The sequence below is a fragment of the Bradyrhizobium ganzhouense genome (assembly GCF_049949285.1).
Taxonomy (GTDB): Bacteria; Pseudomonadota; Alphaproteobacteria; order Rhizobiales; family Xanthobacteraceae; genus Bradyrhizobium; species Bradyrhizobium ganzhouense.
On the sequence record NZ_CP181318.1, the window covers coordinates 2,197,586 to 2,310,165 of the forward strand.

Below are 112,580 nucleotides of genomic sequence, written 5' to 3' on the forward strand. Positions count from 1 at the left end.
GGCCTTGTAGTCGTCTTCCTTGTAATGGCCGTAGCGGATCACTTCGACCGATCGGCCGCTCGCTTCGAGATGCCGGCGGATCGGTTCGATCAGCTCGCTCGCGTAGCGCTCGTGCTCCCAACGCACCTTGTCATAGAGCAGCACATCGACGCTCTTCTGCGCAGCTGTGGTCTCAGTCCACAAATCGGTTTCGATGCCGACCGGCCAGACCTCGACATGCGGCCAGTACGGCCGGCACATCTGCGCATACCAGCTGCAGGGCACCAAAATCGTCTTCTTGTACAGGTCTTTCAGATGCTCCGGTGCATCCACGGGATGGTTGTACATGGCGACCCCGAGCAAAAGCGGGTTTGGCCAGGCGAACCAGTCGAGCACGAAGGGACGCCCGATGATGCAGGCAAGCTCGTCGGGGTGCTTGCGGATGTAGCCGTAATCGTTGACGCGATAGCGGATACCGACCCTGTCGAGCCCGGCACAGAGATTGAGGAACACGCGCCGCTGGCCGCTGATCCAGGATTTTCCGAGCAGCATCCGCCGCAGCAGCGGCCGGACGTGGCGGTCGCCGGGAAACCAGCGGTCGTCCCGCTCCTCGAAGAACAGGTTCAGCGTCATCCGCTCGTCCCCGCCGGCGGGGGCGGCCGGGACCAGGGACGCATCCGTCCCGTCATGGGGCAGGGAGGCAGGGTTAGCCTGTATTCGCTCGGCAACGTCCATGTCAGTCACGTCCACGCATTAAGAGAAAGCCGGGCGACGTCTTGAAATCATGGTTTCTTTTCGGTGATTGCGTTGGTCCGTTCAAGGACAGGGCAAATTTAACGCTAACGCGCGAAACCGGTGGGCCCGCCCCATTCGCGGGCCCATTTGCAGACTTATGTGACATTCTTGGGAGATGCTGCGGCGCAGTCCGATCGCCAAGCCTCTAGATCGTCAAGCCTTTAGATCGTCAAGCCAAGGTCCAACTGATTAACGGCCACTCGATTTCAAGGCCGCCGGTCCCGTGCACGCATGCTGAATCGCCATTTCTCGATCTACCTGGTCGCCTACATCCTGCCTGCGGCGGTGGGCTTCTTCGCGGTCACCGCCTACACGCGGCTGCTGACGCCGGCGGAGTATGGCGTCTATGTCGTCGGCATCAGCGTTGCCGGAATTCTGGGGGCGATCTTCTTCGCCTGGATCAAGCTGTCGGTGTCACGCTACCAGGCGATGTCGTCGGAGGTCGATTTTCGCGGCACGGCGATGGTCGCCTTCGCGCTGACGGTCGTCGCCATGTGCGCCGCGACCCCGCTGGTGTTCCTGTTCCGCAGCGATGTCAGTGTCGAGCTCGTGCTGGCCAGCATGTTCGTCGCGATCATGTCGAATGCGGTCGATGTCGGCCAGGAGTTCGAGCGCGCCAAGCTGCGCCCCTATCGCTTCGCGGCGATCTCGATCGTGCGCAGCGTGTCGAGCGTTGGCTTCGGCCTGCTCGGGATCTGGCTCGGCTGGGGCGGCATGGGCCTGCTCGCGGCGTTCGGCCTGGGCTCGCTGACCGGCATCATTCTCAATCTCGTCGGCGATCGCACCAAGATCGCGCACTTTTCACGCAGCCAGTTCACGCAGCTGGCGCGCTACGGCCTGCCGCTGACCCTGGCCGGACTTTCGGTCGCGGTCTACTCGGCCAGCGATCGGCTCATCGTCGCCTGGCTGCTCGGCAAGGATGCCGCCGGCATTTTCGGCGTCGCCGCCGACTTGCCGCGCCAGTTCATGGTCATGATCGCCTCCAGCGTCGCCGCGGCCACCGTGCCGCTGGTGTTCCGCTCGCTGTCGGAGAAGAACAACGAGACGACGCAGGAGCGGCTGACCGAGAGCCTCGAATTGCTGCTTGTCGTCGTCGCGCCCGTCGCCATCTGGCTGGCACTCGCGGCGGACCAGGTCGCCGGTACGCTCGTTGGTGTCGATTTCCGCGCCGGCGTGTCGGCACTGCTGCCGACGTTGGTGCTAGCCCGCTTCTTTGGCATCGCCAATCAGTTCTACGTGCAGATCAGCTTCCAGCTCGCCGAGCGGCCGTTCATGCTGGCGGCGCAGTCGTTCCTCACGCTGGTCGTGAGCGTGGCGCTGATGTTCGCGCTGGTCGCAGGTTACGGCATCTACGGCGCAGCACTGGCGACGCTCGCGACCGAGGCGATCGGCTTCGTCGTCGCGGTCGCGCTGATGCATCGCGCCCATCCGGTGCCGTTCGACGTCAACCGGCTCGCCGGCGTCGCCGCGTCGGCCGCGGCGATGGCGGGCGCGATCCTCGTTGCGCGGTCGCAACTCAACGGCACCGGTATTGTGGCGCTGATCATCGTGAGCGTTGCAGGCGGCCTCGCCTATGTCGCCGCCGCGTGGCTGCTGAACGTCGCGAATGTGCGGACGCTGTCGCTGCGCTTCCTGCGGACGTTGAACCGCAAAGCGCTGGGCGTGTAACCGCCCCAAGTTCCCCCTTGCGTTCTATTCCTTGTCGCGGAATGCTGCGGCCTGGCTGGGCAGCTGCGCATCACATTTCATAGCGGCGGCCCGAGCCATGTCCTGTTGCGCTTGAAAAGCAAAGTTCGTTCTGCTCATAAGAGGGCTGAAATTGCGCTGCAACATGCGCAAAAGAGCCCATCGACTAAAGTCGATAGCCAGCGAGGAAACCAATAATGCGCAAGCTCACTTTGGCCATTGCCTTGATCGCCCCGATGCTCGGTCATGCAGCGTCGGCCGAGGACACTCTCAAGATCGGCTACATCGATCCGCTCTCCGGCGGTGGCGCCAGCGTCGGCGAGGGTGGTTTGAAGACATTCCAGTATCTGGCCGACGAGCTTAACGCCAAGGGCGGCATCCTCGGCCACAAGATCGAGATCGTCCCGCTCGACAACAAGACCAATCCGCAAGAGAGCCTGGTGCAGGCCCAGAAGGCGATCGACGCCGGGGTTCACTACATCACCCAGGGCAACGGCTCGTCGGTCGGCGCGGCGCTGTCGGACTTCGTCACCAAGAACAACTCGCGCAATCCCGGCAAGGAAGTCCTGTACTTCAACTACGCCGCGGTCGATCCGAGCCTGACCAACGAGAAGTGCAGCTATTGGCATTTCCGCTGGGATGCGAGCTCCGACATCAAGATGGAAGCGCTCACCAACTATATGAAAGACCTGCCCTCGGTCAAAAAGGTCTACCTGATCAACCAGGACTATTCGTTCGGCCAATCGGTGCGCACGGATGCGCGGAAGATGCTTGCTGCAAAGCGGCCTGACGTGCAGATCGTAGGCGACGAGCTGCACCCGCTGCTCAAGATCACCGATTTCTCGCCCTACATCGCCAAGATCAAGGCATCCGGTGCCGACAGCGTCGTCACCGGCAATTGGGGCCAGGACATCGCGCTGCTGCTGAAGGCCGCGGCCGACGCTGGCCTGAAGGTCAACTGGTACACTTATTATGCCGGCGGCGCCGGTGGCCCGACCGCGATCAAACAGACCGGTCTCGACCATCAGGTCTTCCAGATCACCGAAGGCTTTGCCAACTCCGGCAATAGGGCTGCGATGGACTACGAGAAGGCGTTCCGCGCCAAGGTGAACCTGTCGCTGTGGTATCCGCGCGCGGTCAACGAGATGCGGATGTTCAAGGCTGCAGCCGAGAAGGCCAATTCGATCGACCCCGTGAAGGTCGCGGCGGCGCTCGAGGACCTCAAGTTCGAGGTTCTCGACGGCGGCGAGGGTATCATGCGCAAGGACGACCATCAGTTCTTCCAGCCGATCTACATCTCCTCCTTCGGCAAGCTGACCGAGAGCGAGCCGTTCGACGAGGAGAGCACCGGTTGGGGCTGGCATCTGGTCTCCAAAATCGACACGCCGAAGGCCATGGTCTCCACGACCTGCAAGATGGCGCGGCCGTAATCACGAAGCCTGTCGTTGTTCCTCGGCCATCATGGGCTGCGGGGTGACGGTAGGCGGACGATTTTTGATTGGACGATGTTCACCGGGGCCATCAGGCCCCGGATATTCATGAGTGCGCCGTGCTTGAACTCATTGTCATTTCGACCCTGAACGGTGTGCTCTTCGGCATGCTGCTCTTCCTGCTGTCGAGCGGGCTGACCGTCATCTTCAGCATGATGGGCGTGCTCAACTTCGCCCATGCCAGCTTCTACATGCTCGGCGCCTTCTTCGGCTTCCAGCTCACCAAATGGATCGGCTTCTGGCCGGCGCTGGTGCTGGCGCCGCTTCTGGTCGGCGCCATCGGCATGGCGGTGGAGCGCTACGGCTTGCGCAACACCCACAAGCACGGCCATGTTGCCGAGTTGTTGCTGACGTTTGGTCTCGCTTTCGCGATCGAAGAGATCGTCTCGATGATCTGGGGCAAGAGCCCGCTCGACTACCGCGTGCCGGCGCTGCTCGACTTCCCAGCCTTCACGATCTTCTCGACCAACTATCCCGCCTACAAGATCTTCATGCTGGCCGTGTCGGTCGTCATTTTCGTGGCGCTGCTGATCGTGCTGAAGCGCACCCGGGTCGGCCTCATCGTGCAGGCGGCGCTGACGCATCCGCACATGGTCGGGCATCTCGGCCACAATGTCGGGCGCGTCTTCATGGCGGTGTTCGGGGTCGGCAGTGCGCTCGCCGCTCTTGCCGGCGTCATTGCGGGGCCCGCCCTGGTAACCCAGTCCGACATGGCCGCCTCGCTCGGACCCATCCTGTTCGTGGTCATCGTGTTTGGCGGTCTGGGCTCCTTGCCCGGCGCCTTCATCGCCTCGCTCGTGATCGGACTGGTGCAGACCTTCGCGGTGGCGCTCGATGGCTCGCTGGCGAGCGCCTTCGGGCCGCTCGACCCGTCGGCGGGACCGTCCGTCCTCACCGACATCTGGAACGTCACGATCGCCCAGGTCGCGCCGATTGTTCCCTATATGCTGCTGGTGCTCATTCTGATCGTTCGCCCCATGGGCCTGATGGGGACGCGCGAATCATGACCACGGCTACGACTTCGACATCGAAGGTTACGACCAAGCCTGTCGGCGGAAGCCTGCGCTTCTACGGTGTCTGGCTGATCGGGATCATCGCGCTGATCGTCCTGCCGATGATCTTCTCGTCGGGCGGCTCGCTGACATCCTTCAGCCTGATCGGCATCGCGATCGTGTTCGCGCTGTCCTACAACATCCTGCTCGGTCAGACCGGCCTGCTGTCGTTCGGTCACGCCGTGCATTACGGCCTCGGTGGCTTCGCGGCCTGCCATATGATGAATGCGGTGGTGTCGCATGGCTGGCCAATCCCGCTGCCGTTCATTCCGCTGTTCGGCGGGCTAGGCGGCCTCGTGTTTGCGATCATCATCGGCTGGGTCATGACCAAGCGCGCCGGCACGGTGTTTGCGATGATCTCGCTCGGCATCGGTGAGCTGGTGGCATCCTCCTCGCTGATCCTGCGCTCGGTGTTCGGCGGCGAGTCCGGCATCACCACGGACCGCACCGCGCTGCCGAAAATGCTCGGCTGGTCGTTCGGGCCGCAGCTTCAGGTCTATTATCTCATCGCCTTCTGGCTGGTGCTGTCGGCGATCGCGATGTACGCGCTGACCCGGACGCCGCTGGGACGGATCAGCAATGCCGTCCGCGACAATCCCGAGCGTGTCCAGTTCATCGGCTACGATCCGCACGTCGTCCGCTACATCGCCTATTGCTTTGCCGGGTTTTTCGCCGGCGTCGCCGGCGGCCTGACTGCGATCAATTTTGAGATCGCGAACTCTGCGCTCCTCGGTGCGATCCAATCCGGTCTGGTGCTGTTCTCCACCTTTATCGGCGGTACCGCGTTTTTCTTCGGCCCGATCTTAGGTGCGATTCTCGTCACCTATCTCCAGCTCGGGCTGACCAACCTCACCACGGCCTGGCAGCTCTATTTCGGCATCATCTTCATCGGCATCGTGATGTATGCGCCGGGCGGCATCGCCGGCCTGTTGATGATGCATCGTCCTCTGATCCGCGCCGGGACGCTGTGGACGGTGATCCCGTCCTATCTCGTTGCCATCGTGCCGACGGTCGCACTGGCCTGCGGCGTGATCCTGACCATCGAGACCGTTGCACGTTTCTCCGGCGGCGACGCGATCAATTTGTTCGGTATTGCCTTCAATCCGACATCGCCGGCGACATGGATCGCGGCTGCGGTTCTTGTTGTCGGCGGCGCGTTCGTCGCGCGGTTGACCTGGCTACGGATCGCGGAGGCATGGGACCGGGCTACCACGGTCGCACGTGACCGGGGGTATCTGGCATGAGCGGAGCGGTATCTGAAAAGAGCGCAGCCATCGAAGTCCGCGCCGTCGAAAAGCGTTTTGGCAATGTCGGTATCATCCGCGACCTCAATCTCAGCGTCGCCAAGGGTGAGCGTCACGCCATCATCGGCCCGAACGGCGCCGGGAAATCCACGACGTTCAACCTGATCAGCGGCCACATCGCGCCCACCTCGGGCGAGGTGAAGCTGAACGGCGATCTGATCTCCGGCTTGCGGCCGTTCGAGATCAACCGCCGCGGCCTGTCGCGCTCGTTCCAGGTCACTAATGTGTTCGCGCGCATGACGGTCTGGGAGAACGTGCGCTGCGCCGTGCTGTGGGCGACGGGACATCGCTACGCGTTCTGGAAGAACGTCGACAGTCTGCCCGAGGTGCGCGAGCGCACGGCGCAAATCCTCGATGACATTCATCTGACGCACCGGCGCGACGTGCCGGCCGGGCTTCTGACCTATGCCGAGCAGCGCGAGCTCGAGATCGGCATCACCATCGCGAGCGGCGCGACCGTCGTCATGCTGGACGAGCCGACTGCGGGCATGAGCCACGCCGAAACCGATCGCGCCGTGTCACTGATCCGGCGACTGACCGAAGGCAAGACGCTCGTGATCGTCGAGCACGACATGAGCGTTGTGTTCGGCCTCGCAGACCGCATCTCGGTCTTGGTTTACGGCCACATCATCGCCTCGGGCACGCCGGAGGAGATCCGGCGCGACCCGAAGGTCAAGGAAGCCTATCTCGGCGAGGAAGCGCACTGATGCTCGAGGTCAGGGATCTCCACGCCTATTACGGCAAGAGCCACATTCTCCAGGGCGTCGATCTCGACGTCGGCGCCGGTGAGGTCGTGAGCCTGCTCGGGCGTAACGGCGTCGGCCGCTCCACCACGGTCAAGGCGATCATGGGCGAGGTCGCGCCGCAAGGCACGATCCGTTTCAAGGGCAAGGACATCGCCGGCCTGCCCAGCTACAAGATCGCCCACCTCGGCCTCGGCTATGTGCCGGAACATCGCGACATCTTCCCGAGCCTGACGGTTCGGCAGAACCTGCTGCTCGGCATCAAGGACACGCGCCGTCCCGGTAAATGGCGGCTGCAGGACATGCTCGACATGTTCCCCAATCTCGCCGCACGCGCCGATACGGCCGCGGGCGTGCTGTCCGGCGGCGAGAAGCAGATGCTGACGACATGCCGGACGCTGATGGGCGATCCCGACCTGATCATGATCGACGAGCCCACCGAAGGCCTCGCGCCGCTGATTGTGCAGCAGGTCGGCGATCTCATCGCGCGGATCGCGCAAGCCGGCGTTGCCATCCTCCTCGTCGAGCAAAAACTGTCGATCGCGATGCGCATCTCCAAGCGTGTCTACATCATGGGCCACGGCCGCGTGGTGTTCGAAGGCACGCCGGACGAGCTCAAGGCCAATGCCGCCGTACGGCAGGAATGGCTCGAAGTCTGACGGCTGCGGCCTGCGCATACGCATCTGTATTCTGCGCTACATCTCACGCCCGATAATCAAGGTATCGTCGCCCGCGCCGACATCGCAAGCGATGCGGCGGATGATAACCAAGAACAGAAGTGGAGGACGTTGACCGCGGCCTTGTGAGCCCGCGCGTCGATGCACCCGCCAGGGAAGGAGATGCCGCGCATGCCCGGCCACACATTCAAGTTCATCGGCGGAGCCGTCGCTCTGCTTGCCGTCCTGGGCGCTGCCTCGACCGCGACAGCCGGAAATTACGATACCGGCGCGACCGACACGGGCATCAAGCTTGGCCAGACCATGCCCTATTCGGGACCGGCCTCGGCCTATTCCGCGATCGGCCGTGCCGAGATCGCCTATTTCAAGATGCTCAACGAGAAGGGCGGCATCAACGGCCGCAAGGTCGATCTCCTCAGCATGGACGACGCCTACTCGCCGGCGAAGACGGTCGAGCAGACGCGTCGTCTCGTCGAGAGCGATGAGGTCCTCGCGATGTTCTCGATGCTCGGCACCGGCCCGAACATCGCCGCGCAAAAATATCTCAACGTCAAGAAGGTCCCGCAGCTGTTCCCGTCGAGCGGCGCCAGCCGCTGGAACGATCCGCAGCACTTCCCCTGGACCACCGGTTCGCAGCCGACTTACAGGACTGAAGGGCGGATCTACGCCAAGTGGATTCTGGCGAACAAGCCTGACGCCAAGATTGCCGTCATCACGCCGAACGAGGATCCCGGACGCGACTATCTCGCCGGCTTCAAGGAGGGGCTCGGCGAGCACGTCAACCAGATCGTGTCGGAAGCCGTGTACGAAACGACGGACGCGACCGTCGACTCCCAGATCGTGAAGTTCAAGGCCGCCGGCGCCGACGTTCTCTTCAACGAGTGCACGCCGAAATTTGCGGCGCAGGCGATCAAGAAGGTCGCCGAACTCGGCTGGAAGCCGCAGATCATCGTTCCGGCCGTCTCCAATTCCGTCGGCTCCGTGTTGGCGCCGGCCGGGCTCGAGAATTCCGTCGGCATCGTCACCGGCGCCTTCCTGAAGGATCCCGGCGATCCGCGCTGGGAGAATGATTCCGGCATGAAAGCCTGGCGCGAATGGATGAAGATCTACAATTCCGGCGCCGATCCCGCCGACATCTTCAACGTCACCGGCTACACCATGGCGCAGATGATGGAGATGGTGCTGCAGCGCGCCGGCAATGATCTCACGCGCGCCAATTTGATGAAGCAGGCGCAATCGTTCAAGGACGTCGAGCTGCCGATGCTGCTGCCCGGCATCAGGCTCAACACCTCGGCCGAGCAGGTCACGCCGATCCGCCAGTTGCAGATGGCGCGCTTCAACGGAAAATCCTGGGAGCTGTTCGGCGACGTTCTCGGCGAGTAGTCTCGATGCATCGTGACAGACGGGCAGGGCGCTGGCCTTGCCCGCCTGCCCGTGAATGCTTCCTCCAACCACAGCGAAGAGACGATGGCACCAACCGGCCCCCTCAGCGGCATCCGCGTTCTCGATCTGACGAGCGTGCTGTTCGGACCCTATGCCGCGCAGATGCTCGGTGACTGGGGCGCCGACGTCATCAAGATCGAGCCGCCATCGGGCGATACATGGCGCTACACCGGCGTGTTCCGGAACCGCGGCATGAGCGGCCAGTTCATGGCGGTCAACCGCAACAAGCGCAGCCTCGCGCTCGATCTGAAGCATCCGGACGGCAAGGCGGCGCTCGCTAAACTGATCCCGACGGTCGACGCGCTCGTCACCAACGTGCGCCCCGCGGCGATGGCGCGGCTCGGCTTCGGCTACGACGACTGCGCAAAACTCAATCCGCGGCTGATCTATGCTGCCGCGACCGGTTTTGGCCAGGACGGCCCGTGGGCGGCGCGGCCCGCCTTTGACGAGATCATCCAGGCGGCGTCGGGCCTGGCATCATCGATCGGATCTGACGAGGAGCCGGAGTTCGTTCCGAGCCTGATCGGCGACAAGATCTGCGCCATGGCGATGGTCGGTGCGGTGTCCGCCGCGCTGTTCCGGCGCGAGCGTACTGGCCAGGGTCAGATGGTCGAGGTGCCGATGCTGGAGACGATCGCGGGCTTCAACAGCATCGAGATGCTGGGCGGACACGCCTTCGATCCGCCGATCGGTCCGACCGGCTACAAGCGCATGAAGAACCGGCGTCCGGTCAAGACCAAGGACGGTTGGCTGACGATGCTGCCTTATTCGGGCGACAATTGGTGCGCCTTCTTCGAGGCCGTCGGCCGCCCCGAATTGAGTGACGAGCTCGGCGTGCGCGATCCCGTGCTGCGCTCGCACAACATCGACAAGATCTACGATCGCATGAGCGAGATCGGACCGACCCGCACCACGGCGGAGTGGGAGGAACTTTTGCTGCGGCTTGACGTGCCGCACACCGCCTTCGCTCGTCTCACCGAGATCGGCGACCAGCCGCATCTCGCCGCGGTCGGACTGTTTGCGGAGATTGATCATCCAACCGAGGGACGGATTCGCCAGGCGCGCCCCGCGACAAGGTTCTCCGAAAGCCCGGCCGGCATCCATCGCATGGCGCCGCGCCTTGGCGAGCACTCGCGCGAGGTGTTGCACGAAGCAGGTCTGAGCGACGCCGAGATCGAAGCGCTGGTTGCGAACAGGGCAGTTGGCGCACCGTAGAGCGGGCGCACCATTCTGACGTATCGCTTGCCGCCAGCCCGGCCACGGTTGCGCCAATCCGCGAGAGGCTTGAGTACACCTGTTCATCCTCCGATGCGCTGTTTGGCGAGGTTATCGCCAATGGTGCGGCCTGGCGCAATTCTCTGTGATTCCAGTCACATCCCGTCCCGCCGCCTCCGAAGGCTGACATTCTGTCGCAGCGCGCCGGCCAGCTCCAGGCCGGCCCCGGCCGCGGACCGCCCTTCCGCCCGCACGGACCGTCGTATATGAGAGCTTCGTCGCCGGAACGGACCGAATATCGCCGGAAACGGAACGGATGGTGGCTGCGATTTCTTAATCCAAAGATCGCAATCTGATCGATGACCGAGGCAAGTGCGGACACCGCAACCGGGGAATGGCATGAAAGACCTGATGACGACGGCGCAATCCAAGAGGGCGATGCGGCGTTGGGGGCCTCCCGGAATTGTGATGTTCGCGGCGGCGGTCGCGCTGGCCGCGCCGAGCGTAGCCCTTGCCGCCAAGCAGCCGCGCCAGACCGCCGAGGCGGTGGCGCAGCGCGAGGCCGGCGAGCCGATCATGGCGATCGTGTCGATCAAGAGCCAGCAGGTCACGTTCTACGATTCCGACGGCTGGATCCTGCGCGCGCCGGTCTCGACCGGCACCACCGGGCGCGAGACGCCCGCCGGCGTCTTCGCCGTCGTCGAAAAGGACAAGGACCACCATTCGACCATGTATGACGATGCCTGGATGCCGAACATGCAGCGCATCACCTGGAACGGCATCGCGCTGCATGGTGGACCGCTGCCTGGCTACGCCGCTTCGCACGGCTGCGTGCGCATGCCCTTCAACTTCGCCGAGGGCCTGTTCGACAAGACCAATATCGGCATGCGGGTGATCATCTCGCCGAACGACGCCGCTCCGGTGGATTTCTCGCATCCCTCGCTGTTCGTGCCGAGCAAGGAGGCCATTGCGGCGGCGCCTGCGCGTGCCGACAAGCTGTCCGCCCAGGCCGAGGAAGTCGCGAGTGTGGCTGATGATGCCAAGAAGGCCGCGACGGCAGCCGCGAAGGATGCGCAATCGCTTCCGGCGTCGCTGCGCAAGCTCGAGCAGCAGAAGGCCCGCGCCGACGCCGAGAACGCCTATGCCGACAAGTTGGTGGCGAACGCGAAGACCGACCAGGCCAAGGCAAAGGCCGACGAGCTGAAGCAGAAGGCCGCCACCAAGGCCGCGGATGCGGCGACTCAGCTCGACGCCGCCAAGGTCGCCGCGCAGCCGAAGCGCGACGCTGTCGCCGCGACAAAGGACGCCGCCAAGGCGGCTGCGGCCAAGAAGGCCGAAGCCGTGAAGGCCGCGACCGACGCCAAGCTCGCGATGGAACCGGTCTCGGTTTACATCAGCCGCTCGACACAGAAGCTCTATGTCCGGCGCAACACCCACAAGCCGGCGCCCGATGGCGGCGGTGAGGTGTTCGACACCAGCATCGAGGTTCCGGTCACCATCCGCAATCCCGACCAGCCGCTCGGCACGCACATCTTCACGGCGATGGCGAAGAACGACACCGGCTTGCGCTGGAGCGTGGTCACGATCGACGAGGGCGATAGCGCCAAGGACGCGCTCGACCGCGTCACCATCCCGCAGGAGGTGTGGGATCGCATCGGGCCGACGGCATTGCCGCGCTCGTCGATCATCATTTCGGACGAGCCGCTGAGCGCCGAGACCAACTACCGCACCGAGTTCGTCGCGGTCCTGAGCAACCATCCGCAGGGCGGCTTCATCACCCGCAAGCCGACCGCGCCGCCGGTGGAAATGGCCAGCGACGATGGCTGGGGCAATGGCGGCGGTTTTGGCGGCAATGGCTTCTTCTTCTTCGGGCAGCGCGATCCCGCCCCGCAGCCGGTCAATCCGCGTCGCCGCGCCGGCCAGTACCAGTACTATCAACCGGCGCAACCGATGCAGCGGAGCTTCTGGTAGGGCGTGATCCGGGGGCCGAGGCCCCCCGACCTAAGGTCGCGCCATGATCACCAGGGCCTGAATTTTCGCTTCGACTGGTCCGGATCCATGACGCTTCCGGATCGCTTCGGCAACGGCGTCGGTCGCGGCCTGAAGCTTGCTCGCATCCCTGGCCTCGATCTCGCCGCGCAGCGGTGTGCCCTGGCAGTAGGCGGTCGCGACATATTCCGCTGTCGGCGCGCGGCTTAGCGCTGTCAGCGTTTCGATCGATATGTCCTTGAAGCCCGCGCGTTCGAGATCGGCCTTGATGACGGCCTTGTCGTGATAGCCGTGCGGCGTCCGCGCCATGAACAGCGGCGGATCGTCCGGAAACATCTTGCCGAGTGCGACGGTTGCGTCGTCCGCGAACAAATTGTCCTCGATCCGGTCCCAGACACTGAACAGGTAGGTGCCATCAGGCTTCAACACCCGCTTCGTTTCCGCATAGCCCTGGCTGCGATCCGGAAAGAACATGGCGCCGAACTGGCAGCAGACGACGTCGAACGTGGAATCGTCGAAAGGCAAAGCCAACGCATCCGCCTGACGCCAGGTCATGCGCGGGTCATCGCCGTGACGCTGCTTCGCCACAGCGAGCATCGGCTCGTTGAGGTCGGTCGCGACATAGCGGACACCGGCAGGCAGCAGCGCCGCCACGGCCCGCGTGACGGCGCCGGTGCCGGCAGCGATCTCGAGCAGGTCCGAGGGCGATAGCGCAGCGATGCGTCTGGCAAGGTCGTCGGCATAGATCGAGAAGATCAGCGGGACCAGATATTCGTCGTAGAGCTTCGGGACTGAGCCGGCGAAAACCTTGTCAGTGCTGGACATGCACGCCTCGCTGAAGGTTTGCTATCACGGCCACGTTAGCACGGTCTGATATCTCGCCGCAAAAACGCGATCTCATCCTGAGGGCCCGCCGAAAGCGGGCGTCTCGAGGGATGGGCCGCGGGTGAGTTTGCGAGACGAAAAAGGTCTACGATTTCGCGCTACCGACCTCGCGGATCGGCCGCGTGCCGTCCCAGTTTAAAGCTGCCTGCCTGACCTTCTCGAAGAACGGCCCCTTGGTGCCGCTGATGTCGGAGATTTCGATAATCGTGCCCGGATGGGCCTGCGTGTCGAAATAGGCAAAGCGTCCCTTGTCGCCGCCGATCTGGCCCTCATGGCCGATCCTGTAGCCGAGCCCGAGGGCTTTATCGTAGAGCGACTGGTAGTCGTGGCTCCAGTAGGACATGTGTTGCAGGCCTTCGTGGCCGGCGTCCAGAAACTCCTTGTACAGCGAGGGCGCGTCGTTGCGCTGCTGGATCAGCTCGATCTGGAGATCGCCGGAGTTCGCCAGCGCAATGCTCATCTCGACGGAAGAGTTTTGGCCGCGATGGCGGAACCAGTCGGTCTTGACGCGGTCCATGTAGTACCAGGGACCCACGCCCATCACCTCGATCCAGTGCTTCATCGCGGCCTGGATGTCCCGCACCACATATCCGTTCTGGCGCACTGCGCCGAAGATGCGGCTCATGCCCGCGCTCCCTTAGTCCGCTTGCTCACCTGACCTCGATCCCGGCGTCCTTGGCAACCTGCTTCCAGGCCGCGATGTCGCGGGCGTTGATGTCGCGCTGCTCGTCGCCCGGGACAAATTGAGGCGTGATACCGAGCCCCAACAGCTTCTCCTTCACCTCGGCATCGCCGAGCGCGTCCCTCAGCGCCGCGGACAGCTTTTGTGCGATCGGCGGCGCGAGGCCCGCCGGCGCATACATCGCCCAGGACAGGCTGCGGTCGAATGGCACGCCCTGCTCCTTATAGGTCGCAACATCAGGCAGGCTCGGCGAGCGCTCGCCGCAGGCGGCCAGCGCCTTGATCGAGCCGTCCTTCACCAGCGGCGTTGCGGTCGCCATGTCGAGCGTCGCCAGCGAGATGTGGCCGCCGAGCAGATCGCCGGCAAGCTTTGCGATGCCGTTGAACGGCACGTGCTCCATCTTGATCCCGGTCTGCTGCATCAGGATTTCGGCGCAGAATTGCCCGGTCGAGCCGATGCCCCAGCTGCCGTACTGAATTGGCTCGCCCTTCTTGGAAAGCGCGATCAGCTCCTTGATGTCATTGGCGGCAAAATCCTTCGTCGCCACCAGCATGATCGAGGACGTCCCGATCCGGCCGATCGTCGTAAAATCCTTGATCGAATCATAGGGCAGCTTCGGATAGATCGCCGGCGCCAGCACATGCGTGGTCATGCCGCCGACGGTGATGGTGTAGCCGTCATTGGGCGAGGTCGCGACCATCTGCGTGCCGAGCGTGCCGGCCGCACCGGTGTGGTTCTCGATATAGATGCTCTGCCCGAGCGTCTTGCCCATCCTGTCGGCGAGCAGCCGGCCGATCACGTCGCCACCGCCGCCGGCCGCGTAAGGCAGCAGCATGCGGATCTTGTGCGTCGGATAGGCGGCGGGATCTTCTGCGCGCGCCGGCAGCGCCGCGGCCAGCAATGCGAGAAACGAAAGCGTGACGGTGCGCAGCATCATGATGGCATTCCCCTAGTCCCAAAAACGAAATCTGTAGGCATCGCCGTGCCGGATCACGTGACCCGCGGTCGGCGCCGGAAAATGGCCGGTGAGCAGATAGCTCGGCGTATCCGCGAGCTCTTCCAGCAGCGCCATCCGCGTCGCGACCGCGGCGGCCGGATCGACATCGGCGGCATTCGACAGCCACGGTGCCGCGCACTGGATCGGATGATGGATCACGTCGCCGGACATGACCGCGTGATCGTGGCCGCCGTTGAGATGGATCTGCATGTTGCCGGCAGTGTGACCCGGCGCCGGCGCAAAGCGCAGGGCGGCATCGCGATCGCTGAACAGGCGATGGTCGGTCTCGACGAACTCGGCGAGCCCAGCCGCGACCACCGGCAGCACGGAATCCTCGAACGAGCCGTGGTTCACCGGGCTCTTCGGCGCGGCATTGTGCGCGGCCTCGAAGTGGCGGTACTCCTCGCGACCCATCAGATAGCGCGCGTTGGGGAAGGTCGGCACCCAGCGGCCGTCGAGGAGGCGCGTGTTCCAGCCGACGTGATCGACATGCAGATGCGTGCACATCACGAAGTCGACCTGTTCGGGGGCGACGCCCAGCGCCTGCATATTCTGCAGATAAGGCTGGTTGAGATTATTCCAGGCCGGCACGCGCGGTCGCGGTTTGTGGTTGCCGCAACAGGTATCGACGATCGCGGTCCAGCGCGGCGTCCGGACGAGATAGGAGTGGTGGCTGAGGATGAACCGGCCGGTCTCAGGCTCGATATAGCGCTGATCGAGCCAGCTGCGGTTCGCAGCGATCACCTCGTCGGTGACGTTGGCGAACAGCCAGGTCTTGTCGAACGCAAGCGAAGGGATCTCGCTGACGAGATCCACCCGCATGCTGCCGATCTTCACCTGCCGCATTGGCTCAGTTCTTCAGGAGGTCGCCAAACGGCACCCAGCGCGTGCCGTCAAAGCGGATCAACTGCAAGCTCGTCATCGGCGTGTAACGCTCGGGCGAGTTGTTCACCGCGGTGCCATTGATCAGCATCGGCAGATGCACGTCCTTCAGCGTCGTCGCCTGCTTCATGACATTGGCGCGGGTGAGGTCGTTGCCGGCGGCCTTCAGCACCGTCACCAGCGTCTGTGCGATAGTGTAGCCATAGACATTGAGCCAGTCGTTCTTGTTGGCGTCAGGCAGGTACTTGTCCATGAAGGCGACCCATTCCTTGGTGCCGGCGTCATCCTTGTTTGCCGGATCGGTCGCGTCCTTCAGATACTGGCTGGAGATAACGCCGGTGGAATTGTCCTTGCCGGCCGGCTGCAGCACGCCGCTGATCGAGGCCGAGACGTTGGAGATGATGGTCGTAGGCTTCCAGCCGATCTCGCCGATCTTGCGGATCGCTTGCGCGGCGAACTTCGGCGTCGCCGCGACCAGCACCACGTCTGAGCCCGCGGTCTTCAGTTGCAGGATCTGCGTATCGACAGTCGGCGCCGAGGTCTCGTAGGCCGCGCGCGCTACGATGGCTTCGCCGCCGCCGAGCCCTTCCTCCAGCGCCTTGAGATAGTCCTTGCCGAGGTCGTCGTTCTGGTAGAGCACACCGATCTTCGCATTGGCGTGGCTCGCCCTAATGTATTTGGCGTAGGCGATCGCCTCGTCGCGATAAGTCGGCTGCCAGCCGACGGTCCACGGAAAATTCTTTGGATCGTCCCACTTCGCCGCGCCGGAGCCGAGGAAAAGCTGCGGCACCTTGCGGTCGTTGAGATATTTGTGCACGGCGCTGTTGGTCGGCGTGCCGACGCCGCCGAAGATCAGCAGCACTTCGTCGCTCTCGACCAGCTTGCGCGTCTGCTCCACCGTCTTTGGCGGGCTGTAGGCATCGTCCGCGATGATCATCTGGATGCGCCGTCCGTTGACGCCGCCGTCGTCGTTCACCTTGCGGAAATAGGCTTCCGCGGATTTGGCGATCTGCGCGAAGGCCGAGACCGGGCCGCTCAGCGGCGCGGTGGTGCCGATCTTGATGGTCTTGTCGTCGGCGCCGGGATCGTACTTTGCGGTTTGGGCAGAGGCGGTGCTGATTGCGAGCAGCGGCAGCAGAACGCAAGCCGCGGCAAAGCGAAGGCGGGCAAAGCGCGCCATGACGTTATCTCCCCAGGATTGCTCTCCGCTTCTCAAAGGAGCGGAGTTGAAACGCGAGAACAGCGCCGGCAAGCGGACTTGTGGGCCGCGACCGTTGCCGCCAGAGTGCAAACGAACGATCGTTCGTACGGTTGACTAGCGAACGATCGTTCGTTAGTCAAGCCACATGGCTGTCCACACCTCCAGCGCGGCCGAAGCGGCTGCGCCTTCGACCCGCGAGCGCATTCTCACCGAGGCGCTCAATCTGTTCGCGCAGAGCGGTTATGGCGGCGCCTCGATGCGCGAGCTCGCGCGCCGCGTCGGTATCCGCGAGAGCAGCCTCTACAACCATTTCTCCGGCAAGGCCGCGATCCTTGAAGCGATCGTCAGCGAGCACGGCCCGGCGAGTTCTGCGAGCCGGCTGGAAGAGCCGCGCTACAAGCAGCTTGCGCGCCAGCCCGCTGCGTTCTGCCGGCAGTTTGCATTGGACCTCGTCGAGCAATGGTCCGATCCGCGCGAGCACCAGTTCCAGAAGGTGATCACCGCCGAGCGTAACCGCGTGCCCGGCATCCGCGCCAAATTCGCCGATCATTTTTATGCGCGCGAGCAGAGCATGATGACGGACTATTTTCGCGGCTTTGCGCTCGCGGGACTCGTCTCGACGCCGGATCCGCGCGAGACCGCGCGGCTGTTCGCCGCCGGCCTCATCTACATCCGCCTCGAGCATTACGTGATGGGCGCGGCGCCCTCGCCGCGGCCGAAGGTGATCGAGGCGATCGACCGCTATCTCGCCTTCTTCCTGTCGCTGATTGCTGCAGGCACTGACGACAACAAGAAGAGAAAAACCAAGGGAGAAACGCGTGGCAAGGCTGCCCCTGATTGATCCGGAAACGACGAGCGGCGACATCCGCGCCTCGTTCGACCGCATGCCGGTCAAGCTCAACATCTTTCGCATGATGGCCCATGCCGAGGCCAACATGATCCCGGCGATGCGGCTCGGCAATTCGATCCTGCATAAGCAGAAGCTCTCGGCCGTCAACCGCGAGCTGCTGATCCTCCAGGCCGCCCAGCTCGAAGGCGGCGCCTATGAATGGCGCCAGCACGTGCCGATCGCGCTTGGCGTCGGCTGTACGCAAGGCCAGATCGATGCGGTGGAACGTGGCAACTACGATGCAGCGGCGCTGAACGAGGCGGAGCGCGCGCTGCTGAACTTCGGCCGCGAGGTGGTTCAGAATGTTCGCGTTCCCGAGCAGACCTTCGCTGCTGCGCGAAAGCACTTCAGCGACCAGGAGATCGTGGAGTCCATCGTCGCGCTCGGCTTCTACATGATGATGGCGCGTCTCACCGAGGCGACCGAAACCGATCTCGATCCCGCGGCCGGCATGAAGGTCTATGACGGCGGCAAGAGATAGGCGGCAGGGATGACGGACACTGAGACCAAACCGGAGCGCTACGTCCGCCCACCGAGCGCGGAATCCCTGGGCGAAGCGCCGGGAAGGGGACGCCTCAAGGGTCGTCGTATCCTGATCGTCGGTGGCGGCCAGCGCGTGTTCGATGCCGCCACCGACCCGATCGGCAACGGCCGCGCGATGAGCATCTTGTGCGCGCGCGAAGGTGCGAAGGTTGCGGTGGCCGACCTCAACCGCACCTCCGCGCAGCAAACAGTCAAGCGCATCACCGATGAAGGCGGCGAGGCCTTTGCCATCGCTGCTGACGTCACGTCGGAAGCTGAGGTCCAGCGCATGATCGAGGAGGCGCATCGCGCCATGGGCGGGCTCGACGGCATGGTGCTGAACATCGGCACCTTCGGCAAGGTCGGGCTCGATGCGGTCAGCCCCGAGGAGTGGAACAAAATCTACGACGTCAATGTCCGCGGTCCGATGCTGTGCTGCCGCGCCGCGATGCCGAGATTCGACAATGGCGGCGCCATCGTCTTCATCTCCTCCATCGCGGCGCTGAAGGCCGGCTCGCAGATGGCGGTGTATGATTCCTCCAAAGCCGCGCTCGGCGGACTGATGCGCAACATCGCCCATTTCGGATCGCGCCGCGGCATCCGCGCCAATTTGGTCTATCCCGGCTTGGTCGACACCCCGAACGGCCGCGACGCCGGCGCCGGCCGTCCCTCGCGCGGCAAGGGCCACGTTCCCTTCGGTCGCCAGGCGACCGCCTGGGAGATCGCCTATGCCGTGCTGTTCTTCCTCTCGGACGAAAGCGTCTACGTCACCGCGCAGACGCTCGCGGTGGATAGCGGCTTGAGCGGGATGTGAGCGACGTCGTCGTCTAACCACACCCACTGACGTCATCCTGAGGCGCTCACCTTGCGATGCGGACGCATCGCAAGGTGAGCCTTGAAGGATGGGCCCCGAGCGCCCGTGGCCCATCCTTCGAGGCGCGCAAGGGCGCGTACCTCAGGATGACGTCGGTGGGTGGGGGTACACGGCAGCCCCCAGATTCACATTGCACGGGCTAGCCATTCCCTCTAATTGTCTTGGACAAATGACCAAATAACATGGTCGAACGCCGAAGGGGCGGGTCGAAGACGGGAAGCGCGGCATGTCGCAGGATGGCTTTGGGCTGGCGGGAGTCATCGGCATGCCGGTCGCGCATTCGCGCTCGCCGGTCATTCACAATTACTGGCTGAAGGCGCACGGCATCCGCGGCTCCTACGTCCCGCTCGCGGTGAAGCCCGAGCGGCTCAAGGATGCGCTGGGCGGGCTGATCGCGCTTGGGTTCCGCGGCTGCAACGTCACCATGCCGCACAAGCAGACCGCGATGGCGATGCTCGACCGCGTCAACGAGACCGCAAAACGCATCGGCGCCGTCAACACCATCGTGGTCGAGGCGGATGGCACGCTGTCCGGCTTCAACAATGACGGCAACGGCTTTGTGCAGAGCCTGCGCGATGCCAAAGCCGACTGGCGCGGCGATACCGGGCCGATCCTGCTGCTGGGCGCGGGCGGCGCCTCGCGCGCGGTCGTCGTGGCGCTGCTCGAGAACGGTGCGCGCGAGATCCGCATCGCCAACCGCACGGCGGAGAAAGCGCAGGCCATCGCGACCGAATTCGGCTCCGCCGTCAGCACCGTTCCGTGGGACGATCGCGCCGCGGCGCTTGGCGATGTCGCGCTGCTCGTCAACTGCACCGATCGCGGTATGGTCGGCAAAAGCGCGCTGGAGATCGACCTGTCTCGCCTCAGGCCGGCCACACTCACCGCAGATCTCATCTACACGCCGCTGGAGACGCCGTTCCTGGCTGACGCCCGCGCGCGCGGCTGCGTCACCGTGAATGGGCTCGGCCTGCTGCTCAACCAGGCGCGGCTTGCCTTCAAGGCCTGGTTCGGCGTGATGCCCGATGTGACGCCCGAGCTGATCAAGGCCATCGAAGCCACGTTCTGAACCGCGCGGGGAGCTTTGCGCCATGACCTTGCCGGCGGGCCCCAAGATCGACTGCCACATCCACGCCGTCGATCCCGCTCGTTTTCCCTACGGCGCCGACACGCCCTACTGGCCGAGCGGGCAGGAAATCGCGCCGGCCGCGCAGCTGATCCGCGTGTTCGACGTCTTTGACGTCCGCCATGCGCTCGTGGTTGCCACCAACACCGGCTATGGCAGCGACAGCCGCATCCTGCTCGACACGCTGAGGCAGGGCAGCGGCCGCTTCAAGGGCGTCGCCGTGGTCGAGAACGACGTCGACATCAAGGAGCTCGAACGATTGAAGGCGGCCGGCGTGATCGGCGTTGCTTTCAACGTGCCGTTCCACGGCGCCGACTATTATCGCAACACTGCGCCGCTGCTGGAGAAGCTGACGAGCCTCGGCCTATTCCTCCAGATTCAGGTCGAGGACGATCAGCTGCTCGACTTGTTGCCGCTGATCGATAAATCGAGCGTCAAGCTGGTGTTCGACCATTGCGGCCGGCCCTCGGTCGCGCAAGGCGTGAGCGGCAAGGCCTTCCAGGCGCTGCTCGCGATCGGCCGCGAACGCGATGTGCACGTCAAACTCTCCGGCTGGTACAAGTTCTCCGAGCTGCCGCATCCCTATGAGGACACCTGGCCGTTCATCGCCGCGCTGGTCGACGCCTTCACGCTCGACCGCTGCGTTTGGGGCTCGGACTACCCGTTCCTGCGCGCCGCAGAACGGCTCGACTACGGTCCGCTGCTGGCCGTGCTGACACAACTGTTTCCGGATCCGGGCGACCGGCATCGCCTGCTGTGGCGGACGCCGGCGAAACTGCTCGGCTTCGACGGATCATAAAAAGAAGGCAAAAGGGGAGGACATCATGAGGCATCTTGCAGGAACGCTCGCCGTCACGTTGGTGGCATCGCTCACAATGGGCGCGGTCCGCGCGCAGAGCACCGTCTACATCCCCGATGTCATCGAGCTCTCCGGCCCCGGCGCCGTCTCTGGCACCAACTGGCGCGACGGCGTCGCGCTCGCGGTCGATGAGATCAATGCCGCCGGCGGCATTCTGGGCCGCAAAATCCAGACCGAGCATCTGGACACCCAGAGCAACCCTGGCATCTCGCGCGCGCAGGTGCAGAAGGTTTTGGACAAGGATCCCTATGTCGTGCTCGGGCCGATCTATTCCGGCTCGGTCAAGGTCAACATGGCGCTGACCCAACAAGCCGAGATCCCGCAGATCGTCGGCGCCGAGGCTGCCGACATCACGACGCAGGGCAATCCCTGGGTGTTCCGCACCGCCTTCGGCCAGCAATTCTCGATGCCGAAGATCGCCAACTATTTGCACGACAAGCTCAAGGTAAAGAGCGTCGCGGTGGTCTGGGTCAACAATGATTTCGGCAAGGGCGGCCACGACAATTTCGTGAAGGAGATGAAAACGCGCAACATCGAGATCGCGGCCGATATCTCGACCGAGCAAGGCCAGGTCGATTTCGGCTCCGACGTCATCAAGCTCAAGAGCGCCAAGGCCGACGCCGTCTTCGTCTACACCAACGAGGAGGAGAGCGCGCGCTTCCTGATCGAGGCCAAGCGGCAGGGCCTGTCGACGCCGCTGTTCGGCGAGACCACGCTGCTCAGCCAGAAGGTGGTCGAGCTCGCCGGCCCCGCCGCCAACGGCGTGCGCGGCCATGTCGGCTTGAGTGCGGACGCGCCGGTGCCGGCGATCGAGGAGTTCGCGAAGAAGTTTTCCGCACGCTTCAAATATCTGCCCGATCACAACGGCATCAAGGGCTACACCGCGGTCTATCTCGTCAAATACGTGACCGAGAAAATCGGCAAGTTCGACAGCAAGGCCTTTGGCGCAACGATGAAGGGTCTGACCCTCACGCCCGACAAGGCCCCGGGCATGCTGATGGAAGCAAGCTGGGACCAGAACGGCGACATCGACCGCGCCAGCTTCCTCGCCGAGATCATCGACGGCAAGCAGAAGATCGTCGAGACCTTGCCGAAGCTGAAGGGCGGGAAGGGGGAGTGAGGGATGCTATGGCTGGCGGCTTGTCTCCGCCAGCCCCAGCGCCCGGCCCATCAGATGGTCGAGCGAGATGCGCCCAGGTCCGTAGGCCATGATTCCCAGCGCCATCGCCGCCCAGGTGATGTGCACGGGCCAGCCGTCGGGCACCGTCAGCTCGACGATCGCGGTCATGAACAGCAGTCCAAGCCCGGCAAAGCGTGTGCCAAGGCCGAGGATCAGCAGGATCGGAAACATGATCTCCGCCGAGCCCGACAGGAAGGCCATCACGGCGGGGGCGGGATAGTGATAGGGGCCGCCCGGCAGATGCAGCATGAACTCGTCGGAGAACAGCGTCACCGCGGTGTCGTTGAGCTTGAAGAAGCCGTCCCATTTGAGAATGCCGGAGCGCCAGAACGGCACCGCCAGTGCCACGCGCAGCACGAGCTGAACCAGCGACGGCGCGGCGATCGCCTGTACCAGGCGACTGGCCTTGTCTACGAGCAGCGCAGGGGACCGCAGGTTGCTGCCTGGCGACAGGCGTTGGTCCGCGATCATCGCGCGTCTCCGTAAGCGATTGAGGTGAATGCGCCGGCCTCGATCAGGCCCGCGATGTTCGAAGCGAGATCGAAGTCGGCGGATGCGTCCAGCGCAATCCCTGCGGCCTCGCCCAGTGGCCGGCCCGACATCAGGCTGGTCGCGAAGACCGCGCCGCCAGGCGGAAGGTGCCGGACCACAACGTCGAATTCAGCCCGCGTTATCAGCGCATCCTCCGGTGTCTCGGCGTCGATGCACGCAACCGGCGCGCTGTCGCGGTTGGCAGCGAATATCGTCACCGCCGCGAATTGCGACCGCACGACTTGTGCCGCCGGATGCGGCATGAATACGAGATCTCCAAGCCGATCCGGCGCGACTGCGGATAGCTGCGCCGGCGCCAGCGGTGCCGCGTCGGCGGCGTGATAGGCATCGAGCCAGGCCCGCTCGATGCGGGCGACGTCAGCAAGCCAGGGCAGCGGCCGCGCATGCTCGTAAGTTTCGATGAACGCGGGGAAGTCGCGGCCATAGTCGAACAGCAGCGGCGAGGTCGGTGGTGTGCTGCGAACATGGAAGCGCGCCATGGCGCGGAAGAAATCGGCGCCGGTGATCCGTTGCACCGCCGGATAGATCGCCGCCAGCGCCTCGATCAGGCTCACCGTGACGTTGTTGCGATAGACGTCGTAGCGGCGCCCCGCAGGTCTGCCGTTCCGACCTGTCACGGCTGACGGCACGTCGCGCGCGGGATCGAGCAGCGGCGGCGCGAAGGCCGCGGCAAAGCCAAAATCTGCTTCAGGCTGCACGGCGATCCTCCGTTGTGCAGCGGTCGAGGATGGCCTGGGCGGCCGCGGCTTCGGCTTGCAGGACCGGCCAATCCGGAATCTTGCTGTCCCACTCGATCAGCGTCGGCACGGCGCCGCGGCGCGCCGCGACGATCTCGAACAGTTTCCACACCGCATCCGCGACCGGACCGTCATGGCTGTCGATCAGCAGGCAGTTTCCGTCATCGTCGGCCTGCTCGGCATGTCCGGCGAGATGGATCTCGCCGACGGCGGCCAGCGGAAAATCGGCGAGATAGTCGAGCGCCGCAAATCCGTGATTGGTCGCTGACACGAACACGTTGTTGATGTCGAGCAACAGGCCGCAGCCGGTGCGCTCCGCGATGGCGCGGATGAAATCGGTCTCGCTCATCGAGGATTCGCGGAAGGCAACGTAAGTCGATGGATTCTCAAGCAGCAGCGGACGGCGGATCGCTTCCTGCACCTCGTCGATATGATCGCAGACAGAGCGCAGCGTCGCCTCGGTGTAAGGCAGCGGCAACAGGTCGTTGAAGAAGCTGGTCTCATGCGTCGACCAGGCAAGATGCTCGGAGACCAGTGCCGGCTGGTAGCGTGCGACGAGGGCGCGGAAGCGCGCCAGATGCGCCTTGTCGAGCGGCTGGGGCCCGCCGATCGACATACAGACGCCGTGCAGCGACAGCGGATGGTCGCGGCGGATCGCCTCGAGCGCGCGATGCGGCGGGCCGCCCGCACCCATATAGTTCTCCGCGTGGACCTCGAAGAAGCCGGCTTGCGGGCCGGCTTCCAGAATCGCGGGCAAGTGCTCGGGCTTGAAGCTCGTCCCGGCCACACCGCCGATGGGCAGCGAAAAGCGGAGTGGCACGGCCGGCACGGCGGCTGGCTTGATTACCGTGGTCATGGTGCTTCTCCGCTTCCTTGCTGTTGGAGGGATGTGTCGGGCTGGCCGCGTTAGACCGGCTTCAGCGAACCCTTCTTGCCGCCCGGCAGGTCGATGCTGGTGCAGGTGCCGCCCTGCACGAATTTCCAGGCATTGCCCTGGAAGTCGGTGGTCGAAGTTCCCTGGCAGGTGGTGCCCGGTCCAGCGGCGCAATCGTTCTGGCCCTTCAGCGCGACGCCGAAGCACTTTTCCTTCTTGGCGGCGATGGCGGCGTCGGCCTCGGCCTTGGTCAGGGGGGCGGCGGCGGCGAGCGTCGCGAGTGCGGTCGAGAGGGCGCCGGCGAGGGCGAGCGACGTAACAACATGTTTGGCAGACATCGAGTTCTCCTTTTCAAGATTGCATCGCTTGGCGAAGCGAAGGCGCATGATCCTGTTCGCCTCGTTCACGGGCCGCGTTACCAATCGGTAGGCTCACGAGTTCGTGAGGCGGTTGAATAGGGCTCGCACGCGGGCGGTAACGAAAGCGCTCGCGCGCCGTAGGGCTATCAGGCGACCAGTCACCTAAGGCGGAACCACCATGAAGGTCTTTCCCGGGCAGCAGCTTCAGGCGATCGCCAGATTGACGGTCAGCATTCGCATGGCGATTTCGGCGCTGGTGCTCACCGCGATCCTGCTCACGGCAGCCTTTTCCAGTCTGCTGTGGTGGCGCACGGCGGAAGCGACCAGCCGGCAGCTGGCCTCCACCATCAACGAGCAGATCGTGGCCGCGGTCCGCAAGGAAGTCGCGGCCATCGTCGACGAAGCCCGCGCCGCCCACACCGCCATTCGGACCCTGTTCCTCCAGAACGTGCTCGACACCCGCGAGGCCGACAAGCGTGAGTTCGTGTTCCTGTCGCAACTGCAATCGCAGGCGACGATTTCCTGGGCCGCCTTCGGCTGGCCCGACGGTTCCTTCTTCGCCGCACACAAGCTCGGAGACCGCCGCCTGGAGATGATGGAGATTTCGCTGACCGATCATGCCGGCCAGCGTCGCGTCGACGAGTATGACGTGGTGCCCGGCGACATCGAATTCGCCAATCGTCGTTTCGAGCCGACGGGATTCCATGTCGCCGACCAGGCCTGGTTCAAGACCGGGCTTACTGCGGACGATCCGCAATGGTTCCGCGTCACGGAGCATCCGACTGGTGGGCGCCCGTCGATTGCCTTTGCAGGGCCAATCGATGTCTACCAGGAGCGCCAGGGGGTGCTGGCCGTCATCATCGAATACACCAGGCTCGCGCGCTTTCTCTCGCAGCTCGAGGTCGGACGCACGGGAACGGCCTTCATCCTCGACCGCAATGGCGATCTCGTCGCAGCACCCGATCAGGACGCCGACGAGCTACACGTTGCGCGTGGTGACAGAAAGCTGCTGCCGCTGGCGCAGACGGCGCTCGCACAGGCGGGTGGTGATGACCGTCCTGAATCCTGGCGTAGCCGGTTGGTGTCCGGCGGTGCCGCCTACGAGGTCGCGATCGCGCCGCTGCCATTTCCCGGCTGGCGGCTGGCGACGGTCATCCCGGAAGCGGAGTTTCTGGGTCCCGTCGAGACGACGCTACGGCGTCTGATTATCGGTCTTGCCGTCGGCGCGGTGCTTGCTGCGTTGGCGTCGGCGATGCTGGCGCGCTCGGTGATCGCCGCGCCGCTCTCCCGTGTCGTCGGCGAGATCCGCCATGTCGAGAACTTTGCCCTGGAGCAGGTACGGCGTCACCCGTCGCGTCTCCGCGAGATCGCGAGCCTCTCCGGTGCGATCGCCGAAATGGCAGCGGGTCTCTCGGCTTTCCGCAAATTCATCCCGGCCGATCTCGTCCGCTCGCTGCTGCGTCGGGGGGTCGACGCAAAGCCGGGCGGCACGATCCAGGAACTGAGCGTGATGTTCATCGACATTGCGGGTTTCACCGGCCTGTCCGAGCGCCTGGGCGATCGCGTGGTGCCGCTGCTGTCCCGCTATCTGGACGTCGCCTCGGAGGAGATCGTCGCCAATGGCGGGACCATCGACAAGTTCATTGGCGATGCCGTGATGGCATTCTGGGGCGCGCCCCAGCCGCAGACGGACCACGCCCTGCGATGCTGCCGTGCGGCGCTCGCCTGCCGCCGCGCGATCGAACAATCCGGGCTGGCCGATGATCTCGGCCAGCCGCTCCGGATCCGGATCGGCATCAATTCCGGTCGCATGCTGGTCGGCAATATCGGCTCGGAGCTGCGCCTCAACTACACCGTGATCGGTGACGCCGTGAACGTCGCGAGCCGGCTCGAGGGCGCCAACAAGTCCTACGGCACCCACATCCTGATCGGCCAGGCGACCGAACGCCTGGCCCGCGGCGCCATCGTCTCGCGAGAGATCGACAGCATCGCGGTCTATGGACGGGAGGAAGGGTTTTCCGTCTACGAGCTGATCGGGCTTGCTGGCGAGGGCGGCGTTGACGGCGACGCGATCGGCTGGATCGCGCGCTATGAGAAGGGGCTTGCCAATTATCGCGCCCGACAATTTGCCGCGGCACAGGTAGACTTCGACGCCGTGCTCGCAGAGCGCGGCCATGACCGTCCGGCCGAGTTGATGCGCGACCGCTGCCGGCAATTCGCGGAGGCAGCACCTGACGCGGCATGGCAGCCGGTTGCGGCACTCACATCGAAATAGCGGATCAATTTGCCGGGCAGGGTAGGAGCGTTCGACCCGCGCAGCCGCTCCATCAAACCGATTGGCAAAGTGGACCCATCGTGCGCATGATCCGGTGAGCGATATCGATCCACATGCGCGTTCGGACGGTCTCTGGGACATGAAAACCACACTGCTGAAATCCGAAGACTACGCCCGCTCGCCCTGGAAGAACGGCGGCGGCATCTTTACCGATATCGCGGATGCACATCGGCCGGTCGCGGCGGTGAAAGACTGGGACAGCCTGCTGTGGCGCTTCGCCGCCACGCCGATCGTGGCGCCCGGGCCGTTCTCCCACATGCCCGGCATCGACCGCTTGCAGATGGTGGTCGGAGGGCGCGGGCTGGTGCTGAAAGCGCCGGGGCAGGAGTTCGACGAGCGCGAGCCGTTCACGACCGTGCGTTTCACCGGCGAGATGGCGATCGTCACCGAGCTCGAGGCCGGTCCGGTCGAGGTCGTCAATCTGATGGCGCGGCGCGGTGCGGCGGAGATCGAGCTCGGGGCGCTCAAGGCGCCCGGCGAGCGGCCATTGCCCCCGGGAACGCATCTGCTCTACGCGGCGCGCGGCGACTGCCGCGTCCGTCTCGACGGCCAGGATTTTGCGATTTCGCGCGAAAACACGTTGAAGGCCGAACTGACCGCGGCCTCGACACTCACGCTCGTTTCGGGGCTGGCCGTGCTGGGGTCGATCAAAATCGTCGCCTGAACGGCGATCCTGCCCACCAGGGCGATGGGCACAATCCGTGCAACTGGCTAGGTTGACGCGGCCGCGCCGGAACACGATATGTCCGGGACGAAAGACCGCCGTCCAGGGGCAGATGATGAGCGCGCCGCGAAACGATGAATTGATCCATTCCGGCAGCGATGCCGTCGTCGACTGGCTGACCAACGGCACGCGCGGCGAGCGCTTCATCGACAACATTTTTGCCGAGATGTGCATCCGCCTCCAGCAGGCCGGCATTCCGCTCAAGCGGGCAACGCTTCATGTCCTGATCCAGCACCCGCAATGGCTGGGCGCCCGTTTCATGTGGTCCGACGGCATGCGCGATGCCGAAATATCGCGGGTCGATTTCGATGTCAGGGAGCGCTCCGAATATATCGGCAGTCCCGCCAACGAGTTGCAGGACGGCGCCACTGAAGTCCGCGAGAATCTGGAGCAGGATCCCGCGCTCGGCCGCAAGCACGCGCTCTATGACGAGATGCGGGCCAAGGGCCTGACCGACTATGTGGCCTGGCCGCTCTATCATACGCTTGGCAAGCGGCATCTCGTCACCTTCTCGACCGACCGTCGCGGTGGCTTCGACGATGCCCATATCGCCGCGCTGAAGAAGGTGTTGCCGGTGCTGGCGCTGGTCAGCGAGATCCGCATCAAGAACCGCCTGGCGCGCACGCTGCTGGAGACCTATGTGGGCTCGCATGCCGGCGAGCTGATCCTCGCGGGCGCCACGCGACGCGGCACCGGCACGACGGTGCGCGCCGCGATCATGATCTGCGACCTGCGCGATTTTACGAAAATCTCCGATAACTGGCCGCGCGACGACGTCATCGATCTTCTCAACGATTATTTCGACGCGATGTCCGAGCCGATCGCGCGACATGGCGGCGAGATCCTGAAATTCATCGGCGACGGCCTGCTCGCGATCTTCCCGCTGAGTCAGCCCAACGCCTGCGCCAATCTCTTGCGCGCGGTGACCGAGGCCCGTCAGGCCATGGCCGCACTGAACGAGCGCAACAAGGGCACAGGCCGCGCGCCGTTGAACTACGGCATCGGCGTCCATGTCGGCGACGTCATGTACGGCAATATCGGATCGACCAGCCGGCTCGACTTCACCGTGATCGGTCCCGCCGTCAACATGGCCTCGCGCCTCGAGGCGCTCACCAAGCAGGTCGGCAAGCCGGTGCTGCTGTCGCACGATTTTGCCGAGCTGGTGACGCCGGAGTTCGAGCTTGAACGGGTCGGCCAGCACGCTGTGCGTGGCTTCAGCGAGCCGATCGAGCTGTTTGCGTTTCACGGATGAGGCGGATGGAGGCCTGGCCCGCGACTCGCAGGCGCTTCTTTTTGCTTCGCGCCTCCGCCGGCTCCGTCAATACATAAAATCCAAGCGATCTGGTTATGTGGACTTTAAGTCCGTCCCAACGTGACTGGGGAGGTTTACCGCGCGTTGAGGACTGAGGTGATGTCATGCGCCATTACCTCGAAATCCCATTTCTGTCGTTTGATCGTTTTCAGGCCGCGAGCGCATCAATGGCTGTCACTGCATCCTTCCTGGTCGAGTTGGACGAAGCGGTTGCGAGAGGAAATCCCGAGAGCTGTCTGCGGGCGCTTTGGCATGCGGCAGACATTCTGATCGCCGGCACCTATTCCGAGGAGCAGATCTGGACTTTTGGCGAGATCATCGGTCGTCTCGCGCAGGAGATCGAGACGAGCGCGCGCGCGAAGCTTGCCGGCAAGCTCGCCTGCAGCCCGAACGCGCCCATTGCGCTAACCCGGCAGATGGCCAGCGATGATTGCATCGACGTCGCATGGCCTGTCCTCAGTCAGTCGCAGCGCCTTGACACCGAGACATTGATCGCCTGCGCCAAGAGCAAGAGCCAGCAACATTTGCTTGCCATCTCCAAACGGCAGGCGGTCCCGGAAGCGGTTACCGACGTGCTGGTGGTGCGCGGATCGCCCGAGGTCGTCACCTCGGTCGCATCGAACACCGGCGCGAACTTTTCAAGATCCGGGTTTCTCCATCTGGTGCGGCGGTCGGAAGGTGATTCGATCCTTGCGGAGTCGGTGGGACTTCGAAAGGACATTCCGCGGCACCTCTTCCAGCAGCTGATCGCCAAAGCTTCCGAAGAGGTGCGGCAGAAGCTCCAGAAGGAACGCCCCGATATTGAAACACAGATCCATAACGTCGTCGTCGACATCACCGGGGCTATTCACGCCCGGTTTGGCCCGACATCGAAGGACTATTTTACGGCGAAACGTACGGTGGCGAAGCTGCACGAGAGAGGCGAGCTGACGGAAGACAAGGTCTTCGAACTTGCTCATTCTCTCAAGTTCAACGAGACGACTGTCGCGCTGTCGTTGCTCTGCGGATTGCCGACCGATGTCGCGGAACGGGCATTGATCGAGAAGGATCGCGAGCCGGTCTTGATTCTGGCCAAATCCCTCGATTTCTCGTGGCCGACCACGATGGCGCTACTTTTCCTGGGAGCGGCCAACTTCCGGATCACAGCGGGCGAACTGGAGCGGTTGAAGCTCGATTTCCACCGGTTGAACGTCAAGGCGTGCCAAGAGGTCCTCGTCATCTATCGAACGCGAAAGGAAGAGGCTTTTGGCGGCTCAATTCAAAAGTCGCAGCGCTTGATCTAGGATCGGCTTGATAGCCTTTCGTCCGAAGGCGCACTCCTCTGTGGCAAGCTTTCGCTTCAGCACGCCCTGGATTCGGAGTCCTGTTGCCAACGCGGGAACGTCCAATTACGCTCCATCTCAGGTCCGCCCAGATGGTCCATCGATTGGCCGCTCGTTCATGCCCAAATTCCTTCGCATCGGCCTGCATCAGTCGAACGTGTCCGGATACACCTCAAAAGCGTGGTGCGTGCGGCGCGTCGGCTCGGCGGTGTTCCTGAAATGGGGCGCCGTGGAGGTGCAGGGCGCCGGCAAGGGACGCAAGGTTTACTGGACACGTCTGCCGCAGGAAAAAACGATCCGATGCGGCACGGCGCAGCGCGCGCAGGATTACACCAAATCCGCGATCGCGCGGCGGCGCAGCCATGATTATGAGCCTTTGACAGGCGTTATTGCGACCCGGCGCAAATCCGCCGACACCAGTGCCGATCTCAAGCAGGCGCTCGCCACGATCCTGATCGTCGACATCGTCGGCTCCACGGCAAAAGCCGCAAAGCTCGGCGATGCGCGATGGACCAAGGTAATGGGTCTCTATTACGCGGCGGTCCGCAAAGAGCTGAAATCGTCGCGCGGCAAGGAGGTCGTGACGACCGGCGACGGCGTGCTCGCCACCTTCAAGGCGCCGGCCGCCGGCATCAATTGCGCGACCGCGATCCGGGAGGCCGTGCGCACGCTCGGGCTCGATATCAGGGTTGGCCTGCACGCGGGCGAATACACGATCAGCGGCGGCGAGATGGTCGGTCTCGCTTTCCACATCTGCACCCGTGTCGCCGCCAAGGCCCGCGCCGGCGAAGTGCTGGTCTCGCGTGCGGTGAAGGATCTGCTCGCGGCGCAATCCCAGATCCGCCTCAAGGACCACGGCAGCCACCAGCTCAAGGGCGTGCCGGCGCGGTGGCGGCTGTATCGGGTGGAGAGTTAAAGCGTGAGCGCGGGTACCGCTTCGTCGTTCGCTTCGTTGCGGCTGCGTGATGCGGAAGCCAAGGCCTCCAGTTCACGCCGGACGTTCTCCACGACACTGGCCCAGTCGCCTCGCTTCGGCTGCCTGAACAGCCGCATCGACTGATACCACGGGCTGTCGTCGCGATTGAGCAGCCAGCGCCAGTCCGGATTGAACGGCAGCATCGTCCAGACCGGTGCGCCGAGTCCGCCTGCGAGATGAACCACGCTGGTATCGACCAAGATGACCAGATCGAGACAGGAGACCAGCGCCGCAGTGTCGCTGAAATCCGTCAGCTGCTCCGTCAGGTCGATGATGTCCTTGCGCTCGTCGAGGAAAGCCCGGTCCTGAGCCCGGACACCCTTTTGCAAGGAGACGAACTGGACGTCGCAATCCAGCAGCGGCGCAAGCGTGCGCAGGCCGATCGACCGGTTGTGGTCGTTCTTGTGACCCGGATCCCCCGACCAGACCAGGCCGACGCGGAAGCGCGTGCGGGGGCCAAGCCGGTTCTCCAACGCCGTCACGCGCGCCGCCGGCGGCGCGGGTAGGTAGCCTTGCGCGAACGGGATCGTGTCGAGCCGCGTCCTGAACGCCAGCGGCAGGCTGCCAAGAGGGCAATGCAGGTCGAACGCCAGCGACGCCGCAGCTTCCCGGCTGATACATTCTGCGACCCCGGCGATCCCAGCCAACAGCTGCTGGATCGGCGGCCGCACCCCAAGGATGATGCGGGCTCCGAGCGCGGCCACCATCGGCACAAAACGTGCAAACTGAATGGAGTCGCCCAATCCCTCGTCGCAATAAAGCAAGATGGTCTTGCCTTCGATCGACTGCTCGCCGCGCCAAAGCGGTTGGGCAAAGCCGAGATCGGCGAGGCCGAGAGGCGACGCCTTCCAGCGGGCTTCGCGTCCCGCCCAGCCGCGCTCGAAATCTCCGGTCAGCAGTTGAAGCAGCGCGAAACTGAAAATCGTCGATGCACGATTCGGGTCGATCGCCAGCGATTTGCGAAACGCCGCGGAGGCCTGATCCAGCAATTGCAGATCCAGCAACATCCATGCCTTGTTGGCAAAAGCTGCGGCAAAATGCGGACGAAGTGCGACCGCGCGATCGATGCACGCAAAGGCCTGATCGGTCCGGCCAAGCTTCCAATGCAGCAGGCCGAGATTGTTGTGCGTCTCCGCCACGCACGCGTCCAGCGCAATGGATCTCTCGAAGTCGGCCTCCGCGTCCGCGAGCCGGTTCGCCTCCTGGAGGCAAATGCCGCGTGTCCGATACAGGCTCGCGGAACTTGGATTCAGCGTCTCGGCTGCGTTCAAATAGTCCAGGGCTTCCGCTGGCCTGCCGAGATCGAGCAACAGCCTGCCGCAATTCTCCGCGGCCTCGAAATATTGCGGATTGAGGTGCAGTGCCTGTTGGAATTGCAGCAGAGCCTCGTCCGTGCGCTTGAGTTGCCAGAGCTGATGGCCGAGGTAGTTTGAGACGAGCGCATCCTCTCGCCCGAAGGACAAGGCATCGCTTCGGTGCGGCCGTGCGTCCGGCCGCCACGCGGACACCAGCGCCTCCAGCTCGTGCCGAACGTTGTCCACGACGCTGACCCAGTCGTCTCGCGTCGTTTGCCTGAACAGCCGCATGGACGAATACCACGGGCTGTCGCCGCGATTGAGCAGCCAGCGCCAATCCGGGTTGAACGGCAGCATGGTCCAGACAGGCGTGCCAAGCGCACCTGAGAGGTGCACGACGCTGGTATCGACCGAGATCACCAGATCGAGACAGGCGACCAGCGCCGCCGTCTCGCTGAAATCGTTGAGCTGCTCCGTTGGGTCGATGATGTCCTCGCGTTCGCGGAGGAAGCCCCGATCCTCATCCCTGATGCCTTTTTGCAAGGAGATGAACTGGACATCGCAATCCAGCAGCGGCGCAAGCGTACGCAGGGCCATCGACCGGTTGTGATCGTTCTTGTGACCCGGATCCCCCGACCAGACCAGGCCGACGCGGAGGCGGGTGCGGGGACCAAGCCGGTTCTCCCAAGCTGTCACGCGCTCCGCCGGGGGCGCGGGAAGAAAACCTTGCGCGAACGGGATCGTGTCGAGCCGCGTCCCGAACGCCAGCGGCAGGCTTCCAAGCGGACAATGCAGGTCGAACGCCAGCGACGGCGTCGACGATCGGTCGACACAATGTGCGACGCCCGGCACGCCGGCCAGAAGCCGCTGGACCGCAGGCTTGACCTCCAGGATGACTTGGGCGCCGAGCGCGGCCACGAAGGGCACATAGCGCGCAAACTGAATCGAGTCGCCCAGGGCCTCGTCGGCATGAAGCAAAATGGTCTTGCCTTCGAGCGGCTGGTCGCGCAGCCAGAGGGCTTGCGAAAACCCGCGATCGGGCAGGCCGAGGGAGGACGCCTTCCAGCGCGCCTCGCGTCCCGGCAAGCCCCGCTCGAAATCCCCGGTCAGCATTTGCAGCAGCGCGAGATTCCAGATCGTGTCCGCATTGCCGGGCTCGAGGGCCTGCGATTGGTGAAAGGCCGCGAAAGCCTCGTCGAGCAATTGCAGGCTCCACAGCGCCCGCGCCTTCTCGTTGAGCGCCGCGGAAAAATTCGGACGAAGCGCGAGCGCGCGATCGAAGCTCGCGAAAGCCTGCTCCATCCGGCCAAATCGCGCATGAAGGGTGCCAAGGTTCTTGTGCGTCTCGGCCTCAGCGGGGTTCAGCGCAATCGACCTCTCGAAGTCGGCCTGCGCCTCCTCAAGCCGGCCCAGCCGCTGCAGGCAAAGCCCGCGCGTCTGATACAGCGGCGCGACATTCGGATTGAGCCTGGCGAAGATGTTGAAGCAGTCCAGGGCTTCCGCATACCGCCCGAGATTGAACAGCGCCTGGCCCTGTTTCGCCGCCTCCAGGCTCTTGGCCACCGCCATATTTTGCGGCGCGACCTTCTGCGATTGCTTGGCCGCGGCCCGGCGTTCTTGGCGGTTCATGAGGTGACCAGAAAAGCTGTGCTTGAGGGAGCTACCGAGCGCGATCGGAGGGTCCCGTTGAGACAGTTTCTGGTGCGAGGCTGGTGCGAAGCTGGCGCGGTCCGAACGTTCCACGCTTCAAGCCGGAGCCCGCGAGCTCGCGTTTGACAAAGCCAACAATGCGCCGCTACCTTCGGTCGCTTGCAAAAAAGAAGCACGTTACGCAACTCGTGCATTGGCAAGCGGTTAACTGGTGTCATCGGCCGGTCACACGCGCCTTGATCGACACGAGGTCAGGGAGGACAAGTCATGAGCGGCTTTGCGTTGTCGCGTCGTTCATTGATCGGAGCCGGTATCGGCGGTGCAGCACTGGCTGGTCTCGGCGACTTGCCCGCTGCGGCGCGGGAGTTGCGGCTGCGCATGTTCTGGTGGGGCGCCAAGGAACGGGCGGAACGCACCGACAAGGTCAATCAGCTCTATTTGAGCAGCCATCCGGAAATGACGATCGCCGGCGAGTCGCTGGGCTGGACCGACTATTGGGCGCGGCTTGCGACGCAAACCGCCGGCCGCAATGCACCCGACGTGCTGCAGATGGATTATCGCTACATCTTCGAATACGCCCGCCGGGGTGCCCTGCTGCCGCTCGACAGCTATGTGCCGAAAGCCCTCAATTTGACGGATTTCAGCCCGGCCGCGGTCGACAGCGGCAAGGTCGACGGCAAGATCTACGGCGTCAGCCTCGGCCTCAACTCGACGGCGATGGTCTACGACAAGGGGCTGATCCAGAGTCTGGGCCTGAAAGAGCCGGTCTGGAAGATGACGTGGAGCGAGATCGGCGATCTCGCTGCCGAGATCACCAAGGCCGCCAAGCGCGACGGCTTTACCGGCATGGAGGACGGCGGTGGAAACGAGCCGCTCCTCGAGGTCTGGCTCGCCCAGCGCGGCAAGTCGCTCTACACGGGGGAAGGCAAGGTCGGCTACGACGACAAGGACATGACCGAGTGGCTCGCGTTCTGGAGTGACATGCGTAAACGCGGCGCCAGCGCCGCGCCGGATATTCAGGCGCTCGATCGCGGCGAGATCGACGCGAACCTGTTGTCGCTCGGCAAGGCCGCCATGACGTTTGCCCACTCCAACCAGCTGGTCGGATTCCAGGCCATCAACAAGAGCAAGCTCGGCCTTTCCACCTTTCCCGACGGAGGACAAGGCGCCAAACCCGGCCAGTATCTGAAGCCGGCCATGATGTGGAGCGTCTCGGCGCAGTCGAAACAGGCCGAGGCGGCGGTTCAGCTGGTCAGTTACTTCGTCGCCGACACCGAAGCCGGCAAGCTGCTCGGTGTCGAGCGCGGCGTGCCGCCGTCGTCCGCGGTGCGCAACGTCGTGACGCCGACGCTCGACGACCTCGGCCGCGCCATGGCCGACTACATCAGCCTGATCAGCGACAAGGTTGGGCCGTTGCCGCCTCCGCCACCGCGGGGCGCCGGCGAGATCCAGGCCGTGCTGCGGCGTGTCAATGAGCAGGTCGGTTTCGGCCGTCTGACCCCCGCCGACGGCGCCAAGCAGTTCGTTGCCGAGGCGTCCTCCGTGCTGGCCCGCGGATAGCAGCGGTGGCGGATACGCTGATCGACGCTGCGACCTCGAGGCCGGCCCTGCCAGCCGCACGAGCGCCTGAATCGTCCTGGCGCGAGAATGCGACGGGCTATCTGTTCGTTGCGCCCTGGCTCATCGGGTTTTTCGGGCTCACGCTGGGGCCGGCGCTGGTCTCACTGTATCTGTCGTTCACGGATTACGACCTGCTCAGCAACCCGCGCTGGGTCGGCGCCGCCAACTATGTGCGCATCGCGACCAGCGATCCCAAGTTCAGCGCGGCGATGCACGTCACCTTCCTCTATGTCGCACTGGCCGTGCCGCTCAAGCTCGCCTTCGCGCTGCTGGTGGCCGTGATGCTGAACCGCGGCTTGCGCGGCCTGCCGCTGTACCGGGCGATCTTCTATTTGCCGTCGCTGATCGGCGCCAGCGTTGCCGTCGCGGTGCTGTGGCGCCAGTTGTTCGCCGGCGACGGCCTGCTCAACCAGGCGCTGAAGCTGGTCGGCATTCATGGACCAAGCTGGATCTCCAATCCCGACACCGCGCTCTATACCCTGGTGGCGCTGAGCGTGTGGCAGTTCGGCTCGCCGATGATCATCTTTCTCGCCGGCCTGCGCCAGATTCCGAAGGACGTCTATGAGGCTGCCGAGATCGATGGCGCCAGCCGCAACCAGCAATTCTGGCGGATCACGCTGCCGCTGCTGACGCCGGTGCTGTTCTTCAACGTCGTGGTGCAGACCATCGACGCCTTCAAAGCATTTACGCCGGCCTTCATCATCAGCGGGGGCACCGGCGGCCCGATCGACGCGACGCTGTTCTATACGCTCTATCTTTACCAGGAGGCCTTTGCCTATTTCCGCATGGGCTATGCCTCCGCGCTGGCGTGGGTGCTGGTGGTGATCATCGCGGCCTTCACCGCATTGTCCTTCCTGTCGTCGCGCTATTGGGTGCACTACGATGGTTGATCTCGCAACATCGGATGACGCTCCGCACCCTCGCAATGGGCGCCGCCGCGCGCTGATCTATCATGTCGTGCTGTGCCTCGCCTCGATCGCCATGCTGTATCCGCTGCTCTGGATGCTGGCGAGCTCGTTCAAGCCGGACAGCGACATCTTCGGCGATGCATCGCTATGGCCGCGCCACTTCAGCCTCGCTGCCTACTGGCGCGGCTGGTCCGGGCTGCAGGTGAGTTTCGGAAAGTTCTTCCTGAACTCGCTATTGGTTTCGCTGTGCAGCGTGGTCGGCAACGTGATGTCGTGCTCGCTCGCGGCCTATGCGTTCGCCCGGCTGAAATTCCGCGGCCAGAAATTCTGGTTCGCGCTGATGCTCGGCACCTTGATGCTGCCGTATCACGTGACGTTGATCCCGCAATACATCCTGTTCCTCAATCTCGACTGGGTCGACACCTTCCTGCCGCTGATTGTGCCGAAATTCCTGGCGGTGGACGCCTTCTTCATCTTCCTGCTGGTGCAGTTCTTCCGCTCGATCCCGCGCGAACTCGATGAGGCCGCGATGATCGACGGCTGCGGTCCCTGGCGCATCTACTGGATCGTGATCCTGCCGCTGTCGGTACCGGCGCTTGCCACGGCCGCGGTCTTCACCTTCATCTGGACCTGGGACGATTTCTTCGGGCCGCTGATCTATCTCAACGACATGAATTCCTACACCGTGCAGCTCGGATTGCGCAGCTTCGTCGATTCCACCGGCAAATCCGACTGGAGCGCCCTGTTCGCCATGTCGACACTGACGCTGCTGCCGCTGTTCGCCCTCTTCCTGTTCTTCCAGCGTCTGCTGATCGACGGCATCGCCACCACCGGGTTGAAGGGCTGACGGCGTCGGACGCATCCCTGCACGAACCGCCAACTAGGGAAGAAAAGTCATGAGCAAACTTCGTTTCGCCGCGATCGGCATCAATCACGCCCACATCTATGGCCAGGTCGATTGCCTGCTGAACGCCGGCGCCGAGCTGGTCGGCTTTCACGCCGTCGAGGACGATCTGGCCCAGGCATTCGCGGCGAAATATCCGCTAGTCCCGCGCGTGGCCGAGCGGGCGAGATTGCTCGAGGATACGTCCATCGCATTGATCCTCTCGTCCGGCATCCCCGCCGACCGCGCGCCGCTCGGCATCGAGGTGATGCGCCACGGCAAGGACTATATGAGCGACAAGCCGGGCATGACCTCGCTGGAGCAATTGGCCGAGGTCCGCCGGGTCCAGGCCGAGACCAAGCGGATCTATTCGGTCTGCTACTCCGAGCATTTTGAGACCCGCTCCACCGTGAAAGCCGGCGAGCTGATCGCGGCCGGCGCCATCGGCAAGGTCATCAACACCGTCGGGCTCGGCCCGCACAAATTGAAAAATCTGCCGCGGCCCGATTGGTTTTATTCGCGCGAGCGCACCGGCGGCGTCTTGACCGACATCGCCTCGCATCAATGCGAGCAGTTCCTGTTTTTCGCCGACGCGCTCGATGCCAAGGTCGTCAGCGCGACCGTCGCCAACCGCGCCAATCCTGATAGGCCGGAATTGCAGGATTTCGGCGAAATGTTGCTGCGGACCGGTGATGTCACCGGCTACGTCCGCGTCGACTGGTTCACCCCGGACGGTCTGCCCAATTGGGGTGACGGCCGGATCACCATTCTGGGCACCGAGGGCTACATGGAGCTGCGCAAATATATCGACGTCGCCGGGCAGCCCGGCATCGACCATCTCATCATGGTCGATCGCAAGGGTGTCCACCGGATCGACTGTTCCAATGTCGAATTGCCCTACGGCCGCCAGCTCATCGCCGACGTGCTCGATCGCACCGAGACCGCTATCCCGCAGGCGCGCTGCTTCAAGGCCATGGAGCTGGCGCTCACCGCGCAGGCGATGGCCGAAGGAAGGGCATAAGGCATGTCGAAGCGCAGAACAGTCGCCGTTGTCGGCCTTGGCATCGGCCGCAACCATATCACCGAGGGCTATGCGCGCTTGCCCGATCAGTTCGATCTGCAGGTGATCTGCGACCTCAGCGAGGCACGTCTTGCCGCCGTCGGCGATGAGTTCGACGTCGCCCGCCGCACCACCTCGTTCGACGAGGTGCTGGCGATGGGCGATATCGACATCGTCGATATCTGCACGCCGCCAACGCTGCACTTTCCGCAGATCATGGCGGCGCTCGCCGCCGGCAAGCAGGTGATCTGCGAAAAGCCGCTTGTCGGCTCGCTGCACGAGATCGACCAGCTCACTGCCGCCGAGGCCGCGGCGCGCGGGCGCATCATGCCGGTGTTCCAGTATCGTTTCGGCAACGGCCTGCAGAAGGCGCGGCGCATCATCGAACTCGGCCTCGCCGGCAAGCCGTATCTCGCGACCGTCGAGACCGCCTGGCTGCGCGGCGCCAAATATTATTCGGTGCCGTGGCGCGGCCGCTTCGAGACCGAATTGGGCGGGGCGCTGCTCACCCACGCCATCCACGCCCACGACATCCTGACATGGCTGATGGGCGAGGTCGCTGAGGTGTTTGCGCGCACCGCAACGCGCGTCAACGACATCGAGGTCGAGGACTGCGCGGTGGCGAGCCTCGTGATGGAGAGCGGCGCGCTGGCCTCGCTCGCGGCGACGCTGGGTTCGGCCCAGGAGATCAGCCGCCTGCGGCTGTGCTTCGAGCACGTCACCTTCGAGAGCTCGCTTTCGCCTTATGCCCCCGGCGACGATCCCTGGCAGATCATCGCGACCTCGCCGGAAGCCGAGGCGCGTATCGCCAAGGCGCTCGAAGGGTTCACGTTCGTGCCATCGCGGTTCGAAGGCTTGATGGCCGCCTATCATCAGGCGCTGGAAACCAATGGGCCGTTTCCGGTGACGCTTAAGGACGCGCGGCGTTCGCTGGAGCTGATCACGGCACTCTATCACGCCGCGGAGACCGGCACGGCGGTGGCGCTGCCGATCGGCAAGGAGCATCCGAAATACCGCGGCTGGCGCCCGGCAGCGGCGTCCGCGCCGCGGCGATGAGGCGAAAGAAGATTCGCTATTTGCAGGGTCGGTCACAGCTGTCCGTCGTCGCCTCCGCTACGCTCCAGCTATGCCGGGCGCGCTTCGCCCTTTGGACTCCAGCATGGCTGCGCTACGCGTAGCCCGAAGGGGCGAAGCGTGGTGGGTCCGGCAGGCAGTTCGCTAAGGGTCTTGCGGCCGATGCGGATCGTCTTCGGGCAGGATCGAGCGAATATAGTCTCTGGTCTTCCACTCGGGCGCCGGTGGAATGGGCTCACCGCTCCGCGGGACGTGCGGCGACGGCTTGGAACGCATCAGATCCGGAATGTAGCGTGGGCAATTGGGATAGATCTCGCACTCGATCCGTACCACGAGCTTGGCACCAAAGTGCCGATCCAAAGTTGCTCCGTCAGTCAATGCTGCCGCCTTGCCGTTGATCCTGATCCGACGGCTCTTGCCATCAAAGACCACAAAGAGCAGGCCGACATTGGGGTTCTTTGTGATGTTCCCAGCCGTCCGGTACATGGAATTGCCGTCATACTCGGGATACTCGACTATGTTCGGTCCGACGACATGCACGAAGCCCGGGTCGCCCGACTTGATGTTGCAGTCGACGTAGTCGCCAAACGTCGAGGCTATAAAGAAGAACCTTGCACTTCTGATGATTTCGATCTCGTCGTCCCAGAAGGCATAGTGCTTCCGGTGCTTCTCGATGGCTTCCGCGGTGCGACGGCCATCAAAGCGGTCTTGCCACTCTCTCATGCCCTCATGGAAGAAGGGCCTGTCTTTGAAAGCAGTCATGTGCACACTCGCTCCACCGGCTGCTGCGGACGTTCGTCGACGCTAAGCTTGAAGATGTCAGGGCGTGCGTAATGCCCGACCGCGTCGAAGTCGAATTTGCCCCGGGATACGTCATCCGTGTCGAGCTCGGCGAACAGGATTGCTTCCTTCTCGAAGACAGGCCCGGCGAGGATATTTCCCAGCGGGTTTATGATCACGCTGCCGCCGCGCATGAGCACATGGTCCGCGGTTGCGGCGATCCTGTTTTTCATGGTGCTGGGAAAATCCCTATTGGTCAGATACTGGCACGCCGACAGGACAAAGCACCGGCCTTCGAGCGCAATGTGCTGCATGGTCGATCCCCAACTGTCCCGATCGTCGGCTGTCGGGGCGCAGTAGATGGAGATTCCCTTGCCATACATGCTCATCCTCAGAAGAGGCATGTAGTTCTCCCAGCAGATGACGGCGCCCATCTTGCCCCAGGGTGTGTGGACGGTCGTGAGCGTGGAGCCATCGCCAAAGCCCCAGCACAGCCGCTCGGCTGCGGTCGGCATGGTCTTGCGATGCTTGCCCAGTAACTCGCCGTTGGGGTGGAAGAACAGGGCTGTGCAGTAGAGTGTACCTCCATCACGCTCTATGACGCCTATGGTCAGGAAGAGCTGGGCTGCCTTCACCGCCTTCCCGATGGCGCGCGTTTCCGGTCCCGGAACGTCGATGGCCTGCTTGTAGTAGGCGTTGAATTCATCGCGGCCTTCTGGGGTGCGGGCGCCGATGAAGATGTTGAAGCTGGCGCCCTTCGGATAGCCCCCGAGATAGGCTTCTGGAAAGACCGCGATGTTCGCGCCTTGCTTGCCGCATTCCTCTATCAGCCGGACGGCCTTCTCGACCGTTGCCGCCGTGCCATCACCGACCGAGCAAGCCTGGACGACCGCTGCGTTGAACTTGGTCATGCCTTGAGAAGTCTCCTTATATTCATTATATTGAATTATATTCTACTATTAGAATGTCAGACGGGAGCGTTTGTCAAGTCGAGAGACCACTGCGCGCCAAGCACGGGGGCCGAAGGTTGTTGACGGGCTGCGCTGCTGTAGGCATGGACAATTCCAGATGTCGAAATCACGGTTGCTGACCCGAGATCGCCTTGCGCAACATTGAAGCAGAGACAAAGACGAGCGCGCCCGCGCTGTCGCGCGGCCTCCGGATCCTGGAGCTCATCGCAAGCGCGGCACAGCCTCCAAACCTGACCATGATCGCAGCCAAACTCGGCGTTGCGATGAGTTCGGCCCATTCGCTGTGCACGACGCTGATTCGGGAAGGCTATGTCGAGAAGGCCAGCGATGGCACGTTCGGCCTCACCCTGCGGGTGCTCGATCTCGCTAGTTCAAAGATAAACAAGTACGAAATCGTCGAGCATTTTTATGCTGCCTGCGACGAGATCCAGTTGATCCGCGAAAACGGCGCGACGATGTCCGTCCTTGACGGGCCTGACGTGCTATTTATCGCGGCGCGCAACAGCCCTCAGCCTCTCGGCGTCACCTTCAAGCCGGGGACGCGCATGCCCGCTTGTTGTATGGCGAGCGGCCGCGCTTTGCTTGCCAGCTTGTCAAACGAGGAGGTGTGCAGGCTCTACCCGGGCGAGGAGCTGCCGCAGCTGACCAAGGATCATCCGAAACATCGCTCCGAGCTGCTCAAGATTCTCAAGGAGGCTCGCCGCGACGGCTATTCAAAGGAGATCAAAGGCACCAGGCCTCACATGTGCTCTTACGGCTCCTTGGTCGCGACACCATCGGGCAGGGCGATCGCCGGCGTTGCCATCACCATGTACGAAGGCGACCTCACGCCTGCGGTTGAAAAAGCGGCCATTGCGGCAATCAAGGAACTTGCCGCGAACCTTTCGCAGTTCGGCGATCTCCTGAGCTGACCGCGCGACCTGGCCGGCCTTTCAAGCCGGCTCAAATCCCCAACACATGACCACCGACTTTGAGCGGCGTCCCTGGCCAGCAATGGGCTCGGCGCGTTTTGTCGACGTCTCGCTTGACATCCGTTGAGCGCCGTTCCTATTATTCAAATACAAGAATTGAATTCAATAGAATGAATTATGGGATTGGAAATGATCACACGCCCGAGTTTGGATTCGTTGCGTGAGGTCGCGCGAAGTCTCTCGTTTTCCATGTCGGACGCAGATTTGGCGTTCTTCCTCCAGGGTATGCAGGGCCAGCTCGAGAGTTACGAGGTTGTCGCGCGCCTTCCCGATTTTCTGCCCGACGTGAAATACCCGCGGAGGGCCGGATATCGCCCGTCGGCGGCGGCTAACCCGCTGAACGCCTGGTACGTCAGGACCGAGATCAAGGGGGCGGACCACGGGAAGCTGGTTGGTCGCACCGTAGCCATCAAGGACAACGTAGCGGTGGCCGGCGTGCCGATGATGAACGGCTCGTCCATCCTGGAAGGCTATGTGCCGGACGTCGATGCGACTGTCGTCACGCGCTTGCTTGATGCGGGAGCGACGATCATCGGCAAATCTCAGTGCGAGTATTATTGCCTTTCGGGCGGTTCGCATACCGGAGCGCAAGGCCCGGTACACAATCCTCACAAGCACGGCTATTCGGCCGCCGGCTCTTCGTCGGGAAGTGCAGCGCTTGTCGCCAGCGGCGACGTCGATTTGGCGATCGGCGGAGATCAAGGCGGATCAATCCGAACTCCATCGTCCTATTGCGGCATCGTCGGCATGAAGCCGACATGGGGCCTGGTCCCATACACCGGGGCGATGCCAATCGAACTCACTCTCGATCACCTCGGCCCGATGACGCGCTCTGTTGCGGACAACGCGCTCATGCTGGAGGTCATTGCGGGGGCGGACGGCTTGGACCCGCGCCAGAACGCGCAGGCCAAGGCCAGGGGATACACCGAAGCACTGGATCAGGGCTGCAAGGGCCTTCGCGTCGGAATTCTCAAGGAGGGTTTTGGTCACGCCAACTCGGAGACAGACGTCGATGAGAGCGTCAGAATTGCTGCGGACCAGTTCAGGAAACTTGGAGCCGATGTTTGCGATCTATCGGTGCCGATGCATCTGCTCGGTCCGAACATCTGGCTCGTCATCGCTTATGAGGGCGCGACCCAGCAGCTGATGAAGGGCAATGGTCACGGGTTCAATTGGAAGGGGCTCTATGTGACCAGCATGGTGCAAGCGCATGCCGCCTGGCGGCTTCGCGCAGACGAACTGTCCGATCCCGTCAAGGCAACCGTGCTGCTCGGCGAGTACATGATTCAGGCCGGTGGTGGACGTTACTACGCCAAGGCGCAGAACCTCGCCCGTCAACTACGAGCCGAATACGACAAGGCGCTCGAGACGGTCGATCTCCTCCTTATGCCGACCACTCCCCTGAAGGCGCCGCCCCTGCCGTCGAAGGACGCTCCGCGCGAACTCAGCATGCAGCGCGCAACAGAGAATATGGCGAACACATTTCCATTCGACGTGACGGGCCATCCGGCACTGCAGCTCCCCTGCGGCATGAGCGACGGCCTGCCCGTCGGGATGATGCTGGTCGGCCGGCAGTTCGAGGAAACGACGCTCTACCGTGCCGCGCACGCTTTCGAGAGGTCGACCGATTGGCGAACGCGTTCCGTTCGCTGACGGCGCACAAACCTTTTAACTTTTACAACGGAGGGAGAACCAAGTGAGCATGCAGAGAAGAGATTTCCTGAAGGCGGCAGCAGCCTCATCGGCTGCGATCGCGCTATCGCCGGGCCTGATCAGCAACGCGCAGGCGGCTACCGATATCCTCGTCGGGAGCATCCATGATCTTTCCGGAGGCCTCGATGCGTACGGCAAGCCAATGCAGGATGCGATGATTTTTGCCGCCGAGGAAATCAATGCAGCAGGTGGCCTGCTCGGACGGCCCATCAAGATCGTTACGAAAGATCCGCAATCCTCGATGCAGCAATACGCCCAGCTCGCGCAGGAGCTTGCCCTGCGCGACAAGGTCGCCGTGCTGCATGGCGGCATCACGTCCGCATCGCGGGAGGTCATTCGTCCGATCATGCGCAAGACGAACACCCTCTACTTCTACAACACGCAGTACGAAGGTGGGGTTTGCGATCGCAACACGTTCTGCACTGGACAGACGCCCGCCCAGAACCTTGCCACAGCGGTTCCGGACATCATGGGCCGCTGGGGCAAGAAGATTTACATCGTCGCTGCCGATTACAACTATGGCCAGATCGTCTCGCAGTGGGTGAAGAAATACGCGCTCGAGAACGGCGGGAGCGTCCTTTCGATCGACTATTTCCCTCTCGATGTCACCGAGTTCGGCACGACCGTCCAGAAGATACAGGCGGCCAATCCCGACTTCGTCTTTTCGGCGCTGGTCGGCGGGGCGCATGTCTCCTTCTATCGGCAGTGGGCAGCCGCCGGCATGAAGGGCAAGATCCCGATGGCGTCGAGCACCTTCAGTCACGGCCAGGAGCATATCGTCCTGAACGCGCCGGAATCGGATGGCATCCTCGTTTCCGGAAATTACTTTCCGTCGATCGACAATCCCGCCAACAAGACATTCACGGGCGCATGGGCGAAGCGCTTCGGCGAAGGTTATCCCTATATCACCGAGCTGGCCGTCGCGACCTATCAGGGCATGCACCTGTGGGCCAAGGGCGTCGCCAAGGCCGGGACCCTCGACCGGGCAAAAGTGCTTGAGGCGCTGGAGGGCGGCATTTCGCTCGACGGACCAACCGGCCGGATCTCGATCGATCCCGCAACCCACCACTGCACCATGGATATCCGTCTCGGCGAAGTAAAAGACAAGAAGTGGTCGATTCGCGAGACCTGGCCTCAGAGGGCGCCGCTCGACACATCTTCCGTCTGCGACCTGATCAAGAGCCCCAACGAAAACCAGCAGTTCGTCATCAAGATCTAAGCGAGCGAGTTTCATGGACTACCTCATTGCAGTAGGCCTTGAGGTCGTGAGCGGAATCGCCAGCCTGGTGCTTATTTCCATCGGGCTGGCGGTCGTTTTCGGCATGATGAAGGTCATCAATCTCGCTCACGGCGAGTTCTTGATGATGGGCGGATATGCCACGATCACGGCCACCAAAAGCGGCATCAACATCTGGGTTTCGATCCTTGTGATCGCACCTTTGGTCGTCGGCGTGATCGGCCTGGTCGTCGAGCGCTTCGTCATCCGGCGTCTCTATGGACGTGTCATCGACACGATGCTGGCGACGTGGGGACTTTCTTTGCTCTTCGTTGGATTGGTGACGACCATCTTCGGCAACACGACGGCCGGAATATCTTCGCCGCTCGGATCCGTCGATATCGGGCAAGTCAGCGTGAGCGCGTACAAGTTCTTCATCATCGCGGTAGCGCTGACGGTGATTCTGGCGCTCTACCTGCTGTTCAAGTGGTCGAAGTTCGGCCTGACAGCCCGGGCCACGATGCAGAATGCAGACATGGCGTCGGCTCTTGGAGTCGATCCCTCGAGGGTCTACGCGGCGACATTTGGCATCGGTTCCGCTCTGGCGGGTCTCGCCGGTGGTGTGCTCGCGCCGATTACCGGAGTGGTGCCGTCGATCGGAGCGGCCTTTGTCGCAAAGGCGTTTATCACCGTGATCGGCGGCGGGTCGACGGTGCTCGTCGGAACGCTTTCCGCTTCCAGCATTTTCGCAACCGTGAATCAACTAGCGAGCTTCGCGACCACGCCGGTCCTTGGTGAAGTCGCGCTTCTCCTGTCAGCGATGATCCTGCTGCGGCTGCTTCCTCACGGGATCACCGGCCGCTTCTTCAAAGGACGGATGTAATGATGATTGCCTCCCGGAACTACTGGCCCATTGCGGCTGCCGCGATCGCAGCAGTGTCAGCGATGATAATCTTTCCCATCGTCTACGACGAGTATTCGCTCCTGCAGCTGACGATCTATGCGATTCTTTCCATACTGGCGCTGTCGCTGGCATTCATCTGGGGCTATGGCGGCATCTTGTCCTTCGGTCACGCCGTATTCTTCGGACTGGGCGCCTATACTTATGCCATTGCGGCAATGAATCTCGGCGAGACGACGATCGCCCTCGTTCTGTCGATGATCATTCCCGCGTTGTTCGCCGCGGCGCTGGGTTATTTCCTGTTCTATGGCCGGATCAGCGACGTGTATCTCGGTGCAATCACGCTCACCGTAACCTTGATCTTTTTCAATCTCGCCAGCTCGACAGCCGGACCCCAGTACAGAATCGGTGATGTGCCGTTGGGCGGGTTTAACGGAATTCCTTCCATTCCTTCGCTCAACGTTCCGGGCTTCCCGGACTGGACCCTGTCGACCTCTCAATTCTTCTCGCTCAGCGTTACGGCCTTGACGCTGGTCTACATAGGTCTGCGGTTGCTCATCAGCAGCGACTTCGGGCGCATCGTCGTCGCGATCAGAGAGAACGAGGTTCGTGCCGAACTGCTGGGCTACGACGCGCGCAAGTACAAGCTTGCTACGTTCGTGCTCGGTGGAGCAATCGCCGGATTGGCTGGCTGTCTGTTTGCCAATTGGGGCGGCTTTGCCAGTCCGGCCGTCTTTGCACTCGGGCAGTCGGTGCAGATCATTATCTGGGTGGTCGTGGGCGGGGTGGGCACGCTTGCCGGTCCTGTGATTGGCTGCGTGCTGATACAATGGCTGACCAACTCCCTGGCCAGCCTGAACACTGTCAACAACAATCTGATCCTCGGTGGCATCCTGGTGGTTGTCGTGCTCGTCCTGCCGCAGGGCATCGTTCCGGCGATCGCTCGTTTTCTCCGCAGTCGTTTGCCCGCCCGGCAGCCTGGAGCAGCCCCAGTCAGCATGGAATCGGCGAACAGCGAGGTGAGAGCATGACCAATGCACCGCTGGTCGAAACGCGCGGTCTGTCAATTCATTTCGGCGGCCTGAAAGCGGTCAACCATGTCAACTTTTCGCTCGGCGACGGCGAGTTGCGATGCCTGATCGGTCCCAACGGCGCCGGGAAGACCACATTCTTCCGACTGCTGACCGGTGTGCATGCGCCGACGCTTGGAACGGTGAGTATTGGCGGCCGCTCGATCGCGGGACTGCAGACCCATCAGATCGCAAAGCTCGGAGTCGGCATCAAGACGCAAATCCCGAGCCTGTTCGACAATCTCAGCGTTCATGAGAACATTTGGCTCTCCGCAAGACGAAATCATGGCCGTGCAGAAGCCAATCGCATTGCGGAGCGCGTTATCACGGAAGAGATCGGGCTCGGTGAGTACGCCAAGACCGACGCAGCAAAGCTCTCACATGGCGAGCGGCAATGGGTCGAGCTCGGAGTTGTGGTCGCCCAGCGGCCGAGGCTGATCCTACTGGATGAGCCGGCAGCAGGCATGACCGGCCATGACATGGAGAAGACGGCGGAGTTGATCAAGCGCATCAATCGCTCATCCGCAATGATCGTTGTTGAGCACGACATGGAGTTCATCAAGCGCATCGCCAAGACCGTGACCGTCTTCAACCGCGGAGAGGTCCTGATCGAAAATGACGTCAACAGGGTCTTGTCGGACGAGAGGGTCCGCGAGATCTATCTCGGAAAGCAGATGGGGCAGGCGGCATGATCCTCGAGCTCAAAAGTGTAAGGGCGAGTTACGGACGCATCCCGGTGTTGCATCATATCGACATGTTCGTTGCTGAAGGAGAGTGCGTCGGACTTTGGGGTCCCAACGGCATGGGCAAGACGAGCTTGCTGAAGACCATTTTGGGTTACCTCCCGGCAACTGCGGGATCCATCAAGTTCATGGGCGAGGACGTCACGCCGGCAGCAACGCATGTGAGGGCAAGGAAGGGGTTGGGGCTCGTTCCGCAGGGACGGCAAATCTTTCCTGCCTTGACGGTGCTGGAGAATCTGAGGATGGGAGCCGCGCTTTCAGGCGAGGACGGGCGCCATGTCATTGAAGAAGTTCTCGAACATTTCCCGCGTCTCAAGATGTTGCTCGAACGAACGGGCGGACTGCTTTCCGGCGGCGAGCAACAGCTTCTCGCGCTTGCTCGCTGTCTTTGCGGGCGCCCCAAATTAATGATGCTGGATGAGCCGACGGAAGGTATTCAACCTTCCATCAACGAGGAGATTGCCGAAACGCTACAGAATCTGATCAGCGAGAAAAAGCTGGCGATGATTGTCGTCGAACAGAAGCGAGAGTTTCTCGCAGCCCTGTCGAAACGTGTGCTGCTCATGCAGAAGGGATTGATTGCACGCGAAATGACTGCCGCAGAATTGCTCGCCCACGACACGTTCCACTGATCTCATCGTGGGCCCGATTGTGGACCTTTTCACGCGACGATCCCGTCGAATCTACGATGTTGAACTGGCTGTCGTAAAAGCGCCTCATCGACCTGACAACGCCTTGCGGCATGCTGTAGTTCGAGAACAATTCGGAAGCGGCGGGCGCGTTGTCAGCGTCACGCATCTTGCGGCGCGGCTGCGACGACGGTCCGTCGCCGTGCCGGCAGGAAAAACCCCGCGATGGCGCCGCCCAGCGACAGCGTTGCAGCAAGGCTCATCGCCGCGGCAAATCCGCTGTCGAAATGCGCGGCCGAATAGGCCCCGCCGTGGGCCGAGAAGGTCGCCACCAGCGCGGCAATGCCGAACATGCCGCCGAGGAAGCGGCCCATGTTGAAGATGCCGGACGCCTTGCCCATTTCGACCACTGCGACCGAGCCCAGGACGGCGTTCTGCGCGGCCGGCATCGCCATCGAGACGCCGACGCCGGCCAGCACCAGCGGCGCGACCAGGGCCGAGTAGGCAATTGTGGGACTGGCGATCTCCGCGATCCAGCCGAGGCCGATCGCCTGCATCAGCAATCCCGTCACCACCAGAGGCCGCTCGCCGAGCCTGTTGACGACCGCGCCTGCGATCGGGGCGGTGACGAACAGCGTCGCCGTCCAGGGCAGCAGGCGAAGTCCGGCGCTGAAGGCGTCGAAGCCCAGCGTGGTCTGGAGGAACTGCGGCAGCATGAACAGGACGCCATACATCGCAGCGTAGAACAGGACGCTTGCAGAAATGCCGGCGGCAAGCGCCCGCGACGCGAACAGCCGCATCGGCACCATCGGCGCGGCCGCGCGCAATTCCCAGAGCACGAAGGCGGCGGCAAGCACCAGGCCGGACATCAGCGTGGCCATGACCTCGGCGCTCGCCCACCCCACGGCGTTGCCCCGCAACAGGCTCCAGACCAGCGCCAGCGCCGCAAGCGCCACGAGCAATAGTCCGGGGATGTCCAATGCGGCAGACGGTCCGAAGCTTTCGCGCAACCGTGCCAGCACCAGGGCGATCGCGATCAGGCCGATCGGCAGGTTGATCCAGAACACCCAGCGCCAGCCAAAATGTTCGGTGATGAAACCGCCGATGGCGGGGCCGATGATCAGCGCGCAGCCGGTGATGCTGCTGAAAATGCCGAGCGCGCGGGCGCGCTCCTCGCGGCCGAACGTGCCGCTCAGGATCGCCATCGCCAGCGGCATCACCAGCGCGGCGCCGGCGCCCTGCAGTGCGCGGGCGGCGATCAGCGCGGCGACATTGCCGGCGAGTGCACAGGCCGCCGATGCCGCGACGAACAGGGCGATCCCGGCCGCGAACATGCGGCGGCGGCCGAAGCGGTCGCCGAGCGCGGCGCCGGTCAGCAGCAGCACTGCGAAGATCAGGTTGAAGGCGTTGACGGTCCATTGCAGCGTCTCGACCGGGCTGCCGAAATCGGCGCGGATCGCCGCGAATGCCGTCGTGATGATCATGGCGTCCAGCGCCATCATGAAGGATGCCAGCGCGGTGACGCCGAGCACCCAGTTCTGCGCGGCGCGATTGGTCGGGGTCTGCATTGCCCTGTCTCCGTGTGTCGCGCCGCCCTGTCGCGGCGCGTTCTACGGGTGAGACGAGGCCTGCGGGCCAAAGGATGCGCCCGGAAATAATCTTTTGCGGGCCGAATCCTTTGGCGGCCGGTGAACGTCCTTGGGGGTGACGCGGCCATTGCACGTCATGCTAAAGTGGATGATGGCGCGTGATGAGCAACCGGGTCGCAACATCAGCTTAAGGAGCGCGCGATGAGAAGGACGTTGATCAGGTACAAGGCCAAGCCGGAGCTGGCCGACAAGAACGCCGAGCTGGTTGCGGCCGTATTTGCGGAGTTGAAGGCGGCGGGGCCGGACGGCGTGCGCTATCTGACCCTGCGGCTGGAGGACGACACCTTCGTCCATCTTGTCGAGGCCACGGCCGAGGACGGCTCGAGCCCGATTCCGAAGCTTAGGGCGTTTCAGGTGTTCCAGGACGGCATCCGCGACCGCTGCGCCGAGCCGCCGCTGGTGCGTGACGTGAGGATCGTCGGCAATTACCGTATGCTGGACCAGTCCTGACCAGGCGAAGCGGAGCAGCCATGGCGCCAGACCCACTGGCTAGTGTCGATATCGAGGCCCTGCTGGCGCGGATGCGGCCGAAGCTGCATCGCTATTGCGCCCGCATGGTCGGCTCGGTCATCGACGGCGAGGACGTGCTGCAGGATGCGCTGATCAAGGCGATGGGGGCGCTGCCATCGGTCGCGCCCGTCGTCAATCCGCAAGGTTGGCTGTTCCGCATCGCGCACAACACCGCGCTGGATTTCCTGCGTCGCCGCAACCGGCAGGAGGCGCTGCATTCGGCTGAGGAGGTGGACATGATCGCCGGCCAGCTCGATGATGTGGAAAGCCGCCAGATCGCCGCGACCAGCCTGCGCACCTTCATGCGGCTGCCGGTGGCGCAGCGGTCCAGCGTGATCCTGATGGACGTGCTCGGCTGCTCGCTGGCCGAGGTCTGCGACATCATGGATTTCAGCATGCCGGCGGTGAAGGCCGCGCTGCATCGCGGGCGCACCCAGCTGCGTGAGTTCGCCGGGGAGCCCGACGATGTGCCGCAGCCGGGCTTGTCGGAAGCCGATCGCGCGCGGCTCAACGCCTATGTCGGCCATTTCAATGCCCGCGACTTCGATGCGATCCGCGCCATGATCGCCGACGACGTCAGGCTCGAGCTCGTCAACCGCACCAGGCTGAACGGCAAGGCCGAGGTGTCGAAATACTTCGGCAATTATTCGAAGATCAGCGACTGGCACCTGGTGACGGGGCAGGTCGATGGACGCCCCGCCATCCTGGTGTTCGATCCGAACGAGCCGAACGGGCCGCCGAAATATTTCGTGCTGCTGAACTGGTCCGCCGACAAGCTCGCCACCATCAGGGATTTTCGTCACGCGGCCTACGTCATCGATGGTGCGGAGTGCGTGGTGGATGGAGGGTGAGCTCGCCCTCCATCAGAGTTCATCAACTCGACTTTACCGCACCCCCGTGCCCTTGCAGCGCTGGCACTTCACCACCTTGTCGCCCTTCTTGAGCAAACCTTTGCCCTCGCAATTTTTGCATTTCTGCTTCTTCTTGATGTTCGGGCCTTTTTCACTGACCATGGAAGTCTCCTGCCGCTAAAGCGTTTTCGAGCGAAGTGGATGCCGGTTCGCGTCAAGAAAACGCGTCAAAGCAAGAGCTGGAGCCGTCTCCGTTCCGATTCCATCGGAGCGGACATGGCTCTCGCCGTGCGATCATGATCCCTCGCCAGTCCGGCGAGAGCGCCACATCGCACCTTCGCAAAAGACCCTACAGGTCGATCAGGCCGCCGTCGACGAACAGTTCGGCGCCGGTGGTGTAGGTGGCGTCGGCAGCAAGATAGAGGGCAGCCGCGGCCACTTCCGCGACCGTGCCGGTGCGGCCAAGCGGGATGCGCGTCTTGGCGCCTTCGATGAAGTTGTCTTTCTGGGCGGGGGTGAGGCCGCCTTTGTCGAGGATCGGGGTGATGATCGGGCCCGGGCTGATGGTGTTGACCCGGATGCCGCGCGGTATCAGCTCCTTGGCGATGGTGCGACCGAACGAACGCAGCGCCGCCTTGGTCGAGCCGTAGATGGTGCTGCCTCCCAGGCCGCCGTTCGCGCCCGCCACCGAAGCGGTCAGAATGATCGCGCCACCGTCCGGAATGATCGGAATGGCATGCTTGATCAGGAAGAACGCGCCCTTCACATTGATGTTGAACTGGCTGTCGTAAAGCGCCTCATCGACCTGCGCGATTGGTGCGAACTTGGCGATGCCGGCGTTGACGAACAGCACGTCGATGCGGCCGTGCCTGGCCTTGACCTGGTCGACCAGCACCTGAGTGGCCGCCACGTTGCCGGCGTCCGAGAGCAGCACCTCGATCCCCGGCAACGCCGCCTTGGCGGCGTCCACCGAGCGTTCGCTGGAGCCGGTGACGACCACCGTCGCGCCCTGCGATTGAAAGAGCCTGGCGGTCTCAGCGCCGATGCCGGTGGTGCCTCCGCTGATGAGAGCGATCTTGCCGTCGAGCTTGGCCATGATGGGGGTCCTGAGTTGGGGGGTGGTCTGGGCTGACAAATGGGGGCTTCCTGGGTGCGCGCAATGGGGCCGGCAGAACAGCGCAGCCCTTCTACCTGCGCCCGGAATGCCGTAGGACATGGCGGTGACGAGGATTTGAGATGGCAAAGCAGACCGTGAAGAAGCCACCCGCACTCAAGGGCGTATCAGCAGCCGAACGGGCACTCGCGGTATTGACCGCGTTCCGCCGGGGAGATGGCGCCTTGAGCCTCGCCGAACTGGCGGAGCGGACCGGTCTGGTCAAGAGCACGATCCTGCGGCTTGCGTTGTCGTTGCAACAATATCGGTTGCTCGCGCGCCTGCCGGACGGCTCTTATCGGCTTGATGCGGAAACCTTGCGCCTCGGGACTGCCTATCAGCAGGCGTTTCGCCTGTCCGATCATGTCATGCCCGTGCTTGAGCAACTCACGGCAAAAACCGGCGAGACGACCTCCTTCTATGTTCGGAACGGCGAAGACAGGCTGTGTCTTTTCAGGGTTGAGACCACCAATCGGATCCGGATGACCGTGCAGCCGGGGGATACCCGTCCGATGGACAAGTCCGCCATTGCGCAAACGCTGCGGCGATACGAGTCCGGACCACCTAGACCGGATGACGAATTGCCGCTGTTCACCTCCGGGATCACGGATCCTCATGCAGCCGCTCTTGCCATGCCCGTCTTCGGCATTGGTGAAACCCTGGTCGGAGCGCTGGCCATCTCCGGACCCGTAAGCCGGCTGACGCCAGCGCGGGCAGAGCAAATCAAGGGCCCGCTCGTCGAGGCTGCGAACAAGCTCACGGTGGCATGCGGAGGAAACCCGCCGTCCGGTGCCGGAAGGAGTTCCCGCAAACGGCCGGCCGGCGCATCTGCGTAAAACGAAACATCGTTTCATTTTGGCTTGTCGGGCTAACCGGCGCGGCTTATAAGCCTCCTCATAACAAGGTATGGGGAGGATAGACGTCGTGGCATCAGCTTCGACAACGCGGAGGACGGTCTTGGCTGGACTCGCTGCATCCGTTCTTCCCCATCTTGCGACGGCGCAGCAGGTGCGCTGGTCGAGCGGCTCGGAGAAGCCGCGCTTCGTTGTGCCGCCGGGCGCGACCGATTGCCATTTCCACACCTATGACAAGACCTACCCGGTCATGAAGGGCGCGACGTTGCTGCCCGATGACGCCTTGCCCGAAGACTATCGCGCCCTGCAGCGCCGGATTGGCACGACGCGGGGCGTGATCATCCAGCCGTCCACCTATGGCACCGACAACCGACTCCAGATCGCATCACGACACGCGCTTGGTGCTGAGAATTTCCGCGTGATCGCGGTGGTGCCCGAGGACGTATCGGATGCCGATCTGCGACAGCTCGACGAACAGGGTGTCCGCGGTGTCCGCTTCAATCTCGGCTTTCCGGGCGCGCTGACATTGGACTCTCTCAAGTCGCTCGCCCCGAGGCTGGCCGATCTCGGCTGGCACTGCCAGATCAACATGCGTCCCAAGCAGATCGAGGACAATGCGGACCTGCTGGCGTCGCTGCCCGGGCGCCTCGTCTTTGACCATCTGGCTCAGATACCGCAGCCGGCCGGTCTGGAGAGCGCGCCTTACAAGATCGTCCGCGGCTTGCTCGACCGCGGCAAGACCTGGGTGAAGCTGTCCGGTCCTTATGTGTCGAGCAAGCAAGGCGCGCCCGATTATGCCGATGCCGGCGCGGTCGCGACGGAATGCGTCAAGGCTGCGCCTGAGCGATTGGTCTGGGGTAGCGACTGGCCGCATCCCTCGGAGAAGGACTATAAGCCGGACGACGCGCGCCTGTTCGATCTCTTCGCGCAATGCGCTGGAGACGCCGCCACCTTCAAGCGCATCCTCGTCGACAACCCCGTTGAGCTCTACAGTTTTGCAAAGGTCGTCCCAAAGGTCACCCCATGACGTTCTTCAACCCGCCTCGTCGGATCGAAACCAGCATCTTCACGCGACTTCCGGATCAATTCCGCAAGCCGCGCCGTACCACCTGGGCGGATGCCAATCAGGACGGACGCGAGATTGACTGTTTCCTCGAAGGGCCCTCCTTCGATCGGCAGGGGCGGCTGTACGTCACCGACATTCCCTATGGACGCATTTTCCGTATCAGCGCTGACGGCGCGTGGGAGCTGGTGTCCGAATATGATGGATGGCCGAACGGGCTGAAGATTCACCGCGACGGCCGCATCTTCATCAGCGACTACAAACGCGGGATCATGCTGCTGGATTCGTCCAGCGGCAACGTGACGCCGTTCCTGGAGACGGCCGCGAGTGAGAGTTTCAAGGGCGTGAACGATCTGGTCTTCGCGCCCTCGGGTAGTTTGTATTTCACTGATCAGGGCCAGACCGGGATGCACGATCCCACGGGGCGGGTCTGGAAGCTCACGCCGGATGGCCGGCTCACCTGCCTGATCAACACGATCCCGAGCCCGAACGGCATCGTCGTCGACCCCGTGGAAAGTTTCTTGCTCGTCGCGGTGACGCGGGCGAACCAGATCTGGCGCGTGCCATTGCCAGCGAGCGGCCTGACCACGAAGGTCGGCATCTTCTCGCATTTGCATGGCGGTCCCGGCGGGCCCGATGGACTGGCGCTGGACGACGGCGGCAATCTCCTGGTCTGCCACACCGGCTTTGGTTCGGTGTGGCGGTTGTCGCCACTGGCCGAGCCGCTTGATCGCATCGTCTCCTGCGCGGGCGTGGGGACGACCAATCTCGCCTTTGGCGGACCATCGCGAAAAAGCCTCTTCATCACCGAGAGCCGCACCGGAACTTTGCTTCGGGCCGAGCTCGATACGCCGGGCCTGGCGATGTTTTCGCACGCGGACTAGCCGTCCGGCAGGCGGGGCCAGAGCCGGTGCGCGGGCCGCCGTAATCGCTGGCCGGCACCCCATTTTCCTTGGGAACAGGTCCAATCGGGCGGCGCAGGCACTTCATCGCGCCCCCATAAAATGAAACGACGTTTCAAAATAAATTGCAACGGCGTTCTATTTTTGCTAAGCCGCGCCATGACCGGGAAACACCGGCCCCCGGAGGAACCCAATGGCAAGCGCCGCTGCCGCGTCAGCCGAGGCAAGCTTCACACCCGAAGAGCAGAAGATCCTCTCGAAGGTCCTGTGGCGGATCGTGCCGTTTCTGCTGCTCTGCTACATCGTCGCCTATCTCGATCGGGTGAACGTCGGCATCGCCAGCCTGACGATGAACCACGACCTCGGCATCTCGCCGTCCGAGTTCGGCTGGAGTGCCGGGCTGTTCTTCTTTGGCTATTTCCTGGCGGAAGTGCCGAGCAACCTCGCCTTGCAGGCAATCGGCGCCCGCAAATGGATCGCCCGCATCCTGATCACCTGGGGCCTGATCTCGGCCGCCACGGCCTTCGTGGCCGGCCCTGCGAGTTTCGGCGCCATGCGCTTCCTGCTCGGACTCGGTGAAGCCGGCTTCACGCCCGGCGTCTTCCTCTATTTTACATACTGGTTTCCGGCGCGCGTTCGCGGCACGGCGACAGCGGCATTCCTGCTCGGCATCCCGATCGCGAACATCATTGGTGCGCCGATCTCGAGTTCGCTGCTCACCCTCGACGGCGTGGGCGGCTTGCATGGTTGGCAGTGGCTCCTGCTGCTCGAAGGTCTGCCGGCCATCCTGCTTGGGGTCGCGTGCTTCTTCACGCTCACCGACAGGCCCGAGCAGGCCGGATGGTTGAGCCCGGAAGAGCGGATTTGGCTCGCCAAGGTGCTCACTTCGGAACGCGAGGCCATTGCTGCAAAGCATTCCTCGCGGCTCAAGGATGCCTTCCTCAATTGGCGTGTCATGGTTTGCGCTGTCGTCAATTTCTGCGCCATCATCGGCTCCGTCGGCCTTGGGCTGTGGATGCCGCAGATCATCAAGGGCCTCGGCTTTGGTGTCGTTGCCGTCGGCTTCATCGCCGCCATTCCCTATATCTGCGGTGCCATCACGATGATGCTGTGGGCGCGCCTGTCGGACAGAGGCGGTGAACGGAGCTGGTTCGTCGCCTCCGGCCTGCTCGTGGGCGCGGCGTCGCTGATCGTCTGCGGCTATGCGACGTCGTCCGCGCTGATCTCGATCGTCGCGCTCTGCGGCGCCGTGATCGGGATCATGTGTTACCAGTCCACCTTCTGGCCGATCCCGTCGAGCTTCCTGACCGGCAGCGCGGCCGCCGGCGGCCTGGCGATGATCGTCTCGATCGGCAATCTCGGCGGCTTCGTCGGCCCTTATCTCATTGGCGTGATCAAGCAGTCGACCGACAGCTTCTCCTGGGCGCTGATCTCGGTCGCCGCATGTCTTGCTTTGGCTGCCATCCTGATCCGGGTGGTTGGTGCCAGTCTGCAGCGACAGGCCGCAGCGGCTGACCGCCGCGCGCGCCCGATCGCAACCCTCTCGAAAGGAATTTAGCAATGAGCGAACGACAGCAGTTTCGTCTCGGTCTGGTCGGCTACGGCGAGATCGGCAGCACGCTGGGCAAGGGACTGCGCGAGGCCGGCCTGCAGCAGGTCTTCTGCTACGACAAATACGCCTTCGACGGTCCGTACGCCGATCTGATCCAGGGCCGCGCCAGGGCGGCAGGCGTCACGCTGGTCAAGTCCAATCAGGAGTTGGCCGATGCCGCGGAGCTGATCTTTAGCGTCACGCCGGGCTCGAGGTCGCTCGAAAGCGCAGCGGCGTTTGCACCGGTGCTCGATGGCCGGCACACTTTCCTGGACTTTGCCTCCGCCACGCCAAAGGTGAAATACGGTGTCGCCGATCGGCTCGCCAAAACGGGCGCCGCGCTCGGTGATGGCTCCATCATGGGCACGCCGAAGCACGGCTATGCGATGCACATGATGTCGAGCGGTCCTGCCGGGCCGCGCGTCGTCAACCTGCTCGTGCCCTGGGGCATGAGCATCGAATTCGCCGGCGAGAAGCTTGGCACGGCTTCGGGCATCAAGATCCTCAGGTCCGTCCTGATCAAGGGCATCGAGGCGCTGATCGACGAGACGTTGCTGGCCGCGCGGTCCTACGACCTGGACGAGACCGTGTTGGCGTCGGCGTCGAAGACGCTGACGCGCCCGTTCATGGACACCGTCGAGAGCCTGACGCCCTCGGGCGTCATCCATGCCAAGCGCCGCACCGAGGAGGTCGAGATGGCCGCGGAGGCGGTCGAAGATGCCGGCATCGAGCCGCTGATGGCGCGCGCCACGGCGGCGCGGCTGCGCTGGAAGGACAGCCTGGGCCTGAAAGAGCATTTCAAGGGCGTCGTTCCGGAAAACTACAAGATCGCCATCGATGCGATCGCGACCAGGATGCAGGCCACGGTGAAAGCGGCCGAATAAAACCAACAACAAAAGGGAGAGAAATGTGACGGCCGCTCGAACGGACATCGATCCGATAGAGAAGGTGACGATGCGCAGGGTCATCCTGCGCCTCGTGCCGTTCCTGATGATCTGCTACTTCTTTGCGTTGCTCGATCGCGTCAACGTCGGCTTCGCAGCGCTGCAGATGAACAAAGAGCTGGGGCTCACGCCGGCGATGTTCGGCTTTGCCGCCAGTCTGTTTTTCGTCTCGTATTTCCTGGTGGAAGTGCCTAGCAATCTGGCGCTGCAGAAGTTCGGCGCGAGGCGGTGGATCGCCCGGATCATGATCACCTGGGGGCTGGTCACGGCGTGCATGGCATTCGTCGTGGGGCCGTACTCGCTGTATGCGATGCGCTTCATCCTGGGTGCGGCGGAAGCCGGCTTCTTTCCGGGTGCAATCCTCTATCTGACCTACTGGCTGCCGTCTGGGTATCGCGCGCGTATCCTGGCGACGTTCACGGTCTCGATCCCGCTTGCGACATTTCTGGGGTCGCCGCTCTCGGTCGGCTTGCTCGAGCTCGACGGCGCGCTTGGCCTGCGCGGCTGGCAGTGGCTGTTCATCCTGGAAGGATTGCCGACCGTCCTGCTTGGCTTTGCGTGTCTGTTCGTTCTCACGGACAAGCCGGCTGAGGCGACGTGGTTGACGAGAGATCAGCGGGATTGGTTGACGGGACGCATGCAAGCTGATGCGGCCGCGCGCAAGCCGGTCGGACACCTCACGCTCTGGCAGCTCGCCACCAACAGGCATTTCCTCGTCATGGCCCTGGTCTGCTCCGGCGCCTCCGCCACCGGCAGTGTGCTGTCGGTCTGGCAACCGCAGCTGTTGAAGTCGTTCGGCCTCTCGAACCTGCAGACCGGCTTCGTCAATGCGATCCCCTACGGCATCGCGACCGTACTGATGGTCCTGTGGGGGCGTCATTCGGACAAGACCGGCGAGCGCCGCTGGCACACGGCCATTCCGCTTCTGTTTGCCGCCGGCGGCTTCACGGCATTGGGCCTGACGGGGACAGCGGTCGCGCCGACCATCGTCATGGTGACGTTCTGCCTTGTCGGCGCCTATGCCTTCAAGGGGCCGTTCTGGGCGCTGTCGGCAAGCTGGCTCTCGACGAGCACGCTCGCGGCCGGTCTCGCGGGCATCAACGCGATCTCCAATCTGATCGGCGGCGGCTTGATGGTGAACGTAGTCGGGCTCGTCAAGGAACGGACGGGCAGCTTCGTGCTTGGGATGTTGCCGCTTGCGCTGCTTTGCGCGGTGGCCGCAGTCTGTGTCCTTGTGCTTGGCCGCAAGGCCGCGCGCGCGTCCGACTTGGTCGCGGTGAAACCATGAGCGCGCAAGGCAAGGGTTCGAAGCAAGCGATCACGCGGCGCGGTGTTCTTGCCGGCATGCTGGCCGCGAGCACGGGCGCCTGGGCGGGCGGGGTTGAGCAGGCAGTGCCCAACAGCACCGGGTCCGCCCCGCCGCGTCTGAATGCGCCCGCGGGTGCGTGCGACTGCCATCATCATATCTACGACGACAGGTTTCCCGTGTCGCCGCATTGGCGCCAGGGCTCGACCCTTGGGGCTACGGTCGCGGACTATCGATTGTTGCAGCACCGGCTCGGCACCGTGCGAAGCGTGGTGGTGCAGCCGTCGACCTATGGCATCGACAACCGATGTCTGGTCGACGCGCTCGGCCAACTGGGCTCCGCCGCGCGCGGCGTTGCCGTCGTCGACACCAACGTCAAGGATGCAGAGCTACGCACGCTCACGGATGCAGGCGTCCGTGCCATCCGCGTCAATTTCGTGTCTCCCCAGACCTGGGGAACGACCACACCGGAGATGCTGACCACGCTCGCAGGGCGCGTAGACTCATTCGGCTGGCACGTGCAGATCCTGATGACAGGCGATCAGATCGTCACCCATGAGAAAGTCATCCGGTTGCTTCCGACCAAGGTTGTCATCGATCACCTCGGACGCATTCCCCAGCCCGACGGCGTCAAGCATCCCGCGTTCGCCGCGGTACGCCGGTTGCTGGATGCGGGCCGCATTTGGGTGAAGGTCACTGAGCCCTATGAGGACAGCAAGCTCGGTCCGCCCTATGCCGACTCCAGCGAAGTTGCGCGTGCTTACGTGAAGACAGCGCCGGAGCGCATCTTGTGGGGGACGGACTGGCCGCATCCGACCCAGCGCAGCACCAAGCCGGATGATGCCCTGTTGCTCGATCTCCTCGCAGACTGGGTGCCGGACGAAGTGACGCGCCGGCGTATCCTGGTCGACAATCCCACCGAATTGTTCGGCTTCTAGCCACCGGCCGGAAGGCGCCTCAGTCGACGCCTTCGCACTTCAACTCGCGCAATTGCTTGTCCACCCAGGAGGCATCGTGGGTGCCGGCCTCGATATTGGCCATCTGCTTCTGCTCGGCCTCGAACTTCGCTGTTGCCGCCTTGAACACAGCGTCAGTCTGATCGAGCGGCACGCAGAGCAGGCCGTCATCATCGCCGATGATGAGGTCGCCGGGCTCGATCACCATCCCGTCGATCGCGATCGGAACGTTGATTTCGCCGGGTCCGTTCTTGTAAGGGCCGCGGTGCGTCACCCCAGCCGCGAAAACCGGAAATGTCTGGCTGCGGATAAAGCCGGCGTCGCGGATCGCGCCGTTGATGACCAGGCCAGCCACGCCGCGCTTGACCATCTGCATCAACATCATCTCGCCGGTAATGGCATTGGTCAGGTCGCCGCCGGCATCGACGACGATGATGTCGCCGGGCTCGGCCAGCGCAATCGCCTTGTGGACCATGAGATTGTCGCCCGGAGCCGTCTTGACCGTCAGCGCAGGGCCCGCGAGCCCGCCGCGCTCGTGCATCGGACGTAGCCGCGCGCCGCCCGCCGTCAGACGCGACATGCTGTCGCTGACATTGGCGACAGGCAAGCGAGCAAAACGCTCGACGACATCGGCGCCGATCTTCCTTTTGCGCTTCAAGATTCTGAATCCGACAGCCATCGGCTTGCCTCCCAATTGATCAGAAAATTTATAGAACGACGTTTCATTTTTCGCAATGCGCGTGATGAGAGGAACCGTTCGGGCTCCTGGTCAAGAGCAACGCAGCGAGGCGTTTCTCGCGGATGGCCCGGCGCCCGCCTTCGCCCCTTGGGCTTCGGCGCGGCCGCCTTCACTCGCTTCGCTTTTGACCTATGGCGCTGGCTTGCCTAGCCGAAGCTCGCTGCAACAGTCCGTCGTCGCTTCCGCTGCGCTCCAGCTATGCCGGACACACTTCGCCCTTCGGGTTCCTGCTTGGCTGCGCCACGCGGAGCCCGAAGGGCGAAGCGTGGTGGGCCCGGCAGGACTCGAACCTGCAACCAGACCGTTATGAGCGGCCGGCTCTAACCATTGAGCTACAGGCCCCGCCGCGAGGCGGCCGCGGGAAGTGCGGCCGGCAACGGTGCGCGGTTCGTTTACAGGGCCGGAGGCGGGGGTGCAATGCCGGGGCTGGCGGACCGGAGCGCCGGCGCTGCATTGCCGAGGGTATTCCGAATAACCGAATTTCGCGATGATGGGCTTATGCCACTGTTTTGCCCGACGTGTCAAATGTCTTTTGGGGTGGTGCGCGCTTCCGCGCCAGTAACTCGCTGAAATCGCCTGTCTTTTCTACTGTGCATGGGGTTGTTTTTGCGATTCTTGTTGCAAGGGGACCGGCCGGTCCCCTCAACACGCTTTGCTCGCGAGCGCTCTGCCCGTGGCAGGTCGCCCGTTCAGTCCACCGAGACCCCGGCGAACTCCACGACCTTGCGCCACTTGTCGGTCTCGTCCGCGACGAGCTTGCCGAACTCGGCCGGCGTCATCGGCTTGGGGATGCCGCCGTTCTCGGTCAGCCGCGCGCTGACCTTCGGGTCCTTCAGCGCGTCGGCCACTGCCTTGTTGAGGATCTCGACGATCTCGCTTGGCGTGCCCTTCGGCGCGGAGATGCCGTAGAAGCCGACCGATTCGAAGCCCGGCACGGTTTCGGCGATCGCGGGCACGTCAGGCACCGCGGGCCAGCGCTGCGGCGAGGTCACGCCAAGTGCGCGGACATTGCCGCCGCGCGACTGCTCGAGCGCGGAGGGGAGGTTGTCGAAGATCAGCTGCACCTTGTTGGAGATGATGTCGGGGAAGGCGATCGCCGATCCGCGATAGGGCACGTGCACCATGTCGCACTTGGTCATCGCCTTGAACAGCTCCGCCGACATGTGCACCGAGGTGCCGTTGCCGGACGAGGCGAACGAGATCTTGCCGGGGTTGGCCTTGCAATAGTCGATGAACTCCTGAACCGTCTTCACCGGCATCGCATTGGAGACGACCAGCATGTTGGTGAGCTGCATGATGCTCGCGACCGGGACGGTATCCCGCAAGAAGTCGAACGGCAGCTTCTTGTAGAGCGAGGTCGAGATCGCGTTATTGGGCGCGACGAACAACAACGTGTAGCCGTCGGCCGGCGAATTGATCGCAGCACCAGCGGCGATGTTGCCGCCGGAGCCGGCGCGGTTCTCGACGATGAATTGCTGCCCGAGGCGATCCGAGAGCGCCTGCGCCATGATGCGCGCCACGATGTCGACCGGGCCGCCGGCGGCGAAGCCGATCATCCAGTGCACGGGGCGGTCGGGGTAGGCGGCGGAGGCGGGAGGGGAGGCGGTGAAAAGACCGATCAGAAAAACCAGCCCGAAAACAGCGCACCGCAAAATTCGCAACATGACGCCTCCCATTGTTCTATTGTCGTTGCGGGCATGCTTTCACAAAAACCGCCCGCTGCCTACATCGCCTCAAGTCGATGTTGACGCAGGCGCAGCCGGAACGACCATGAAATCCGCAATCAGTATCCTTCTCGGCGCGGCGCTGCTGTTGAGCCCCGCTGCTGCTCAAACCGGAGGCAACGCCATTTCGACCACGACAATCAGCCTGGGTACCGCGACGCCCGGCGGCGGCTTCCCGCTCTATGGCAACGCCTTCGCGGAAGTGATGAATGCGGCAGATAGCACGCTCACCATCGCCCCGCGCAACACCAAGGGCAGCAACGAGAACATTCCGCTGCTGGAGAAGGGCGAGCTCGATCTCGCGCTGGTTGCGGGCGAGCCGGCCTATGAGGCGTTTGCGGGCATCGGCCGTGCGAAGGTAGCGCTGAAGATTTTGACCGCGATCTATTCCAACCCCGGCATGTTCGTGGTGCGGGCGGACAGTCCCTACAAGACGATTCATGATCTCGTCGGTCAGCCGGTTGCGTTCGGCGCCAAAGGCTCGGGTCTGCCGATCCTGGCGCGCTACGTGCTCGATGGCCTTGGCTTGAAGCAGGACGAGGATTTCAAGGCGATCTATCTCGACCGCGCCGGCGACGGGCCCGCAATGGTCGAGGATGGCCGCGTCGCCGCACTCTGGGGCGCCGGCATCGGCTGGCCCGGCTTTGCAGCGGTCGCATCGAGCGCATCAGGTGCGCGCTTCATCGCGCCGACTGCCGAAGAGATCACGCGCATCCGCGCCAAGCATGCGTTCCTTAAACCCCTGACCGTGCCGGCCGGCTCCTATCCCAAACAATCCGAACCGATCGCCTCGCTCGGCTCCTGGAGCTTTGTGCTGACGCGCGAGGATCTGCCCGACGATGTCGCCTATCGTCTCGCCAAGACGCTACATGGCGCCGAAGCGGATTTCTGCAAGAAGCTCGCGCAAGCCTGCGAGACTACCGCGGCGAACACTGTCGCCACGGCGCCGAAGCCGGAGCTGATTCATCCGGGCGCGATGAAATACTTTCGTGAGATCGGCGTGGTGAAATGACGGTCGCTAGAAGCGACCGTCATGCTCTCACTTCTTCAGCATCGGACACGCCGGGTCTGGCGGGCCAAACGCCTTGTCGCCTGAGATCGTGGTGAGGATCTTGTAATAGTCCCACGGATATTTGCTTTCCTCCGGCGTCTTCACCTGCACCAGCCAGAGGTCGTGCACCATCAGATTGTCTTCGCGCAAGCGGCCGTTGCGTGCGAAGAAATCCTCGACCGGCGTCTCGCGCATCTTCGCCGCGACCTTGAGCGGATCGTCGGTGCCGGTCGCTTTGATGGCGTTGAGATAGTGCATCACGCTCGAATAGACGCCGGCCTGCCACATTGACGGCATCTTGTTCATCTTGGCGAAATAGCGCTTCGACCATTCGCGCGTCTTGTCGTCCATGTCCCAATAGAACGACGTCGTCAGCAACAGGCCTTGCGCGGCCTGCAGGCCGAGGCCGTGAATGTCGGTGATCAACGCAAGCAGTGCCGCCATCTGCTGGCCGCCCTTGAACACGCCGAACTCCGATCCGGTCTTGATCTCGTTCATGTTGTTGGGGGGACCTGCGGCAATGCCGATGATCTTGGCCTTGGAGGCCTGCGCCTGGAGCACGAAGGAGGAAAGGTCGGGCGTCGAGAAGGGCGGCCGCACCGAGCCCACCACCTTGCCGCCATTGGCGGTGACGACGCTGGAGGCGTCGCGCTCCAGCGAATGCCCGAAGGCATAGTCGTCGGTGATGAAGAACCAGCTGTCGCCGCCGCGCTTGACCACGGCATCCGCTGTGCCGACCGCGAGCGCGCGGGTGTCGAACACCCACTGCATCGCATAGGGCGAGCAGAACTTGCCGTGGAAGTCGGCCGTGCCGGTCGCGTGGGCGATGAACAGCCGCTTCTTTTCGTTGGCGATGTTCTGCACGGCGAGGCCGACGGCCGAGACCGGCACGTCGACGATCAGATCGACCTGGTCGACGTCGTACCAGCGCCGCGCCAGCGCGCCGCCGATGTCGGGCTTGTTCTGATGGTCGCCGACCACGATGCTGATCGGCTTGCCGAGCACGGTGCCGCCGAAATCGTCGATCGCCATCTGTGCCGCGGTCACCGAGCCCTGGCCGGTCGGCGCGGAGGCCGGGCCGTTCATGTCGGTGAGCACGCCGATCTTGACGATGTCGTCGGACACCTGCGCCATTGCGGCGCCCGACAGCAGCGCCGCCGCCAAGGGCATCGCTAAAAAGGCGGCCGCGACCGGCAGTCCAAATCTCGCTGGATTCACGCTTGTCCTCCCCTGATCCGGCGCGTTGGCCGTTGTTGCCTGCCGGGTTGGCCCGGCTGAATTGGTTTCTTTTGCAACTATTTTGGGGCGGGCGTCAATCTCAGGCGGCGAACCGGATCTGTCCGGCGGGGGAGGGATCGTAGCCGGTCAGCTCCTCGGCGCGCTGGCGCAGCCGCCGTTCGCTGAGGAACCGGATCAGGGCCTGCATGGCGGGGCGGAAATAGCTGCGCTGCCGCATCGCGAGGTCAAAATTCTCCCAGACCAGCGGCACGAAATCGAGACCGGCCGAGCGCGCCGCAGCGCGCGTCGCAACGCCGCAGTCGGCCTGTCCGGCGCGGACCAACTCGGCGAGATCCGGCCCGGTGAGGGCCGGTGTCTCCACCCGGTGCAGATCGCGCATCGAGGCGCCCGCGCGCGTCAGCAGCACGTCGAGCAGCATCTGCGCACCCGTGCCCTGCTGCCGCATCGCCATCCGCGAGCCGAGCGCGAGCACGTCCGCGAGACCGCGCAGCCGCTTCGGATTGCCCGGCGGCAGCACGAGACCCTGCTCGCGGCGCACGAAGCCGACCAGCAGTGCGTCATGCAGGTCAGGCGCGTCCCGCAGCGCCGTCGCGCTGGCATCCGCGGCGAGATTGCCCTCGGCATCGAGGCTGTGGAAGTGCACCGCGACCGCCATCACCTCGTCGCGCTGCAGGCGCTCGAGCCCGCGCGCACTGCCTTCGGTCATCGATCCCAGGCCAGAGCCGGATTCACGCAGGCTCCAATCCAGGAGCTCGTCCTGGCTGCCGCCCACGACCGGCGGCGGCTCCGCTGTCAGCATGCCGGCCGGACGCGCCATACCCGACATCACCCAGAGATCGAGCGCGTGCCGCGGGAAGAGCCATTTGCCGGTCACCTTGGTGCACGGGATCGCGCCGTTGGTGACGAGTTCGTAAAGCTTGCGTTCGCCGAGACGGAGATAGTCCGCGGCTTCACTGGTCGTCAGGAATTCCATCCTGCATTCCTATGCAAATTCTTGCTTCTTTTTGACGCTCAACGCAGGTGGAATTCTGCACTTCGATTTTTGTCCGCGCGAACCATGCCTGATGATCTCGTTGCTTTGCAACATATCCTGACGCCTGTTCTTATTTTGGTTGACGATCTTGCGAGGCACGAATGGTGCGAGCCTTGCGACCTGAACTTGCGCTTCGGTAGTGGCAAAGGCAGGTGTCTATCTCCTGTTGCTGTTGTGACGGCCAAGACCGTCACGAGTGCGGCGCAATCGACCATCATGATCGCGTCGTATCCAATGGGAACCCGTCATGGCCGTTCGCCGACTGACCGCTGCATTTGTGCTTCTCTGCGGCCTCGCCGGGGGCAACGCGGCCTCGTCTGCCGAGGAGCGGGCGATTGTCCTGGCCTCGACGACATCGACGCAGGCTTCCGGCCTGCTCGACTATCTGCTGCCGATTGTCCGCGACAAAACCGGCATCGAGGTGACGGTGATCGCGCGCCGCAGCGACGAGGTGCTCGATGGGGCGCGACGGGGCGAAGCCGATGTGGTGTTGATGCATGCCCGGCCGCAGGAGGAGAAATTCGTCGCCGACGGTTTTGCCAAGAAGCGCTACGACGTGATGTACAACGATTACGTGCTGATCGGGCCGAAGGGCGATCCCGCCGGCGTGAAGGGCAAGGACATCGCGACGGCGCTGAAGGCGATCGAGGCCAAGGGTGCGCCGTTCATCACGCGCGGCGATCGGTCCGGCACCCACGCGGCGGAGCTTGCACTCTGGATCGTTGCCGGCATCGACATTGCCGGTACGAAGGGCGCCTGGTATCGCGAGAGCGGGCAGGGCATGACCGCTGCCCTCGACGCCGCACGCGCGGCGAATGCCTATGTGCTCGCGGACCGTGCCAACTGGATTGCCTTCAGGGACCGCGGCGATCTCGGCATTGTCGTCGAGGGCGACAAGCGGCTGCTCAACCAATACGGCGTGATGCTGGTGAACCCGGAGAAGCATCCGAACGTCAGGAAGGAGCTGGGCCAGACCTTCATCGACTGGTTGATCTCGCCGGAAGGGCAGGCGGCGATCGCCGGCTACAAGGTCGACGGGCAACAGGTGTTCTTTCCGAATGCGGACAAGCCGGGCGGCTGATTGGTCGAGGCACGAGCGGTTGCCAAACCGCGCGATGCGTGGTCCATCATGACGCATGACCCAGCGCCTGCCGCCCTCGCTGACGCCGCTTGACATCGCGGTTGCCGCGCTGCTGCGCGGCGTCGATCCGGTGGCGCCGGTCGAATTGGCGCTGGCTGATGCGGTCGGCTGTGTCGCGGCAGGGATGCCGCAGCTCGCAGCCTATCCGTCGCGCGACATCGCCGCCGTAGACGGCTGGGCGTTGCGTGCCAACGATCTCGTCGGTGCGTCCTCCTATTCGCCGTTGCCTCTGACCGAGCTTCCCGTGTGGGTCGATGCCGGCGATGCGATGCCGGCAGGATGCGACTGCGTGCTCGATGCCGGCGCGGTCGAGGTGTCTGGCCCGCTTGCCCAGGTTCTCGCGGAAGGCGTACCGGGGCAGGGCGTCGGACGTCGCGGCAGCGACATCGCCCAAAGCTCGCCTGCGGCAGTGGAAGGACATTCTATCGATGCGGCGGCCCTGTTGCTTGCGCGCGTTGCGGGTGCGGATAAGCTGAGCGTCAGGCGACCGCGGCTGCGTATCGTCAACGTGCCGGGCGCAACCGCGACGATGCGGATGATCACCGACCTCGCGCGCGCGGCAGGATTGGATGTGATCGCGCATGAAGCCGGCTCACGCGATGCGACATCGATTGCGGAGGCGCTCGATGTCTCCGCCTGCGATCTGTTGCTGACGATCGGCGGCAGCGGCGTCGGTCGCGCGGATGCTGCGGTGACGGCGCTGGCCGAGCGCGGTGCGGAGTTCGTCCATGGTCTTGCGCTCCAGCCCGGACGCACCGCAGCTGCTGGGCTGCTCGGAAAAGTTCCCGTCCTTGCCTTGCCGGGGGCGCCCGGTCCGGCGCTCGCAGTCTGGTTTGCGCTGGTGCTTCCGCTCATCGACAAGATGTCGGCGCGGCGGCCGCGCCGCCAGGTGACCCTGCCGCTCGCGCGAAAGATCGCTTCCAGCGTCGGCATTGCCGAGATCGCCCTGCTGGCCGAGGAACATAAAGCGTGGATGCCGCTTGCAGTCGGTGAATGGCCGCTCCACGCCCTTGCCAGAGCGGATGCATGGCTGCTCATTCCCGCCAGCCATGAGGGATTTGCGGCGGGCGAGCCGGTCGATGCTTATTTGATGCGGGAATGATATGGGTTCCGGCATGACGATGATCCCAAAAGCGCCAGACCGCAGCGCGCTCGAACAGGAGCAATTCCTCAATATCCTCTCGCGTGAGGAGGCGCTCGCGCGCTTTGAGGCGGCCCTGTTTCCGCGCGCGATCCCCAGTGAGCAGCGCAAGCTTGGCGATGCGCTCGGCACCGCGCTCGCCGCGGACATCACCGCACCGATCGACGTGCCGCCGTTCGACCGCTCCAATGTTGATGGTTTCGCCGTGCGCTCGGCGGATCTATCCGCCGCGGGCGAAGGCACACCGGCGCGGCTCGCGCTGAACGGCGAGACCATTCACTGCGGCACCGTGCCTAAGTTGCAGGTCGCAGTGGGGACCGCAACGCCAATCGCCACTGGTGGTCCGTTGCCGCGAGGCGCCGATGCTGTGGTCATGGTCGAGCACACCCAGCCGGCCGGTTCCGATGCGATCGATGTTCGTCGTGCCGTCGCGCCGGGCCAGTTCGTGTCCTATGCCGGATCCGACATCGCGCGCGGCGAGGCGCTGCTGCGCGCCGGCACGATCATAGGCTCGCGTGAGATCGGCATGCTGGCGGCCTGTGGTATCGCGGAGGTGAAAGTTGCGCGGAAGCCGCGCGTCGCTGTGATCTCCACCGGCGACGAACTGGTGCAGCCCGGCGAGGCGCTTGCGCCGGCCGCGATCTACGACACCAATGGCGCCATCGTCGCGGCCGCGATCGACGAGAACGGCGGCGAGGCCATCTTCCTCGGCGCCATTCCCGACGACGAAGCCAAGCTCGAGGCCGCGATGCGCCAGGCGCTGGCGGATGCCGACATGCTGGTGCTCTCCGGCGGCACGTCGAAAGGCGCGGGCGATCTGTCCCATCGCATCATCGGCCGGCTCGGCCAGCCCGGCATCATCGCGCATGGCGTTGCGCTCAAGCCGGGCAAGCCGCTGTGCCTTGCGGTGTGCGACGGCAAGCCGGTCGTGATCCTGCCGGGTTTTCCGACCTCGGCGATGTTCACTTTCCACGACATGATCGTGCCGTCGCTGCGCAAGATAGCCGGCCTGCCGCCGCGCTCCGATGCCAAGGTGGGTGCCACTGTGCCGGTGCGCATTTCTTCCGAGCTCGGCCGCACCGAATTCGTCATGGTCTCGCTGGTCGAGAGCAAGGACGGCCTGATCGCCTATCCCTCCGGCAAGGGCTCAGGTGCGATCACGTCCTTCGCGCAAGCCGACGGCTTCTTGCGCATCGACGCGCTCGCCGACCAGATGCCGGCGGGGACCGAAGCAGAGGTCACTCTGTTTACGCCGCATGTGCGGGTGCCTGATCTCGTCATCGTCGGCAGCCATTGCACCGGCCTCGATCTCGTCACCGCGCCGCTCGCGCATGCCGGCCTCACCGTGCGCTCGATCGCGGTGGGCAGCCTCGGCGGACTTGCGGCCGCGAAACGCGGCGAATGCGATCTCGCGCCGATCCATCTGTTCGACGACAAGAGCGAGACTTACAACACGCCTTACCTCGCCGAGGGGCTCGAGCTCGTGCCGGGCTGGCGGCGGATGCAGGGCATTGTCTTCCGCAAGGGCGACAAGCGTTTTGAGGGGCTCAGCGCGAAGGAGGCCGTCGCGGCTGCGCTCGCCGACCCCGCCTGCATCATGGTCAACCGCAACCAGGGCGCAGGCACGCGGATCCTGATCGACCGGCTGCTCGGTGGTGCCCGTCCGGAGGGCTACTGGAACCAGCCGCGTTCGCACAATGCGGTTGCCGCAGCCGTCGCGCAGCACCGCGCCGATTGGGGCATGACCATTGCGCCGGTCGCCCATGCGGTCGGGCTCGGTTTCATTCCGCTCGCGGAAGAGCATTATGACTTTGCGTTGGTGACGGCACGCAGGCAGCGCCCGGCGGTGCAGGCGTTTCTTGATGCACTCGGCTCGGATGAGGCGCGTGCGGCACTGGAGCGAGCCGGCTTCCGGCCAGCGTAGACGATAAGCGACGACGCGGTATTCAAGCCGCGCAGAAAACGGGGTGGGGGACGCGATGGCAAGGCCGCTTTCGGTTGCGATTGTTGGTGCCGGCATGGGCGGGCTCGCGACCGCTGCGGCGCTCAGGCGCGTCGGCGTCGACGTGATGGTCTACGAGCAGGCCTCCCAGTTCGCCCGGATCGGCGCCGGCATCCAGATCGGCTGCAACGCGATGAAAGTGTTGCGTGCGCTCGGGCTCGAGCGGCGGATGCGCGAGCACGCGTTCTATCCGCGGTCCTGGAACAACCGCGACTGGAAGAGCGGCGACATCAAGTTCGACATGATCTTTGGCGAGAGCGCGGAGGAGAAGTTCGGCGCGCCCTATCTGCTGGCGCATCGTGGCGATCTCCACGCAGCGCTGGCGAGCGCGGTGCCGGATGAGCTTGTCAGGCTCAACCACAAGCTCGTCGGTATCGACGAGACCGGCGAGGGCGTCCGGCTGAGCTTTGCCGACGGCACCAGCGCTGTCGCCGATGCCGTGGTCGGCGCCGACGGCGTGCATTCGGCGGTGCGCGACATTCTGTTCGACACCGCGCCGGTCAAGTTCACCGGCCGCATCGCCTACCGCACCACCTATCCTGCCGCGCTGCTTGGCGAGAAGATCGACGATTGCACCAAATGGTGGGGCGAGGATCGCCACATCGTCATCTATTACGTCAAGCCGGATCGTAGCGAGGTTTATCTCGTCACCAGCCAGCCGGAGCCCAATTTCCGCATCGAGTCCTGGTCGGCGAAGGGCGACGTGCGCGATCTGCGCGCCTCGTTCGAGGGCTTTCATCCGCAGGTCGGCCAGGTGCTGGCGTCGTGCCCCGACGTGCACAAATGGGCGATCATGGATCGCGATGCGCTAGAGCGCTGGGCCGATGGCAAGGTGACGCTGCTCGGCGACGCCTGCCATCCGATGACGCCCTATATGGCGCAGGGTGCGGCGATGGCGATCGAGGACGCCGCGGTGCTCTCGCGTTGTCTCGACGGTGTCGACCGCGACGGCCTGGCAGGTGCGTTCCGCCGCTTCGAGGCGACGCGCAAGGTGCGGACCACGCGGGTGCAGGAGACCTCACGTGCCAACATCTGGCTGAAGGAGCGGACCGATACGAGCTGGGTCTACGGTTACGATGCCTGGACCGTGCCATTGGCGGCGTGAGCTTGATTAAGACGCTTCATCCAGCGCCGCCAGGCGCTCGGCCTCAGCGATGTCCTCGACCGTGTTGGCATTGAAGAACGGATCGAGTGGCTCGACCGGCCAAGTGACCGTCGCGAGCGGGTAGCGCGCGGTCCAGCGATCGATCCTGCGCATGTCTTCGACGACGAGCGCGTGGCGCAACTCGTTGCGCAAGGCGACGCGCCAGAGGCCGATCACCGGATGCGACTGATCGCCGGATGCGGCGACTGCGAGCTGCGCATTTTCCCGCGTGCGCGCCTCGTGCAGGCGCGCGACGAGGTCGCGTGGCAGGAACGGGCAGTCGCCGGCGGCGCTGAGCACCCATTCGAGCTCCGGCCGGTTCGCGGCGGTCCAGTCGAGCGCGGCCAAAATGCCGGCGAGCGGGCCGGGGAAGCCGGGCACGTCGTCGGCAATGACCTGCAAGCCGAACGCGGCGAAGCGCGCTGGATCGCCGTTCGCATTGAGGATCAATCCGTCGCACTGGGGCTTCAGGCGCGCGATCACGCGCTCCAGGATGGTGCGGCCGCCGATGGACCGCATCGGTTTGTCGCCACCGCCCATGCGGCGTGCGAGGCCGCCGGCGAGCAGCACACCTTGCGTGGCCGGATTTTCAGTCGTCACCACCTTCGCCCTTACGCTTGTGCTTCGCCGATTCCTCTTCGACGTAATCGAGGTTCTGGTCGTAGACGATCCGCTCCTCGCCGGCGAGCGCGATGAAGCGCTTTCCGCGGGTGCGTCCGACCAGCGTCAAACCCACTTGTCTTGCGAGATCGACGCCCCAGGCGGTGAAGCCGGAACGCGACACCAGGATCGGGATTCCCATCCGCACCGTCTTGATCACCATTTCCGAGGTGAGACGACCGGTGGTGTAAAGGATCTTGTCGGAGGCATCGACGCCGTGGCGGTACATCCAGCCCGCGATCTTGTCGACGGCGTTGTGGCGGCCCACATCCTCGGTGTAGCAGAGCGGCTCGCCCTCCTTGCACAGCACGCAGCCGTGGATCGCGCCGGCCTCCAGATAGAGCGAGGGCATGGTGTTGATGGTCTGGGTCATCTGGTAGAGCCAGGAGGTGCGCAGCTCGGCCTTCGGCAACGCGACACTTTCGACGGCTTCGAGCAGGTCGCCGAAGGCCGTGCCTTGCGCGCAGCCTGAGGTCTGCGTGCGCTTCTTCAGCTTGGCTTCGAAATTGGTGTGGTGCTCGGTGCGCACCACCACGACCTGAAGATCGTCGTCGTATTCGACCTCGGTGACCGCGTCATTATACTTCAGCATGTTCTGGTTCAGCAAATAGCCGAGTGCCAGATATTCCGGATAGTCACCGATCGTCATCATGGTGACGATCTCCTGCGAATTCAGGTAGAGCGTCAGCGGCCGCTCCATCGGCACCTTGATCTCGACCTTGGCGCCGGTCTGGTCGGTCCCGGTCACGCTCTGGGTCAGGCGCGGGTCGTCGGGGTTCGGGACGATCAGGGGGACCGGGGCTTTGTCGATCTTCATCATGGGTGCGACGTTAGCATGACATTCGGGCCAAGCCGATATAAGCATGCTGGGGAATGGGCAAAATGCCTCCGCTCGTCATTGCGAGCGCAGCGAAGCAATCCAGCCGCCGCTGAAAGATTCTGGATTGCTTCGCTGCGCTCGCAATGACGGGGAGGGGACAGAGGTTCCATCGAAGAGCAAGTCGCTCGCGGAGACGGAGCTGGAATGAAAGTCATCGGCCTTGCAGGCTGGAGCGGTGCGGGCAAGACCACGCTGTTGACGCGGCTGATCCCGCATTTCAACGCGCAGGGCCTGCGTGTCTCCGTCATCAAGCATGCGCATCATCAGTTCGACGTCGATGTGCCCGGCAAGGATTCCTGGCGCCATCGCGAGGCCGGTGCGGCCGAGGTGCTGGTGGCCTCTGCGAACCGTTGGGCCCTGATGCATGAATTGCGCGGCGCGGCCGAGCCGCGGCTGCCGGAACTGTTGAGCAAGCTGTCCCCGGTCGATCTCGTGGTGGTCGAAGGTTTCAAGCGCGAGCCGCATCGCAAGATCGAGGTGCATCGTGCCGGCAATGGCAAGCCACTGCTGTTCCCTGATGATCCCGGCATTGTCGGGATTGCGACCGACGTCGCGGTTGAAACCCGGCTGCCGACTGTCCATCTCGAAGACATCGAGGCCGCTGCGGCACTGCTGCTGCGGGAGGCGATGCCGGTCGAGGAGGTGGTTGCAAGAAGCGCGGCGATACGCTGACGAGGCACCATGGCGCAACTGGCGGACGATTGCTTTGCCTTCGGCGGACCGATGATGTCGGTCAACGAGGCCGTTGGCCTGATCACGGCACGCGTCAGCGCGATTGCCGATCTCGAGACGGTGGCGCTCGTCGATGCCGACGGACGTGTGCTGGCGCGCGATATCGTGGCGCCGTTGCCGCTGCCGCCCTTCACCAATTCTGCCGTCGACGGTTATGCTGTGCGCAACGCGGACCTGCCAGAGAAAGTGGAGCGGGTATTCCCGCTCGATGGCCGTATCCAGGCCGGCGGCTTGGCAAGAGCACCGATCAAGCCCGGCCACACCGCGCGCATCTTTACCGGCGCGCCGATGCCGCCGGACGCCGAAACCGTCTTCATGCAGGAGGACGTCCGTATCGATGACGCCGGCAAGATCGTGCTGCCACCGGGGCTGAAGCCAGGCGCCAATGTTCGTCCGGCGGGCGAGGACATTCCTGTTGGGCACGTCGCGTTACGCGCCGGCCAGCGACTGCGGCCCCAGCATGTTGCGCTTGCCGCAGCCTTCGGTCTTGTCAGGGTCGATGTCGTCAGGCGCATCCGTGTCGCCGTTTTCTCCACCGGCGATGAGCTGGCCTCGCCCGGCGAGCCGCGTGCCGCTTCGCAGCTTTTCGACTCCAATCGCTTCATGCTGATGGCGATGCTGCGCCGTCTCGGTTGCGAGGTCTCGGATCTCGGCATTCTGCGCGACGAACGCACCTCGCTCGCCAACGGATTGAAGCGGGTTGCAGGCCACCACGATCTGATCCTCACCACCGGCGGCGTCTCGACCGGCGAGGAAGACCACGTCAAGGCGGCGGTCGAGAGCGTCGGCTCACTGGTACTGTGGCGGATGGCGATCAAGCCGGGCCGGCCTGTGGCGATGGGCGTCATCGGCGGCACGCCGTTGATCGGGCTGCCCGGAAATCCCGTCGCGAGTTTTGTCACATTCGTCCATGTGGTGCGGCCGACCGTGCTGGCGCTCGCCGGCAGTTTGCCGGAGCCGCTGTTGCCGATCCCGCTGCGCGCGGCGTTCACTTACAAGAAGAAGCTGGGCCGCCGCGAATATGTTCGTGCGTCCTTGCGGCGCGCAGAGGATGGCACGCTGGAGGCGGTCAAATTTCCGCGCGAAGGCGCCGGACTCCTGTCGTCATTGGTCGAGACCGACGGCCTGGTCGAGCTGGGCGAAGACGTTACGCGGGTCGAGCCGGGCGAGAATGTAGGTTTCCTGTCCTATGCCGATCTGCTCTAGGCGGTTACATTGACGTCCTCGCCCCCTCCAGCGCATGTTGCGCCGATGACAAGAACAACGACCAGAACGACGCTTGATCTCACCGGGCTGAAATGCCCGCTGCCCGCCTTGAAAACGCGCAAGGCGTTGAAACCGTTGCAGCCGGGCGACGAGCTCGAGGTTCACTGCACCGATCCCTTGTCGGTGATTGACATTCCTAACCTGATCCGTGAGACCGGCGACAAGGTGGAGATCACCGAGCGCAACGACGCGCGCATCGTGTTCTTGATAGAAAAAGCAAATGGCTCGATAGGCAGCGTCAATGCTGCGCTGCGTTCTTAGGCGCGTTACCGCGCTGATACCGACCATTTGTCTATCGACATCGATCATGGCTTCTGCCCAAATTGACTTTCTCCGCGCAGGCGCGGAGGTTGAGTGTTGTCCGCGACACGCGGATCATCGGGCCACTTACGAAGCCTGCAAATCGTATTGGGCATAGAGCCCCGACCGAGGGGTTAACTTTTCAGACGCGCATGACGATCCTGGCGCGTGTCGGGTGATTGTGCGGAGCAGCAGGGACAACAGCTGCGCTGCAATGGGCTGAGGACCAGGATGGAAGCGGCAAGTTGCTCAGAAGGGCAGCTGCAGGGGAGGAATGCATGACGACAATTGAGAGCGCTGGAAGGATTTCAGGCGCTGGCGCGGGCCTTCTTGATCGCGAGCGGACCATCGCGACCGCTGGGTTCAATCGCTGGCTGGTGCCGCCGGCGGCGCTATGCATCCATCTGTGTATCGGCATGGCCTATGGCTTCTCGGTGTTCTGGCTGCCGCTGTCGCGCGCGATCGGACTGACCGCGCCGAAGGCCTGCCCGGACATCTCGCTCTGGCAGGAGCTGTTCACCACCAGCTGCGACTGGAAAGTCGCGAGCCTGGGTTGGATGTACACGCTGTTCTTCGTCGTGCTTGGCCTCTCTGCTGCGCTGTGGGGCGGCTGGCTCGAGCGCGTCGGGCCGCGCAAAGCCGGCTTCGTCGCGGCGTGCTGCTGGTGTGGCGGCCTCCTGCTCGGCGCCATCGGCATCTACGTCCACCAGCTCTGGATCATGTGGCTCGGCTCCGGCGTGATCGGCGGCATCGGCCTCGGCCTCGGCTACATCTCGCCAGTGTCGACACTGGTGAAATGGTTCCCTGACCGGCGCGGTATGGCGACCGGCATGGCCATCATGGGTTTTGGTGGCGGCGCCATGATCGGCGCGCCGCTGGCCAACTTGTTGATGGACTTTTTCAAGACCCCGACCTCGGTCGGCGTCTGGGAAACCTTCCTCACCATGGGCGTCATCTATCTCGTCTTCATGATGATTGGCGCGTTCCGTTATCGCCTGCCGCCCACGGGGTGGAAGCCGGAGGGCTGGACGCCGCCGAGCGAGAAGAAGACGATGATCTCCGAGCACCACGTTCACCTGAACAACGCGCACAAGACGCCGCAGTTCTGGCTGATCTGGTGGGTGCTGTGCTTGAACGTGTCGGCCGGCATCGGCGTGATCGGCATGGCGTCGCCGATGCTCCAGGAAATCTTCGCGGGCAAGCTGATCGGGCTTCCGGACGTTGGCTTCAACGCGCTGAACGCCGCGCAGAAGACACAGATCGCGGCGATCGCCGCGGGCTTCGCAGGCCTGCTGTCGCTGTTCAACATCGGTGGCCGCTTCGTCTGGGCCTCGCTGTCGGACTATATCGGCCGCAAGAACACCTATTACACGTTCTTCATTCTCGGCATCGTGCTCTACGCGCTGGCGCCGACCTTTGCGGCGATGGGCTCGAAGCTTCTGTTCGTGCTCGGCTTCGGCATCATCCTGTCGATGTATGGCGGCGGCTTCGCCACCGTGCCGGCCTATCTCGCCGACATGTTCGGAACGCAGTTCGTCGGCGCAATTCACGGACGACTGCTCACGGCCTGGTCGACCGCCGGCATCATCGGCCCCGTCGTGGTCAACTACATCCGCGAGTTTCAGCTGGCGGCTGGCGTGCCGCGCGACCAGCTCTACAACACCACCATGTACATTCTCTGCGCGATGCTGATCGCGGGCCTGATCTGCAACTATTTGATCAAGCCGGTCGATTCGAAGTGGTACATGAGCGAGGCTGAGGTATCGAAGCTCCAGGCCTCGATCCCCGGGGCAAATGCGGGGCAGGGCGGTTCGTTCGGAATCGGCACGGGTGGTCTCGATGGCAAGGCCGCACTGTTCTGGGCGTTCGTCGCGATCCCGTTGGCCTGGGGGGTGTACAAGACCCTCCTGAGCGCCTGGAATATCTTCTGATCGCAAACCCACATCGCCCGCGGGATGCTGCGCGCATCCCGCGGCGCTTGCTCATCCAAATCACTAAGAATGGGATCTAGGGGAATTTTCATGCATCGCACTGGTATCTGCCTCGCCGCTATGCTGCTGGCGGCAAGCCTTCACACCGCGTCTGCGCAGACGGCAACAGCGCCTGCAACACCGGCACCTGCCGCGACGACCGACGCCAAGCCGCCGGGCAAGATGAAACTCACTATGCAGAAGCTGAAGGACATGAAGGCGAAGTGGACCGCCAACAAGCCGAAGCTGAAGGCCTGTCGCGGCGAGGTGAAGTCCAAGGGCCTCACCGGTGATGACCGCTGGTTCTACATCGAAGATTGCATGAACAAGACCTGAGGCGAGGTTCCGCGTCGCGTTTGCGTGAGGGGGCATGGCAGGGCGGCTGCCTGCCCCCTAAAGCATTACAGAGGCGTTATAAATTCTCTCTTGCATCTGGCATACCAGAGACTAGAGTTGTCGCAATTGATGGGCTTTGCGGAGAACGCGACGTTTCCATGAGCAGCAACGACGACGTTCACAAGGTCAGGGAATTCGAGCATCCGGGCGAGGGCCGCCGGCGCGCCAAGGCCACGCCCAAGGGGCGGCAGGTTGATCCCACCGCCGCGCATGAGATCGAGCAATTGCTCGGCGACCGCCCGCGGCGGCGTGATCTCCTGATCGAATATTTGCACCTGATCCAGGACAAATATCACCAGATCTCGGCCGCGCATCTTGCCGCGCTCGCCGACGAGATGAAGCTCGCCTTCGCCGAAGTGTTCGAGACCGCGACCTTCTACGCGCATTTCGACGTGGTGAAGGAAGGCGAGCCTGACATCGCGCCGCTGACGATCCGCGTCTGTGACTCCCTCACCTGCGCGATGCTCGGCGGCGAGAAATTGCTCGCCGATTTGCAGAGCGCGTCGGGTCCCGGCATTCGCGTCGTGCGCGCGCCCTGCGTCGGCCGCTGCGATACTGCGCCAGCCGCGGAAGTTGGCCACAATTTCGTCGACCATGCGACCGTCGCCAATGTGATGGCCGCCGCGAAGGCTGGCGACACGCATGCGCATCTGCCGAAATATATCGACTACAACGCCTATGTCGCCGGCGGCGGCTACAAGCTGCTGGGTCGCCTGCGCTCCGGCGAATTGTCGAACGACGATCTGCTGAAGGCGCTCGACGACGCCTCGCTGCGCGGCCTCGGCGGCGCCGGCTTCCCGACGGGGCGCAAATGGCGCGCCGTGCTGGGCGAACCCGGTCCGCGCCTGATGGCGATCAACGGCGACGAGGGCGAGCCCGGCACGTTCAAGGACCGCGTCTATCTCGAAAGCGATCCGCATCGTTTCATCGAGGGCATGCTGATCGGCGCGCATGTGGTGCAGGCCTCCGATGTCTACATCTATCTGCGCGACGAATATCCGGCCTCGCGCGAAATCCTCGAACGCGAACTCGCGAAGCTTCCCGCAGGCGGCCCGCCGCTGCACATGCGCCGCGGCGCCGGTGCTTACATTTGCGGAGAAGAGTCCTCTCTGCTCGAAAGCATCGAGGGCAAGCGCGGCTTGCCCAGGCACAAGCCGCCCTATCCGTTCCAGGTCGGCCTGTTCGGCCTGCCGACGCTGATCAACAACATCGAGACGCTGTGGTGGGTGCGCGACATCGTCGAGAAGGGCGCCGACTGGTGGAAGGGCAACGGCCGTCATGAACGCCATGGCCTGCGCAGCTTCTCGGTCTCCGGCCGCGTGAAAAACCCCGGCATGAAGCTGGCACCCGCGGGCATCACCGTGCGCGAATTGATCGACGAATATTGCGGCGGCATGGCCGACGGCCATCAGTTCTACGCTTATCTCCCCGGCGGCGCGTCCGGCGGCATTCTGCCGGCATCGATGGACGACATCCCGCTCGATTTCGGCACGCTGGAGAAATACGGCTGCTTCATCGGCTCGGCGGCGATCGTGATCCTGTCGCAAAAGGACAGCGTGCGTGCAGCCGCGCTGAACCTGATGAAGTTCTTCGAGGACGAGAGCTGCGGCCAGTGCACGCCGTGCCGCGTCGGGACCCAGAAGGCGGCGCAACTGATGCAGAAGCCGGTCTGGAACCGCGCACTTCTGGAAGAATTGAGCCAGGCGATGCGCGATGCCTCGATCTGCGGGCTCGGGCAGGCGGCATCGAATCCGCTGTCCTCGGTGATCAAATATTTCCCTGACGAGTTCAAGGAAGCGGCCGAATGACCAAGATTACGTTCGAGCTCGACGGCAAGCAGGTCGAGGCCAGACCCGGCGAGACGATCTGGCAGGTCGCAAAACGTCAGGGCCGCGAGATTCCGCACCTTTGCTATTCGCCCGCGCCCGACTATCGCCCCGACGGCAATTGCCGCGCCTGCATGGTCGAGATCGAGGGTGAGCGCGTGCTGGCCGCGTCGTGCAAGCGCACGCCGTCGGTCGGCATGAAGGTGAAGACCGAATCCGCGCGTGCAGTGTCGGCGCAGAAGATGGTGATGGAGCTGCTGGTCGCCGACCAGCCGGCGCGCGAGACGTCGCACGATCCGGAGTCGAAGTTCTGGCACTGGGCCGAGACGACCGGCGTCACCGAGAGCCGCTTCCCTGCCGCCGAGCGTTGGGAGACCGATGCCAGCCATCCGGCGATGCGCGTCAATCTCGACGCCTGCATCCAGTGCGGCCTCTGCGTGCGCGCCTGCCGCGAGGTCCAGGTCAACGACGTCATCGGCATGGCTTATCGCAGCCATGGCTCGAAGATCGTGTTCGATTTCGACGATCCCATGGGCGAGTCGACTTGCGTGGCCTGCGGCGAGTGCGTGCAGGCCTGCCCGACCGGCGCCCTGATGCCGGCCGTGATGCTCGACGACACGCAGACCCGCGTGACCTACGCGGACAGGAAGGTGGATTCGCTGTGCCCGTTTTGCGGCGTCGGTTGCCAGGTGACCTACGAGGTCAAGGACGAGAAGGTGATCTACGCGGAAGGTCGTGATGGCCCGGCCAATCACAACCGTCTTTGCGTCAAGGGCCGCTTCGGCTTCGACTACATCCACCATCCGCATCGCCTGACAAAGCCGCTGGTGCGGCTGCCGAATGCGAAGAAGGACTCCAACGACCAGGTCGATCCCGCCAATCCCTTCACGCATTTCCGTGAAGCGAGCTGGGACGAGGCGCTCGACATCGCCGCCAAGGGTCTCGTCAAGATCCGCGACGAGAAGGGCGTGAAGGCGCTGGCCGGCTTCGGCTCGGCCAAGGGCTCGAATGAAGAGGCCTATCTGTTCCAGAAGCTGGTGCGCACCGGTTTCGGCTCCAACAATGTCGATCACTGCACCCGCCTGTGCCACGCCTCGTCGGTGGCGGCGCTGTTCGAAGGCCTGAGCTCGGGCGCCGTGTCGGCGCCGTTCTCGGCGGCGATGGATGCCGAGGTGATCTGGGTGATCGGCGCCAACCCGACGGTGAACCATCCCGTCGCGGCGACGTTCATGAAGAACGCCGTGAAGAATGGCGCAAAACTGTTCGTGATGGATCCGCGCCGGCAGTCGCTGTCGCGTCATGCGACCAGGCATTTGCAGTTCAAGCCGGGCTCCGACGTCGCCATGCTGAACGCGATGATCAACACGATCATCACCGAAGGCCTGACCGACGATCAGTACATCGCCGGCTACACCGAGGGCTTTGAGGATCTCAAGGAGAAGATCAAGGAGTTCACGCCGGAGAAGATGGAGGCGATCTGCGGCATCCCGGCGCAGACGCTGCGCGAGGTCGCCCGGACCTACGCACGCGCGAAATCGTCGATCATCTTCTGGGGCATGGGTATCAGCCAGCACGTCCACGGCACCGACAATGCGCGCTGCCTGATCGCGCTGGCGCTGATCACAGGCCAGGTCGGCCGTCCCGGCACCGGCCTGCATCCGCTACGTGGCCAGAACAACGTGCAGGGCGCATCCGATGCCGGCCTGATCCCGATGTTTCTGCCCGACTACCAGCCGGTCGGCCGCGACGACTTGCGCGGCAGTTTCGAGAAACTGTGGGGACAGGATCTCGATCCCGTGCGCGGCCTCACCGTGGTCGAGATCATGAACGTAATCCATGCCGGCGAGATCAAGGGCATGTATATCGAGGGCGAGAATCCCGCGATGTCCGACCCCGATTTGCAGCATGCGCGCCAGGCGCTCGCGATGCTCGATCATCTCGTGGTGCAGGATCTCTTCGTCACCGAGACCGCGTTCCACGCCGACGTCATCCTGCCGGCCTCCGCCTTTGCCGAGAAGGAGGGCTCCTTCACCAACACCGATCGCCGCGTGCAGCTCGCGCGCCAGGTCATCAAGCCGCCGGGCGATGCGCGGCAGGATCTCTGGATCATCCAGGAGATCGGAAAGCGCATGGGCCTGCCCTGGAATTATGCCGGCGCCGGCGAGGTCTACACCGAGATGGCAGAGCTGATGCCGTCGCTCAAGAACATCAGCTGGGAGCGGCTGGTGCGCGAAGGCGCCGTCACCTATCCGGCCGACGATCCGAACAAGCCCGGCAACGAGATCATCTTCACCACGGGTTTCCCGACCGCGAGCGGGCGCGGCAAGATCGTGCCGGCCCATGTCATCCCGCCGGACGAACTGCCCGACGACGAATATCCGATGGTGCTGTCGACCGGCCGCGTGCTCGAGCACTGGCACACCGGCTCGATGACGCGCCGCGCCCAGGTGCTCGACCAGATCGAGCCGGAGGCGGTCGCGTTCATGTCGCCGAAGGACATGCACAGGAAGAAGCTCGCGCCCGGCGATTTCATTCGTCTCGAGACCCGCCGCGGCGCGGTCGAGGTCAAGGTCCGCTCCGACCGCGACGTGCCGGAGAACATGGTGTTCATGCCGTTCTGCTATGCGGAAGCGGCGGCGAACTTGCTGACCAATCCGGCGCTCGACCCGTTCGGCAAGATCCCCGAGTTCAAGTTCTGCGCGGCGAGGGCCGAACGCGCGGAGATGCGGGATGCGGCGGAGTAACGCTCAGGTTCTTTGACGGCACGGCGCCTGCCAAACCTTCGCCGGGACGACAGCTAAACGTGTAGCGCCTATGCCGCTTCGCCGCTGACAGTGATAGACACCAACCATGTCCAAAGTCACCCCCGCCACCCGCGCGCTCGCAGCCGCCGGTGCCGCGTTCACCGTTCACTCTTACGACTATGATCCCGACGCCGAGAGCATCGGGCTGCAGGCGGCCGCTGCGCTCGGCGAGGACCCGGCGCGCGTATTGAAAACGCTGATGGCGCTGGTCGACGGCAAGCCGGTCTGCGTGATCGTCCCCTCCGACCGGGAAGTCTCGATGAAAAAGCTCGCCGCGGCCGTGAGCGGCAAGTCGGCGCAGATGATGAAGCCGCCGGAGGCCGAGCGCGTCACCGGCTACAAGGTCGGCGGCATCAGCCCGTTCGGGCAGCGCAAGCAAGTCGGCACCGTGATCGAGCAGAGCGCGCTCGCTCATGATCTGGTCTATCTCAATGGCGGTCAGCGCGGCCTGCAGGTGAGGATGAAGCCAACCGATGTGCGGGATGCGTTGAAGGCGATCGCCGCGGATGTGGTCGCGTAGGGCTCTTGCCCTACTGTTTCTGCAACAGTTTGAGCCGGCAGCGCAGCGCCTCGCGGATATGCGCGCGTGCGAGTTGCTCGGCCTTGTCGCCATCGCGCGCAGCGATGGCCTCGATGATGGCCTGATGCTCGCTATGGCTGGTCGAGGGACGACCCGACACCGTGAACGTGGTCGGGCCGAGCAGGGCAATCCAGTCCTGCAATTCGCCTGACGCATTGTCCAGGTAGCGGTTGCGCGCGGCGCGGCAGATCGCTTCGTGGAAAGCGCGGTTGAGCCTGGCCATCTCTGCTGCATTGGTCTCGGACGCCTCGATAAAGGCCTGCTCGATATCCCGGAGCGCGTCGACCTCGGTCGCGGAAGCGTGCTCTGCGGCGAGGCGGGCGGCGGCGCCTTCCATGATCTCGCGCATGGCGTAGAGCTCGAGCACTTCGGAGATGTCGAGGTTGCGGACGATCAGTCCGCGGCCGCCGGCGGGCTCGACGAAGCCGCGCGCTGCGAGCCGGCCCAGAGCTTCGCGGACCGGCGTGCGGCTGACCTTCAGCCGCTGCGCGACCTCTTCCTCGCGCAGGCGATCGCCGGCACGATAGCTGCCGGCCTGGAGCGCCTCGCAGAGCGAGCGGAACACCGCTTCGCCCAGCGCAACACCGGCTCCGCGCGCGATCGATCCGCCTGCCTTTGCCGGGCGTCTGGCCACGTGACCTCTGAACGCAATGCGCATCCTGCCCATGCACAGATGCCGCTTGCGTAGCTTATGTATATCTTTGTATACAAAAGTACGCAATAGTGGATCGACCTGACCAAGGCTGCCGGCGGGCAGAATGTCTCTAACTTCGTCGCATCGGACGGACGGCATGGGCAGCAGATACGACGTGCTGGTGATCGGCGGCGGCAACGCGGCGCTGTGCGCTGCGATCTCGGCGCGCCGCGGCGGTGCTTCGGTGCTGGTGCTCGAAGGTGCGCCAAAGTTCTATCGTGGCGGCAACACCCGTCACACTCGCAACATGCGTTGTGCCCATGACGCCGCGACCGAAATCCTGACCGGTCCCTACACCGAAGAGGAGTTTTGGGAGGATCTGCTGCGCGTCACCGGCGGGCAGACCGACGAGGTGCTCGCCCGCCACATGATCCGGGAGTCCAAGGATATCCTGGACTGGATCGTGGAGCAGGGCGTGCGCTGGCAGCCGTCGCTTGGTGGCACGCTGAGCCTGGGCCGCACCAACTCCTTTTTCCTCGGCGGCGGCCGAGCCATGCTGAACGCGCTCTATCTCACCGCCGAGCGGCTCGGCGTCGACGTCGAATACGACGCCGAGGTTACCGACCTCGTGATCGAGGACGGTATGTTCCTCGCTGCGCGCGTCAAGCGGCCGATCAAGGGCGAGACCGAGATCCGCGCGACCTCGCTGGTCGCCGCCGCCGGCGGGTTCGAGGCCAACATCGAATGGCTGAAGCAATATTGGGGCGAGGCCGCCGACAATTTCCTGATCCGCGGCACGCCCTATAATCGCGGTTCGATCCTGAAGATGCTGCTCGACAAGGGCGTGCAAGAGGTCGGCGATCCCACCCAGTGCCACGCAGTCGCCATCGATGCCCGCGCGCCGAAGTTCGATGGTGGCATCATCACGCGACATGACTCCGTCGTGTTCGGCATCGTCGTCAACAAGCACTCGCAGCGCTTCTACGACGAAGGCGAAGACATCTGGCCGAAGCGTTACGCGATCTGGGGCCGGCTGGTTGCGGCGCAGCCCGACCAGATTGCCTACATCATCTTCGACTCCACTGTCGTCACGAGCTTTATGCCAACGCTGTTCCCGCCGATTGCCGGGCAGACGATCGCCGAGCTCGCTGGCAAGCTGACGCTCGATCCGGCCGCGCTGGAAAAGACCATCACCGAATTCAACGCCGCGGTGCGGCCCGGCACCTTCGACCACACGATTCTGGACGATTGCGTGACCGAAGGCCTGACGCCGCCCAAGACGCATTGGGCACGGCGGATCGAGACGCCGCCTTATCTCGCCTATCCGGTGCGGCCGGGCATCACCTTCACCTATCTCGGCACGCGCGTGACCAAGGAGGCGCGGATGCTTATGGCTGACGGCAAGCCGTCGGCCAATATGTTCGCGGCCGGCGAGATCATGGCTGGCAACGTGCTCGGCAAGGGCTATGCCGCCGGCATGGGCATGACCATCGGCAGCGTGTTCGGGCGGATCGCAGGACGGGAAGCGGCGAAACATGCACGGAACTAGAATTCTGGACGAGGCCGACCGTCTGATGACGGTCTGCAATTCCTGCCGCTACTGCGAGGGTCTTTGCGCGGTGTTTCCCGCAATGGAGATGCGCCGCGCCTTCTCCGACGGCGATCTCAACTATCTCGCCAACCTCTGCCATTCCTGCGGCGCCTGCTACGTCGACTGCCAGTTCTCGCCGCCGCACGAGTTCAACGTCAACGTTCCCCAAACGCTGGCGGTGGCGCGCACCGAATCTTATGCTGCTTATGCCTGGCCGCAGGCGCTGTCCGGAGCCTTCGCACGCAACGGTCTCGTCATCAGCATCGTCGCCGCGCTCAGCATGGCCGCCTTCATCCTCGGCTTTGCGGCCCTCAACGACCGCGGCGTGCTGCTTGGCGTGCACACCGGTCCCGGCGCCTTCTACAGACTGATGCCGCACAATGCGATGGCTGCGCTGTTCTGCGCTGCCTTTCTCTACGCGATCCTCGCGCTGGTCATGAGCGTTCGCGCGTTCTGGCGCGACATCGGCGCACCGATCGGCGGCCGGGCTGACGGTGGCTCCATCTTCCAGGCGATCCGCGATGCCGGCGAGCTGCGCTATCTCCATGGCGGTGGGGTCGGCTGCTACAATGAGGACGACACGCCGACCGACCGGCGCAAGCTTTTCCATCACCTGACGTTCTACGGCTTCCTTCTGTGCTTTGCGGCAACCTCGGTTGCCACGCTCTATCACTATCTCCTCGGCCGCGAGGCGCCGTATCCGTGGTGGGATCTGCCGGTCGTGCTCGGCACGCTCGGCGGCATCGGCCTCGTTGTCGGCCCCATCGGGCTGTTCGTCGCCAAATCGCGCCGGGCGCCCGAGTTGCTCGACGAGGCCAGCTACGGCATGGATGTCGGCTTCATCGCCATGCTGTTCCTGACCGGGTTCACGGGAATGCTGCTCCTGCTCCTGCGCGAGACCTCCGCCATGGGGCCGCTGCTGGCGCTGCATCTCGGTGCGGTGTTCGCGCTGTTCATCACCATGCCCTACGGCAAGTTCGTGCATGGCATCTACCGCTTCGCGGCGCTGGTGCGTTACGCGCAGGAGCGGCGCAGCGAAGCGGGCTCTTGAGGGGCGTGTGGGGCTGACGTATCTCTGGGCCGTTGGCGGAGAGCGAATCGCCGGAGGAGCCCGCGCTCATGTACATGTTTCTGCCGTTTCTGCTGGCGCTCGCAGGCAGCGTCTGTGTCTGGTATGCGCGCGCGGGACTGGGCTACGCGCTTTGGAGCGCAACGATCGTCATCACCGTCACATGGTTCTTCCACCACGCGACCGACTCACTGAAATTTTCGTTCTGACGGTGTCGAGATGAGTTCTGCAGAGATGAGTGGGCAACGATCGGTCGGCGCGGTCCTGAACATGCTGGGCCTGCTCGGGATCTCGCTGGTCCTGACCGTCGCCTTTGTCTATCAGCTTGCGCTCGGCGAATTGCCTTGTCCGCTCTGCCTGCTGCAGCGGGCCGGGTTCGTTGCGATCGGCATGGGCTTCCTGTTCAACCTGCGCCTCGGCGAGCGTGGGTTACACTATGCGATGATCCTTGTCGCGAGCCTCGTCACCGGCTTCATCTCGCTCCGGCAGGTGTCCCTGCACCTTGCGCCTGATGATGCCGGATATGGTTCGGCGCTGTTCGGGCTGCATTTCTACACCTGGGCCCTGATCGCGGCCGTGGGCATCGTCTGCTATGTCGCGCTCGTCTTCGTCTTGAAGGATGTGGCCGGCGAGCGAGATGGCGCTACGCCGATGAATGGTCCGGCATCAAACCTGATCTTCGCAATCTTCGCATTGCTGGTTGCCGCAAATCTCCTGTCCACAGTGCTGGAGTGCGGAGCAGGTCAGTGCGACGACAATCCGGTCCGCTATCCCCTGCTCAAGTGATCGGGGTGAACCGTCCGTCGTGCAGAAACGCGATCGTCTGCTCGATCGCGACGGCGTGGCGCGGCAGTCCGGTGTGCGACGCCTTGACGATGGTGTGGTCGGCCATCCCGGCCAGCTTCGCGCTCGCAACTGAAACCCGACCGTCGTTGGGGCGCGGCAGAACAAAAGCCGACGCGATCGGCGCGATGGTGCGACATCCCGCGATGATGCCGACCTCATAATCGGGCGGCGGCAGGGCGGCGAGCACGGGATCCTGGGTGGTGGTCAGTTGCAAGCCGGCCGGGCCGAAAGCGGCACGGTAGAGCGACAGGTCTTTCAAGAGATCGGCGACCTCGCTGCCGCCATTGGGCGTGCCCAGCATCACGACGCGGCCAAGCCGCGCCGGGCGATATCGCGCGATGTAAACCCGCGCAAGCAGCCCGCCCATGGAATGGGCGACGAAGTGAATCGCGCCGTCGCATTGTTCGGCGAATCCGGTGATCTGTGCGTGGATCTCCTCAGCGAGTGCCTCAAGGGGCTTCTTGCGGCTGGAATAGCCGAGATTGAGCGTCGCGAAGCCGCGACGCTGCAGCGATCGATCCAGCTTCTTCAGCGTCCAGGAGCCGACGCCGATGCCATGCAGCAGCACCACACCGTCGCACCGCGCATGCGCTGGTGCGACGGCCGTGGGTTGGACGTCACGCAACTTCCCGCTCCGACGCGGGCGTCGCCTGCTCGCGGGCCATCGTCGTTGCCGTGACGTAGTCGGTCTTGCCGGTGCCGAGCAGCGGCACCTTGTCGACCACCATGATCGTCGCAGGCACGGTCAGCTCGGAAGCGCCGATCGTCTTGGCCTGGGTCTGCATCGCGCTGCGCTCGGCATTCTTCTGCGTCGTCAGCAGCACGATGCGTTCGCCTTTGCGCTGGTCGGGGATCGACACGGCGACCGATGCGGCCTGCGGCCACAGCGTCGTCGCGATGCTCTCGACCGCCGACAGCGAAACCATTTCGCCCGCGATCTTGGCGAAGCGCTTGGCGCGGCCTTTGATGGTGATGAAGCCGGCCGGGTCGATTGCCACGATGTCGCCGGTGTCGTGCCAGCCCTCGGGAAGCACTTCGAGCACGCCGGGATTTTCGGCCCTGAGGTAACCGAGCATTACGTTCGGTCCGCGCACCGAGAGACGGCCACCGTCTTCGATACCAGGGACCAGATCGAGGCGGCTTTCCATCAGCGGCGACAGGCGGCCGACGGTGCCGGGGCGGTTGGCCATCGGTGTATTCATCGCCAGCACCGGCGCCGTCTCGGTGACGCCATAGCCTTCGAGGATGCGGATGCCGTAGCGCTCCATGAACACCTGCCGCGTGCGGTCCTTGACCGCTTCCGCGCCGGCGATCACCAGGCGCAGTGTGCGGAAGTCGTAGGCGTGCGCCGAACGTGCATAGCCGCTGAGGAACGTGTCGGTGCCGAACAGGATCGTGGCGCCGGTCTGATAGATCAGCTCGGGCACGATGCGGTAGTGCAGCGGCGAGGGGTACATGTAGATCGGAATGCCCGCGAGCATCGGCATCATCATGCCGCCGGTCAGCCCGAAGGAATGGAACACCGGCAGCACGTTGAACACCTTGTCATTGGCGTTGGCATCGACCCGCGCCAGCGCCTGCGCCGCGTTGGCGAGGATGTTGCGGTGGGACAGGACGACGCCCTTGGGCGTGCCTTCCGACCCCGACGTGAACAGCACGACGGCGGGATCGTTGGCCTGACGGGCAACGCGCGGTGCGGCGCCGGCGAGCAGGCCCTTGATCTTGTCGGCCGTGCCGATCGAGGCGCGGACATCCTCGAGATAGACGACGCGCGCCTCAGCGGAGATCGCTGACATGAGCTTGTCGAGCTTGCCCTTCTCGATGAAGGCCTTTGACGTCAACACGGTCTTGACCTGCGCGGCCTTCATGGCGGCGAGGACGTTTACCGGGCCGGCCGAGAAGTTGAGCATCGCCGGGACCCGGCCGATGCTCTGCAGCGCCATGAAGACGACGGCGACGCCCGCCGAGTTCGGCAGCAGCACGCCGACATTTTCGCCGGCCGCGGTGCCGGTTTCGAGCTTGCGGCTCAGGACCTGCGCGCCGAGGATCAGCTTGCGATAGGTCAGCTTGGTGCCGAGCGCGTCCTCGACGATGACCTTGCCGGTGTCGCGGTCGCGATAGGCGTGGCCGAGCGCTTCGAACAGCGTGTGGTCGAGCATGGCGTTCTTGACCATCGCGTCGATCATGACGTCCTGGAGCGCGGCGCCCGCAGCATTGCGGCGCGCCTTGCCCTTCAGCGCCGGATCGACCGGAAGCTTGACCGGTGGCAGGATCGTCACCGTCACCCGCGGAAACCACGAGCGCTTGATCTGGCCAGAGTTGAGATAGCTGAGATGCGAGCGCTGGGCGCCCTCGATGCGAACCGGCACGACGACGGCGTCGGCCTTGTCGGCGATCATCGCGCTGCCGTCATACACCTTCATCAGCGAGCCGGAGACGGTGATGCGGCCTTCCGGGAAGATGACGACCGGTTCGCCGGCGGCGACGAGCTTGATCAGGTCGCGTGCGGCCAGCGGCTTGCTCGGGTCCATGGTGTAGTGCTTGACCACGCGCAGGAACGGCTTGGCCCACCACGCCTTGGAGATTCCGGTATCGACCGCGAAGCTCGCGTCGATCGGCAGCACGGCATGCAGCAGCGGGCCGTCGATCAGGCTGACATGATTGGGCGCGATCAGCATGCGCGTGCCGGAAGGCGGCAGGTTTTCGAGGCCGCGCACCTCGGTGCGGAACAGGGCGCGGAACAGCAGCCCGCCGAAATCGCGAACGCCCTCCTTGCCCCACTTCGTCAGCACGAACCACACCGCGCCGAAGCTTGCGACACCCAGGCCAAGGAAGATCCAGCCGACATGCAATCCGCCCGCCTGCAGCAGCGCGACGAACAGCGAGCCGATCACCATGAAGGCGGCCTGCAGCACGTTGCCGGCGGCGATGATGCGGGCGCGTTCGTTCGGAGCCGACCAGGCCTGCACCGCGGCAAAAGACGGAACGACGAACAGCCCGCCGCCGAACGCGAAGACGACGAAGTCGATCAGCATACGCAGGCCCGCAAACGACGTTGCGAAATCGACGGCGGCGATGTCGTTGCCCTTCACGGTGACGCCGATGGCCCAAGCGAGGTCGATGCCGGCAAATCCCATCATGATAGCGCCGATCGGCACCAGTGCGAGGTTCGGGCGAACGTGGCTCAGGCTGGCCGCAAACAGCGAGCCGATGGCGATGCCGATCGCGAAGATCGCCAAGCATAGCGTCACCACGCCTTCGCTGCCACCGACGACGTCCTTGACCAGCGCCGGCAGCAACGACAGCACGATCGCGCCGACCAGCCAGAACCAGGAGACGATCACCGTGCCGTCCCACAGCCGGTGGTCCGCATAGAGCGTCTTCAACAGGCTGAGCGTCGAGGTCCAGGGATTGGCATCGACGGGCAGATCGGGCGCCGAGGGCGTTGTTTGCGGAATGCGGGAGGCAAAGGCCCACGACAACAGGGCCAGCACGACCACGGCCGAGGCGACCCAGCCCATATGGGCGGAGCCAGCCACGAACTGGCCGCCCGCGACGGTGCCGAGCAGGATGGCCATGAAGGTCGCGCCTTCGACCAGCGCGTTGCCGGTCGCGAGCTCACCGAGCTCGAGCTGGTCCGGCAGCATGGAGTATTTTACTGGCCCGAACAGGGCGGCGATGATGCCGAACAGCGCAAGCGCCGTGAACAGCAGCGGCACCGAGTGCAGGAAGAAGCCGGCAGCGGCGAAGGCGGCAGCGAAGATCTCGACGAATTTCAGCCGCCTTGCGACGACCGATTTGACGTATTTGTCGGCGAGCTGGCCGCCGAGCCCGGACAGGATGAAATAGGGGAAGATGAAGACGGCGCCTGCCACCGTCACCAGCGCATCGCCATGGCCGGTCGCGGCGCTGTAGAGCAGGATGATGACGAGTGCATTCTTGAGCACGTTGTCATTGAGCGCCGAGAAAAATTGTGCCCAGAACAGCGGCGCAAAGCGGCGTGACGACATCAAATTCCTGATCATGACGAGTCCTGTTTTGGAAGGGCAGCCTGAGGTTGTTGCGTTGTCTGTGTAACGTCACGACCGGAAGGGTGTGGCAGGAACGATTGCAGGGTGACGACGGTCATCGGCCTGCTCGGTCCCCTTGGTCCCTCCGATCCTGTTGGTCTCCAAGTGGTCTCGTTAGGTTCGCCAATATTCGGGCGGAAATGCCGCGCTTACGGGGATATCGCCCTGGCCGATAAGCAAGAGCTGAATCGCATCTCTGACAGTCGCGGAGCCGGCCGCGAATGTCCGGGCATAGTAAGTCCTTTGTTGCAGCCGGTCCTCGCATTCGAGTGGACACGGATGCGCACCGGCTTTCCTCAGGTGAGGTGAGCGAGATGGCGAAAGGGGTTTAAGCGGCCGAGCAGGCTGAAGCGGCGGCGTTCGCGACGGGCACGGCTGGTCTGCCACATCCGGAAGGTCGCGCGGCGCTCAGCGAGTACGCCGGCAATGTCGCAGGCATTTGCGATCCGATCGATCGGGGCCATGGCGACCCGGAGCAGGGAGCGGCCAAAGCCGCTCACGAGGGCCACGGCGTCATCGACAAAGGTGGCGGCGATATCAACAGCGAGGGTTTGCATTTTGCAGGTCTCCGGGTTAATTTGAACAATGTTCACGTGAGTAGCTCGAAAATGAACAATGTTCAAGAAGAATCGCTGCGAGACCAGAAAAAAAATCGACGGCGTCTCCAGGTCCTGGAGATCGCCCGCAGCATTATCGCGACTAAAGGCTTGAGATCGTTAAAGGTTCGGGACGTGGCGGAGGCCGCTGGCTGCTCGGTCGGCAGTGTCTATAACGAGTTCGGCGATTTCGACGGGGTGATCCTGACGGTCAACCGGGAGACGGTTCAGGCGCTGACGGAGCGGCTGGGCGGGGTTCCGGCGGAGGATCCGGTCCGCCAGCTCTACGGTCTGGCCGAAACCTATCTCGAATTCTTCGCCGAAAACGCCAATCTGTTGCGTTCGCTGTTCGAGCATCGGATGGAGGACGACCGTCCCTATCCCGATGACATTCTTCAGATGGTGATGGATGCCTTCGCGTTGATGCATCCGCCTCTGGTGCGCGTGCTGCCGGATGCCGATGACGTGAGGATCGCACTATTGTCGCGTACGCTGTTTTCCGCAGTGCATGGGATCATCTCGCTCGGCCTGGAAGAACGCATGGTCGCCGTGCCGCCGCAGATGCTGCGCCAGCAGGTCACGCAGTTCCTGGACACGCATCTGCTGGGTCTCGGGATCTTGCCGGCGCGATAATTGCGACGGTCACGCGCTGGCAGCTTCGCGCGGCCGCGCTGCGACGAGAACGACGTCCGCTCTCCCGTTGTCGACCTGAACCCGGTTGCGCCCCTTCTCCTTGGCACGATAGCAAGCGGCATCGGCCCGACGCATGGCCTCTTCGAGCGTCGTGTTGCTGCCGGTGATGCAAGCGACGCCGATGCTGCCGGTCACCGCAAAGCAGCGATCGTCCCAGGCGAAGCTGAACTGCTCGAGCGTCCGCCGCAACCGCTCGGCGATATCGACGGCGTCGTAGGGCGCACATTGCGGCAGGATCAGAGCGAATTCGTCACCGCCGAGGCGGGCAACCAGATCGTGCGGCCGCCGGTCCTGCTGCAACAATTGCGCGACCCGGCACAGCAGCTGATCCCCGGCGAGATGGCCGCAGCTGTCGTTGACGGACTTGAACTGGTCGAGGTCGAGCAGGATCAGGCTGAGCGAACCCGCCGCGTTATTGTCTAGTTCGCCTTGCAGGCGGGCCTCGAAGGCGCGGCGGTTGGAGAGGCCCGTGAGCCAGTCGTGCGACGCCTGGAAGGCCAGGCGCTCCTTCTCCGCGTGCAAGGCGTCCTCGAATGCCTGTCGTTGCAACACAAGTCGCCGCGTGTGCCAGATCAGAAGCAGGATCAGCGCTACGGCCGTAACGATATTGACGCAGGTCAACGTCACCTTGATGGTGCGAGAGCCTTCGCCCAGAGCGGTCGAGAACCGCTCGGCATGTCCGGTAAACTGCGCGTTCAGCTCCGAAAGCCGCGACGACAGGAATTGCAGGCGATCGACGTTGCGGATGGGGCCGTCCTTCAGGTCGCTTCGGATCACTTCACCAAAGATGCTGAGCTCTAGCAGCATCGGATCGGTGGCAGCCCACTCCCGGATGGCCTCCTGAAAGAAGTTGATGCCACTAAAGTAGCGAAACAACCAGATCATGCCCGGAACATCGTCTGGATGGTTGCCGCCTTGCAGAAAGCCGATACGGGCGATCTCGACATCGACGGGATCTTGCTCCAGCGCCCATCTGGCGTATTCGTCGCCGATCGGGACGGCGAGCGAGGCCTGGTATTGTTCGAACTGGCTGGATTGGCCCGAATGCAGGTAGAGATTGAGGACATAGACGGCGTTCTTCTGCGAGCGCGACCACATCGCCTCGCCCGCGACATAGGCGCGGACCGAAGACATCACTTCCAGGCTGAATCCCGCGATCGTCGCCTGGAGCATCACAACCATGACGAACGGCGATACGAGCTTGATCACGTGAAGGAAGCTGCGTTCCTTCGCCAACGTTGCTGTTCTGCGAAACACCCTGCGTTCCCCAAATCACTCAACGACTCCAGCGGAGCGTTCCGCTCATATCGCCAATAAGACGGGAGCGCTGCTTAACTCGACCTGAAAACGTCGCGAGACCATCTCGCAAGGTGAAGGCGTTGTAAAACCGATCTTGCAAATGCTACCGAGCCGGAACCTGCGCCGCATCGCGTACCGATGCCACCAAATCCGGCCTGTGTGATTTACTCGATTGAGAGAATTTGGATCGTCGCTAGACCAGCACCGGCTTGCGCACGCGGCCGGCATCGCCGAACACGCGCAAATAACGCTCGATCTCCGAGGGCATGCCGGTTGCCTTCTCTGGATTGTCAGAGAGCTTGACGGCCGGATGTCCGTCGACCGACGACACCTTGCAGACCAGCGAGATGGGATCGAGATCGAATGAGCCGTCGGGCGCGCAGCCGACGAAGTCGTTGGTGAGGTTGGTGCCCCAGCCGAACGAGAGCCGCGAGCGACCGGAGAAGTGGTGATAGGTCTCCTCGATCGAGCCGACATCCATCGCGTCGGAGAACACGAGCAGCTTGTCCTTGGGGTTGCGGCCCTTCTTCTCCCACCAGGCGATGATCTCCTCGCCGGCCTGGACCGGCGGCGCGCTGTCGGGGCGGAAGCCGGTCCAGTCGGCCACCCATTCCGGCGCATCGCGCAGGAAGGCTTTGGTGCCGAAAGCATCGGGCAGCGCGATCAGCAGATTGCCGCCATAGGTCTGGCGCCACTGGTCGAGGATGCGATAGGGCGCCCAGCGCAGTTCCTCGTCGTCCCTGGCGAGCGCGGCGGCGACCATAGGAAGTTCATGCGCGTTGGTGCCGATGGCTTCGAGGTCGTTGTCCATCGCGAGCAGCACGTTGGAGGTGCCGATGAACGACGGCCCCAGGCCTTCCTTCACCGCTTCCACGCACCAGCGTTGCCACAGGAAGCCGTGGCGACGGCGGGTGCCGAAGTCGGACAAGCGCAAATTCTCCAGCTTGCGCAGCCGCTCCACCTTGGTCCACAGCTTGGCCTTGGCACGCGCAAACAGCACGTCGAGCTCGAACCGGCCGCGTCCCTTCATTGCCGCGCGCGAGCGCAGTTCGTTGAGGATGGCCAGCGCCGGAATCTCCCACATCGTGGTGTGGGTCCAGGGCCCATGGAAGTGCAGCTCGTACTGGCCCTCGACCTTGCGCAGCTCGTATTCGGGAAGGCGGAATTCGGCGAGCCAGCGGATGAAGTCCGCCGAGAACATGTGAGTCTTGCCGTAGAAAGTGTTACCGGCGAGCCAGATCAATTCCTTCTTGGCGAAGCGGATGGTGCGGGCGTGATCGAGCTGGGCGCGCAGCTCGCCCTCGTCGATGATTTCGGCAAGGCGGACATGGCGCGAGCGATTGATGACCGAAAACGTCACCTGTTGATTCGGGTATGATTCCCGAATCATCTGTAACATCAAGAGCTTATAGAAATCCGTATCAAGCAGGCTGCGGATGATGGGATCCAGCCGCCAGCTGTGATTGTAGGTTCGGCTCGCAATATCGGTCACTGTCATGGCCGAATTCTAGCGTGGCCGCCCGCGCGCAACCAGTGGGTTTGGCGAAGGGCAGGCCACCGATGCGGCAGCCAACAAGCACTTATCGTTGCCGGCGCTGAAACAACTCCTTGGTCCAGCGCAGCGGCGCGGTCACCCGCCAGGAGGTCGAGTTGTGGACCGCCGCCAATTGCGCCCGCGCCTGATCCCGCTCCGACACGACCTCGTGCCGTTCGGCCAGGGCGGAATCCCGCTCCCCGGTGACCCAGTCGCGCATGGCCGCATCCTCGCGCCACAGGCCGAACTGACGGGCGATCGCCTGACGCACATCGGCATCGAGTCGTTCGCGCATCGACGCCGTCAGGGCATCCGCCTCGACCAGCTTGAGCCGCGTCGACGGATTGCTGATCCCGGCATAGTGGTGAACGATCGGGTCCGGCGCGGTGGCGAGCCCGGGGATCGAATTCCAGGCGGTGTCGAGACGCGCGAGATGAGACCGGTTGGGTTCGTCCGGGCGATCCGGTCCATGCCCCAGGCAGTCATCGTAGCCGAGCGCGTGCAGGATGGTCGCCTGGTCGAACCACGGATGCTCCAACTGGCCGATGTCCCAGACCCGTTCGAAAAACGCGCGCGACCAGTCGGTCACGCGGATCAGCATGACGCCCGAATTGAAATGCGGCACGAAATCGGCGGCCATGATCTCGGATGTCTCCGGACCATGCCAGGCCATGTGCAGGTCGGCGGCATCCACCGCCGCGCTCCTGATATCGACGTCGTTCCGGAGCACGACGGCATCGACGTCCATCCAGAGCACGAAGTCGTAACCGCCTCCGAGAGCGGCGCGGATCACCTCGATCTTCAGCCAACCGCGCGGACGCTTCCAATTGTCGCCATGAACGAAGCGCTGCTGATAACCGTGGGCGGCCGCAAAGGCCTTCATGCGGGGAATCGTGAAATCCGCAAGCGGCCTCTGAACGGAATCGCAAGCAGTCAGAAGGCACACGCTGGACTTCACAAGGCTTCTCCGAACGCCTTCGCGTTGGCGTTGCCTTCGCACGTCCTTGTGGTGCAGCCAATGAACCGCCGTTCGCAATCGGCGCGTCAGATTCAGGCGGCGGCCGTCGCAGCCACGGACTCCAGTTGCGCGCGAACCCAGCGATGCGCCGGGTCCTTCTGATAGCGCTGGTGCCAGACCATGAACATTGGCAGCTCGGCCAGCGTTCGCGTGCGTGAGGCCAGCGGAATCCGCGCATGCGCGAAGCCGTGCATCACGCCGGAGGCCAGCAGGCTCGGCATGCTCGCCAGCATCCGCGTCCCGCGCAGGAACGACGGCACGCCGGAGAAGCTCGGCACGGAGATGGCGATGTCGCGGTGAAAGCCGCTCGCGGCGAGCCGGCGGTCGAAGTCGAGCCGCTCGTTGTCGGTGTAGACCACCGTGATGTGACACGCGGCGAGATAGGCGCCGCGGCTGCCTGGTGCGGCGCGCGTCTTGGCATCGTAGTAGCAGACGTAATGATCGCTCAGCAGGCGCTTCTGCACGATGTCGATGCCGGACGGCGGCAGTGGCGTGATCAGGAGATCGCAACGGTTCTCACGCAGCATCGCGGGCGAGGGCGATTGCGACGGGATCACGCGCAGATTGAGGCTCTTCACCTGGCTTGCGACATGATCGAAAAACCGCGGCAGCAGCAGGTCGCGTTGAAAATCGTTGGCGGCGATCGTCAGCGAAAGCTGCGCGCTTGCCGGCTCGAACGTGACGCCGCCGGCAAAGCTGCGCATCTCGTCGATCAGCGCCCGCGCCCTCGCGGCCAGCGCCTGGGCGTGGGCGGTCGCAACGATGCCGCGGCCGGACTTGGCGAACAGCGGATCGCCGGCGATCCGCCGCAGCTTGTTCAGGGCGTGACTGACGGCCGACTGCGTCAGGCCGAGCCGGGTTGCGGCGGCCGTCACCGAACCTTCCTCCAGAACGGCGAGGAACAGTTCGAGGGCGTGGCCGTCGAGCGCCAAATGATCGATTTTTTTCATGCAATATATTATAATCGATCTATTTATCTGTGGAATAGGCCGGCCCATGATCTCCCGATAAGCCGCGCGCCCGGACCGAGGCGCTACAGGGAGAGACACGCCGATGAATGCCCAGGCGCCAGCCTTAAGGGATCCCCGCCTCAACAGCCCCGAGCCGTTCACCCCGCGTGACGGCGGCTTCTTCCAGCGCGACCGCACCATCCATCCGCCGGCATACGCGCCCGGCTACAAATCCTCGGTGCTGCGTTCGCCGCGCCAGGCGCTGCTGTCGCTGGAGAGCTTGGTCTCGGAGATCACGGGCCCGGTGTTCGGCCACAACGATCTCGGCCCGCTCGACAACGATCTGATCCGCAACTACGCCAAGGACGGCGATCCCGTCGGTGAGCGCATCATCGTTCACGGCCGCGTGCTGGACGAGACCGGCCGCGGCGTGCCGAATACGCTGGTCGAGTTCTGGCAGGCCAATGCTGGCGGCCGCTACCGGCACAGGAAGGATACGTATCTGGCGCCGATCGATCCGAATTTCGGCGGCTGCGGCCGCGCGCTGACCGATGACACCGGTTACTATTATTTCCGCACCGTGAAGCCCGGCCCCTATCCCTGGCGCAACTTCGTCAACAGCTGGCGTCCCGCCCACATCCACTTCTCGGTGTTCGGCTCGGGCTTCGCCCAGCGGCTGATCACGCAGATGTACTTTGAAGGCGATCCCCTGATCCCGGTCTGTCCGATCCTGACGACGATCCCGGACAAGGACGCGCTCGATCGCCTGGTCGCGCCGCTCGACCTCAACGCCTCGACCCCGTTCGACTCGCTCGCCTACCGCTTCGACATCGTGCTGCGCGGCCAGCGCTCCACCTATTTCGAAAACCGTCCCGAAGGGAACTGAGCCAATGCCGCAGCCGCTCAACTATCTCAAGGAAACCGCTTCGCAGACCGCCGGGCCCTACGTCCATATCGGCCTGATCCCGGCCATGGCCGGCTTCGACATCTTTGAGAAGAACTTTTCCAACGTGCTGGTGACGCCGAACACGCAAGGCGAGCGCATCACGCTGGAAGGCAGAGTGATCGACGGCAGCGGATCGCCGTTGCGCGACGTGTTGCTCGAGATCTGGCAGGCCAACGCGGCCGGTCGGTACAACCATCCGGCTGACCGCTCCGCCGGCGCTTTGGACGAGGATTTCCGCGGCTGGGGCCGCGGCGGTTCGGATTTCGAGAGTGGGCTGGTGACCTTCGAGACCATCAAGCCGGGCGCCATCACCGACAAGGCAGGGCGCAAATGCGCGCCACACGTCAACATCTGGATTGTTGCGCGCGGCATCAATATCGGGCTCAACACGCGGCTCTATTTCCCCGATGAAGACGCCGCGAACGCCGCCGATCCGGTGCTCAATCTGGTCGAGCCGCCGGTCCGTCGCAAGACGCTGATCGCCACCCGCAGCGAGCGCGCCGGCAAGGCCGTCTATTCCTTCACGATCAATCTGCAGGGATCGGACGAGACGGTGTTCTTCGACGTCTGACGATCCGCGGATCGTCCCGCCGGATTATTCCAGCCGGTCGCTTCGATTCACCGTTCCGCGCGCGATGAAATGCGGCGGTTGCTGACGCATCTCGCGCGCGATCCCGGCCGTTCCGCCGGATCGCGCCCCACTCTCGGCTTCAGTTCCGCCAGGTCAACGAAGATGTCCGCCTGCCGGCGCAGTTCGTCGGCGATCATCGGCGGCTGGCTGGCCAGCGTGGAGATGACGGTCACCCGGACGCCGCGGCGTTGCACGGCTTCCACCAGCGAACGAAAATCCCCATCGCCCGAGAACAACATGATCTGATCGACGTGCTCGGCGAGCTCCATCGCGGTCACGGCGAGGTCTACATCCATGCTGCCCTTCACCTTGCGGCGGCCGGTGGTCGCGTCGACAAACTCCTTGGTGAGCTTGGTGACGACGGTATACCCGTTATAGTCGAGCCAATCGATCAATGGGCGGATCGACGAGTATTCCTGATCTTCGATGACGGTCGTGTAGTAGAAGGCCCGCAGCACCACGCCTCGGCTGCGAAATTCGCTGAGCAGACGCCTGTAATCGATGTCGAAGCCGAGTGCCTTGGAGGTGGCATAGAGATTGGAGCCATCGATGAAGAGTGCGATCTTCTCAAACGAAGACATTATGCACGAAGCTCCAGTTTCGCTTGGAAGCCGGCAGTTTCGACCGCGAAGGCTCGTTATGTCGGCTGGGAAACACGATGGTCGCCGATGGCCTTCTGAAAAAGCAGCGCAGACGACCGGACAGGGTGTGGCCGTCTTGCGCCAAGGTTAGGGAGGTCCCGTGCCACCAGCGCCGAGGCGCCGAATGCAGCCACGATAAGGCGTTGGCATTCCGGGCTCAATCGTACGGAGGTAAACGAATCTTATCAAAAGGGTTGGTCGCTCTATACGAAGGTAAGTAGAAGCGCCGGGAATAGCGGCGGGCCCGATCCGAATTGGCCTGATCCCGGTTATGGCCGCCTTCGATTTTCGAGCGACGAGCGCACCGTCAAGGTCGTGTATTCCCTCGCGATCAACTTGCAGGGGCCGGAGGAGATCGTCTTCTTCGAGGTTTGCTTCATTTGATCAGGAATGAGCCGGCCGCATCCGATGATGAGGCCGGCTCTCTTGTCGTGGAGGAGCCTGCACCGCCGAGTTCCGTCGGCGACGCGCCAGCTAAAATCCTGTCGGTCCCACTGCGCCGATCCAGCGCTTGACCTTGGTGGGATTGTTCTCGTCCATATAAAAGAAATGGGCCATCGTCGGCCTCACGGCCGCGAGATTGGGATCGTCGAAGCGCATCGCGACCTTGCCGTGGAAGATCTTGAGCTCTGGACTATCCCAGAACTCGACGACGTCGTGGAGCGCCGTAAGGCCGCGGTCGATGAATTGTCGCAGATTGTTGCGGATTGCCTCGCGGCCGTGCCAGTCGGCGACGCCGAGATTGCAGATCGCATCTTCGGCGAAACAGTCAAAACCCTTGCCGAAGGTCTTGTCGTCGATCTCCTTCCACATCGCGAGAAGCCACTCCGGCGGCGCGGTCTTGGTGAAGGTCTTCGTTGTCATGGTCTCTCTCCTCGAGGCTGGACAGCGGCAACATAACCGGGCACGCTTTGGCGCAAATGCCAAAGACCCCTCGCTTTCCGCCAAGTTCCATGTCGCGCGCCACGCGGAACTCCGCGCGCGTGATCGAAGTGCTGGCTTATCCATCGGTGCAGCTGCTCGACGTGACCGGACCGCTCCAGGTGTTCGCGACCGCCAACGAGCAGATCGTGGAGGCCGGCGGAACGCCGCCTTATACGCTTCGCGTGGTGGCGAAAGATCGCGTACGTGTGACGGCGTCCTCAGGACTGGAGATTGCAACGGAGCCGCTGCCGCGCGCCGGCAGCGCGCTGGACACGCTGATGGTAGCGGGAGGCCCGGGCGTTGATGTCGCTGCCTCCGATCCGATGCTGCTGGACTGGCTGCGGCAGCGCGTGAAGAAGGCGCGCCGCGTGGCGTCGGTCTGCACCGGCGCATTTCTGCTCGGTGCATCCGGCGCGCTCGACGGATGCCGTGCGGTGACCCATTGGTCGTATTGCGCCGAGCTCGCGCGGCGTTTCCCGGCCGTGCGCGTCGAGCCCGATCCGATCTTCGTGCGCGACGGCTCGATCTGGACCTCGGCAGGCGTAACGGCCGGCATCGATCTGGCGCTGGCCCTGGTGGAGGAAGATCTCGGCCGTACCACCGCGCTGGCGGTGGCGCGCTATCTCGTCGTCTTCCTCAAGCGGCCGGGCGGGCAGGCGCAGTTCAGCGAGGCGCTGTCGCTGCAATCTGCCGAAGATGAATTCGGCGCGCTGCACCAATGGATCAGCAAGCATCTCGCCGGCGATCTCTCTCTGTCCAGACTGGCACGCGAGGCCGGCATGAGCGAACGCAGTTTCAGCCGCCATTATGCCAAGGCGACCGGACTGACGCCGCTGCGGGCGATCGAGCGGCTGCGGGTGGAGGCTGCGCGGCGAATGCTGTCGGAGACGCGCCTGCCGGTGAAGCGGATATCCCAGCGCTGCGGCTTCGGCTCCGAGGAGACCATGCGCCGCAGTTTTTTGCGTGTGCTCGCGACTGCGCCGCAGGACTATCGCCGGAGGTTCGGCACGTAAGTCCGATTAATTCAAGGCGCTATTCGCCGCCGTGCAGCTGCTCCCGAAACGCCCGTGGCGACAGCCCTGTCGCTGCGGCGTAGACCCGGCTGAAATAGGCGGGGTCCTCGAAGCCGAGCGCGTACGCAATGGTCGAGACCGGCAGATTGGTATAGACGAGGTTACGGCGGGCTTCGCGGATCAGCCGGTTCAGGATCAGGTGCGAGGCGGTGTCGCCGGTCGCCGCGCGCGTGACGCGGTTGAGATGGGTCGGCGTGATCGCCAGCGCGTTTGCATAGTCCGCAACGGTCCAGCGCGCCAGATGATGCTGTTCGAGCAGGGCTTCGAAGCGGCGGAACAGATTTGATTCAGAGCTCCTGCTGGTGCCGCTCTCGCCTGTCAGCGCGCGTGCCACTAGGCCGATCATGGTGGCTGATAACGAACGCAGCACATGCGCGCGGCCGAAATCGCGCGCGGCGTGCTCGGCAAAGATCTGCTTCATCGTTGCGCGGATCTGCGGCGTGCCGCGCACCACAGCCGATCGTGACAGCACGCCGCGCAGGCCTTCGGCGGCGAGCAGTGCCTCGTCCAGGATTTCGGCAGCGATGGTCAGCACCCAGCCCTGAGTCCCAGGCACGAAGCGGAAGCCATGAACATGGCCGACCGGCACGTTGACGATTTGCATCGGCTTGAGTGGCACCGCGCGTCCGTCGAGCGTCGCTTCGCCGCCGCCGCGTTCGATCAGCAGCACCTGGTGCAGCCGGGCGTGGCGGTGCACGGCGAGCGTCCAGTCATGCAGCACCGAGCGGGCCGCAATCGTCTCGCAATGGACGACATCCGGCAGGTCGCCGGCTTCGCCGAACAGATTGTAGACCCGGATGGCCGGGGCGGGGGCTGCGGTCCTCATGTTCGAATAGTACAAGACAATGGCAAAACCCTCCATCGGTCCGGGCTGCGAAATCTGCAAAAAAGTGCCGACGGGAGGACGGAAAAATGAAAGTTCAAGTCTGCATCATCGGCGGCGGGCCGTCCGGGCTGCTGCTGTCCCAGCTCCTGCACCTGAAGGGCATCGACACCATCGTGCTGGAGAAATACAGCCGCGATCACGTGCTGGCCCGCATCCGCGCCGGCGTGCTCGAGCACGGCTTTGCCCGACTGATGCGCGAGGCGCAATGCGGCGAGCGGATGGACCGCGAGGGCGAGATCCACAACGGCTTCGAGATCGCCCATGATGGCGTGCTCTCCCATATCGATCTGCACAAGCATTCCGGCGGCAATTCGGTGCTGGTCTACGGCCAGACCGAGCTGACGCGCGACCTCTATGAGGCGCGCGACCGTGTTGGCGGCAAGGTCGTGCACAATGCCGAGGAAGTGACGCCGCATGATCTGACCTCCGACCGGCCCTACGTGACGTATCGATCGAACGGCGAGGCGGTCCGCGTCGACTGCGACTATATCGTCGGCGCCGACGGATTTCACGGCGTCAGCCGCAAGTCGATCCCGAAAGACGTGCTGCGCGAGTACGAAAAGGTCTATCCGTTCGGCTGGCTCGGCGTGCTGTCGCGCACCAGGCCGGTGTCGCGCGAGCTCATTTACGTGAAGCACGCGCACGGCTTCGCGCTCTGCTCGCTGCGCTCACGGGTGCTGAGCCGTTATTACGTCCAGGTACCGCTGACCGACAAGGTCGAGGACTGGTCGGACGATGCGTTCTGGGCGGAGCTGAAGCGTCGCCTGCCCGAGGAGGTCGCAGACCGCCTGATCACCGGCCCCTCGATCGAGAAGAGCATCGCGCCCTTGCGCAGCTTTGTCGCCGAGCCGATGAGCTATGGCCGCCTGTTTCTCGCCGGCGATGCCGCCCACATCGTCCCGCCGACCGGCGCGCGCGGCCTGAACAGTGCCGGCTCCGACATCTATTATCTCTACCACGCCATGCTCGCGCACTATCGGGACGGCGACGATTCCGGGCTGAAAGGCTATTCCGCCAAGGCATTGGCGCGGATCTGGAAGGCGCAACGCTTTTCGTGGTGGATGACGATGATGCTGCACCGTTTCCCCGATCGGTCCGAGTATGAAGACCGGCTCCAGCAGACCGAGCTCGAGTATCTGTTGTCGTCCGAGACGGCGCAGCGGTTGCTCGCGGAGAATTACGTGGGGCTGCCGTTTTAGGACGCCGCTACTTTCCTTCCAGCGTATTCACCGGCGTCCAGTTCGCCGGCGGCGGATTGGCCGCCAATGTCCGGGCACGGCTGGCAAAATATCGGCTCGGCGGATCGTCGCCCGAGGCGCTTTCGAACAGCTCGGCCGCTTTGGCGAAGTCGCGCGCCCGCCAGCATGCAAGTCCCTTGGCGTAGGTTGCCGCGCGGATGCCCTGCTCCTGCGTCTCCCGGTTCATGTCGGCCAGTGGCTCGTACACCCTGATCGGCTCGTCACGTCCCTGCACCCTGACCGTGTCCAGCTCACGCCAGGTGTAGGCGCCGCGGCTTTGGCTCACGGTCATTTCCGAGGCCATGATCGTCGTGCCAAAATACTTATTGGCGCCTTCCAGTCGCGAAGCGAGGTTCACGGTGTCGCTCATGACGGTGTAGTTGAAACGCCGGTGCGAGCCGATATTGCCGACCACGGCGTCGCCGCTGTTCAGTCCGATGCGGTGGGCGAGGCCGCGGCCGCGGAATGCGGGATGGTTTTCGTTGAGCTCCTTCAGTCGGTCGCGGCATTGCAACGCGGCCGCAACCGCGTTGCGTGCATGATCGGGATCGTCGGCCGGCGCGCCGAACATCGCGACGACGGAATCGCCGATATATTTGTCGACATAGCCGCCATGGCTTTCAATGATGTCGGTCATGGCGGAGAGATAGTCGTTCATCAACGCGACCAGCTCGCTTGGCGTCATCTTCTCGGCGATGGAGGAAAAGCCGGCCAGATCCGAAAAGAACATGGTGATGTTGCGCATCTCGCCGCCGAGCGCCGGCATCTTGCCGGAGGCGACCATGCCGTCGATCACCTCGGGCGCGAGGTAGAACGCAAAGCTCTTGCGCAGGAAGCGCTCCTCACGATCGGCGACCACGAAGCGGTAGCCGATCATCAGCGCGAGCGCCGAGAGACCCGCGAGCACAGGCTCGGTCAGGGGCAGCGCGATGGCATGCGCGAACGTACCGACGGCGACAGCAGCATAGGCGACGGTGAGCCCAAGCCAGGTGATCGCCGCACCGGTTGGAGCGAGCAGGCAGGCGGCAGCGGCGATGATCGCCGCGAACACAATTGTCAGGATCGTCCGCAGCGGGAAGCCGAGCTCAATGATGGCATCATGCTCGAGCAGATTTCGCACGACCGTGGCGTGGACGAAGACGCCGGCGACCGCGTTGCGGGCCTGTTGCGCGGTGCTCGCAGGCGCGGGCAGGGCGCATCGCGACCCCGGTGCCCCGTCATATCCGCCGGATACCCGCATCGAGGTGAGCTTGCGGTCTTCGAAATTTAGGATGCTGCCGAGCAGCACGATCTTGCCGTCGAAGGCGCGACGGAAGAAATCGGTATCTCCCTTTTCGACGCAGGCGCGCAAATCGGCGAAGGAATAGGCGGGGATGTCGCGGCCCATGCCGCGGAAGTTGAGCGTGAGCGTGTTGGGGACCGCGCTTGGGATCGCGTAGCCGGACAAGTTCGTCACGCCGGTCGGTCCGGTCTCGGGCTTGACACCGAGCGCACGCGCGGCGAGTTCGACGGCCATCGCAGGCACCGGCTGGCCTGCGATGGAAAAGCTCAGCGGCATCCGCCGGATCACGTCGTCGGGGTCAGTATTGACGTTGAGCGCGCGGATGTTGTTTTTCACCGCCAGTTGCTGCGCGCGATCAGGCCTGTCCGGATGGTCGTTGCTGAGAATTTCGCCGAGCACGAGCTTGCCGCTGTCGGAGAGTCGCCTGAGCGGGATCAGATAGTCCCGGTCAAATCCCCTCACACGGTTGCCGAACGACGTGTCGCCAAACGGAATTTCCGATTGCTCGATCGAGCTCGGAAAGATGACGTCAAATCCGATGACCTTGGCGCCGCCCTCGGTGATGCTGCCGAGCACCCGGCCGATCTCGCGCGTCCACGTCTGGGTCGGCGATCCCTTGAAGGGCGGGGTTTCGTAGGTCTCGCCGTCAATCGCCACGACGACGACCGGCGATGTCGCGGGATCGCGGCGGTCGCCGATCAGCTTCCAGCGCAAGGCCGTGAGGATGTCGAGCGAGAGACCTTGCAGGGTCTGCAACGGCCGAGACGTGAAAGCTGCGCCCGTAACGAGCGCAATCAGGACCGCCGCAACGATGTCCCGTCTGCCGATCCGCCGCATCGTTGCTGTCGCGGGTCGTCTATTCGAGTCGCAGCAGACGGCCGACGATCGGCGTCGGCGACGAGGTCGCGCTGGCGTCGACCTGGAAGGTGTAGCGCTTGGTGCCGAGCTTTGCGAGATAGCTGCCGCCCGGCGTCAGCGACTTCCCGGCTTTCGAGAGGTCATAGAATTTTCCGGCGACCATGATGTCGCTCCTGAGCGGGAGGCTGATCGTGGGCTCCTTGCCGTCGGTGCGCTCGATCACCAGCGTGTTGCCGCTCTTGGCTTGAATCAGTGGCGCGGTACCGTAGATCGTCGGCAGCTTGGCCGGTGCGCTGCCAGCGTCGGCTCGCATGCTGCGGAACGTAGTCGCCGCGCTCTGGCTTGCCTCGCGCTCGGAGAGCTGCGCGGCGTTGGCGTCGCAGGGCACCTTGACGCGCTGGACGTTGCCGAGCTGCACGGTGCTTTGCTCCGCGCCGACCAGAACGACACCCTCGGTGATGGTCTCGCGCAGGCAGGATTTGAGGTAGCTGAGCGTGATGCCGGCTTTGGGGCCGAGCTTGATGATCTTGCCGGGCGCCACGTAGTCCATGAATTCGATGCCGTCGACCTTGCCCTGCACGTCCTCGACGATGGCGGCAGGCGTCTCAGCAATGGCGGGAGCCGCGAGGCAAAACACGCCGGCGATGGCGCCGATCAGGCTTCTCATGACTTTTCATCCAGTTCGAACGATATACTCGACTGATCCAGGTCCCTGCCGAGCCTAGCAGGGGATCGCCCCGGCCAGTGTGATCAGAATCACTCTTCGTATTGGTGCACCCTGGCAGGAACAGGTTCAAACCGGTGATGGCAGAAAACGGCGCCGCGGCAAACCGTTACTGTCGACGTAATGTCAGACGGCCGCGGTGGCCTCGCCCGCGCGATCCTGGTCCGGACGGCTCCCGGTCGCTCCCAATATAAAGGGTGCGAGGGTGGCCTCGGATTTCGGCAAGGGCGTCGCAGCCTGCCCGGCGGCGATCCCCACCACCTCATCCCAGCGCGACAGAAAGGCCTCGACGCAGGCCGGGTCGAATTGCCGCCCCTGGTTCTCGATCAGGTAGTTGCGCGCCACGTCCAGCGGCATCGGCTCTTTATATGGCCGCCGCGTCGTCAGGGCGTCGAAGACGTCGGCGACCGCCACCACGCGTGCCGCGACCGGGATCTCGTCCGCCCGAAGGCCGTTCGGATAGCCGGCGCCGTCCCATCGCTCATGATGGCCTGCGGCAATTTGCGCACCGAGCTGGATCAGCTCGCAGCTGGAATCAGCCAGAATCTTCTCGCCGATCGTGGCATGGGTGCGGATCACCGCCATTTCGTCGTCGGTCAGCCGGCCGGGCTTGAGCAGGATGTTGTCGGGAATGGCGACCTTGCCGACGTCGTGCAGCGGGGCGGCGAGATAGATGTCGCGGCAGAGCCGGGCCGGGAGGCCGAGCTGCTCGGCGATGATCCGGCTGTAGCGGGCGACCCGCAGCGTGTGCTCGCCGGTATCGTTGTCGCGGTATTCGACCGCGAGCGCGAGCCGCAGGATGATCTCCTCCTCGCGTTCGCCGAGCTTGCGCGTTGCGGCAGCGACCTCGCTGGCCAGATGCGCAGCGCGATCGTTGAGCTTGCGTACGGCTGCACCAAGCTGAATTAGATTCCGCAGCCGCACCGTCATCTCGACGCTCTGCGGTGCCTTGGGCAGGAAATCGGTTGCACCTGCCTGCAGCGCTTCCATCTTGAGGTCGTCGGTCTGCCGCGACGTGATCATCGCGATCGGAATATCGGCACATCCCGGCAGCGTACGAAGCGTGCGGATGAAGCTGATGCCGTCCATGTGCGGCATTTCGTAGTCGACCAGCACGAGATCGAAGACGCGCTCGCGCGCGCATGCCAGCGCCTCGACGGGGTCGAGGAAGGTGGTGGCCTCGACGAGGCCTTCCGCTTCGATATGACGTTTCAGGAAATTGAGGACAGAGCGGCTGTCATCAACCAGAAGCGCTTGGGTCAGCATCGGCGGCCGGACTCGTTCGGATGGCGAGGCATGACCTCTACGAATAGCCCGTGCGATTTAACGCGGAGCAAACATCCATGCCGCGTCACACTGCCTCAACGTTGCGCGCAACGCATGAGATTTGAGCGGGCCATGCACGTTTGCATGCATGCGCGAAGTTCTGGGGAATGTGACCCGTAGTTGTACGGGGAGGACCATTAGGGGTTTGCACACTCTCCTCCGCGAATATCTGTCGCGCGGGATTCGCGCCATGCGTGCAGTGAATCCCAGGAAATTTGGGGGACGAATGTCGTCTGATGTCACTGAGCCGAAGTGGTCCCTACGGCTGCCTGCAGATTGCAGCATCGCTGCGATCCGCAGTGTCTACGACCTGATCCGCGAAGCGTTTGGCCGGCAGGATCGGCTCGAGATCGACTGCTCCAGCGTCGACAAGGCCGACGTGACCTCGATCCAGCTTCTGCTGTCGGCTGCCAAGACCGGCGATGCCCAAGGCCGCCCAGTGGTCCTGACCTCCTTCTCCCAATCTCTGCGGAGCACCCTTCGCCGCGCTGGTTTCGCCAACGAGGCGATGATCGATCAGCACTTCCCGCAAAAGAAAGATGGCGTCTAATGGCCACGATCCTGACCGTCGACGATTCGCCCAGCATCCGGCAGATGATCAAGGTCGTGCTCGAGCCGGCCGGTCATAGCGTGATCGAGGCCGGTGACGGCGCGCAAGGCCTCGCCAAGGCGCAGGCCGGCAAGCTCGATCTCGTCATCACCGACCTTAATATGCCTGTCATGAACGGGCTGGAGCTGATCAAGGCGCTGCGCAAGCTGCCGAGCGCGGTCGGCATGCCCATCGTGTTCCTGACCACCGAATCCAACGACGCGGTGAAGCAGGAAGCCAAGAGCGCCGGCGCCACCGGCTGGATCACGAAGCCTTTCAAGCCCGAGCAGCTGCTCGCCGTGGTCGCAAAACTGGTGCGCGCATGAGTGCGATGGACCCGACCGAGGTCTTTCGCCAGGAAGCCAGCGAGCTGTTCGAGGTCCTGGAAGGGGCCCTGCTCGATCTCGGCCAGCGTCCCGACGACCGCGAGCTGGTCGATTCCGCTTTCCGCGCCCTGCACACGATCAAGGGCTCGGGTGCGATGTTCGGCTTCGACAAGGTCGCCTCCTTCACCCACGAATTCGAGACCGCGTTCGATCGCGTCCGTAAGGGCGAGATCAAGCCGACCCAGGAGCTGATCTCGGTCGCGCTGGCCGCCAAGGACTATATCCGCACGTTGATCGAGGATCCGCAGTCGACCGACGATATCATCGGCGAAGCCATCCTCGACGACCTCAAGCGCTTCGTGTCGTCGGATCAGCCTGCGGCTCCGGTCGCCGAGATTGCCGAAGCACCGCCGCTCGCGCCCGTCGAGAGCAAGCAGGCCGGTTGGCACCTCTACCTGGAATTCGAATCCCATATCCTGCGCAACGGCTCGAACCCGCTCGACCTGCTGGAAGATCTCTGCAAGCTCGGTCCCTGCTTCGTCGTACCTGTCACCGACGGCATCCCGTTCCTTGACGAGATGGAGCCGGAAGACTGCTATCTGAAGTGGGACGTCAAGCTGCACGCGGCCTGCGACAAGGACGCGATCGACGACGTCTTCATGTTTGTCTCGGACGAGATGAAGCTGACCCTCTCACCGCTGGAGCATGTCGAAGCGCCCGCGCCGATGCCGCTGTTCCAGCTTCTCGACGAGGAGCCGGTCGCCGAGATGCCCGCGCCGCTGGTTGAGGCCGCCGCGTCGCCTGCCGCAAAGGCGGAGCCCAAATCCGAAGCCAAGCCCGAGCCGAAGAGCGAACTGAAGGCCGAAGCCAAGCGCGACGATCGCGGCATCGCCACCGTCCGCGTCCAGGCCGAACGCCTCGACGAGCTGATGGACCGCGTCGGTGAGCTCGTCATCGCCCAGGCGCGGCTGAGCCAGCTCGCTGCCTCCGGCTCCGATCTCTCGATCAAGATGATCGCCGAGGAGATCGAGCGCCTCGCTTCCTCACTTCGCGACACCACGATGGGCGCGCGCATGGTGCCGATCGGCTCGCTGTTCGGCCGCTTCCGCCGCCTGATCCATGACCTGTCGCGCGACCTGTCGAAGCCGGTCGAGTTCGTCACCACGGGCGAGGATACCGAGCTCGACAAGACCATGATCGAGTGCCTGGCCGATCCGCTGGTGCATCTGATCCGCAACGCCATCGACCACGGCATCGAGGACACCGCGACCCGCACCGCCAATGGCAAGACCGAGCAGGGCAGGATCGAGCTCGCAGCCGTGCATTCGGGTGCGCAGGTGCTCGTCACCGTGAGGGACAATGGCGGCGGCCTCAACACTGCCCGTATCCGCGCCAAGGCCGAAGAGCAGGGCCTGATCGCCGCCGGTGCCGTGCTCTCCGATCACGAGATCCATCAATTCCTGTTCCATCCGGGCTTCTCGACTGCGCAGACCATTTCTGCGCTGTCCGGTCGCGGCGTCGGCATGGACGTGGTCAAGCGCACCATCGAGAACATGCGCGGCTCGATCGACCTGTCGACCCGGCCGGGCCAGGGCACCACGGTGACGCTGCGTCTACCGTTGACGCTCGCGATCATCGAAGGCCTTTTGATCCGCGTCGGCGAGGGCCGCTACATCATTCCGCTGTCGGCGGTGGAGGAATGCATCGAGCTGACCGCCGAGAACGAACGCTCCCGCGGGCGCAACTTCCTCAACGTGCGCGGCAACCTCGTACCGTTCCTGCGCCTGCGCGAGATCATGTCGTCGTCGGGTGCGCCCGATCGGCACCAGAAGACGATCATCATCTCGACCGGCGAGACCCACGTCGGCCTCGTCGCCGACCAGATCATCGGAAACCACCAGACCGTGATCAAGTCGCTCTCCAAGCTCCATTCGGACGTCACGATCTTCTCCGGCGCGACCATCCTGGGTGACGGAACCGCGGCGCTGATCCTCGACGTCGCCCAGCTCGTCGCGCTGGCGCAGTCGAAGGTCGAGAAACAGCATATCAGCGAGGCGGCGTGATGACCGGTGGTTTGGCAGGAGAACACCAGGCCGACGCGATGCAGGTCGTGATGATCGGCCTCGGCGAGGAGAAATTCGCGCTCGACGCCGGCCTCGTGCGCGAGATCATCGATCCCGTGCCCGTGACCAGGGTGGCCGGCGCACGAGCTTTCGTTCCCAGCGTGATCAACGTGCGCGGCAATGTCATTCCGCTCGCGGATTTGCGCATCCGCTTCGGCATGCCGCAGCCGGAAGACTCCGCGGATACGCGCATCGTCGTCATCGAGATCGAGCTCGACAACGAGCCGGTCCTGGTCGGCGTCACCGCCGACAAGGTCTACGAGGTGACCGAAATCTCGCAGACCGACGTGCAGCAGACGCCGCGCGTCGGCATGCATTGGAAGCCGGAGTACATTCGCTTCATTGCGAAATGGCGTGAAGAGTTCGTCATCGTTCCGAACATGGAACGCATTCTGAATTGAAACGAAGTCTCGGGGCGAGACTGGGTTAGGGGCTGGATATGAGATTTACGGTCAAGGCAAAGCTTGCCAGCGCGTTCGGCCTGGTCATCGTCCTGTCGATGGTCGCCGGCGGCGTCGCTTACACGAAACTCGGCGACATGATGACGACCGCAGACAGCATGGTCCTGCGTTCCAAGCGCATGGAAAAGGCGATGGAGATCGAGAAAGACCTTCTCGTCCAGCTTCGATCGGAAAAGAATGCCATCATAGGCAACGAGAACGAGGTCGAGCAGGCCGCAGCCGATGCCGCCAAGCGACGCGAATCCGCCCTCAAGACCAAGGACGAGGTCTACGCGTTGGCGAGCGAAGCCGGCAAGAAGCTGCTCGACGGCTTTACTGTGGCCTATGCCAAGATGAACGCTTACCAGGAAGAGACGATCCGGCTTGCGAAGACCGACAAGGTGAAAGCGACCGAGCGCTCGATGAACGAGGGTCGCAAGATCGTCAATGAAGCGCTCGAGTCCATGAGCTCTTATGTCGAGAACACCAAGAAGCAGATGGCCGACCAGGCGGTCCAGTCCAAGGAAGAGGGGCACCAGGCCCAGTTCCTGCTGATGACGCTCCTGGGAATCTCGCTGATGGTTGCGATCGCGGCGGCCTTGTGGATTTCGATCTCGATCAGCCGTTCGTTGGGTCGTGCCGTCAACCTTGCCGGTGCGGTCGCCGACGGCGATCTCAACCAGACGATCCCCTCTTCCAGCAATGACGAGATCGGCGATCTCAC

General features: G+C 63.9%; 104 protein-coding genes and 1 tRNA gene (2 of these 105 running past the window's edge). 68 read left to right on the forward strand and 37 right to left on the reverse strand.

The features are described 5' to 3' along the window. A protein-coding gene (locus ACLFLU_RS10050; RefSeq protein WP_426412033.1) for a glycosyltransferase crosses the window boundary here: on the reverse strand, positions 1–714 show its 5' portion. It extends 375 nt beyond the left edge of the window; only the first 714 of its 1,089 coding nucleotides appear in the window; it begins with the start codon at positions 712–714; its stop codon lies off the left edge, out of view. A 291-nt stretch (positions 715–1,005) separates the two neighbouring features. Here ACLFLU_RS10050 and ACLFLU_RS10055 point away from each other — a divergent pair, with 291 nt between their 5' ends. From ACLFLU_RS10055 to ACLFLU_RS10095, 9 genes are all read left to right on the forward strand, one after another. After that, positions 1,006–2,442 carry a lipopolysaccharide biosynthesis protein gene (locus ACLFLU_RS10055; protein WP_426412034.1) on the forward strand — a complete coding sequence of 479 codons (1,437 nt, stop codon included), beginning with the start codon at positions 1,006–1,008 and terminating at the stop codon, positions 2,440–2,442. A 215-nt stretch (positions 2,443–2,657) separates the two neighbouring features. Next, entirely contained in the window at positions 2,658–3,890 is a 1,233-nt protein-coding gene (locus ACLFLU_RS10060; protein ID WP_426412035.1) for a branched-chain amino acid ABC transporter substrate-binding protein, read from the forward strand. A gap of 119 nt (positions 3,891–4,009) precedes the next feature. After that, positions 4,010–4,957, forward strand: a complete 948-nt coding sequence (locus ACLFLU_RS10065; protein ID WP_426412036.1) for a branched-chain amino acid ABC transporter permease — start codon at positions 4,010–4,012, stop codon at positions 4,955–4,957. Beyond that, a complete protein-coding gene (locus tag ACLFLU_RS10070) occupies positions 4,954–6,246 on the forward strand; it encodes a branched-chain amino acid ABC transporter permease (RefSeq protein WP_426412037.1) in 1,293 nt (430 codons plus the stop codon). Before ACLFLU_RS10065 ends, ACLFLU_RS10070 begins: the two co-directional genes overlap by 4 nt. Then, positions 6,243–7,013 (forward strand): ABC transporter ATP-binding protein, encoded by a 771-nt coding sequence (locus ACLFLU_RS10075; RefSeq protein ID WP_426412038.1) that lies wholly within the window; start codon positions 6,243–6,245, stop codon positions 7,011–7,013. Before ACLFLU_RS10070 ends, ACLFLU_RS10075 begins: the two co-directional genes overlap by 4 nt. After that, positions 7,013–7,708: an ABC transporter ATP-binding protein gene (locus ACLFLU_RS10080; RefSeq protein WP_234685767.1), complete on the forward strand. Its 696-nt coding sequence runs from the start codon at positions 7,013–7,015 to the stop codon at positions 7,706–7,708. Before ACLFLU_RS10075 ends, ACLFLU_RS10080 begins: the two co-directional genes overlap by 1 nt. Positions 7,709–7,897: 189 nt before the next feature. Continuing rightward, positions 7,898–9,109, forward strand: a complete 1,212-nt coding sequence (locus tag ACLFLU_RS10085; protein WP_426412039.1) for an ABC transporter substrate-binding protein — start codon at positions 7,898–7,900, stop codon at positions 9,107–9,109. An 84-nt stretch (positions 9,110–9,193) separates the two neighbouring features. Beyond that, positions 9,194–10,384, forward strand: coding sequence for a CaiB/BaiF CoA transferase family protein (locus tag ACLFLU_RS10090; protein ID WP_426413959.1), 1,191 nt, complete (start codon positions 9,194–9,196; stop codon positions 10,382–10,384). 399 nt (positions 10,385–10,783) lie between these two features. Further along, the gene (locus ACLFLU_RS10095; RefSeq protein WP_426412040.1) at positions 10,784–12,355 is read left to right on the forward strand and encodes a L,D-transpeptidase; all 1,572 of its coding nucleotides are present in this window, start codon (positions 10,784–10,786) and stop codon (positions 12,353–12,355) included. Between the two features lie 30 nt (positions 12,356–12,385). Here ACLFLU_RS10095 and ACLFLU_RS10100 read toward each other — a convergent pair whose 3' ends face one another. The 5 genes from ACLFLU_RS10100 to ACLFLU_RS10120 form a co-directional block, all read right to left on the reverse strand. Continuing rightward, positions 12,386–13,198, reverse strand: coding sequence for a class I SAM-dependent methyltransferase (locus tag ACLFLU_RS10100; RefSeq protein WP_426412041.1), 813 nt, complete (start codon positions 13,196–13,198; stop codon positions 12,386–12,388). Between the two features lie 145 nt (positions 13,199–13,343). Continuing rightward, positions 13,344–13,883 (reverse strand): VOC family protein, encoded by a 540-nt coding sequence (locus ACLFLU_RS10105; protein ID WP_426412042.1) that lies wholly within the window; start codon positions 13,881–13,883, stop codon positions 13,344–13,346. A gap of 25 nt (positions 13,884–13,908) precedes the next feature. Next, a complete protein-coding gene (locus ACLFLU_RS10110) occupies positions 13,909–14,877 on the reverse strand; it encodes a Bug family tripartite tricarboxylate transporter substrate binding protein (RefSeq protein ID WP_426412043.1) in 969 nt (322 codons plus the stop codon). A gap of 12 nt (positions 14,878–14,889) precedes the next feature. Beyond that, positions 14,890–15,783: an MBL fold metallo-hydrolase gene (locus ACLFLU_RS10115; protein ID WP_426412044.1), complete on the reverse strand. Its 894-nt coding sequence runs from the start codon at positions 15,781–15,783 to the stop codon at positions 14,890–14,892. 4 nt (positions 15,784–15,787) lie between these two features. Continuing rightward, the gene (locus tag ACLFLU_RS10120; RefSeq protein ID WP_426412045.1) at positions 15,788–16,999 is read right to left on the reverse strand and encodes an ABC transporter substrate-binding protein; all 1,212 of its coding nucleotides are present in this window, start codon (positions 16,997–16,999) and stop codon (positions 15,788–15,790) included. A gap of 166 nt (positions 17,000–17,165) precedes the next feature. Here ACLFLU_RS10120 and ACLFLU_RS10125 point away from each other — a divergent pair, with 166 nt between their 5' ends. The 6 genes from ACLFLU_RS10125 (at position 17,166) to ACLFLU_RS10150 (ending at position 22,407) form a co-directional block, all read left to right on the forward strand. After that, complete coding sequence (locus ACLFLU_RS10125; RefSeq protein ID WP_426412046.1) at positions 17,166–17,861, forward strand: TetR/AcrR family transcriptional regulator; 696 nt, start codon at positions 17,166–17,168, stop codon at positions 17,859–17,861. After that, a complete protein-coding gene (locus ACLFLU_RS10130) occupies positions 17,839–18,390 on the forward strand; it encodes a carboxymuconolactone decarboxylase family protein (RefSeq protein ID WP_426412047.1) in 552 nt (183 codons plus the stop codon). Before ACLFLU_RS10125 ends, ACLFLU_RS10130 begins: the two co-directional genes overlap by 23 nt. A 9-nt stretch (positions 18,391–18,399) precedes the next feature. Then, complete coding sequence (locus tag ACLFLU_RS10135) at positions 18,400–19,245, forward strand: SDR family NAD(P)-dependent oxidoreductase (protein WP_426412048.1); 846 nt, start codon at positions 18,400–18,402, stop codon at positions 19,243–19,245. Positions 19,246–19,531: 286 nt separating this feature from the next. Further along, positions 19,532–20,371 (forward strand): shikimate dehydrogenase, encoded by an 840-nt coding sequence (locus ACLFLU_RS10140; RefSeq protein ID WP_426412049.1) that lies wholly within the window; start codon positions 19,532–19,534, stop codon positions 20,369–20,371. Between the two features lie 22 nt (positions 20,372–20,393). Further along, positions 20,394–21,227 carry an amidohydrolase family protein gene (locus ACLFLU_RS10145; protein ID WP_426412050.1) on the forward strand — a complete coding sequence of 278 codons (834 nt, stop codon included), beginning with the start codon at positions 20,394–20,396 and terminating at the stop codon, positions 21,225–21,227. A gap of 25 nt (positions 21,228–21,252) precedes the next feature. Next, complete coding sequence (locus ACLFLU_RS10150) at positions 21,253–22,407, forward strand: ABC transporter substrate-binding protein (RefSeq protein ID WP_426412051.1); 1,155 nt, start codon at positions 21,253–21,255, stop codon at positions 22,405–22,407. A 6-nt stretch (positions 22,408–22,413) separates the two neighbouring features. Here the strand turns inward: ACLFLU_RS10150 and ACLFLU_RS10155 are convergent, their stop codons facing one another. From ACLFLU_RS10155 to ACLFLU_RS10170, 4 genes are read right to left on the reverse strand one after another with little or no spacing between them, the layout of a single operon-like run. Continuing rightward, the gene (locus ACLFLU_RS10155; RefSeq protein ID WP_426412052.1) at positions 22,414–22,938 is read right to left on the reverse strand and encodes a DoxX family protein; all 525 of its coding nucleotides are present in this window, start codon (positions 22,936–22,938) and stop codon (positions 22,414–22,416) included. After that, positions 22,935–23,717 carry a DNA-binding domain-containing protein gene (locus ACLFLU_RS10160; protein ID WP_426412053.1) on the reverse strand — a complete coding sequence of 261 codons (783 nt, stop codon included), beginning with the start codon at positions 23,715–23,717 and terminating at the stop codon, positions 22,935–22,937. The genes ACLFLU_RS10155 and ACLFLU_RS10160 overlap by 4 nt, the downstream gene beginning before the upstream one ends. Further along, positions 23,707–24,612: a DUF692 domain-containing protein gene (locus ACLFLU_RS10165; protein WP_426412054.1), complete on the reverse strand. Its 906-nt coding sequence runs from the start codon at positions 24,610–24,612 to the stop codon at positions 23,707–23,709. Before ACLFLU_RS10165 ends, ACLFLU_RS10160 begins: the two co-directional genes overlap by 11 nt. A gap of 50 nt (positions 24,613–24,662) precedes the next feature. After that, positions 24,663–24,968, reverse strand: coding sequence for a DUF2282 domain-containing protein (locus tag ACLFLU_RS10170; protein WP_426412055.1), 306 nt, complete (start codon positions 24,966–24,968; stop codon positions 24,663–24,665). A 199-nt stretch (positions 24,969–25,167) separates the two neighbouring features. Between ACLFLU_RS10170 and ACLFLU_RS10175 the strand changes: the two genes are divergently transcribed. From ACLFLU_RS10175 to ACLFLU_RS10195, 5 genes are all read left to right on the forward strand, one after another. Then, on the forward strand, positions 25,168–27,264 hold the full coding sequence (locus ACLFLU_RS10175; RefSeq protein ID WP_426412056.1) for an adenylate/guanylate cyclase domain-containing protein: 2,097 nt from the start codon (positions 25,168–25,170) through the stop codon (positions 27,262–27,264). A 139-nt stretch (positions 27,265–27,403) separates the two neighbouring features. Beyond that, positions 27,404–27,988 carry a HutD/Ves family protein gene (locus ACLFLU_RS10180; RefSeq protein ID WP_426412057.1) on the forward strand — a complete coding sequence of 195 codons (585 nt, stop codon included), beginning with the start codon at positions 27,404–27,406 and terminating at the stop codon, positions 27,986–27,988. Between the two features lie 115 nt (positions 27,989–28,103). Beyond that, complete coding sequence (locus ACLFLU_RS10185; protein WP_426412058.1) at positions 28,104–29,300, forward strand: adenylate/guanylate cyclase domain-containing protein; 1,197 nt, start codon at positions 28,104–28,106, stop codon at positions 29,298–29,300. A 227-nt stretch (positions 29,301–29,527) separates the two neighbouring features. Continuing rightward, the gene (locus ACLFLU_RS10190) at positions 29,528–30,643 is read left to right on the forward strand and encodes a DUF2336 domain-containing protein (protein WP_426413960.1); all 1,116 of its coding nucleotides are present in this window, start codon (positions 29,528–29,530) and stop codon (positions 30,641–30,643) included. A 157-nt stretch (positions 30,644–30,800) separates the two neighbouring features. Further along, the gene (locus ACLFLU_RS10195) at positions 30,801–31,598 is read left to right on the forward strand and encodes an adenylate/guanylate cyclase domain-containing protein (protein ID WP_426412059.1); all 798 of its coding nucleotides are present in this window, start codon (positions 30,801–30,803) and stop codon (positions 31,596–31,598) included. On the opposite strand, the gene ACLFLU_RS10200 is transcribed toward ACLFLU_RS10195, so the two are convergent. Next, positions 31,595–34,582, reverse strand: coding sequence for a tetratricopeptide repeat protein (locus ACLFLU_RS10200; protein ID WP_426412060.1), 2,988 nt, complete (start codon positions 34,580–34,582; stop codon positions 31,595–31,597). The genes ACLFLU_RS10195 and ACLFLU_RS10200 overlap by 4 nt on opposite strands. A gap of 288 nt (positions 34,583–34,870) precedes the next feature. Here ACLFLU_RS10200 and ACLFLU_RS10205 point away from each other — a divergent pair, with 288 nt between their 5' ends. The 5 genes from ACLFLU_RS10205 to ACLFLU_RS10225 all read left to right on the forward strand — a co-directional run bounded on the left by ACLFLU_RS10205 (position 34,871) and on the right by ACLFLU_RS10225 (position 40,130). Then, entirely contained in the window at positions 34,871–36,163 is a 1,293-nt protein-coding gene (locus ACLFLU_RS10205; RefSeq protein WP_426412061.1) for an ABC transporter substrate-binding protein, read from the forward strand. 47 nt (positions 36,164–36,210) lie between these two features. Beyond that, positions 36,211–37,113, forward strand: coding sequence for a carbohydrate ABC transporter permease (locus ACLFLU_RS10210; protein WP_426413961.1), 903 nt, complete (start codon positions 36,211–36,213; stop codon positions 37,111–37,113). A gap of 91 nt (positions 37,114–37,204) precedes the next feature. Next, positions 37,205–37,978 carry a carbohydrate ABC transporter permease gene (locus ACLFLU_RS10215; protein WP_426413962.1) on the forward strand — a complete coding sequence of 258 codons (774 nt, stop codon included), beginning with the start codon at positions 37,205–37,207 and terminating at the stop codon, positions 37,976–37,978. Positions 37,979–38,027: 49 nt separating this feature from the next. After that, positions 38,028–39,035 (forward strand): Gfo/Idh/MocA family protein, encoded by a 1,008-nt coding sequence (locus tag ACLFLU_RS10220; RefSeq protein WP_426412062.1) that lies wholly within the window; start codon positions 38,028–38,030, stop codon positions 39,033–39,035. A gap of 3 nt (positions 39,036–39,038) precedes the next feature. Beyond that, positions 39,039–40,130, forward strand: a complete 1,092-nt coding sequence (locus ACLFLU_RS10225; RefSeq protein WP_426412063.1) for a Gfo/Idh/MocA family protein — start codon at positions 39,039–39,041, stop codon at positions 40,128–40,130. A gap of 162 nt (positions 40,131–40,292) precedes the next feature. Here the strand turns inward: ACLFLU_RS10225 and ACLFLU_RS10230 are convergent, their stop codons facing one another. Together ACLFLU_RS10230 and ACLFLU_RS10235 are read right to left on the reverse strand one after the other, a co-directional pair. Next, the gene (locus ACLFLU_RS10230) at positions 40,293–40,910 is read right to left on the reverse strand and encodes a pyridoxamine 5'-phosphate oxidase family protein (RefSeq protein ID WP_426412064.1); all 618 of its coding nucleotides are present in this window, start codon (positions 40,908–40,910) and stop codon (positions 40,293–40,295) included. Continuing rightward, the gene (locus ACLFLU_RS10235; RefSeq protein ID WP_426412065.1) at positions 40,907–41,839 is read right to left on the reverse strand and encodes a carbon-nitrogen hydrolase family protein; all 933 of its coding nucleotides are present in this window, start codon (positions 41,837–41,839) and stop codon (positions 40,907–40,909) included. The genes ACLFLU_RS10230 and ACLFLU_RS10235 overlap by 4 nt, the downstream gene beginning before the upstream one ends. Positions 41,840–42,030: 191 nt before the next feature. On the opposite strand from ACLFLU_RS10235, the gene ACLFLU_RS10240 reads away from it, so the two are divergent. The 7 genes from ACLFLU_RS10240 (at position 42,031) to ACLFLU_RS10270 (ending at position 49,145) form a co-directional block, all read left to right on the forward strand. Continuing rightward, on the forward strand, positions 42,031–42,810 hold the full coding sequence (locus tag ACLFLU_RS10240; protein ID WP_426412066.1) for an IclR family transcriptional regulator: 780 nt from the start codon (positions 42,031–42,033) through the stop codon (positions 42,808–42,810). Positions 42,811–43,059: 249 nt separating this feature from the next. Beyond that, a complete protein-coding gene (locus ACLFLU_RS10245; protein WP_426412067.1) occupies positions 43,060–44,523 on the forward strand; it encodes an amidase in 1,464 nt (487 codons plus the stop codon). 43 nt (positions 44,524–44,566) lie between these two features. After that, a complete protein-coding gene (locus tag ACLFLU_RS10250; RefSeq protein ID WP_426412068.1) occupies positions 44,567–45,802 on the forward strand; it encodes an ABC transporter substrate-binding protein in 1,236 nt (411 codons plus the stop codon). 13 nt (positions 45,803–45,815) lie between these two features. Next, a complete protein-coding gene (locus tag ACLFLU_RS10255; protein WP_426412069.1) occupies positions 45,816–46,682 on the forward strand; it encodes an ABC transporter permease subunit in 867 nt (288 codons plus the stop codon). Next, positions 46,682–47,731 (forward strand): ABC transporter permease subunit, encoded by a 1,050-nt coding sequence (locus ACLFLU_RS10260; protein WP_426412070.1) that lies wholly within the window; start codon positions 46,682–46,684, stop codon positions 47,729–47,731. The genes ACLFLU_RS10255 and ACLFLU_RS10260 overlap by 1 nt, the downstream gene beginning before the upstream one ends. After that, the gene (locus tag ACLFLU_RS10265) at positions 47,728–48,462 is read left to right on the forward strand and encodes an ATP-binding cassette domain-containing protein (protein WP_426412071.1); all 735 of its coding nucleotides are present in this window, start codon (positions 47,728–47,730) and stop codon (positions 48,460–48,462) included. Before ACLFLU_RS10260 ends, ACLFLU_RS10265 begins: the two co-directional genes overlap by 4 nt. Further along, positions 48,459–49,145, forward strand: a complete 687-nt coding sequence (locus ACLFLU_RS10270) for an ABC transporter ATP-binding protein (protein ID WP_426412072.1) — start codon at positions 48,459–48,461, stop codon at positions 49,143–49,145. Before ACLFLU_RS10265 ends, ACLFLU_RS10270 begins: the two co-directional genes overlap by 4 nt. 158 nt (positions 49,146–49,303) lie before the next feature. On the opposite strand, the gene ACLFLU_RS10275 is transcribed toward ACLFLU_RS10270, so the two are convergent. After that, positions 49,304–50,710, reverse strand: a complete 1,407-nt coding sequence (locus tag ACLFLU_RS10275; RefSeq protein ID WP_426412073.1) for a DHA2 family efflux MFS transporter permease subunit — start codon at positions 50,708–50,710, stop codon at positions 49,304–49,306. A 222-nt stretch (positions 50,711–50,932) separates the two neighbouring features. Here ACLFLU_RS10275 and ACLFLU_RS10280 point away from each other — a divergent pair, with 222 nt between their 5' ends. Both ACLFLU_RS10280 and ACLFLU_RS10285 read left to right on the forward strand, forming a co-directional pair. Beyond that, positions 50,933–51,241 carry a hypothetical protein gene (locus tag ACLFLU_RS10280; protein WP_426412074.1) on the forward strand — a complete coding sequence of 103 codons (309 nt, stop codon included), beginning with the start codon at positions 50,933–50,935 and terminating at the stop codon, positions 51,239–51,241. A 20-nt stretch (positions 51,242–51,261) separates the two neighbouring features. Further along, positions 51,262–52,152, forward strand: a complete 891-nt coding sequence (locus ACLFLU_RS10285) for a sigma-70 family RNA polymerase sigma factor (RefSeq protein ID WP_426412075.1) — start codon at positions 51,262–51,264, stop codon at positions 52,150–52,152. 33 nt (positions 52,153–52,185) lie between these two features. Here the strand turns inward: ACLFLU_RS10285 and ACLFLU_RS10290 are convergent, their stop codons facing one another. Both ACLFLU_RS10290 and ACLFLU_RS10295 read right to left on the reverse strand, forming a co-directional pair. Beyond that, on the reverse strand, positions 52,186–52,314 hold the full coding sequence (locus ACLFLU_RS10290; protein ID WP_256374932.1) for a hypothetical protein: 129 nt from the start codon (positions 52,312–52,314) through the stop codon (positions 52,186–52,188). Positions 52,315–52,501: 187 nt separating this feature from the next. Beyond that, a complete protein-coding gene (locus ACLFLU_RS10295; RefSeq protein WP_426412076.1) occupies positions 52,502–53,248 on the reverse strand; it encodes an SDR family oxidoreductase in 747 nt (248 codons plus the stop codon). 140 nt (positions 53,249–53,388) lie between these two features. On the opposite strand from ACLFLU_RS10295, the gene ACLFLU_RS10300 reads away from it, so the two are divergent. From ACLFLU_RS10300 to ACLFLU_RS10330, 7 genes are all read left to right on the forward strand, one after another. Continuing rightward, a complete protein-coding gene (locus ACLFLU_RS10300; protein ID WP_426412077.1) occupies positions 53,389–54,141 on the forward strand; it encodes an IclR family transcriptional regulator in 753 nt (250 codons plus the stop codon). Between the two features lie 121 nt (positions 54,142–54,262). After that, positions 54,263–55,186, forward strand: coding sequence for an amidohydrolase family protein (locus ACLFLU_RS10305; RefSeq protein ID WP_426412078.1), 924 nt, complete (start codon positions 54,263–54,265; stop codon positions 55,184–55,186). Continuing rightward, complete coding sequence (locus ACLFLU_RS10310) at positions 55,183–56,106, forward strand: SMP-30/gluconolactonase/LRE family protein (protein WP_426412079.1); 924 nt, start codon at positions 55,183–55,185, stop codon at positions 56,104–56,106. The genes ACLFLU_RS10305 and ACLFLU_RS10310 overlap by 4 nt, the downstream gene beginning before the upstream one ends. A gap of 211 nt (positions 56,107–56,317) precedes the next feature. After that, positions 56,318–57,682 (forward strand): MFS transporter, encoded by a 1,365-nt coding sequence (locus tag ACLFLU_RS10315; protein WP_426412080.1) that lies wholly within the window; start codon positions 56,318–56,320, stop codon positions 57,680–57,682. A 2-nt stretch (positions 57,683–57,684) separates the two neighbouring features. Continuing rightward, positions 57,685–58,599 (forward strand): DUF1932 domain-containing protein, encoded by a 915-nt coding sequence (locus ACLFLU_RS10320; protein ID WP_426412081.1) that lies wholly within the window; start codon positions 57,685–57,687, stop codon positions 58,597–58,599. A gap of 25 nt (positions 58,600–58,624) precedes the next feature. Continuing rightward, a complete protein-coding gene (locus ACLFLU_RS10325) occupies positions 58,625–59,947 on the forward strand; it encodes an MFS transporter (protein WP_426412082.1) in 1,323 nt (440 codons plus the stop codon). Next, on the forward strand, positions 59,944–60,903 hold the full coding sequence (locus tag ACLFLU_RS10330) for an amidohydrolase family protein (RefSeq protein WP_426412083.1): 960 nt from the start codon (positions 59,944–59,946) through the stop codon (positions 60,901–60,903). Before ACLFLU_RS10325 ends, ACLFLU_RS10330 begins: the two co-directional genes overlap by 4 nt. 19 nt (positions 60,904–60,922) lie before the next feature. Here ACLFLU_RS10330 and ACLFLU_RS10335 read toward each other — a convergent pair whose 3' ends face one another. The 3 genes from ACLFLU_RS10335 to ACLFLU_RS10345 form a co-directional block, all read right to left on the reverse strand. Then, positions 60,923–61,600, reverse strand: coding sequence for an RraA family protein (locus tag ACLFLU_RS10335; protein ID WP_426412084.1), 678 nt, complete (start codon positions 61,598–61,600; stop codon positions 60,923–60,925). 326 nt (positions 61,601–61,926) lie between these two features. Further along, positions 61,927–62,002, reverse strand: a tRNA-Ile gene (locus tag ACLFLU_RS10340). 347 nt (positions 62,003–62,349) lie between these two features. Further along, positions 62,350–63,324, reverse strand: a complete 975-nt coding sequence (locus ACLFLU_RS10345) for a Bug family tripartite tricarboxylate transporter substrate binding protein (RefSeq protein WP_426412085.1) — start codon at positions 63,322–63,324, stop codon at positions 62,350–62,352. 106 nt (positions 63,325–63,430) lie between these two features. On the opposite strand from ACLFLU_RS10345, the gene ACLFLU_RS10350 reads away from it, so the two are divergent. Next, positions 63,431–64,396: a TAXI family TRAP transporter solute-binding subunit gene (locus ACLFLU_RS10350; protein ID WP_426412086.1), complete on the forward strand. Its 966-nt coding sequence runs from the start codon at positions 63,431–63,433 to the stop codon at positions 64,394–64,396. Between the two features lie 27 nt (positions 64,397–64,423). On the opposite strand, the gene ACLFLU_RS10355 is transcribed toward ACLFLU_RS10350, so the two are convergent. Both ACLFLU_RS10355 and ACLFLU_RS10360 read right to left on the reverse strand, forming a co-directional pair. Then, a complete protein-coding gene (locus ACLFLU_RS10355; protein WP_426412087.1) occupies positions 64,424–65,653 on the reverse strand; it encodes an ABC transporter substrate-binding protein in 1,230 nt (409 codons plus the stop codon). 100 nt (positions 65,654–65,753) lie between these two features. Then, on the reverse strand, positions 65,754–66,647 hold the full coding sequence (locus ACLFLU_RS10360; RefSeq protein ID WP_426412088.1) for a substrate-binding domain-containing protein: 894 nt from the start codon (positions 66,645–66,647) through the stop codon (positions 65,754–65,756). Positions 66,648–66,954: 307 nt separating this feature from the next. Between ACLFLU_RS10360 and ACLFLU_RS10365 the strand changes: the two genes are divergently transcribed. Genes ACLFLU_RS10365 through ACLFLU_RS10380 form a run of 4 tightly spaced genes read left to right on the forward strand, consistent with a single transcriptional unit; the run spans position 66,955 to position 72,096 of the window. Further along, on the forward strand, positions 66,955–67,788 hold the full coding sequence (locus ACLFLU_RS10365) for an extracellular solute-binding protein (protein ID WP_426412089.1): 834 nt from the start codon (positions 66,955–66,957) through the stop codon (positions 67,786–67,788). Positions 67,789–67,843: 55 nt separating this feature from the next. Next, complete coding sequence (locus ACLFLU_RS10370; RefSeq protein ID WP_426412090.1) at positions 67,844–68,950, forward strand: molybdopterin-binding protein; 1,107 nt, start codon at positions 67,844–67,846, stop codon at positions 68,948–68,950. 13 nt (positions 68,951–68,963) lie between these two features. Continuing rightward, positions 68,964–70,913 carry a molybdopterin biosynthesis protein gene (locus ACLFLU_RS10375; protein ID WP_426412091.1) on the forward strand — a complete coding sequence of 650 codons (1,950 nt, stop codon included), beginning with the start codon at positions 68,964–68,966 and terminating at the stop codon, positions 70,911–70,913. Between the two features lie 55 nt (positions 70,914–70,968). Further along, the gene (locus ACLFLU_RS10380; RefSeq protein WP_426412092.1) at positions 70,969–72,096 is read left to right on the forward strand and encodes an FAD-dependent monooxygenase; all 1,128 of its coding nucleotides are present in this window, start codon (positions 70,969–70,971) and stop codon (positions 72,094–72,096) included. Positions 72,097–72,102: 6 nt separating this feature from the next. On the opposite strand, the gene mobA is transcribed toward ACLFLU_RS10380, so the two are convergent. After that, positions 72,103–72,738 (reverse strand): molybdenum cofactor guanylyltransferase MobA, encoded by a 636-nt coding sequence (gene mobA / locus ACLFLU_RS10385; RefSeq protein ID WP_426412093.1) that lies wholly within the window; start codon positions 72,736–72,738, stop codon positions 72,103–72,105. After that, on the reverse strand, positions 72,725–73,615 hold the full coding sequence (gene fdhD / locus ACLFLU_RS10390) for a formate dehydrogenase accessory sulfurtransferase FdhD (RefSeq protein ID WP_426412094.1): 891 nt from the start codon (positions 73,613–73,615) through the stop codon (positions 72,725–72,727). Before fdhD ends, mobA begins: the two co-directional genes overlap by 14 nt. A gap of 204 nt (positions 73,616–73,819) precedes the next feature. Here fdhD and mobB point away from each other — a divergent pair, with 204 nt between their 5' ends. From mobB to ybaK, 8 genes are all read left to right on the forward strand, one after another. Next, positions 73,820–74,347: a molybdopterin-guanine dinucleotide biosynthesis protein B gene (gene mobB / locus ACLFLU_RS10395; protein WP_426412095.1), complete on the forward strand. Its 528-nt coding sequence runs from the start codon at positions 73,820–73,822 to the stop codon at positions 74,345–74,347. A 9-nt stretch (positions 74,348–74,356) separates the two neighbouring features. Then, positions 74,357–75,613, forward strand: coding sequence for a gephyrin-like molybdotransferase Glp (glp, locus tag ACLFLU_RS10400; protein WP_426412096.1), 1,257 nt, complete (start codon positions 74,357–74,359; stop codon positions 75,611–75,613). Positions 75,614–75,658: 45 nt separating this feature from the next. Beyond that, a complete protein-coding gene (locus ACLFLU_RS10405) occupies positions 75,659–75,934 on the forward strand; it encodes a sulfurtransferase TusA family protein (protein WP_426412097.1) in 276 nt (91 codons plus the stop codon). Between the two features lie 317 nt (positions 75,935–76,251). Continuing rightward, positions 76,252–77,904 carry an OFA family MFS transporter gene (locus ACLFLU_RS10410; protein WP_426412098.1) on the forward strand — a complete coding sequence of 551 codons (1,653 nt, stop codon included), beginning with the start codon at positions 76,252–76,254 and terminating at the stop codon, positions 77,902–77,904. Positions 77,905–77,994: 90 nt separating this feature from the next. Further along, positions 77,995–78,279 carry a hypothetical protein gene (locus tag ACLFLU_RS10415; RefSeq protein WP_426412099.1) on the forward strand — a complete coding sequence of 95 codons (285 nt, stop codon included), beginning with the start codon at positions 77,995–77,997 and terminating at the stop codon, positions 78,277–78,279. A 158-nt stretch (positions 78,280–78,437) separates the two neighbouring features. Continuing rightward, positions 78,438–80,147, forward strand: coding sequence for an NADH-ubiquinone oxidoreductase-F iron-sulfur binding region domain-containing protein (locus ACLFLU_RS10420; protein WP_426412100.1), 1,710 nt, complete (start codon positions 78,438–78,440; stop codon positions 80,145–80,147). After that, positions 80,144–82,909: a formate dehydrogenase subunit alpha gene (fdhF, locus tag ACLFLU_RS10425; RefSeq protein WP_426412101.1), complete on the forward strand. Its 2,766-nt coding sequence runs from the start codon at positions 80,144–80,146 to the stop codon at positions 82,907–82,909. The genes ACLFLU_RS10420 and fdhF overlap by 4 nt, the downstream gene beginning before the upstream one ends. Before the next feature lie 106 nt (positions 82,910–83,015). Then, positions 83,016–83,489: a Cys-tRNA(Pro) deacylase gene (ybaK, locus tag ACLFLU_RS10430; protein WP_426412102.1), complete on the forward strand. Its 474-nt coding sequence runs from the start codon at positions 83,016–83,018 to the stop codon at positions 83,487–83,489. A 10-nt stretch (positions 83,490–83,499) separates the two neighbouring features. Here ybaK and ACLFLU_RS10435 read toward each other — a convergent pair whose 3' ends face one another. Beyond that, positions 83,500–84,183, reverse strand: a complete 684-nt coding sequence (locus tag ACLFLU_RS10435; RefSeq protein ID WP_426412103.1) for a GntR family transcriptional regulator — start codon at positions 84,181–84,183, stop codon at positions 83,500–83,502. 157 nt (positions 84,184–84,340) lie between these two features. On the opposite strand from ACLFLU_RS10435, the gene tcuA reads away from it, so the two are divergent. The 4 genes from tcuA to ACLFLU_RS10455 all read left to right on the forward strand — a co-directional run bounded on the left by tcuA (position 84,341) and on the right by ACLFLU_RS10455 (position 87,629). Beyond that, positions 84,341–85,732 carry an FAD-dependent tricarballylate dehydrogenase TcuA gene (tcuA, locus tag ACLFLU_RS10440; RefSeq protein WP_426412104.1) on the forward strand — a complete coding sequence of 464 codons (1,392 nt, stop codon included), beginning with the start codon at positions 84,341–84,343 and terminating at the stop codon, positions 85,730–85,732. Next, positions 85,719–86,825 (forward strand): tricarballylate utilization 4Fe-4S protein TcuB, encoded by a 1,107-nt coding sequence (tcuB, locus tag ACLFLU_RS10445; protein ID WP_426412105.1) that lies wholly within the window; start codon positions 85,719–85,721, stop codon positions 86,823–86,825. Before tcuA ends, tcuB begins: the two co-directional genes overlap by 14 nt. 68 nt (positions 86,826–86,893) lie before the next feature. Further along, entirely contained in the window at positions 86,894–87,052 is a 159-nt protein-coding gene (locus ACLFLU_RS10450; protein WP_426412106.1) for a DUF5993 family protein, read from the forward strand. Positions 87,053–87,077: 25 nt separating this feature from the next. Continuing rightward, complete coding sequence (locus ACLFLU_RS10455; RefSeq protein WP_426412107.1) at positions 87,078–87,629, forward strand: disulfide bond formation protein B; 552 nt, start codon at positions 87,078–87,080, stop codon at positions 87,627–87,629. On the opposite strand, the gene ACLFLU_RS10460 is transcribed toward ACLFLU_RS10455, so the two are convergent. The 3 genes from ACLFLU_RS10460 to ACLFLU_RS10470 all read right to left on the reverse strand — a co-directional run bounded on the left by ACLFLU_RS10460 (position 87,622) and on the right by ACLFLU_RS10470 (position 92,316). After that, positions 87,622–88,314, reverse strand: coding sequence for a lipase family alpha/beta hydrolase (locus ACLFLU_RS10460; RefSeq protein ID WP_426412108.1), 693 nt, complete (start codon positions 88,312–88,314; stop codon positions 87,622–87,624). The genes ACLFLU_RS10455 and ACLFLU_RS10460 overlap by 8 nt on opposite strands. Beyond that, complete coding sequence (locus tag ACLFLU_RS10465; RefSeq protein WP_426412109.1) at positions 88,307–91,714, reverse strand: acyl-[ACP]--phospholipid O-acyltransferase; 3,408 nt, start codon at positions 91,712–91,714, stop codon at positions 88,307–88,309. Before ACLFLU_RS10465 ends, ACLFLU_RS10460 begins: the two co-directional genes overlap by 8 nt. A gap of 341 nt (positions 91,715–92,055) precedes the next feature. Further along, positions 92,056–92,316: a hypothetical protein gene (locus ACLFLU_RS10470; RefSeq protein WP_426413963.1), complete on the reverse strand. Its 261-nt coding sequence runs from the start codon at positions 92,314–92,316 to the stop codon at positions 92,056–92,058. Between the two features lie 51 nt (positions 92,317–92,367). Between ACLFLU_RS10470 and ACLFLU_RS10475 the strand changes: the two genes are divergently transcribed. Next, on the forward strand, positions 92,368–92,988 hold the full coding sequence (locus tag ACLFLU_RS10475; RefSeq protein ID WP_426412110.1) for a TetR/AcrR family transcriptional regulator: 621 nt from the start codon (positions 92,368–92,370) through the stop codon (positions 92,986–92,988). A gap of 9 nt (positions 92,989–92,997) precedes the next feature. Here ACLFLU_RS10475 and ACLFLU_RS10480 read toward each other — a convergent pair whose 3' ends face one another. The 4 genes from ACLFLU_RS10480 to ACLFLU_RS10495 all read right to left on the reverse strand — a co-directional run bounded on the left by ACLFLU_RS10480 (position 92,998) and on the right by ACLFLU_RS10495 (position 97,849). After that, the gene (locus ACLFLU_RS10480) at positions 92,998–94,305 is read right to left on the reverse strand and encodes a GGDEF domain-containing protein (protein WP_426412111.1); all 1,308 of its coding nucleotides are present in this window, start codon (positions 94,303–94,305) and stop codon (positions 92,998–93,000) included. A 235-nt stretch (positions 94,306–94,540) separates the two neighbouring features. Next, entirely contained in the window at positions 94,541–95,845 is a 1,305-nt protein-coding gene (gene pncB, locus ACLFLU_RS10485) for a nicotinate phosphoribosyltransferase (protein ID WP_426412112.1), read from the reverse strand. Positions 95,846–95,927: 82 nt separating this feature from the next. Further along, positions 95,928–96,764, reverse strand: a complete 837-nt coding sequence (locus ACLFLU_RS10490) for a putative nucleotide-diphospho-sugar transferase (RefSeq protein WP_426412113.1) — start codon at positions 96,762–96,764, stop codon at positions 95,928–95,930. Positions 96,765–96,931: 167 nt separating this feature from the next. Beyond that, positions 96,932–97,849 (reverse strand): LysR family transcriptional regulator, encoded by a 918-nt coding sequence (locus ACLFLU_RS10495; RefSeq protein WP_426412114.1) that lies wholly within the window; start codon positions 97,847–97,849, stop codon positions 96,932–96,934. Between the two features lie 103 nt (positions 97,850–97,952). Here ACLFLU_RS10495 and pcaH point away from each other — a divergent pair, with 103 nt between their 5' ends. Continuing rightward, complete coding sequence (pcaH, locus tag ACLFLU_RS10500; protein ID WP_426412115.1) at positions 97,953–98,735, forward strand: protocatechuate 3,4-dioxygenase subunit beta; 783 nt, start codon at positions 97,953–97,955, stop codon at positions 98,733–98,735. Positions 98,736–98,739: 4 nt separating this feature from the next. After that, positions 98,740–99,366: a protocatechuate 3,4-dioxygenase subunit alpha gene (gene pcaG, locus ACLFLU_RS10505; RefSeq protein ID WP_426412116.1), complete on the forward strand. Its 627-nt coding sequence runs from the start codon at positions 98,740–98,742 to the stop codon at positions 99,364–99,366. 47 nt (positions 99,367–99,413) lie between these two features. Here pcaG and ACLFLU_RS10510 read toward each other — a convergent pair whose 3' ends face one another. Continuing rightward, entirely contained in the window at positions 99,414–100,007 is a 594-nt protein-coding gene (locus tag ACLFLU_RS10510) for an NYN domain-containing protein (protein WP_426412117.1), read from the reverse strand. Positions 100,008–100,541: 534 nt separating this feature from the next. Next, complete coding sequence (locus ACLFLU_RS10515) at positions 100,542–100,931, reverse strand: nuclear transport factor 2 family protein (RefSeq protein ID WP_426412118.1); 390 nt, start codon at positions 100,929–100,931, stop codon at positions 100,542–100,544. An 89-nt stretch (positions 100,932–101,020) separates the two neighbouring features. Here ACLFLU_RS10515 and ACLFLU_RS10520 point away from each other — a divergent pair, with 89 nt between their 5' ends. Next, on the forward strand, positions 101,021–102,004 hold the full coding sequence (locus tag ACLFLU_RS10520; protein ID WP_426412119.1) for a GlxA family transcriptional regulator: 984 nt from the start codon (positions 101,021–101,023) through the stop codon (positions 102,002–102,004). A gap of 19 nt (positions 102,005–102,023) precedes the next feature. Here ACLFLU_RS10520 and ACLFLU_RS10525 read toward each other — a convergent pair whose 3' ends face one another. Next, the gene (locus tag ACLFLU_RS10525; protein ID WP_426412120.1) at positions 102,024–102,926 is read right to left on the reverse strand and encodes a helix-turn-helix domain-containing protein; all 903 of its coding nucleotides are present in this window, start codon (positions 102,924–102,926) and stop codon (positions 102,024–102,026) included. 50 nt (positions 102,927–102,976) lie between these two features. Here ACLFLU_RS10525 and pobA point away from each other — a divergent pair, with 50 nt between their 5' ends. Continuing rightward, positions 102,977–104,149 (forward strand): 4-hydroxybenzoate 3-monooxygenase, encoded by a 1,173-nt coding sequence (gene pobA / locus ACLFLU_RS10530; RefSeq protein WP_426412121.1) that lies wholly within the window; start codon positions 102,977–102,979, stop codon positions 104,147–104,149. A 7-nt stretch (positions 104,150–104,156) separates the two neighbouring features. Here the strand turns inward: pobA and ACLFLU_RS10535 are convergent, their stop codons facing one another. The 3 genes from ACLFLU_RS10535 to ACLFLU_RS10545 all read right to left on the reverse strand — a co-directional run bounded on the left by ACLFLU_RS10535 (position 104,157) and on the right by ACLFLU_RS10545 (position 108,318). Further along, entirely contained in the window at positions 104,157–106,307 is a 2,151-nt protein-coding gene (locus tag ACLFLU_RS10535; protein ID WP_426412122.1) for a CHASE2 domain-containing protein, read from the reverse strand. A 19-nt stretch (positions 106,308–106,326) separates the two neighbouring features. After that, the gene (locus ACLFLU_RS10540; RefSeq protein ID WP_426412123.1) at positions 106,327–106,995 is read right to left on the reverse strand and encodes a hypothetical protein; all 669 of its coding nucleotides are present in this window, start codon (positions 106,993–106,995) and stop codon (positions 106,327–106,329) included. 183 nt (positions 106,996–107,178) lie between these two features. Further along, complete coding sequence (locus tag ACLFLU_RS10545) at positions 107,179–108,318, reverse strand: HD domain-containing phosphohydrolase (protein WP_426412124.1); 1,140 nt, start codon at positions 108,316–108,318, stop codon at positions 107,179–107,181. A 286-nt stretch (positions 108,319–108,604) separates the two neighbouring features. On the opposite strand from ACLFLU_RS10545, the gene ACLFLU_RS10550 reads away from it, so the two are divergent. The 5 genes in view from ACLFLU_RS10550 to ACLFLU_RS10570 are tightly spaced (at most 38 nt apart) and all read left to right on the forward strand, a layout consistent with a single transcriptional unit that may run on beyond the window. Further along, positions 108,605–108,928, forward strand: a complete 324-nt coding sequence (locus ACLFLU_RS10550; protein ID WP_426412125.1) for an STAS domain-containing protein — start codon at positions 108,605–108,607, stop codon at positions 108,926–108,928. Further along, positions 108,928–109,293, forward strand: a complete 366-nt coding sequence (locus tag ACLFLU_RS10555; protein WP_194477495.1) for a response regulator — start codon at positions 108,928–108,930, stop codon at positions 109,291–109,293. The genes ACLFLU_RS10550 and ACLFLU_RS10555 overlap by 1 nt, the downstream gene beginning before the upstream one ends. Continuing rightward, positions 109,290–111,356, forward strand: a complete 2,067-nt coding sequence (locus ACLFLU_RS10560; RefSeq protein ID WP_426412126.1) for a chemotaxis protein CheA — start codon at positions 109,290–109,292, stop codon at positions 111,354–111,356. Before ACLFLU_RS10555 ends, ACLFLU_RS10560 begins: the two co-directional genes overlap by 4 nt. Continuing rightward, positions 111,356–111,817 (forward strand): chemotaxis protein CheW, encoded by a 462-nt coding sequence (locus tag ACLFLU_RS10565; protein ID WP_426412127.1) that lies wholly within the window; start codon positions 111,356–111,358, stop codon positions 111,815–111,817. The genes ACLFLU_RS10560 and ACLFLU_RS10565 overlap by 1 nt, the downstream gene beginning before the upstream one ends. Before the next feature lie 38 nt (positions 111,818–111,855). Further along, positions 111,856–112,580, forward strand: partial view of a methyl-accepting chemotaxis protein gene (locus tag ACLFLU_RS10570; RefSeq protein ID WP_426412128.1) — the beginning only. The gene runs 973 nt beyond the window's last position; the window shows 725 of its 1,698 coding nt (coding positions 1–725); its start codon is at positions 111,856–111,858; its stop codon lies beyond the right edge, outside the window.

Bases quoted from the DNA above. Each gene is read 5' to 3' on its own strand.
- ACLFLU_RS10085 (WP_426412039.1), top strand. From the start codon at position 7,898: ATGCCCGGCCACACATTCAAGTTCATCGGCGGAGCCGTCGCTCTGCTT.
- ACLFLU_RS10215 (WP_426413962.1), top strand. From the start codon at position 37,205: ATGCTGTATCCGCTGCTCTGGATGCTGGCGAGCTCGTTCAAGCCGGAC.
- ACLFLU_RS10320 (WP_426412081.1), top strand. From the start codon at position 57,685: ATGAGCGAACGACAGCAGTTTCGTCTCGGTCTGGTCGGCTACGGCGAG.
- ACLFLU_RS10205 (WP_426412061.1), top strand. From the start codon at position 34,871: ATGAGCGGCTTTGCGTTGTCGCGTCGTTCATTGATCGGAGCCGGTATC.
- ybaK (WP_426412102.1), top strand. From the start codon at position 83,016: ATGTCCAAAGTCACCCCCGCCACCCGCGCGCTCGCAGCCGCCGGTGCC.
- ACLFLU_RS10125 (WP_426412046.1), top strand. From the start codon at position 17,166: ATGGCTGTCCACACCTCCAGCGCGGCCGAAGCGGCTGCGCCTTCGACC.
- ACLFLU_RS10245 (WP_426412067.1), top strand. From the start codon at position 43,060: ATGTCGGACGCAGATTTGGCGTTCTTCCTCCAGGGTATGCAGGGCCAG.
- ACLFLU_RS10075 (WP_426412038.1), top strand. From the start codon at position 6,243: ATGAGCGGAGCGGTATCTGAAAAGAGCGCAGCCATCGAAGTCCGCGCC.
- ACLFLU_RS10180 (WP_426412057.1), top strand. From the start codon at position 27,404: ATGAAAACCACACTGCTGAAATCCGAAGACTACGCCCGCTCGCCCTGG.
- ACLFLU_RS10525 (WP_426412120.1), bottom strand. From the start codon at position 102,926: ATGGAGGGTTTTGCCATTGTCTTGTACTATTCGAACATGAGGACCGCA.
- fdhD (WP_426412094.1), bottom strand. From the start codon at position 73,615: ATGATGAAGATCGACAAAGCCCCGGTCCCCCTGATCGTCCCGAACCCC.
- ACLFLU_RS10520 (WP_426412119.1), top strand. From the start codon at position 101,021: ATGTCGCGCGCCACGCGGAACTCCGCGCGCGTGATCGAAGTGCTGGCT.
- ACLFLU_RS10120 (WP_426412045.1), bottom strand. From the start codon at position 16,999: ATGGCGCGCTTTGCCCGCCTTCGCTTTGCCGCGGCTTGCGTTCTGCTG.
- ACLFLU_RS10090 (WP_426413959.1), top strand. From the start codon at position 9,194: ATGGCACCAACCGGCCCCCTCAGCGGCATCCGCGTTCTCGATCTGACG.
- ACLFLU_RS10135 (WP_426412048.1), top strand. From the start codon at position 18,400: ATGACGGACACTGAGACCAAACCGGAGCGCTACGTCCGCCCACCGAGC.
- ACLFLU_RS10115 (WP_426412044.1), bottom strand. From the start codon at position 15,783: ATGCGGCAGGTGAAGATCGGCAGCATGCGGGTGGATCTCGTCAGCGAG.
- ACLFLU_RS10335 (WP_426412084.1), bottom strand. From the start codon at position 61,600: ATGGCTGTCGGATTCAGAATCTTGAAGCGCAAAAGGAAGATCGGCGCC.
- ACLFLU_RS10345 (WP_426412085.1), bottom strand. From the start codon at position 63,324: ATGTTGCGAATTTTGCGGTGCGCTGTTTTCGGGCTGGTTTTTCTGATC.
- ACLFLU_RS10080 (WP_234685767.1), top strand. From the start codon at position 7,013: ATGCTCGAGGTCAGGGATCTCCACGCCTATTACGGCAAGAGCCACATT.
- ACLFLU_RS10200 (WP_426412060.1), bottom strand. From the start codon at position 34,582: ATGAACCGCCAAGAACGCCGGGCCGCGGCCAAGCAATCGCAGAAGGTC.
- ACLFLU_RS10360 (WP_426412088.1), bottom strand. From the start codon at position 66,647: ATGGAATTCCTGACGACCAGTGAAGCCGCGGACTATCTCCGTCTCGGC.
- ACLFLU_RS10560 (WP_426412126.1), top strand. From the start codon at position 109,290: ATGAGTGCGATGGACCCGACCGAGGTCTTTCGCCAGGAAGCCAGCGAG.
- ACLFLU_RS10185 (WP_426412058.1), top strand. From the start codon at position 28,104: ATGAGCGCGCCGCGAAACGATGAATTGATCCATTCCGGCAGCGATGCC.
- ACLFLU_RS10535 (WP_426412122.1), bottom strand. From the start codon at position 106,307: ATGCGGCGGATCGGCAGACGGGACATCGTTGCGGCGGTCCTGATTGCG.
- ACLFLU_RS10060 (WP_426412035.1), top strand. From the start codon at position 2,658: ATGCGCAAGCTCACTTTGGCCATTGCCTTGATCGCCCCGATGCTCGGT.
- ACLFLU_RS10545 (WP_426412124.1), bottom strand. From the start codon at position 108,318: ATGCTGACCCAAGCGCTTCTGGTTGATGACAGCCGCTCTGTCCTCAAT.
- ACLFLU_RS10275 (WP_426412073.1), bottom strand. From the start codon at position 50,710: ATGCAGACCCCGACCAATCGCGCCGCGCAGAACTGGGTGCTCGGCGTC.
- ACLFLU_RS10280 (WP_426412074.1), top strand. From the start codon at position 50,933: ATGAGAAGGACGTTGATCAGGTACAAGGCCAAGCCGGAGCTGGCCGAC.
- ACLFLU_RS10190 (WP_426413960.1), top strand. From the start codon at position 29,528: ATGGCTGTCACTGCATCCTTCCTGGTCGAGTTGGACGAAGCGGTTGCG.
- ACLFLU_RS10095 (WP_426412040.1), top strand. From the start codon at position 10,784: ATGAAAGACCTGATGACGACGGCGCAATCCAAGAGGGCGATGCGGCGT.
- ACLFLU_RS10230 (WP_426412064.1), bottom strand. From the start codon at position 40,910: ATGACTGCTTTCAAAGACAGGCCCTTCTTCCATGAGGGCATGAGAGAG.
- ACLFLU_RS10105 (WP_426412042.1), bottom strand. From the start codon at position 13,883: ATGAGCCGCATCTTCGGCGCAGTGCGCCAGAACGGATATGTGGTGCGG.
- ACLFLU_RS10315 (WP_426412080.1), top strand. From the start codon at position 56,318: ATGGCAAGCGCCGCTGCCGCGTCAGCCGAGGCAAGCTTCACACCCGAA.
- ACLFLU_RS10110 (WP_426412043.1), bottom strand. From the start codon at position 14,877: ATGATGCTGCGCACCGTCACGCTTTCGTTTCTCGCATTGCTGGCCGCG.
- ACLFLU_RS10375 (WP_426412091.1), top strand. From the start codon at position 68,964: ATGACGATGATCCCAAAAGCGCCAGACCGCAGCGCGCTCGAACAGGAG.
- ACLFLU_RS10475 (WP_426412110.1), top strand. From the start codon at position 92,368: ATGAACAATGTTCAAGAAGAATCGCTGCGAGACCAGAAAAAAAATCGA.
- ACLFLU_RS10140 (WP_426412049.1), top strand. From the start codon at position 19,532: ATGTCGCAGGATGGCTTTGGGCTGGCGGGAGTCATCGGCATGCCGGTC.
- ACLFLU_RS10330 (WP_426412083.1), top strand. From the start codon at position 59,944: ATGAGCGCGCAAGGCAAGGGTTCGAAGCAAGCGATCACGCGGCGCGGT.
- tcuB (WP_426412105.1), top strand. From the start codon at position 85,719: ATGCACGGAACTAGAATTCTGGACGAGGCCGACCGTCTGATGACGGTC.
- ACLFLU_RS10070 (WP_426412037.1), top strand. From the start codon at position 4,954: ATGACCACGGCTACGACTTCGACATCGAAGGTTACGACCAAGCCTGTC.
- ACLFLU_RS10175 (WP_426412056.1), top strand. From the start codon at position 25,168: ATGAAGGTCTTTCCCGGGCAGCAGCTTCAGGCGATCGCCAGATTGACG.
- ACLFLU_RS10490 (WP_426412113.1), bottom strand. From the start codon at position 96,764: ATGAAGGCCTTTGCGGCCGCCCACGGTTATCAGCAGCGCTTCGTTCAT.
- glp (WP_426412096.1), top strand. From the start codon at position 74,357: ATGGCGCAACTGGCGGACGATTGCTTTGCCTTCGGCGGACCGATGATG.
- ACLFLU_RS10470 (WP_426413963.1), bottom strand. From the start codon at position 92,316: ATGCAAACCCTCGCTGTTGATATCGCCGCCACCTTTGTCGATGACGCC.
- pncB (WP_426412112.1), bottom strand. From the start codon at position 95,845: ATGACAGTGACCGATATTGCGAGCCGAACCTACAATCACAGCTGGCGG.
- ACLFLU_RS10220 (WP_426412062.1), top strand. From the start codon at position 38,028: ATGAGCAAACTTCGTTTCGCCGCGATCGGCATCAATCACGCCCACATC.
- ACLFLU_RS10300 (WP_426412077.1), top strand. From the start codon at position 53,389: ATGGCAAAGCAGACCGTGAAGAAGCCACCCGCACTCAAGGGCGTATCA.
- ACLFLU_RS10510 (WP_426412117.1), bottom strand. From the start codon at position 100,007: ATGTCTTCGTTTGAGAAGATCGCACTCTTCATCGATGGCTCCAATCTC.
- ACLFLU_RS10295 (WP_426412076.1), bottom strand. From the start codon at position 53,248: ATGGCCAAGCTCGACGGCAAGATCGCTCTCATCAGCGGAGGCACCACC.
- ACLFLU_RS10285 (WP_426412075.1), top strand. From the start codon at position 51,262: ATGGCGCCAGACCCACTGGCTAGTGTCGATATCGAGGCCCTGCTGGCG.
- ACLFLU_RS10260 (WP_426412070.1), top strand. From the start codon at position 46,682: ATGATGATTGCCTCCCGGAACTACTGGCCCATTGCGGCTGCCGCGATC.
- ACLFLU_RS10405 (WP_426412097.1), top strand. From the start codon at position 75,659: ATGACAAGAACAACGACCAGAACGACGCTTGATCTCACCGGGCTGAAA.
- ACLFLU_RS10255 (WP_426412069.1), top strand. From the start codon at position 45,816: ATGGACTACCTCATTGCAGTAGGCCTTGAGGTCGTGAGCGGAATCGCC.
- ACLFLU_RS10145 (WP_426412050.1), top strand. From the start codon at position 20,394: ATGACCTTGCCGGCGGGCCCCAAGATCGACTGCCACATCCACGCCGTC.
- pcaG (WP_426412116.1), top strand. From the start codon at position 98,740: ATGCCGCAGCCGCTCAACTATCTCAAGGAAACCGCTTCGCAGACCGCC.
- pobA (WP_426412121.1), top strand. From the start codon at position 102,977: ATGAAAGTTCAAGTCTGCATCATCGGCGGCGGGCCGTCCGGGCTGCTG.
- ACLFLU_RS10495 (WP_426412114.1), bottom strand. From the start codon at position 97,849: ATGAAAAAAATCGATCATTTGGCGCTCGACGGCCACGCCCTCGAACTG.
- ACLFLU_RS10350 (WP_426412086.1), top strand. From the start codon at position 63,431: ATGAAATCCGCAATCAGTATCCTTCTCGGCGCGGCGCTGCTGTTGAGC.
- ACLFLU_RS10055 (WP_426412034.1), top strand. From the start codon at position 1,006: ATGCTGAATCGCCATTTCTCGATCTACCTGGTCGCCTACATCCTGCCT.
- ACLFLU_RS10550 (WP_426412125.1), top strand. From the start codon at position 108,605: ATGTCGTCTGATGTCACTGAGCCGAAGTGGTCCCTACGGCTGCCTGCA.
- ACLFLU_RS10225 (WP_426412063.1), top strand. From the start codon at position 39,039: ATGTCGAAGCGCAGAACAGTCGCCGTTGTCGGCCTTGGCATCGGCCGC.
- ACLFLU_RS10465 (WP_426412109.1), bottom strand. From the start codon at position 91,714: ATGATCAGGAATTTGATGTCGTCACGCCGCTTTGCGCCGCTGTTCTGG.
- ACLFLU_RS10450 (WP_426412106.1), top strand. From the start codon at position 86,894: ATGTACATGTTTCTGCCGTTTCTGCTGGCGCTCGCAGGCAGCGTCTGT.
- ACLFLU_RS10380 (WP_426412092.1), top strand. From the start codon at position 70,969: ATGGCAAGGCCGCTTTCGGTTGCGATTGTTGGTGCCGGCATGGGCGGG.
- ACLFLU_RS10310 (WP_426412079.1), top strand. From the start codon at position 55,183: ATGACGTTCTTCAACCCGCCTCGTCGGATCGAAACCAGCATCTTCACG.
- ACLFLU_RS10365 (WP_426412089.1), top strand. From the start codon at position 66,955: ATGGCCGTTCGCCGACTGACCGCTGCATTTGTGCTTCTCTGCGGCCTC.
- ACLFLU_RS10270 (WP_426412072.1), top strand. From the start codon at position 48,459: ATGATCCTCGAGCTCAAAAGTGTAAGGGCGAGTTACGGACGCATCCCG.
- ACLFLU_RS10410 (WP_426412098.1), top strand. From the start codon at position 76,252: ATGACGACAATTGAGAGCGCTGGAAGGATTTCAGGCGCTGGCGCGGGC.
- ACLFLU_RS10170 (WP_426412055.1), bottom strand. From the start codon at position 24,968: ATGTCTGCCAAACATGTTGTTACGTCGCTCGCCCTCGCCGGCGCCCTC.
- ACLFLU_RS10515 (WP_426412118.1), bottom strand. From the start codon at position 100,931: ATGACAACGAAGACCTTCACCAAGACCGCGCCGCCGGAGTGGCTTCTC.
- ACLFLU_RS10540 (WP_426412123.1), bottom strand. From the start codon at position 106,995: ATGAGAAGCCTGATCGGCGCCATCGCCGGCGTGTTTTGCCTCGCGGCT.
- ACLFLU_RS10420 (WP_426412100.1), top strand. From the start codon at position 78,438: ATGAGCAGCAACGACGACGTTCACAAGGTCAGGGAATTCGAGCATCCG.
- ACLFLU_RS10455 (WP_426412107.1), top strand. From the start codon at position 87,078: ATGAGTGGGCAACGATCGGTCGGCGCGGTCCTGAACATGCTGGGCCTG.
- ACLFLU_RS10150 (WP_426412051.1), top strand. From the start codon at position 21,253: ATGAGGCATCTTGCAGGAACGCTCGCCGTCACGTTGGTGGCATCGCTC.
- ACLFLU_RS10195 (WP_426412059.1), top strand. From the start codon at position 30,801: ATGCCCAAATTCCTTCGCATCGGCCTGCATCAGTCGAACGTGTCCGGA.
- ACLFLU_RS10565 (WP_426412127.1), top strand. From the start codon at position 111,356: ATGACCGGTGGTTTGGCAGGAGAACACCAGGCCGACGCGATGCAGGTC.
- tcuA (WP_426412104.1), top strand. From the start codon at position 84,341: ATGGGCAGCAGATACGACGTGCTGGTGATCGGCGGCGGCAACGCGGCG.
- ACLFLU_RS10290 (WP_256374932.1), bottom strand. From the start codon at position 52,314: ATGGTCAGTGAAAAAGGCCCGAACATCAAGAAGAAGCAGAAATGCAAA.
- pcaH (WP_426412115.1), top strand. From the start codon at position 97,953: ATGAATGCCCAGGCGCCAGCCTTAAGGGATCCCCGCCTCAACAGCCCC.
- fdhF (WP_426412101.1), top strand. From the start codon at position 80,144: ATGACCAAGATTACGTTCGAGCTCGACGGCAAGCAGGTCGAGGCCAGA.
- ACLFLU_RS10370 (WP_426412090.1), top strand. From the start codon at position 67,844: ATGACCCAGCGCCTGCCGCCCTCGCTGACGCCGCTTGACATCGCGGTT.
- ACLFLU_RS10415 (WP_426412099.1), top strand. From the start codon at position 77,995: ATGCATCGCACTGGTATCTGCCTCGCCGCTATGCTGCTGGCGGCAAGC.
- ACLFLU_RS10265 (WP_426412071.1), top strand. From the start codon at position 47,728: ATGACCAATGCACCGCTGGTCGAAACGCGCGGTCTGTCAATTCATTTC.
- ACLFLU_RS10165 (WP_426412054.1), bottom strand. From the start codon at position 24,612: ATGACCACGGTAATCAAGCCAGCCGCCGTGCCGGCCGTGCCACTCCGC.
- mobB (WP_426412095.1), top strand. From the start codon at position 73,820: ATGAAAGTCATCGGCCTTGCAGGCTGGAGCGGTGCGGGCAAGACCACG.
- ACLFLU_RS10555 (WP_194477495.1), top strand. From the start codon at position 108,928: ATGGCCACGATCCTGACCGTCGACGATTCGCCCAGCATCCGGCAGATG.
- ACLFLU_RS10155 (WP_426412052.1), bottom strand. From the start codon at position 22,938: ATGATCGCGGACCAACGCCTGTCGCCAGGCAGCAACCTGCGGTCCCCT.
- ACLFLU_RS10235 (WP_426412065.1), bottom strand. From the start codon at position 41,839: ATGACCAAGTTCAACGCAGCGGTCGTCCAGGCTTGCTCGGTCGGTGAT.
- ACLFLU_RS10100 (WP_426412041.1), bottom strand. From the start codon at position 13,198: ATGTCCAGCACTGACAAGGTTTTCGCCGGCTCAGTCCCGAAGCTCTAC.